Origin of the sequence: Flectobacillus longus, assembly GCF_030056705.1 — a bacterium.
Classification (GTDB): domain Bacteria; phylum Bacteroidota; class Bacteroidia; order Cytophagales; family Spirosomataceae; genus Flectobacillus; species Flectobacillus longus.
In genome coordinates this window covers 1-115,343 of record NZ_JASHIC010000023.1, presented here as the reverse complement: position 1 = coordinate 115,343, position 115,343 = coordinate 1, and the positions used below count along the sequence as shown (strand labels likewise).

Here is a 115,343-nt window from a genome sequence, read left to right as displayed (position 1 = left end):
ATTAATCCAATATTACTCCAGCATTAAGTGTCATTAAGTAACGCGGCTGATAACTACTTACACTCAAAAGCCAATACAAAATTAGTTATCTCAATATTAAGGAATTGTTAATTCTCACAGACCCTATATATTTCACCCTGTTCATTGGTGATAATTACTACATTTTCATCTAAAAATGCTATAGATTCGGTCTGTTTATGGGGGAAATTTAAACAATAAAGCGGGTTCAAAAAGTCTATTTGGTGTTCTATAATTCTAAAATAATAAATCTTTCCATAACTTATTAACACAAATTTATTTTTCTGTGGATTAATGGCTGCACCAGTTATTGGTGTCCTCAAATTGATATGCGATTTGAGCCGTAAAGTATCAGCATTAGAACCAACTTTCCTCACAAATAAGTCTGTTCCCGATTTATCCAAATTCTTGGTAAAAACATAGATAGAATCCTGTGCAACAAACATGGCCTCGGCATCAGGTATTATTTGATTATTAGGATAATAGATTGGAATCCTGAGTAAATTTTCACCCAATTTTGCATCAATTTTATACACACATAAATCCTGACGTTGATGCGAATTATTACCTATATCACCTATATAAAGATTTTCTTGCTCATCGGCTGACATATCTTCCCAATCTACATTTTCAGTCTGAGGAATAGGGTATGTATTTAGTAGTTTTCCAGACAAATCTATTTGATAAATATGAGGGGCACCACCGCTATCATTATGAGTCAATAAGGTTGAATCCTGAGCTAGATATACCAATCCAGAACTCTCATCGACTTGTTTAGGAAGGTATCCTATTCTTTCAACTTTTAAATGTTTTTCCCCTTTCTGAAAACCTAATTCATGAACCTCATGTCGGTAACCTGCTAATGATGCTTTTAGGTTAAATAAGAACCATAAAATTTTGTATTTGAGCATAAATTGTTTTGTATGTATTTTTAGGTTCTTAATAATAAAGGTAGCTATTTTCAGTTTTTTAAGTATTTTTGAAAATAAGGTTTATCTCTTTTTATTCTCAAGCATCGACAAGACTATAATCCATTGCTATGTTATCAGAAATCAAGCTTCCTCCATCTATCAAATTACTCATTGGCCTTCTAACGGTATCAGTTATTGTTTGGTGGATGTACCTTTTACAAGAAATCCTTATTTTAATTTCGTTTTCCGTTTTATTTTCGATGTTGCTATATCCTTTGTGTCATCGACTTGAGAAATGGCATTTTCCACGAACCTTAGCCATCTTTGTTTGTCTATTGGTTACACTGGCAATTATGGCTGGGGTCATTAGCCTAATAGCACTGCAAATTGCCGATTTTTCAGATACCTTTCCTACTTTTCTGAAAAAAGGAGAAACATTCATCAATGAACTACAATCTTGGGCATCACACAATTTGCATATCAGTCGCAAAAAGCAAGTGACTGAGCTTCGCAATCAGTCGTTGACTTTGCTCAAAAATAGCGGTAATATCATTACTAACGCTCTGGGAACAACACTCAACTCGCTATCGTCAGCGATGTTGATTCCTATTTTTGTGTTTTTCTTTTTACTCTATCGTGATTTTTTCCGTCGTTTCTTTTATCTAGCTTTTGGTAGAGGAAATCGTAAAAAGATAGACCTCGTTTGTACCAGAATCTATACTGTAGTTCAGAGTTATTTGCTGGGATTATTCACGGTAATTTTGATAGTAGCAGCACTCAATACCTTCGGTTTGTGGTTACTGGACATTGAATATGCCATTTTCTTCGGAACGCTCGCAGCTTTTTTACTATTGATTCCTTACATCGGTATCATGATAGGTTCAATTTTACCGATGCTGATGGCGCTTATTACCAAAGATTCGCCAATGTATGCTGTGGGAGTGGCTGGCGTATTTTTGTTTGTGCAATTTTTAGAAGGGAACTTCATTACACCTCATATTGTAGGCTCAAAAGTAAGTATTAATCCACTAGCAGCTATGATTGCTTTGATTTTGGGTGGTCAACTTTGGGGTATTTCGGGTTTGGTGCTGGCTTTGCCATTTATAGCAATACTCAAGGTAGTATTTGATAATATTGACTCTCTCAAACACTATGGTTATCTACTAGGCGAAGCCGAAATTCATCATAAAGGTGGGGGAAGGATATTGGGATAGAATTTAAGGGACTAGGCATCAGGCAAAAAGGCACTAGTTAATAAAAACTGGTGCCTTTTTGCCTGATGCCTGATAACTATTCTACAAACTCAACAACTCTTTAAATCTAATAGCTTGACGGCGAGAAATTTCGATTTTGTCGCCACTCTCACGAAGGGTTACTTGCAAACCTCCAGAAAACCAAGGCTCGATTTTTTGAATATATTTCAAGTTAATAATATGTTTACGATTGGCACGGAAAAATACTTTAGGGTCAAGGCGTTCTTCAAGGGCATTCAACGACTTAAGAACCAATGGTTTTTGGTCATCAAAATACAAACGAACGTAATTGCCCATTGATTCGAACAAACGAACATTTCCTAAACGAACAAACCAGCATTTTTCACCGTCTTTAACAAAAACCTGATCGTTTTCGCTCAAAACTGATGCGCCTTCTTTGGCAGTATCAGAGATTTGTTTTTGGCGTTCAAACTCCTCCTCTACTTTTTGGATAGCCTCACTTAAACGATGTAGTTCAATAGGTTTGAGCAAATAGTCAAGCGCATTAAATTCGAATGCTTTAATGGCATATTCGTCGTACGCTGTCGTAAAAATCACTTCTGGGACATTGCCGTCCAACTCAGCCAATAAGTCGAACCCAGTTTTGCCTGGCATTTGAATATCCAAAAATAAAAGGTCAGGGTGGAGTTCATCAATTAATTGAATCGCTTCGTCGGCATTGGGTGCCTCGCCTACAATATTGATTTTAGGAAAATTTTCTAGCAAACGTTTCAATTCATTACGTGCTAACCTTTCGTCATCAACTATAATTGCTTTCATTCGGTTTTGGAGTAATAGCGTTGGATATTTAAAAAGTATATTACTGAAGACTAATGCCTATTGTTTATCCTCGCACGATATGCGTGATTTTAGCAAAAGGATTATCTTTATTTTCTACAACCTGACTCGGGATCGGCACGGTAATCTCGGCAGTCACTACGTCTTTGGACGCTTGATAAATTTTAAATTTGGCTTCAGCACCAAATAATAACTCCAAGCGATGTGCTGTATTTTCGAGCCCAAAACCTCCCGACTCTGTAGTCTCTAAAACGCCCGTATTACTAATTTCGATTACTACTTTGCTATCAACCATTTTGGTTTCGATACTCACAAATCCACCTTTCACAGGCTTAGAAACACCATGTTTGATAGCGTTTTCGACCAAAGTTTGTAATAACATAGGTGGAATTTGGCAAGTAAGTGTTTCGGGATAAACATTCTTACGTATTTGCAAGCGGTCTTCATAACGAATTTTTTCGAGAGCCAAATAATCCTCAACCGTTCTTAGTTCTTCTGAAAGTGAAACTGTTTTACGTCGATCGGCCAGCAACGAGCTTCTCAAAATATTCGACAACTGGGTAACTGCTTTTTGTGCTTTTTCAGGTTCTTCCAAAATCAAGGCACGAATGCTATTCAGAGCATTGAACATAAAATGCGGGTTCATTTGTGCCCGTAAAACCTTTGACTCAGTTTCACGAATAGAGGATTCTAAACGAACTTTTTCGACCTCAATTTCTGATTTTCTTTCAAAATAATGAGACGCATAATAGAACAAAGTCCAAATCATCAATGGCTTCATGAAGCTGAAACTGAACTGTATGAAGAAAAATATCGACCAAAAGTCAGCATGCTCACGTTCGCGCAAAATGTAACCATCTAGCGGAATATTGATACTCGCCATCATCATCGACATCAACACCACCGAGCCCAAAATACGAGGTACTACCTGACGAATGGGCATTTCGACCCAACCATATTTTTTGATTACTTTTCTGAAATTATGTGTCAAGAAAATGGCAAAAGCAATATTCAAGTCTGCCGAAATAAACCAGTCAATCGACCACCCAAAAGAGTTTACATAAATCAATGCTTCATTGGCAAGCCAAGCTAGCCAACCAACAATCTGTAGAGTCCAATATAATTTGATTCTTGGCATTATTTCTATTCTAATTCGTCTGTATTGATAAAAGTTTATGCTTGAGTCGCCAAGCAAAAGATTGTTTTTGAATCATTCTTACACGAGTTGGCTACAAGTTTTTAATACCTTCAATTGTATATTGGGGATAATAACTCATACCTACTTTACTCAGGAGGATTCTTTTAAAATTACAGTTAAAATAAGCACATTTATCCCACAAAATCATTGAATGGCATCAGGAGATGATAAAAGGTTTGGATTTAGGGTAGAAAAATATTAGTAAATACATTTTTCAATAGTTGCCTCCCATAATCAGGCACAAAAAAAGAAGCCCATGGCGATGGGCTTCAGTCATTCTATTTGTTCCTAAAGCGATAAAATTTCCTGTATTGATAACCCTGTGGATTGTGCTATAATTTCCAAGGCTACTCCAAGTTTTTTTAATTCACTTGCCACCTCTCTTTTTCCATCATCTTTAGCTGTTTTGACTACCTCTTTGACCTCAATGTAGGTAAGCAAACTTTCTTGATATTCGGCGTACTGCTCCGAAGTCATATTGGCAATTTCTGCAACGCCAAAAGCTTTTTCGAAAATAGGTTCTTTCAATATAGTTGGTATTTCATCAAAGCTTTCTAACTTTTTCAAGAAGTAAATCCACTTGTCAAAATGACTCTCTAATTCGTTTTCTTGCTTATCAAAAAGAGGCATTTGTAAAAACTTAAAGTTAAGCTTATCGTAAAATATCTCCCCGTCTTGGTCTTTCAACTTTATACTTCTCAAAAACTTTTGCTTCTCTTCTTTTTCATCATATTGAAAATCCAAAATAGCAATCATATAAATAGGATTTAATCTAAAATCCCATTCTCCACGTTTAGATTGTTCTCTTATGGGAAAAGTTGAATAGAAAAGAGAACGGTCTTTGAAGTAATTAACCTTTGCCTTTTGCATCTCCACAATAATTCGCTCTCCACTTTGAGTTTGGCAATGTATGTCAAAAATTGCCTTTCGCTCATGCGAGAGTTCTGCAAAGCTCTCTACATTACGAAAATCTAATTCCGTAATCTGGTGCCGAGGTGGCAACAATTGATTCAGAAAATCAATCAACAACTCTTTGTTAGCTTCTTCGCCAAAAAGCTTTTTAAAACCAAAGTCGGTATATGGATTAATAAATCTTGACATCTTGATGAAATATAGTTTACAGCAATTTACAGATTTTTCACTAGTAAAATAAATCGTTCTTTGTGTGATTATTAATAAAAAAAGAAGCCCATTGCCATGGGCTTCTTAACATATAGACTTCTCAAAACTATAGACCAAACAAGTGCGTAGTATCGCATTCGAGTTCGGCAAAGAATGATTGGGTTTCGTAATCGTAAATCAACTTGTATAGGCACAAATTTGAGTGCTCAAATGTATCCATCTCATGTAGAGGCTTATCGAGCAACATCGTCAGGATAATTCTCATGGCACGACCGTGCATGGCAACCAAAACAGTTTCTTCATGTGGGCGAGACAAAATTGTTTCAATAGCAGGCCTTTGTCTTTCTAATACTTGTAAAGGGCTTTCGCCACCTTCTGCTGCCATATCGACACCTCCTGTAACCCAACTATCGATAAGAACTTTATAATATTCGTTATCTATGTCATTTGGTACACGTCCTTCTCTGATACCCCAACTTATTTCATTTAATCCTGAATGTTGTTCCCAAGGAATACCAGATTCTATAAATTTATGAACAGATTGATGAGTTCTTTTAAGAGCAGATGTATATACTTTGTCAAAATTGATGTTTTGATAGCTTTGGAAAAACGCCTCTGCTTGCGCACGTCCAAGCTCATTCAAGTCCGAATCTACGCCACTTCCCTGTACGATACCTTGGCGATTGAAGTCAGTCTCACCATGACGTATCAGGTAAATTGTTTTTTTAGTAGGAATATTGCTTTGGGTATTAGACATGCTATTTATTTGATATGGAGTAATATAGAGCTATGAAAAATTGTCACAAAAATACATTTTTTAGGTGATTATGCTATCTCATGACTAAAAAAGAGATGATTTTTGACAGAAAAGTAAGATTTTGTTAAAAAAATGATAATATAGCCAGCTATCTTAATAATGGTTATTTGACAGTTTTGGTTAATCCAATGAATGAAAAATAGGTCAAACCTCTAAGGTTTTTTATCTTTAGAAAAATTTAATTCACTTCACTATGTTTAATACTTCTTACAGCCTTGAGCAATTAAATGCCATGGGACAAAACAATATGCTCGACCATTTGGGAATCGAATTTGTAGAACTTACTTCCGATTATCTTGTCGCCAAAATGCCCGTTGATCATCGTACCAAACAACCTATGGGACTTCTACATGGAGGTGCTTCGGTAGTACTAGCCGAATCAATGGGAAGTATAGCTTCTTTCCTGAGCCTGCCTGACCCTTCCAAGCAAACAGCAGTTGGCGTCGAAATAAATGCAAATCACCTCAAGTCTGCCAAATCAGGTTTTGTATATGGTAAATGTAAGCCTATCAAAATCGGAAGAAATATCCAAGTATGGGAAACCCAAATTACCAACGAGGCTGGTGACTTAATTTGTGTAAGCCGATTAACAACCATGGTGATTGATATTAAATAAGTAATAGCAAATAGGTTTGTGGATTTTTCTATTTTTTTGAAACAAGTAATTTCTAAATTTTGTTATATTTGAAAATGTAAAAATATCCTAAGGATTAATTTTACTCAACTATCTAATAAACAAACAGTTAACATATCTTTCAGACGTATATAAACATTTCAAAAATATGACTCCAACTTCGGAAACTCATATTTCGACGCAAGTGCCACAACTAGAATTTTTCTGGAAAACTGCTATTTCAGAAGGGCTACCCGTTGCTCTTTGGAGATTACCCAAATCCACTGAAAAACAATTACTTATAGATTTATCAGGGCGCGCAAGCCAAGCAAAAATCGATTTAGAGGAGCTTCCTTCAGGCTTTGCAATGAGTCCTTTTATTGGCGAATCACTGTTTTTGAAAGGAGATTTATATTATCATTTCGACCAAGATAACCAATTGGTAGAAAACAATATTCAACCTAATTCGGAACAAGCCCAAGAGTTTTTCAGAAAAGTTCAACTCACCTACGACGAACAACATGAGGACACTCCCATTTCATCAGCTAGTTTTACCGTAAACTATACCAAAAACTTTGAGTCGCCTACCGAATCATCGCTTTACAATGAAATTACTTATGCCGAAATGGTGTCTGATGCGATAGATGCTATTCAGCGTGGTGATATGCAAAAAGTAGTACTTTCGAGAACAAAGCAAATTACTTTGCCCGAAAACTTTGAGGTTGTTGATGCATTCAACAAGCTTTGTGTGGCATATCCAAATGCCTTTGTGTCGTTGGTGTATTTACCACAGGAAAAGGCTTTATGGCTTGGCGCAACTCCCGAAACGCTTATTAGCATGGACAAAGAGGGTATTTTTAGAACCATGTCTTTGGCTGGTACACAATCGGCGATTGGTACAAATGGAGAAAAATATCATCCTGCCGAAATTCGTTGGGCATCTAAAGAAATCGAAGAGCAAGCTTTTGTAAGTAGATATATCATTGAATGCTTCAAAAAAATTCGTCTTCGTGAATATTACGAAGTAGGCCCCAAAACTGTTCAGGCAGGTAATTTGATGCACCTTCGCTCCGATTATAGTGTCAATACCCATGAGGTAAATTTTCCGCAATTGGGCACTGTTATGATAGACCTTTTGCACCCAACCTCAGCCGTATGTGGTATGCCCAAAGAGCCAGCCTTACGCTATATTGCCGAAAATGAATTGCATTCCAGAGAATATTACAGTGGTTTTCTAGGACCTGTAAACATTCATGACGAAAGCCATTTGTTTGTCAACCTACGCACGATGAAAATTCAAGGAAACCAAGCTACACTTTTTGCAGGTGGTGGTATTACCGAGGATTCAAATCCAGTAAAAGAATGGTATGAGACGGAAATGAAAAGCCAAACGCTTTTGAGGGTTATTTTATAAAATGTTTTTCATCATAGACAAAGGAAAAGGGATAGTAGCCGATGCTTACTATCCCTTTTCTTTTGTCTATTAAATATTAATGCAGAATTGCGAATTACAATATGTAAATTTTTAAAACTCTCCACTCAACCTTAATGTTTCATCGAAAAGCTTTCTGTTTTTCGCTCAATTTCTCCAATAATGGTCAATTTCACGGTATCGATGCGGGCATCCATCATGGAGATAATTTGAAAATTGAACGGATGAGCAATAATCGTTTCGTTTACTTCTGGAATATCTTCATTAATACTGATAATCATACCTCCTAAGGTATCGTAATCGCCTTCTGGGAGATTCCACTCGTATTTTTCGTTGAGATAGTCGATTTCTAAACGAGCTGATAATAGATAAACTTTATCTTCTAATCGCTTCTCTATCAAATCTTCGTTATCATCATATTCGTCCTCAATATCTCCAAAAATTTGTTCCATTACGTCTTCCATACTTACCAAACCCGAAGTACTTCCAAATTCGTCTACGATTAAGGCTAAAGATTTGCGTTCTTTAGAAAAACGGAGCATTAAATCTTTGGCAGGCATTGCCTCTGGTACAATTAAGATAGGCTTCAGAATACTTTGAATATCTTTAGGTTTCTTGAACAAAGCCACTGAATGACAATAACCAACAACATCTTCGAGGGTATCTTTATAAACCAATACCTTTGAGTGACCACTTTCCACAAAAGTTTTCTTTAGCTCTTCTATACCATCTTCGAAGTCTATGGCTACAATCTCAGTACGAGGAATCATACAATCTCTCACCTTTACTTGCTTAAATTCTAAGGCATTATTAAAGATTTTGGTATCTACTTCTGCTTCTTCTTCTGTCGAAATTTTGCGATTAAGATTTTGCATGTAATGGTTCAAGTCCGTCAAGCCAAAAGCAGGCTTTTCCTCCGAATATTCTAAGCGAAGTACATTTTTGATAAACCAACTTGAAAGGCCTACAATTGCCCAAACCAAAGGATACATGAGCGTATAAATAATCCAGATTGGAATAGATAAAACCTCCAAAAAGCCATCTGGATTGAGTAAAAACACACTTTTGGGTGTAAACTCAGAAGTACCCAAAATAATAACAGTTCCTAAGATTGAAGCGATAAGTCCAGGTACAAGCCCTGTACCAAAAACGGGAAAATAGTGCTCAATCTGATGATGCAGGTAACCTTCCATAAAAATACCATAAGCTACCAACGACAACGTATTGCCAATAAGTAGGGTACCGATAAACTTAGAAGGATTTTTGATAAATCTTGAAATAATTTGTCCAGTGATTACACCTTGTTTGGCTTGTAGCTCAAAATATAACTTGTTAGCCGAAACAAATGCCATTTCAACACCTGAAAAGAATGCTGAAAAAACCATTGATAATATAACACCTATTGCTTGTTGGGAGTCCATTTGGGGTTGGTTTCAATTTTGAATTAGAAGACATAGATGTCGGAAGCTGGATTAGTTAAATACATCTATATCTGCGAGTTAGACAAACGTTTGTGTTTTTATTAACAACACAATACGAAGGTATGGTTTAGAAAAACTCACATTCTCTAAACATCAAATTGCATATTTTTGGTCAAATTTCAAAAAGAAAGAGCGATTTATCAAACCGCTCTCCCTAAAAATTTGACATCTGTGGGCTTTTTTACAAAATCTTAATGTTTAAATACTAAGCCCAACAGCTGAATTTTACTTTTTCTTACCTTTTAACAAAGCCTGACGTTGCGACTTTTTGAGGTCTCCAACAGGCTCTTTCTTATCGCTTTTATTGGATTGTTCTTCCTTTTTCAAACGTATTTGTTTGGAGTACTGAAAGTAAAACAAACAACCTACAGACATCATCAGCCAGCTATAATGGTAAAAAATCTTTGTCCAAAAAGTATTTACCTCTGGCGGAGTTCCTGCACGAAGGTCAAGAACCCAAATTATCAAAAAGCCTAAAGCTGCTGACAGCAATAATATTTCTTTTCTGCTCATGAGTTTGTGCTTAATTAAAATCCTTTGTCTCGCATCAGTTTAAATTCACGATAACGGCGGATTGTTGCCATCACGAAACCGATTGATAAGATAATTGTACCTATCCACAAGATATTTACCAAAGGTTTTTCGATGGCTTTCAAAATGATAAAATCTCTTTGGGTTGTATTAATATCAAAGGTAAATTTACCTGTCTGAGGATCTACACTCACAAATCTTGCTCGTACACCAGCCTCCGCATTTTCCACTGGCGGCATAGCTACCATACCATCACGAATCACAAAAACTGGCTTTATTTCATGTGGAATAGCCTCTTTTCCTGAAATCAAAATACGTGCCTGAACAGCTGCATCTTGTGGTCCAAGAGGTTTTCCTTCGAATTCTGTTACACGTTTTACTTCGTCCAATACAGCCACATAGTCATTCAAGAAAAAGGTATCTTTTACCGCAACCGTGAATTTCTCCGTTTTGCTCCACTCCTTCTCATCCAAGTTTGGCGCCAAAGCCACATAAGTATAAAGGTCGCCCAATGCAGAGTGTTTCAAGTCTGGCGAGAAAGCATTCCCCATTTTCTTGTTGATTTGAGCACGAGGATACAACGTTGTCACTTTACCATCTTTATCACGGAAATCTATTTCGTAATATTTATTTTCTGGAAAAACTGGCAAAGTATCGCCTTTGGCATAATACTTTTTACCTTGTTGCTCGATGTCCTGCAAGGCTACTGCATGAAAATCATTTTCGATTAAGTCTACCAGCTCAGGACGAACATACTCTGGTAACTCACGACCTTCTACTCGTACCCCTTTGTAAGTAAGCGTGTACTTGCCCATTTCTAAAGGCGTATTCAGCCACAATACTACGTTTTCTTTATTTTCTTTATCGTTGTTTTTGGTAAAAGCTTCATCTTTATTCGAAATAGCAAAACCCGATGTATTAATCGAAACTACTTTAGAATAACCCGACGAATACAAAATACCGAATAGCATCATCGCAAAACCAATATGCGTTACAGCACCACCTGATAACTTGTAGTTGCCACGAGCGATATTAAATAAAATTGTTCCGTTGGTGACAAAAGCATAGATACACGCAAAAAGTAAAGCGATATAGGTTGGGTTACTGAAAAAATCTCCCAACTCTAATTTGGTCGTTGCTAAAATACCTAAAGAAGTCAAAATCAAAGACACCAAAGCAGGTGTTAAGAAGTGCTGAGATACGTTTTCTTTTTTGATTTTTTTCCACCAAAAAAATTGTCCAGTACCAGTCAGAATAGCTACTGCGGCGGCAAACCACAACTGGAATTTTGAATAATAAGTAGGTGCATTGGCAGGTGGTGCTAGTTTAGACACAAAGCCCAATGCCTCCACAATTTTGTTATATACTGGCAAAGACGTTGCCGCAATAATTTGGAAAGACGACAAACACAAAGCTGTAGCGCCAATAAATATCCAGAATTCACGACTATATACCGAAGCTTCTTGTTCTTCTGTTGGGATGTTTTTCCAACGATAAATCAACAAACCTACTGCCCCTACTAAGAAGAATAAAAGATATAACAATAACTGTCCCGAAAGACCCAAATCAGTAAATGAGTGAACCGATGCCTCGCCTAACACACCACTACGGTTCAAGAAAGTAGAGTATAAAACCAAAATAAAGGAGGTAATTACCAAAATGAATGAGATGCGCAACGCCGACTCATTGGTTTTGTAAATAATCATACAGTGAATTGCAGCAACCAATACTAACCACGGAACAAAAGAAGCATTTTCAACAGGATCCCAGTTCCAATATCCACCAAAGTTGAGCGTTTCATAAGCCCAATAAGCTCCCATGATAATGCCTATGCCAAGTACTGCCGCCGAAAATAACGACCAAGGCAAAGCAGGACGAATCCATTCTTTGTACTCTCCACGCCACAAACCAGCAATCGCATAAGCAAATGGAATCAAGGTTGTAGCAAAGCCTAAGAATAAGGTCGGCGGGTGAATTACCATCCAATAGTTTTGAAGCAATGGGTTCAAGCCACGTCCATCTTCTGGAACAAAGTTGGGGTTCATTTTCCAAACTGGTAAATCAGGCATAGCCTCACGCATTAACAAGAATGGTGACGAACCAATTTTGAAGTCAATAAGTGGTAATACTATCCCCAAAATCATCGAACAAAGAAAAGCTTGAACAGTAGCAAAAACTACCATCAAAGGAGCTTCCCATTTGCGATTGGTTTTGATAAGAATCAAGCCCAAAAGCGCATGCCAGAAAATCCACAATAAGAAACTACCCTCTTGACCTTCCCAAAAACATGACACAATATAATATACAGGAAGTGCAATCGACGAGTGTGACCAAGCATATTGATACTCGAAATAGTGGTTATAAATAATGGAATAAAGCGCCACAATTACTCCTACAATCGAAAGACCATGCAGGTAAAAAGAATAGCGAGAAAATTTCTTCCAAGACTCTTGTTCTTCGAGGTTTTTAATTTGAAGTGATTTGAAATAGCCAAATGCAGATATTACCGACGTCACAAACGAGATAATAATACACAAATGACCCACATTTCCGATAGTTGTATGTAACATCTTGATAAAATGGGTTTGGGGAGATAGACCCTAATTTTTGAATACCATTGAGGCATTTTTAAGACAAATACGACTCCTACGCTCAGTAAAAGAGTTTGGAAGTCGTATCTGTTGAAGTAAGCAGTAAGTCTGAATCAACTATATGGCAACAGCCAACTGCCGAATTATGATTTAGAAGCAGGTTTTTCTACTTCTTTGAAATCCACATTTCCATCTTGGTATTTAGAAGGACATTTCAAAAGGATTTTCTCACATTTAAAAACCTGACCTTCCATATTACCAATAATCACGACTTGCTCAGAACGATCCATATCTTGAGGTTTTGGAGCATCATATACAACCTTCTGTTCACGTCCTTTGTTATCAACCAATGTAAATTCAAAGTGATTGGCATCTAGTGCAGGATTGTAGCTCATTCCTGTAACATTACCACCAGCATCTTTTTTTAGTTTACCCACTACGTGTACCTTCTCTGCACTACCGTCTTTAGCCATATTTTCGGCTACACCAAAGTCAACATAAGTACTAGCGTCGGTACCCGTTGACACCAAAATCACCACTGCAATGGCAATGATAATTAGTCCGAAGATGTGTGTTTTTTTCATGATTATTGATGCGTCTTTTTGAGATTTCGCTTATTTCGAATTGAGAGTTTTTTCGATTTTTGAAATTTTCTTATCCAATGTTACCAGATAGATTACTACGCCTAAAAAGATAGTAACCACCACAGCGACTACCGCATAGATACGTCCATCTGCATATAATTTATCAGCCATTTCTGGCTCACCAGCAGCATTGTCTTGAGCAAAAGAAGCTAGCGAAACTAGCATTAGGGTTAAAATTGATAATACCTTTTTCATTTTATCTATCGAGCCATCAGTCATCAACTTTTGGCTTTTTGTTTAGTAAAAGACTTTATTAATTAAGAAATAAGTAATTTTTCTAAGGGCTGTGTTGTAAATGATGAATCCAGCAAAAATTCTCATGCTCAACTCTCCACCCAAAACTTATCTAGGCTTCATTCGCTTGTCTTTCGATTTTACGAATGCGCAAACGAAGATTGGTAATCCAATAGCCCAAGCTAATCCACCCAATTACAGCAGGATAAAAAACTATACGCATAGCACCTTCTGTATCCATTGGTTTAAAACCTGGGTTACCACCATTGCCTGGGTGCAACGAATCGGTCATACGTGGCAAAATGATTAGTAAAGGAATCAATAATGCTATAGCAAAAATGTTGTAAATCGCCGAAATACGTGCTTTTTGTTGTTCGTCTTCAAACGAGCCTCTCAAAATAGCATAAGCAAAGTAGATTAATAATCCGATAGCTGCGCCATTGAGTTTTACATCATTGGTCCACCAAGTACCCCATGTATAACGTGCCCAGATACTTCCTGTTGCACAACCTACAACACCAAACAAAATTCCAGTATAGGCATAAGACTCCGCTTTGTCATCGATAACAGTAAGTGGATTTCTCAAATACTTGATAGAATTGATAACCGAAATCGTCAACATTACAAACATCGAAAACCACATCGGCACGTGGAAATATAAGTTTCGAGCCGTTTCGTGCAATACAGGCTGACGAGGAATATGTCCCAAAAAGCCCCAAACCATTACATACGACAGCATCAATACTGCCAAATACTTATACCAATTCTGTTTCATTTTATCATTTATTAACTCTATGTTGAATCATTGAGTTTTCCCTATTTTTTTACAACTGCCTAGTAATAACTATAATTTACTCAATTCTCTAGCTTCTCCACAAAAAAGGGAAAAGTATCACCGACAACACCAATACGATAGCATCAATTGCCAAAAGAATCATTACTTCGTCTAGGCTTTCTCCTCTATCTAGTCCATCGAGTGCATTTTTTGATATTTTTATTAACATCAATAACATCGGAATAATCACTGGGAAACTCAATACTGCCATCAATGTTGCACTGTTTTCGGCTTTTGATGCAATACCAGCAATCATCGTGAGTGTGCTTGCAAAACCAATTGCTCCCAGTATAAGTGCTACCAAATACAACCCTACATCACCTACTGGATTTCCCATCACCAAACCATACACCCCAAAACCTACCAATGACAATACCAACATCAAGATAGAGTTGTAGATAATTTTCGAAACAATAATTCCTACTGGATTAGCTAAGGTATAATAATATAGAAGACGCCCATAACGCTCCTGCGTGAAGCTTTTGGCAATAGCATTAACTGCTGTGAAAAGAATAATAATCCAAAAAAGCGTGTTCCAAGTAATTTTATCGATATGGTTCGTTTTCAGCCGAAACGATAAATAACACACATATACCGTACTCACAATATATAAAAGCATCCCATTGATAGCATATTTTTGCCTCAACTCCAATCGTATCTCTTTGTCAATTAATGCTTTTATTTCGTTTACCATATCGAATAACTCTCTGAGGCTATATTTGGCATAATGTTGATGAGTCAAATTTGGATAGCCTTTTTCAAAATTTTCCGCAAAGTTACGACACAAACAAACTGCAAACTCAAAAAGGAAGTAATATTTTGAGACATTCGCTCAACAACTTTGGAGGGAGATTTTTCGAGGACAAATAGAATGCAAAAACTAATGTTTCAAAATGATTAAAATCATAATCAAAAAGAAAATTTGAGGTTTAGTTCGCAAATATTTCTTTAAACAAGGAACTCTTTGTTTATTTGCACTTGTTTTGAATAAGTCTAAATAAAGTGCAAATTCATAAATTGTTAAGTCTTTAGAAATTTGTACTTTATATTACAACTACTATTAATCGAAAGCGTAATCATGAGAACAGTTGCGGATTTGAAAATCGGGGAAAAGGGCGTGATTGTTAGCTTTAGCGACGAACTTCTATCACTCAAATTGTTAGAAATGGGCTGCTTGCCCGGTACTCAAGTAACAATGACACATATTGCCCCCTTTGGTGATCCAATCGCCGTAAAGGTTTCTGGCTATGTTTTGTCAATGCGAAAAGATGAAGCCTCAACTATTGTTGTTGCTTAAATAATACCACTTTGGTTAGTCTTGGATTTATTCTATTTTCATAAAAGACTAATCAATAACAAAGTGAATAGATAGGAACAAACTATGCGTTTTTACGTTATTAGTTTGAAGCCAAAAATTGCTAATAGCCTTGAAGAAATCACCCAAAATAGCATTAATCGGTAATCCCAACGCTGGAAAATCTTCTTTGTTCAATAGCCTTACAGGTCTCCGTCAAAAAACGGGGAACTTTCCAGGCGTAACTATGGACAAGTTGATTGGGAAATGGAATTTGGAGACAGGCACTGAAGCCGAAATTCTAGATTTACCGGGGATTTATAGTATATATCCAAAATCAGTCGACGAGCAGGTTGTTATCAACATCCTTGCCAACCCACAACATCCTGACTATCCAGATATGGCCATAGTAGTAGCCGATGCGTCTAACCTTAAACGCAATTTGCTACTATTTAGCCAAGTTCGTGACCTTGGCATTCCTACCGTTTTGGCACTCAACATGATTGACGTTGCCGAAAACTCAGGTATCGTAATCAATTCTTTTAAGCTCGCCAAAGAGCTCAACGTAGAAGTTGCAGAAGTCAATGCCAAAAAAGGTATCGGACTCAATGGCTTACGCCTTGCAGTAAACAAGACGCTTGAGCAACGATTCAATTCTAACGACTCGTTACCTGTAGAATATTCGCCCGAATTGATTGATGAAATCAAGGAGCAATATGGTGATACCGACGATTACCACGCCTTGTTATGGCTTTCGGAACACGATAATCTGAAGCAATTCAATACTGAGCAAAGAGTAGGTTTTGATAAACTTCAAGAAAAATATGGCTGGAATTCACAAAAATTTCAAGCTCAAGAAACCGTTTCTCGCTACGCAGTACTTAATGAAATCGTAGATGGTTGTTTACATCAAATTCCTGTTGAAGACGAGCCTGTAAAAACTTGGACTGATCGTTTGGATAAAGTTTTTCTTCATCAGTTTTGGGGTTATTTTGTTTTCTTGGGCATTTTATTTGTCATGTTCCAAGCAGTATTTACTTGGGCGGCATATCCACAAGATTTGATTGATAACGGTGTAGCATGGCTCAATCAATACCTCAAAGACACCCTTCCAGAAAGTCAATTAGTTAATTTATTGACAGACGGATTGATTGCTGGTATTGGAGGTGTGGTCGTATTTGTACCTCAAATCGTATTCCTCTTCTTGTTTATTTCCTTGTTGGAAGAGACAGGTTATATGTCCAGAGTAATGTTTATCATGGACAAACTCATGCGTAGATTTGGGTTGAATGGTAAATCCGTTGTGCCACTTATTTCAGGTGTAGCATGTGCGGTACCTGCCATTATGAGTACCCGTAGCATTGGTTCATGGAAAGACCGCTTGATTACTATTATGGTAACGCCATTGATGTCGTGTTCGGCGCGTTTACCCATTTATACGGTATTAATCGCCTTAGTTGTTCCAGAAAAGAGCACCCTTTTTGGCATTTTCAGCTTACAAGGTGTAGCATTATTTGGTTTGTATTTACTAGGCTTTGGGATGGCAATTCTTTCGGCTTGGATTTTAAAAGTCCTATTAAAAGCCAAAGAAAGAAGCTATTTTATCATGGAGCTTCCTTCTTACAAAGGTCCTCGTTTCAAACATATTATGATTTCTTTGCTTAATTCTACCAAAGCTTTCGTATTTGAAGCGGGTAAAATTATCGTTGCTATTTCGATTGTGCTTTGGGTAATGGCTAGCTATGGTCCAGGCAATGCAATGCAAGAAGCAGAACAAAAAGTGAAAACTGAAAATCCAACTTTAACAGGAGCGGATTTAGAAAATAAAATTGCTGCTCAAAAACTAGAATCATCGTATGCAGGTCATTTTGGTAAGGTTCTCGAACCAGCTATTAAGCCTTTAGGATATGACTGGAAAATCGGCATTGCCTTGTTAACTTCTTTTGCAGCACGTGAAGTGTTTGTAGGAACTATGTCCACAATTTATAGTTTAGGAGGCGAAGTAGACGACGAAAACACCACTGTCATGAATCGTATGCGTGCAGAAATAAACCCTGAAACTGGCAAACCGATGTACGACGCGGCATTAGGCTTTTCGCTGATGATATTCTATGCCTTTGCTATGCAATGTATGAGTACCTTGGCTACAACATATCGTGAAACAAAATCATGGCGCTATCCTGCTATTCAGTTGGTTTATATGACTACGCTAGCATACTTATCGGCATTTATTGTGTATCAATTGTTGAAATAAGAATATGAGTAATCCCGAATTTTAGGATTGGAATTATTCTCCAAGTTTTCATCAAAAAAAGGCGGTTGGGAAATATTTCCCAACCGCCTTTTTTTGAGACTACCATGCTAGACATGACTCGGCTTTAGACGCAATCATTGCGTCTCTACTAGTAAAATTCCTATTAAAAAATCACTCATTCACAATTTCTTAAATCACTAAATTTGAAATGACTTACGTGTTTACCATCTCAATTTTTCAATAATATCACTTGGTAGCATTGCCATTTGTCCTCTTTCCTGTGCTGCCATATCTCCTGCTTCACCATGCTTAAATACACCAATAATCGCAGCCTCTTCCGACGAATACCCTTGGGCTATTAATGCTGTGATAATACCTGTCAACACATCGCCACTACCTCCCGTAGCCATTCCTGCATTACCTGTCGAGTTAAAATAAACTTCTTGATTGGGTAAAACTATAGCGGTGTGCATACCTTTTATCAACACAATACAATCATATTTTTGAGAGAACACTTTTACTTTTTCTAGTTTGTCAAAATCATTTTTCCAAGCTCCAATCAAACGTTGTAATTCTTTGGGATGTGGTGTTAAAATCGATTTTGAAGGGATATTAGCAAGTATATCTGGATTTTCAGCCACAATATTTAGCGCATCAGCATCCAATACCACAGGACATTCAGCTCTTAATAATATTTCTCTTAGAAAAACCTGAGTCTTATGACTTTTCCCAATTCCGCACCCTACACCAATGACGGTGTATTTCTCAAGGTTGGGACAAATACTTAATTCTTTTTCTGCTGGATCTGTTTGGCACATGGCCTCTGGAACAGCCACCTGCATAATTTGGTATCCACAAGAGGGTATATAGGTGGTTAGTAAACCCACTCCCGAACGTAAGCAAGCTTTTGCTGAAAGTACCGCCGCTCCTATCGAGCCATAACTTCCGACAGCCAGCAAAGCGTGCCCAAATGTACCTTTATGTGAAAATTTTGCCCTTTTTTTAAGCGACACCCTATCTGTCCAAAAATAGGAAGTTATTGTATTTTGAGCATATTTACTCGAAAGACCAATAGGGACACATTCCCACTCACCCACATATTGTAGATTTTGAGGCATCAAAAAAGCTAGTTTTGGAGCTTCAAAAGTCAGGGTATAATCAGGACAAATAATGGTATTGTCCTCAGCAATTGGCTGAGAAACATATAGTCCCGAGGCGATATCTACTGAAATAATAGGAAGCTTACTTTGATTTATTTTCTGAATAACATCTTTCAAAATACCTTCTACTGGTCTATTCACACCAGACCCAAGAATCGCGTCTACCACAACACAGCTTTGCTTGAGATTGGGAAAATCCTTCAAGCTACTAATGGTATGCACAGTGGTTATTTTAGCTAGTCGGTCGTAATTAATCAAAAAGTCAGCACTAGCTTGAGCACTATATTCTATGACATAAACCTCAACCTTTTTATTCATTAAGGCAAGTATTCTAGCAATAGCCAATCCGTCTCCTCCATTATTACCTTTTCCACAAAAAATCGTAAAGTCGCTGTCTGAAAAAAGTGACAATAACCTATCCGTAAATGCTTCAGAGGCTCGCTCCATCAAATCAATGGAAGTAATAGGTTCCTGTGCAATAGTATAAGCATCCCAGTTACGAATCTGCTGGGCATCAAATATTTTTTTCATTGTATAAAAGCTAAATATGTGTGCAAAAGTAAGTTAGTGGCAAAAGTAAAATAGTTTTATTCGCTTTTAGCTCTAGGCTTTATGCTGTAGGCTAAAAGTTAAACAGTATTTCTGATGAAAAATTGAAGCTTTTGTATCTAATGCTTAGAGCTTACAGCCAAATGCATCATAAAGCCTCCAAGTTTTTTCTAAAATCCTTAAGCAATTTATTGGTTTTACATATTTTTTTTCGGAACTTTGCACCCCCAAAGATTTAGTAATTATGTGATTGGGCAGTCAAACTACAATAATGTATTGTTTTTCAGACCTTTAATATCACCGCTAGTTATTAATCAAGTCAAAAAATTTAGGACTTAAACAACAAAAATCATTCAAGATGAACGATTTAATCAAATTGGTAGAGGCTGAAAACGCTGCACGCCGTGCAGAATTGCCCGAGTTTTCAGCAGGTGATACTTTGAACGTACACGTTAGAATCCGTGAAGGTAACAAAGAGCGTATTCAGGTATTCCAAGGCACTGTGATTCAACGTCGTAACAGCGGTGCTGGCGAGACTTTCACAGTTCGTAAAATTTCTAACGGTGTAGGTGTTGAAAGAATTTTCCCTTTATTGTCACCAAACATCGACAAAATCGAAGTATTGCGTAAAGGTAGAGTACGTCGTGCAAGATTGTTCTATCTTCGTGGAAAACACGGTAGAGCTGCAAAAGTTAAAGAAGCTAAGAAGAAATAGTCTCTTGACTAAAGCAATATATAAAAAAAGTCACTCTTTACGGAGTGACTTTTTTTATGCTCAAAAGAGCAGCACTTACAAAAAAAGAGGTGAAAATATCACCTCCTTTCTATTTACCTAAAAATCCCCTTTTATAAATTTCAATGCAATAACTGTAAGCGAATTAATTATTGTCTGCTACAGGCTTCAAGCCTTTATATGAAAATGTATCCGTTTTTTTGGATAGCAGCGTCAGCCAATCTTCTTCTTGCGTCTTTCAAATTAATTGGCTCGATTTTCGTGAAGCGCTTCAATCCCATCAACATTACTCGTAATTCGTCGCCCTCAGCAAATGACGTGATAGCTACTTTTCCAGCAGAGTTCAACTTGTCGATAGCCGAGTGTAAGTACACCAATGCAGCATCTTTTTCTAAAGCACAAGCTTCTTCTCCACGAAGTATAATCAGTTTTTCAACACGCAACAGCGCCGATTCAGCCACATAAGTTTCAATCAACATATCGGCCAAGTTCATAATGATTTCTTGTTCTTCCTCAAACTTCATCATAAACTTTTGAAGCGACGCACCAGCAATCATCAAAATGGCTTTCTTCATATTTTTGATGGCTTTTTTCTCTGGAATAAACAAGCCATCCTCCTCTACTACTCCAAAATCAGGTATTGATAAAATTTCTTTACCAACTGCCATAGCTGCCGGCATCAAATTCAATTCACCTTTCATGGCACGTTTTACGATGGTACCTACCGACAACAAGCGATTGATTTCATTGGTACCTTCAAAGATTCTGTTGATTCTTGAGTCACGATAAGCACGATCCATTGGTGCTTCAGCCGAAAATCCCATACCTCCGTAAATCTGTACCCCTTCATCTACAACATAGTCCAATACCTCCGAACCATGAACTTTTAACATAGCACATTCGATAGCAAACTGCTCTACTCCTTTGAGTTTTGCCTGTCCACTCTCCATACCCGATGCAAGTAAAGTATCAATCGCATCGTCTATGTTTTGTCCTGCACGATAACAAGCTGATTCTGAAGCAAAAACCTTAGCAATCATATCACCAATTTTATGCTTAATAGCCCCAAAACTAGAGATACTTGTTCCAAATTGTTTACGCTCATTAGCATAGTTTACAGCTGTCGAAATAACTCCTTTGCTCGCTCCTACTACAGCCGCAGCCAATTTGATACGACCAATATTCAAGATATTTACAGCAATCTTAAAGCCTCCTTCACGTGTATAAAGTTGGTTTTCGACTGGTACTTTGCAATCATTAAAAAAGACTTGGCGAGTTGAAGAACCTTTGATACCCATTTTGCGCTCTTCTTCGTTCATGGTAATGCCACCAAATGATTTTTCTACAATAAATGCCGTCAAGGATTTATCATTATCAATTTTAGCAAAAACAATAAACAAATCTGCAAAACCACCATTGGTTATCCACATCTTTTGTCCATTGATGATATAATGTTTACCATCCTCAGATAATACTGCTTTAGTTTTTCCAGAATTAGCATCCGAACCAGAATCTGGCTCTGTCAAACAGTAAGCTGCCTTCCATTCACCTGTTGCTAATTTTGGTAAATACTTAGCCTTTTGCTCTTCTGTACCATAGTATAATATTGGCAATGTTCCAATTCCTGTATGTGCCGAAAGTGCCACCGAAAACGAATGACCACCACCACAAGCCTCAGTTACAAGCATCGATGTATTGAAATTCATTCCAAAACCACCATATTCCTCAGGAATTGCCGTACCCAACAAGCCCAATTCGCCTGCTTTGTCCAACAGCTCCACCATCAAACTTGTATCTTTAGCATAATCAATAGCATCAAGTTTTGGATGTACCTCTGTACGCAAAAAATCTACGCAGGTTTGAGCAATCATTTGTTGCTCTTCATTGAACTCTTCAGGAATGAAAATTTGAGAAGCATCAATGTCTTTAATCAAGAACTCTCCTCCTTTGATGGATGATTTGCTATCTGTAAGTACCATATTTTGAATATTTTACGATTCGAAAATTTTCTAAAAGCTAGACTATCGTATGCAAGCATACTAATTTTTTGTAAATATAATAAATAAAAAAAATGTTATGCAAGCATAACATTTAAAATATTTTCAAAAAAAGTAAAAATAGTATTTTTTATAGAATCAAAATAGAAAACAATGATATACTATCTTTTGTTACTATCGACATTTAGTACTTATTTATTATAGAAACTCTTCGATATTTTCGGCCTTATAATTGGCAGCTTCTGAGTCAACAACCTCGCTGATTTGTTCCATTACCTCAAAAAAAGTCTGCAATTTTTCTTCTCCGATTTTTTCATAAATCAGGTTATTGAACATAATAACGCCATTACGAGCCTTATCACGTTTGCGCTTACCTTCTTCAGTCAAATATACTTTTACTACACGACGGTCATCTTCGTCAGTTTCACGACGAATCCACTTTTTATCTTCGAGGGATTTGAGCATACGAGTCAAACTACGAGGCTCTAGTCCTAGTGCGGGAGCTATTTTGGTAGCAGGCGTACCATTTTTGTCGATATTCAACAAAACATACCCAATGGCCATTGTCATATCGAACTGTGCTGCATAAGAATTATACATTCTGCTAATTGCATGCCATCCTGCCTTGATGTGATAGTCTACGGTTTTGTCAGCTTTCATATTTCTTCAAGATTTTCATTATTGGGACATAAATCATCTAAGCTTAGTATGAGTACAGAGTCAAAAATTATGAGCCTAAAATATGTATATCTGGGTATCGACCTAATTAAAAGATAAAACACCTATCTAACTGATTTTAAATTCATAAATCACTATGCTGCATCAACACTTATTATAGGACGAGGCAAGAATTTAGCTAATAGCTATAACTACATTCACATTAGTATGCTTAGCATACTAATGTGAATGTAAATTTGGGCAAGAATATATTATTATGCAAGCATAACATTGTATTTATTTATACAAAAAAAGGATAATCATTTCGACTATCCTTATTGCAAACTTTATTTAGTGGTAGATGATATTAAAACATTTTATCGGGTTTGGCTACAAGAAGTCTGAATTTTCTTTCCCCTTTTGTAGTACGCAAACGTACACTATATTCTCCATTAGACAATTCGTAACTAGGCCACAAAATTGCTTCTGAATTACTTTTTACCATTACTTGGCATGGTACACCCATTCCCGATGCTGTACTTACTAGGATTTCGGCTGTATCAACATCATCTTGTTTAACACGAATCATGTCTGATTGTTCGTCGCTATGGATTGTTACTCCTTTAAAATCTGGTCGATATATCGCTAATGGAGCATATACCTGAATATTTTTATCAGACTTTACAGCTAGAATACGGTAAAACTTAGCAGCATCTTGAGAGCGAATTTCATCTGTATAGCTAAGTAATTCATTACTTTTTCCTGCTTTAATCTCGGCGATATCTACATAAGATTCTAAATCAGAGCTTGATTGAAGGATATATCTCTTTACATCATTTGTTTGAGCAATCCAAGTAAACTTTACTTGGTCATTTTCCAAAATGGTCTTAAGATTAATAAGTTCGTTTGAAAGGCCTACGGCTCTACCTCGTAATGATGACTTGGGTGCATTATTACCTTCATTAGCATTTAAGAGCAATACAACTTCCTTATTATAAAATAGTTGCTTTACTTTATTTTTGGAATGATATGGTAATGGAGCAACAAAAGATAGATTAATCACAGCGCTTGTTAAAACGCATAAATTGAGCCAAAATGTATATTTCATGCAAGTTTATAAATGATTAGTTGGTTTACGGCGGATACCTATAACGAATCAAATTTCACGCCATTAACTCTCTGATAATCAAAAAAAGTTGCTTTTTACACTACTGAATCATTCTATCGTTAAGTGCTCTATTTCAATGGATAAAAAAAAGAGGCTTATTTTGAGCCTCTTTTTTTATCTATTAAATCACAAATTATTTTACACGTACTCCTTTCATGTGTCTTTCTTTTATCTTCAGATTTGTTAGAACACTTTTTGAAAGTAGTAATCTTACTCTAGTTGGATATATGACCAAATACATATTTCCTTCGTAATCAATTCTTGAAAAACTAGGGCTACCTTTCTGATCAATTAACTGATAAAAGTACTCTCCTTTCTCTCCTGGAACAGCACCAAAACGTAGCCAGTTTTCACCATCAGATGTTTGTTCGAATGTAATTAACAAAGAACCATTTTCTTCACGCTGAACCATCCCTGGTGTATTTTTATCCAAGGATATACGATTAATATATCGTCCGTTTTTAAAAAACACCTTACCAGATTTGATATTAGCATTTGAAGATGGTACTTCTCTTTCCAAAACTAACGGATTGTCGTTGTAGAATTGTATTCTTGTTAAATCCAGCTCGTTTTCTTGTAAGGTGTGCATCAAACTTCCTGTTAAGTAAACAGCCTTTTGACAACTAGTTAAAGAAAATACCAGTACTACGAAGAGAAATATTTTTTTCATTGTTTCTTGTGTTAATTCTTAACGGTAAAAATACAAAAAAGTGCCTGCTTATCAAACTGAATAGGTATTCTATCTCTTTGACTAGCCGACGTTTAAAGAACTATTACTTCTTGACTTTCACAAAAGTGCTATAATCTGAGCACTCACGAATTAAGGATTTCTGGAACTTAGTATTCTTATATTTTTCTTTTAAAAGTGTAAAATAGTGCTCGTAATCACGTACCTTATCTTTAGCGATTCTGGCCTCAAATACGGTGTAATCTTCTTCACCAGACTGGCTATTGGCATGAACAAAGAAGGCTGCGTTTTCACATTTGGCAGCCCCAAAGGCAGCTTTAGCCGCTAGTTCAGTATCAGGGCTTTTTAAGGCTGTTTCAAAATAACTTTTTGCTTTGGTTGCCAAATAATAATCGGTCTCATAATCTTTCTGCACATATCCATTAACTTCGCCCGAGCTCCACTGGCGACGTAATAACACCCACGAGTTACCTTGATACGACATACTGTATGCTCCACAACCCAATAAATAAGCAGCTTCAAAATCATTTGGATTATCTGCCAAACGACTCGCTAACTCTTGCATTTTTTGTGCAAAAGTTACAGGAGTATAAATACCACGCTTTTCTTTATTAGTCGTAGTCATAAAGAAAGGGTCTTCGTTAAAATAGCTCTTCCAAGGTTCTTGGCGCCATACCTCTGGCGCTACTTTTTCGAATGCCTTAGTTGCTTTAGCATAATCATGCTCCGACAAGGCACGGCGACCCAACAATACATACAAATGATCTTGACTAAAGCCTGTCATCGATTGAAGCAAAGAATCATAAGCTGATTTTTTTGACTCTTGAAAATAGGCAATTACTTGTTCGATGGTTTTGGATTCGGTGGTATCTTCTATGGCATACATATCAGTTTGCGACATATATCCACCATATTCATAACCAGAATTTGTTTGGTAGCTTGTCAATACAGCCAACAAATATGCCTTGGCTTTGGGATAAGGAATCGTAACCTTTTCGGGTTCGCTTTTCTTATTCATACAACTAGCCAACCAGCCTTGTTTTTCTTCCTTCTCGTGTGGCAAACGACCATAATAGCGTGCCACCAATTGCTTTGAAGCCTCCGCTAAAGCATTACTCATACGAAAATCCTTTGGTTTGACAAATGATGCCAATACAGGTGTAATTTCGTCTTCTAACTCTGGTGTAATTTTGGGAGACTTATTACTTAGCAATAACAATTCTTGAATTTCCAATTGCTTACTCAAACCAGTATTAGGCTTAACCACCAATTTCGCTTCAGCCAAATATTCAGCCGATTTGTCAAAATTCTTTTCTATATATTCTAAATAAGATAAAGCACCCAACCAAAAACCTGTTTTAGGAACTTGTGGATTAGCAGAACAAGCAGTAGCAAAATCTTTTAGCTTTTGCCAGTATGGAATAGCCTTATCATGATTTTCTTTCTCTTTATTGGCATCGGATTCGCCAGACCAATAACTTACTTGCTTGTAGTAAAGCGCTTCATTCTTGTTTATTTCTCTTGACATCACCAGCTCTATCAAAGGATGTGTTGGGTCTAAATCAACCATTTTCTCTAAAAACTTCAACCCTTCTTCATTAGGTTTGATAGCAGCAAAGGCATACACTGCCGCTTTTTCATGGCTATTTTTACACAAAGCAATAGCTCCTTCCTGAAATCCTATTCCTCTTGAGCGAATACTTAAGTCTGCCGCATGGCGACGACTTGGACAACGGTCAAATACTTGTGCAAAATCGTAATACGCCTGTACAGAATCGCCCAAAGCAATAAGTGCGCCAGCCTTGCGAGATAATGCCCAGTCGGAGATATAGGTCTTTTTTTTCAAAGGTTTTATTGTTGCATCATATACTTGTAAGGCTTCTTGAGGTTGGTCGTTCATCATTGCCAACTTGATTGTTTGGAAGGCATAACGTTCTTTCACAAACTCATCTTTCAGCTGGGGCAATGCGGCTTTTGCATTTGTAAATAATTCGACCAAGGCAACTGTATCTACTTTAGTTTCTGTAAAATAGTCAACAGTTTCTCGTTTATACGCTTGGTCGATGCTACGTACAAATGTAATGTAATCGGCAGCCTCAGCTTTTTGATGACTTGCCAACCAATCTTGTAATGCTGAAGAAGTGCTGTAAAGTGATTGTTCAATTTGTTTTTTCGACACCTTTCCTCCTACATATTTACTCCAAGCTGAAATATTGAGTGGTTTTTCGTGATCAATAGTATCTTCATTGCTGACGTTATAATCGTCATAATCATTATAAAAAAACTGAGACGAATACGCATATTTTAAATCGCCCCCTTTTACGGTAGCAGATTCGGGCATGAAAAAACTCATAAATTCATCATAATCTACCATACCAGGACCACAGGCCAAAATAGTAAAAATTACAAGTGAGGCAACAGACTTTTTACTTAGATTGATATAGTTCTTTAATTTGTTCATGTGTGTAAGTTTTGAGACTTTCGGAATCCAAATGATATAGGGCAAATGTAAGTTTTTGATTTGATATTTTCTTCTTTATCAATCGACAACCTTTTGAGAGGTCTTTATAAGCCACTTCCTCTGTTCGGAACACATCTCCTTTTCGAATTCCAATACCCCATAAAGTGGTATCTCGCTGCGCAATAAAACGATTTTTATCTTTTTCAAATAAAGATATACTGCTAAAATCCTTGGAACTAACAGCATTCAAAAAATACTGAAATTGGTGATTTCGATAGCCTATAGTCCAATGAAACGCAGGCATTACCAAATCCAATGGCAAAGAATATTCTGACAATTCTCCGATGTATTGATTTAGGACATCGGGCGTAAAAATCGAATTTGCCGTTTTTTCATTTTTCCAATCTGCCATATTATAGCACATCAACATACCTCTTTCAACAGGGGGTACGCCTGTTTTATCAGAAAACTTTATTTGGTGCAACCTAATCGTAACGCTGATATGAGGATACTTCTTACGAAGAATCGTTAATAAAGTAAAATATTTTTTCTTGGTAGATAATGTCCAATCACAATCTATTTGAATTTCATTATTTCCTATAGGTTCGCCTGTCCAACTCTGATGAACAACCTCTATTTTATCTACTATTTTACCCGCAAAGTCTTCTAAATAACGAGGTTCAAGCCATTTCAAAGTTTGATTGGTCAGATATACCACAGGAATAACACTCAGTTGTTGAGGTACTTTTTGCTTAGGAATCAACAATGCCTTGAAGGTTGGCTTTTGGGTACGCTCATCTAAATCAACATCAAAATACTTGACATATAACTTTTGTATATGATTATCTGTAAGGATTTGTTCTTCGTTTTTGGATAACTTAAAAACAGTTTTCCAGTAATAAAAGGCAGGCGTGACATGCTTGGGAGTCTCCGAAGAGTTACATGCCCAAACAAATATCATGAGTAACAAAAAGCAATAGAAGGGAAATTTCATTTTCTCAAAACACAGGTGTTTCTATCTTAAGTTTATTTCTACTTTGTGATAAGGCAATATTCAACATCTTTGGTAAAAGCAATTGACCCAATTTTACGTCAATTACTTTTACCAAAAATATTATGCCAAAAATACAGGCTTGTTTTGAGAGTTAACGATATAGAGATGAAAACTTATCTAGTGGTATTATTAGGTCTTGTGTAAGTCAACTGCATGACATGAATGTTACGACTAGCAAAGGCCGCTTCGCAATAATTCAAGTAATAACTCCACTTACGAATAAACGTATCATCAAAGCCCAGCGCTTTGACCTGATGAATATTTTGATGAAATTGGTCATACCACAACTTCAAAGTATAGGCATAATCCAAGCCCATATCTTTGAGGTTGACCAATGTAAAATCACTAGTCTTATTAATAGCCTGATTAATAGCTCCTACCGAAGGCAATAGCGAGCCAGGGAAAATGTATTTCTGAATCCAATCTACGCCATTTCTTAAAGATTCATAGCGAGAATCAGGACTAGTAATTACTTGAAAAGCCAGAATACCATCTTTTTTGAGAAGTTCGTTGCATTTTGCAAAATAGACTGGCAGAAATTCATGTCCAACTGCTTCTAGCATTTCGATGGAAACAATCTTGTCGAATTTTCCAGTAATCAGGCGATAATCTTTCAACAAAATCTCGACTCTATCGCTCAAGCCCTCGGCTTTTACTCGCTCAGTCGCCAGCTTATGTTGCTCTTCCGAGATAGTTACAGAAGTAACTCTACAACCATAATTTTTGGCCATATAAATAGCATTAGCGCCCCAACCACTTCCAATTTCGAGTACATGGTCGGTAGATTTGAGATGCAACTGACGGCACAAACGTTCATACTTTTCGAGTTGAGCCTCTTCTAATGACAAGCCTTTTTCTTTAAAATAAGCACTTGAATAGGTCATAGAAGGGTCAAGAAACAGCGCAAAAAAATCATTATTCAAATCATAATGTTCGGATATATTCTTTCTAGAACCATCCAAGCTATTCGCACGCCCTAAATGATAGATTTTATTACTCAACTTGAGTAGGTTCAAAAGCCAGTTTTGGGTTTTATTACCAGAAATAACAGGGACATTTTCGAGGTTATCCAAAAACCAACGAATTACCTGCGTAATATTATTGGTATCCCAAAAGCCCATTACGTACGCTTCGCCAAAACCAATATCTCCGTAAAGCATGATATGCTTAAAAAATCGTTCGTCTTTAATCTCAATTTTAGCTGTTGGAAAGACCTGCGTGTTTCCAAAAAACAACACTTCTCCACTAGGTAATGTCACTTGTAATTTACCCAAGGTCATTTTTTGCAAAACATCCAAAATCGCTTTTTGATAAAAACTAGGTTTGGTACGCTGTGTATTTTTCAAAGTTGTTGTCATAACAAAATAAGGATTTATGGTTAGTGAGAAAGGGGTCGATATATGTCTCTTTGAAGCTCTGGATGCGATTTTTTGGCATAAAATGGAATCCGTTTCAGCCACAATACAAAAGCATTCCAATGAATGAGCCACATAATACGAAGGGTAATCATCGGAAATCGAATCGCATACCAAGCTACTTTGGCATTGGTTAGTGGCTTCTTTTTACCCCAAAGCGTACTTTTGAAAAAGGATTTATCAGCTTTAAAATCGTCTATTCTAACGTGCAACGACTCGTCGGGTATATGAAGTTTGAAGTCAAATTCGGCATCCATATCAATAAAAGGCGACACATAAAAATGCTTGATTTCTCGATGTTCGAAGCGATCTTCCTTTTCCAGAAAAGACTGAATCAAATAGGGTTTCATTTCTCTGAATGTATTACTCACCTCCGCTACCACACATACAGGATGTTTTTTTTCATCAAAACAGTAATAAAATGATACAGGATTGAACTGATACCCCCATGTAGTAAGGTGGGTCAAAAGCATGATTTTTCCACCTTTCAAATCTATTCCTTTGGCATGCAAGTACGTCAAGATTTGCTCCTTGACACCTTTATTAGTTTCAGGCTTTTCTTTTGGGTACTGCAAATGGTTTTTATCAAAAAAACTAAACACATTCCAACGATTTCGACTAATCCATTTCACATGTTTTGGAATGATATCAAGTTCATCTAAATCAAGGTAAAACATAAACAACTTATACGTGAATCCATGTTTGATGGGTTCGCTTCGCTGGTGCATTACCTTACATTCATAGATACAGGATTTCATGAGCCATAAATATTTTTGCCCGTAAGCGTTCTACATAAGTTCACCGCAGAAGCAAAAGCGTCTTCATGGAAACCATATTTGAAATAACTTCCACAGAAATAAATACCTCCTTCGGTATTCAGCAAATGCAATTGTTGCTGTGCTTGCATAGCTGGAACATCAAACAGCGGATGCTCGTATTCTATCACTTTCAATATCTTGGAAGGGTCGATATTAGGCTGAGCATTAATCGAAACAAAGTAGTTTTTCTTCTTAGAAACACCTTGCAACTGATTCATCCAATAAATAATAGAAGGCTGCAAACCTTGTTCGGTTGCTTCAATTCGATAATTCCAGCTACTCCAAGTCAAGCGATTTTGAGGCATAATAGACTCGTCGGTATGTAGCGTTGCAATATTTTTCTGGTACTTAAACTTAGATAACAATTTATCTTGTAAAACAGAGGGCTCTTCGAGCAAGCCCAACGCTTGGTCGCCATGAGTGGCTATGATAACTTTATCAAAAAGCTCAGTTGTGCCATCACTAAGCAATACGCTCACGCCGTTTGCTTCTTTCTTGACACTTACCGCAGCACGACCTATCTGTATTTTTTCTTGAAAAGGTTTTATCAAAATATCTCGATACATACGGCTTCCACCATCGAGTGTGTACCACTGATGTTGCGTATTGAGTCCCAGAAAACCATGGTTATAAAAAAATCGAATCAAGGAAACAGCAGGGAAATCGAGCATCAATTCCATAGGTGTCGACCACACCGCCGAGCTCATAGGCACAAGGTATTTCCAGAGCATATCCTCGCCAAAACCAAACTCACGGATATATTCCCCCAAGGTATGATTCTGATATTTGGGGTCGTCCAAAATCTTGATAGATTGCTCATTGAAACGACCGATTTGCAAAAGCATTTTCCAGTGTTTCAACGAAAAAAGCTGTTTTCTTTGCGCAAATAAGCCATTGAGTCCAGAGCCACAGTATTCGAGTTGTGAAGGCAAATGTTGTACACTAAAAGACATATCCGTCTTTTTGATAGGAGCTTTTATTTCCTCAAAAAGTTTACACAAATTAGGATAGGTCTGAAAATTAAAGACCATAAATCCTGTGTCGATATGTACAGGAGTACCTTCCTCATCGACGGTCACAGTATTGGTATGCCCGCCGATATAGTTATTTTGTTCAAAAAGAGAAATATCATAATCCTGATGGAGAAAATGACCGCATCCCATCCCAGCAATGCCAGTCCCTATGATTGCTATTTTTTCCATCTAGTTTTTCTTAAATAAATAATGACTAATCATCCACTCATTACCGCCGTTGTAGGCAAACAATTCGGCGCAAGCCAAATAAAACAAACGCCAATATACCCACCATTTCACCGCTTGGTCTTTCCCATAGGTTTGCTCAAACAAAGGCATAATTTGTGCTTTGTGAGCATCCATTTTTTGTAGCCATGCTTCTGATGTTTTGCCATAATGCGTACCATTCACATGCCAATGCTTATCTACCGAAAGATGGTCATTGAAGTAAAATAACAAATGGTCACTTGGCATAATACCTCCTGTGAAGAAGTACTTACTCATCCAGTCGGACTCGTCAATTACTTCAAACTTATAGGCATATTCTTTATGCGTAAAAATGTGAACAAAAAGCTTTCCTGAGGGCTTCAAGAATGACGATATTTTCTGTAGTAAAAGTCTGTAGTTACGCATGTGTTCAAACATTTCGACAGATACTACACGGTCATAATGATCTTTATGAGTATCAAACACATTGATGTCTGAAGTAACTACTTGAAGGTTTACAATGCCTCTTTGACGAGCTTGTTCGTCGATATGAGCCTTTTGTGTCTTGGAGTTTGATACTACTGTAAAACGGCTTGCAGGATATTTGGCAGCCATGTACAATGACAGTGATCCCCATCCACATCCCAACTCTAGCACATCCTGTCCATTGGCTAATTCGGCACGTTGACAAGTTAGTTCAAGCATATCAGCTTCGGAAGTATCCAAATCGGTTACCCCTTCTTTCCAATAACCACAAGAATATTTGAGATGCTTCCCTAAGCAATACTGATAGAATTGGGTTGGCACTTCATAGTGCTGTTCGTTTGCTTCTGCTGTATTGATAGCAATAGGCGAGTTACGAAGCTCCTCAAGGAGATTCAGAAAATATTGATGTTGCAGTTCTGTTTCGCCTTTATTTTCATCTTTCAAACGCTGTTCGACCAATTGTCGAATACCATATCGAATTAAAAAATCGGGCAATAGATCTTTTTCGAGCAATGAATTATACCACATAAAACAAAATAAGGTTAGTAAATAAGGACAATAAAGTATCAGGGTGAATGCAAAGGAGCATCACCAATATTTTTACAATAAAGGATTCAAATTTTAAGAACTAAGAATGGTTAACAGGAGTAAAAGCCTCAAAACAACAACAGCACGCTAAGACTCCAGATAAAAATTAACTAAAAGCTTGAGATATAGTAATCATTTATCCATGGGTTGGTTACTTCCATACGGCAAAAAAGATTAAATTAACAGTATATCTGCGGCAGATTTTGGTAGTATTCTTCAGATGATTATGAAAGCATTCTAAAATAACTAATACACTAATAACAGCTAACTTTTTTTACTTATCTGAAGTGTTCTGAAAATATCTACGAAGAAAAAGTAAGTTTAGATTTGGGAAGAAATAAATAACTGTAGAAACATATAAAAAACAAAAAGCGACACAGTCAGACTGTATCGCTTTTGAAGAAGGCATTGTAAAGCAAATTACAAAACAGCTTCGGCCAAAACTAGCACTTTGTTGTTAACTACTTCAACCACTCCGCCGTCGATTGTAAATTCTTGCTTATCAGCCATCAAAGTGCCTTTACCCAACGTAGAAACGATTGGGGCGTGGTCTTTCAAAATTTGGAAAGAACCATTAGTTCCAGGCAAGGTTACCACTGATACTTCACCAGAGAAAACCGTCTTATCCGGAGTAATAATTTGTAAGTTCATTTCTATAAGAATTTGAAAATTTGAGAAGCTGAAAATTTGAAGAGAATTCAAATCAAAAATGTGTCAATTCTGTTCAAACTGACACATTTTCAAATTTCCAAATTATTTAGCTGCGTCTGCCAACAATTTCTCACCTTTAGCAACTGCATCTTCGATAGTACCTACCAAGTTGAATGCAGCTTCTGGCAAGTGGTCATACAAACCATCAATGATTTCGTTGAAACCTTTGATAGTATCGTTGATGTCTACCAACGCACCCTTCAAGCCTGTAAATTGTTCAGCTACGAAGAATGGTTGAGACAAGAAACGTTGTACACGACGAGCACGAGATACAACTAATCTATCTTCTTCAGACAATTCGTCCAAACCAAGGATAGCGATGATATCTTGTAATTCTTTGTAACGTTGTAAGATTTCTTTCACACGTTGAGCAGTATTGTAGTGTTTGTCACCCAATACGTCAGCAGAAAGAATACGAGAAGTAGAATCCAATGGGTCTACCGCAGGATAGATACCTAACTCAGCAATTTTACGAGACAATACCGTAGTAGCATCTAAGTGGGTAAATGTTGTTGCAGGAGCAGGGTCAGTTAAGTCATCGGCAGGTACATATACCGCTTGTACTGAAGTAATTGAACCACGTTTTGTTGAAGCAATACGCTCTTGCATCGCACCCATTTCAGTTGCCAATGTTGGTTGGTAACCTACGGCTGAAGGCATACGACCCAAAAGGGCAGATACCTCAGAACCCGCCTGAGTAAAACGGAAGATGTTGTCGATAAAGAAAAGGATATCACGTCCTTTACCTTCGCCATCACCATCACGGAAGTATTCAGCAACTGTCAAACCTGACAAAGCAACACGAGCACGTGCACCTGGAGGCTCGTTCATTTGACCGAAGATAAACGTAGCTTGAGATTCTTTCAAAGCTTCTTCATCTACTTTGCTCAAATCCCATCCGCCTTCTTCCATTGAGTGTTTGAAAGCATCACCGTATTTTACGATACCTGATTCAATCATCTCACGCAACAAGTCGTTACCCTCACGAGTACGCTCACCTACACCAGCAAATACAGAAAGACCTTCGTAAGCTTTTGCGATGTTGTTGATAAGTTCTTGGATCAATACAGTTTTACCTACACCTGCACCACCGAACAAACCGATTTTACCACCTTTTACATAAGGAGCAAGCAAGTCAATTACCTTGATACCTGTAAATAAAACCTCAGTAGAAGTTGCTAATTCTTCAAACTTAGGAGCATGACGGTGAATAGGCAATCTTGTAGCAGATACTGGTTGAGGAATACCATCGATTGCTTCACCTACTACGTTAAACAAACGTCCTTTGATAGCGTCGCCAGTAGGAACAGAAATAGGTTGACCTAAGTCAAATACTTCTTGACCTCTCTGAAGACCATCTGTACCCTCCATTGCGATTGTACGTACACGGTCTTCACCTAAGTGTTGTTGTACTTCAAGGATAACTTTTGTGCCGTTGGCTTTCTTAACCTCCAAGGCATTCAAGATTGCAGGAAGCTTAGAGCCTTCGCCTTCGAAGCTTACGTCTACAACCGGACCGATTACTTGCGTAACCTTTCCTTTATTGACTGCATTTGCCATTTTGTATTGTGATTTTGTTATCTGATTATCAAGTGATTAAGCAAAGTGTGAATTTGCTATACCGTTTCGGAGCGCAAAATTACTCTGTAAATCTCAGATAACCAATTGTTGTTTTTGGATTTTTACCAGTTTTTTTGCTGAAAAGGTATAGGTTTTGTTGAATCTTATTTAGTTTGGCTTCTATCGCCATCCTGCTTTTTTTACAGCACACTCTTACTTTTGCCATATTTTTCCTCCTCAATGTTCCAAAAAAATCTATTTATTTTAGATAAATCGTTTTTTGAAGAAGTTTGGCAAAAAAAATTAGCCCAAATTTTCATCTTTTCAAAATGAGATTTTTTTTCGAAATTTTCCAAAAAAAAAATCCTCGAACAATTCAAATTCAACTTACTCGTTTATTGACTTTGACTAATTAGCTCGATTTTTAAGGTACACGTTCTAAAGAATTCGTTGTATTATTGCGCTACTAATTCGACCAGTAGTGGTTTAGCATCATTTTATTCCCTCAAATTCATGAATCATTCTTTCGCTTTTTGGAAACATTGGCAAAAAAATACTCAGTGGCTTTTTCTCTCTGCACTCGCTCTTCTACTGGCTAGCTTGGTTGGTTTGGCCTATTACTATGTCAATTATCTAGAAAATGTCATTCATTGGGACATCTTAAGCGAACTAGATGATATTACCATCAGCCTCGACCCAGCCCAAAGTGCCGATGGAATGTTGCATATTCCTAGCAAAGCATATATTATTCGTGAGCAGTTTTTGGCTTCTACTATGCGTATTAATATAGAAGCATCTTGGATTTTTACTATTTTAATTATTGTCGCATTTTCATTAATTCATACTGGAATTACCTTCATTTCTCGTACTTGGTATTTAATTTTTACAGGATTAAGTGTATTTCTTCTTATGACTCTACAATGGGATTTGTTTCTCAATCGTACAGGAAATTGGGTAGGATTCGGTATAATTCTTGGTTTTGCGGGCTTGAGTTACTTTTTTCATGCCTTCAAACGAAATACCTCAGCCCTCATACGTTTTATCGCTTTTGTAATATATTGGCTTGTAATAGGAAGCATTTTGATTAAACTATCTTCTTATTTAAGTGCAATTACTCACTTTTCTACTCAACTCATTCCCCAAGTTTTTATTTTGGGTGCTCTATTTGCCTTTGGAATTGCTTACGAGATTCCCAAATGGTTTGTTTTTATCAGTACACGCGCTCAAGGCTCGCAAAATCTACTCAATTTTGTGGTACTTACACTGATTTATTGGATTAACATACTGTTGGTTTTTCTTCACAACAACAAAGTAATCGATTGGGATATGCTTTATCTCAATCCATTTCTGCTATTTGGAGTATCTACGATATTAGGGATTTGGAGTATCACTGACCGTATGATTTTGGCAGCAAAGGTACTCAACCACGAGTTTGCTACAGCCTTGATATATATTGGTTTAGCAATTTTAAGTATCTCAGGAATTTTTTATGCTTTCGCAACCGCCAATGACCCGATGATAGAGGTCTGGGAAGACATTATTACCTATTCCAACTTGGTTATGGGTATGCTATTCCTGTTGTATGTACTTTCTAATTTTTATGGACTTTTCCAACAAGGTTTACCCGTTTCGAAAGTATTATACAAGCCATTGAGTTTGCCTATTTATGTATTTCGTATCATGGCGTTGATTATTTTGGTGGCATTGTTTTCAATGAAATCATTCTACACGCTTAATCAAGCGGTGGCATCCTACTATAATTCATTAGGTGACCATCAAGTTGCAAATCATGATTATCGGTTCGCAGAGGTTGCATACAAACAGGCCTTAGGAGCAGAATTCAGAAATCATAAAACCAACTACGCTCTTGCGAGCTTGGCACTCTTACAAAATGACAACGAAACCGCAGCCATTTATTTTAAGAAAGCTTTAGCCAAAAACCCTTCACCTTATGCTTACGAAGGTCTTGCTCGCTCTTTCTCTGACCGTGATCGCTTTTTTGACGCTATGTTTACCCTCAAAGAAGCCAGTAAACTATTTCCTCAAAACACTGAAATTCTTACGAACTTAGCGTATCTCTATAACAAAGCAAAACAACTAGATTCCAGTTTGATTTATTTAGAAAAAGCTCAAGAGTTTTCTAACAATTCCCCTATTACTGCTAGTAATTTGGTAGCATTTTGGGCAAAAAATGGTAAACTGGCTACTCAAAAAGAATATACGCAACAGCTCAAAGCAATTGATTATCCAAGCTATCAGGCCAACGCACTTGCTCTTAAACTAAGTACGCAAGCTCAAGCTGAGGTGGTTCAGGTTTCAGCCAACCAACAAAAAGCCTTGGATGTATCTACTTTTGCTTGGATTTACAATGCGGCTTTATTTCAGAAAAGTCTTGGCGCTTTGATTCCGCTACGTGACTTCGCACAAAAAGCCGAAAATGACCAATATTCAGAAGATTTAGAATTTGCCCATGCTATGCAACAATTCTACAAAGGTGACAAACAGCTTACTTTTGAACAATTACAAGCTTGGGCAAGCTCAGATACCAGTTCAAGCAAAACACAGTATTACCAAGTGCTGTTAAATACATTGGTCAAAAAAGAGAGCACCAGCGACACCTTTTCCGAAAATATTGTAGATGCTAAAGCTGCTCAGTTGGCAATATATCAGCATCCTCTCAATGAAAAAGTCTTGGAAAAAGTGAGTGTTTTTTATAACAATAATAAAAAACCGGAAGAAGCTTATCGCATCTTAAATAATGCGTTAAAATGGCGAAAAGATAATTCTGCTATCTGGCAAATGTATATATTACAAAGCCTTTCGATTGGAATGGGAACTTATGCCAAAGATGCCTTGAAAGAACTTCAAAAACGCTTCCCTACCGATTATCAGCGTTTTCTGCCTCAATATCAAGCTAAAATCGCTCTTATCGAAAAACAAAGTGCTAGTTTTCAATAAATAACTATGTTTGTTTTAGGAAAAAAGCTCAAGTCTCCTTTTACCTATTGTATGAGGAGTTTACTTTCACTTTAACCATTCAAACATTCATGAAAATTATTGAAACTACCAATATTTCAAAGCGCTATATCATGGGCGAAGAGGTAATAGACGCACTCAAGTCGATTTCTATTTCTGTCAACAAAGGAGAATATGTGGCATTTATGGGACCTTCGGGTTCGGGTAAATCTACCTTAATGAATATTGTTGGCTGTTTGGATACACCTACTTCGGGACAATATATTTTGAATGGACAAGATGTGAGTAAAATGAGCGATGATGCTTTGGCAACGGTTCGTAACAAAGAAATCGGCTTCGTATTTCAAACCTTTAACCTATTGCCTCGTCAGTCTTCATTGGAAAATGTAGCTCTGCCATTAATTTATGCAGGTTATTCAAAAGCCGACCGTATCGAAAAAGCGATGCTCGCTCTCAAAGGAGTTGGTTTAGAAAACCGTGCAGGTCACAAACCCAATGAGCTTTCAGGTGGTCAGCGCCAGCGTGTGGCTATCGCCAGAGCCTTGGTTAACGACCCTTCTATCCTACTTGCCGATGAGCCAACAGGTAACCTTGATAGTAAAACCTCTTATGAAATCATGGATTTGTTCGACCAATTACACTCAAAAGGCAATACGATTGTAATGGTAACTCACGAAGATGATATTGCTCAATACGCACACCGAATTTTACGTTTGAGAGATGGCTTGGTAGAAAGTGACAAGGTAAATCCAGATGTCCGTAAGGCAAAAGGCATGTTTTAGTAGCTGATTTTGTCCATTTTCATGGTGTACATTTCATAAAAAACAAAAAAGGAGAGTTCCAAGGAGCCCTCCTTTTTTGTTTTTTATGAAATTCTGAGATAATCACAGATATTTTTTGAAAAATTTTACATTTTTAACAATCTGAAATACAAATACTTGCAAATTATTTTTAAAAATTTTAAAAATTTCTTTCTCAATAGTTTGCATTTAACGTTTCAACTCCCTAATTTTGCAACCCAGTAACAAACACAAAAACAACACCGCAGGATGGAGCAGTAGGTAGCTCGTTGGGCTCATAACCCAAAGGTCGCAGGTTCGAGTCCTGCTCCTGCTACAAGGCAAAGACGAGCTAGTATGGCTCGTCTTTTTATTTTTTAATAATTTATCGTTGTCATTCCATAGGGAGCTGTATCGCCCGATACGGTAACTCCCGAGCATCATCAAAACACTCATCATTAGGGAATTTAGAAAACAGTGGTTAATCCATTCTAAATCCTGGATAGAGTTTTCTTATCTTGTACGGGACTCCATTAACATGACAAGGGTAATCGTGGACTAGTCATGGAACAAATCAATCACAAAGCTGGCTTTGTCAGCATTATTGGCAAACCCAACGTGGGTAAATCTACCTTAATGAATGTTTTGGTAGGTGAACGTCTTTCTATCATCACTTCCAAAGCCCAAACAACTCGCCATCGTATTATGGGGATTTTGAATGGACAACATAATGGAGTAGATTTTCAGTTAGTTTATTCTGATACTCCAGGCATTATTTTGCCTAAATACGAGCTACACAAATCTATGATGAGTTTTGTGCATAGTTCTTTAGAGGACGCAGACATTATTTTGTTTGTTACTGATATTTTCGAAAAATATGACGAAGATGATGTAATCAACAAACTAGCACGCATCAATCATGTTCCTGTACTTTTGCTAATTAATAAAATTGATTTGGCAACAGAAGAACAAGTACAAGAAAAAATTGCTCACTGGCGTGAACGTTTCCCAACGCAAGCAATTATTCCAATTTCGGCACTTAGTCAAAAGAATATAGGCTCTATTTTTGATACTATCGTAGACAGTCTTCCTAATCATCCTCCATATTTCGAAAAGGATGAATTGACAGATAAGCCAGAACGCTTTTTTGCTTCGGAAATTATTCGTGAGAAAATTTTCAAAAACTATAAAAAAGAAATTCCCTACTCTTGCGAAGTTGCTATTACAGCATTTAAAGAGGAAGATCATATTATCAGAATTTCATCAGAAATCTACGTGGAGCGTGTAACCCAACGTGCCATTATTATTGGTCACAAAGGGGAATCTATCAAAAAAGTTGGAACCCAAGCTCGTGAAGAATTAGAGAGATTCTTTGGTAAAAAAGTGTTCTTAGAACAATTTGTGAAAGTCGAACCAGAGTGGCGTTCGAAAGCCCAAAAGCTCAAGCAGTTTGGCTATAGCCAAGATTAATGAGCACAAGTAGTCGTGCTACTCTCCTATTTTGACGAAAGGCTTTAGGTAATCAGTCGAAAGTGTCTTTTTTTAAATACTGACTGCCAATAACCAACAATCCAATTAGGATTTTAATGACCTTCGTGTCATAGATTTATTTTTAACCAGAGGTGCTCCATTTCTAACAACCTTCTTGCAATGACAAGCTCGACAGGATGAATTGGGGAAACAGCTCAAACAACCAACAAAATGTCAAATATCTTAGCGATTGTAGGTCGCCCAAACGTGGGTAAATCTACATTATTCAACCGCTTTATCGAACAAAAGAAGGCGATTATGGACAACGTATCTGGTGTAACTCGTGACCGTCACTACGGTTTTGGCGAGTGGACAGGTAAATACTTTACCGTTATTGATACAGGTGGATACGTGCACGGGTCAGAAGACACATTCGAAGGGGCAATTCGTGAACAAGTAGAATTAGCTATCGACGAAGCAGATGTGTTATTATTTGTAGTAGATTGCCATTCGGGTATTACCGATTTGGATAAGGATTTTGCCAATGTATTGCGTCGTTCAAAAAAGCCCGTTTATATCGCTGCCAACAAAGCAGATACATTCGAAAAAGGCTTGACAGCAGTAGAGTTCTATGAATTAGGCATGGGCGAACCTTTTGCTATTTCTGCCGAAAATGGTTCGGGTACAGGCGATTTACTAGATGGCATTGTAAGTCATTTTAAAGAAGAAGGCGTTGAAAATCCTCATCAAGATATTCCTAAAATCGCTATTTTAGGTAAACCGAATGTGGGAAAATCTTCATTCTTGAATGCTTTATTAGGTAAGCAAAGAAGTATTGTTACTGATATGGCAGGAACAACACGCGATGCAATCGACAATCACTATACCTTGTATGGAAAAGAGTTTATCATTACAGATACAGCAGGGATTCGTCGCAAAGCCAAAATTGATGATAACTTAGAATATTACTCTATTCTTCGTTCATTAAAAGCGATGGAAGAATGTGACATCGCAGTTGTTGTGATTGATGCCACTACCATTGACCCTCTTACGGGCTTGCAGGCACAAGATATGAACATCATTTCGATGGCCGACCGTGCGAAAAAAGGTATTGTATTAATGATTAACAAATGGGATTTGGTTGAAAAGGATTCTATGACGTCAAAGCGTCTGGAAGATGCTATTCGTCAGCGTTTGGCTCCTCTCAATTATATGCCAATGATTTTTACCTCGGTAAAAGATAAAGTACGTATTTTCCAAGCTGTAGAAAAGGTATTAGAGGTGTACGAAAACAAAACGAAGCGTATTCCAACATCTAAACTAAATGATGTTATGCTTCAAGTAATCGAAAACTACCCTCCTCCAGCATGGAAAGGTAAATACATCAAAATTAAATACTTGACACAATTGCCAACCAAATCACCAGCTTTTGTGTTATTTTGTAACTTACCACAGTACATTAGAGAAAGTTATGAACGCTATTTGGAAAATAAAATGCGTGAGCACTTTGATTTCACTGGAGTTCCAATTCAATTATTCTTTAGAAAAAAATAAGAAAATGACAATCAGCTAAAACTGATAGAATTGTCTTTACGAATATGGCTTACAATTGTACTTTTATCATGACACTCTGGCTCAACAGTTTTCTGTTGTAGGAAGGTTTGTCATGGGTAAAAAGTACTACTCAAAAGAGTCTTTCTGCATAAGGAAGGCTCTTTTTTGTTTTGCGATAAGCGTAAGAGTCTTTCATAACTAAACTAATTTCTTATCGCACAAAGTTTACAAACTAGATGAAAACAAAATCAACCCACAAGTCCAGTTATTTCGCAGGAGTAATTCTTGTTTTTGTAGGTGCGGTAGCCTTTGCTGGTAAGGCCGTATTGGTACGATATAACTATCTACATTATCACGTAGACACTATTTCGCTACTCGCCCTTAGAATGCTTTTTTCGGCACCATTTTATTTGGGTATTTTGGTATTCAAAAACTTAAAAGATACACAAAAACCAAAACTCAGCAATAAGGAGTGGATAACAATGATACTAATCGGTATTGTAGGCTATTACTTGGCTGCATTATTTGACTTTTGGGGCTTAAACTACGTAACAGCCAGTGTAGAAAGGTTAATTCTCTTCTTGTATCCAACGATTGTAGTTATTGTATCAGCTATCTTTTTGAAAAAGAAAATTACAAAAATCCAGTATTTAGCTTTAATTGTCACCTATCTAGGCGTTTTTTTTTCTTTTATTCCTGATTTAAAAATTGGTATGCAAAAAGATTTACTAGTAGGATCATTTCTAGTATTTCTGAGTGCTTTGACTTATGCTTTATATCTAATTGGAAGTGGAGAGATGATTCCTAAGATTGGCTCTTTACGATTTACTTGTTATGCTATGCTGATTTCAACAGCTATTGTGATGGGACATTTCTTTCTGACCAATCATCCTAGCTTGTTTTCATACCCTAAAGAAGCCTATCTGCTTTCTTTTGTGATGGCATTATTCACAACGGTGATTCCTTCATTTATGATTTCAGACGGTATTAAAAAGATTGGTTCAGGAAATGCCTCAATTATTGGTAGTATTGGGCCTGTTGCCACGATAATTATGGCAAATGTGTTTCTAGCCGAACCTATCAGTATTTGGCAAATAGGAGGTACCATAATAGTCCTAATAGGCGTGTTGATGATTTCTGTAAAAGGAAAATAAAAATTATATGTAGAAAGGGTAAAGTAGAAGGAAACGTATCTATCAAATACTATTTCTTTTACTTTACCCTTAGCTTACTCGTTTTAGATATTTATTATCTACTTTAAAAAATCTATATTTAAGCGTGCAATCATTCCTTTTCCTCCTACTGCCCACACGTTATTTCCAACAATACTGATAGCATGAAATGGTGTTTTATCAATCATAATCCAACTTTTACCAAAGTCTTTCGAATAGCTTGTACCTGATGGTCCAACAGCAACAAGGATTTTCTTTTGCAAAATAGCAACTCCCTCCTTCAAGCCAACAGGGTTTGTATTAGCTTCTAAGTGCCAAGTTTTGCCTGCATCTGTAGTAACCAATACGTTAGGTAAGTCTTTTTCAACTTCTAAATAATCCCCGCCTACAGCTACACCATGATTATTATCCCAGAACCTCATTCCAAATAAACCCGATGCTTTACCTGCAGGAACAGGGGTATCTATTACCTCCCAAGTTTTTCCTTGGTTCAAAGTTCTAAATACTCGTGCCGACTCAGCTCCACCAGTACAGATATAAGCTTGTTTTTTACCTACGGTAACCATACTTGTCCCTGAAGCTGCAAAGGCTGCCTCAGTGCCTTTGTTGGCTGGCAAATCTGTTGTAGTTAATTTTTGCCAAGTTTTACCAGCATCAATCGTTTTGAGCAAGTACCAATGCCCTTCAATAGGATCTGAAAAAACAAGCCCTGTTTTTTTATCCCAAAAGTCTATTCCATCAAAGAACACGCCCTTCTCTTCTGTTTGGAAAGCTAAATTCCAAGTTTGTCCAGCATCCTCAGTACGGTAAATTTTGGCAGCACCTTCAGAGGCTTCGCCAGCACTCACAATAATCGCTTCGTTTTCGTTGAAGGCATAAATGTCTCTAAAGTCTAGTTTCTCAGCATTAGCAACCTTGGTTACTTCCCAATGCTGTCCGCCATCTGTAGTTCTTACAATTGTGCCTTTGCTACCACTTATCCAAACATTCTTTTCAGAAACAGCATGTACTGTTCTGAAGCTAGCGGTTGTATTAATATTTTGTTGCACCCATTGAGCCTGCGTTACAACATAAGAAAATGACAGAGATAGCGATAAGAATAATTCTTTTTTCATAAGGTTTGTTGATTTGTTAAAGTTTCCATAAAAGAAAAGCCCCATCACTCATAGAATGACGGGGCTTTTCTGGAAATATTTTGATTATCTGTTAACAATAAGACGTTTTGTCAATTCAAAACCATCTGCTTGGAAACGGAACAAATAAGAGCCTTCTGGTTGGTTTCTTAAATCTACTACTACTTTACCTGTAATAGTAGGAATTGAACCTGTATAAATCAGACGACCAATCATATCATAGATTGAGAAACTTACTTTGTTATAATTCTCCAATGTTTCTACAGTCACTAGACCATTACTTGGGTTTGGATATATTGCTAGTCCTTTCAATTCTGGCTCTTCCTTGAAGGTATAAGCCTTAGAATAATCAGTATAACAAACCAATGTGTTTAATGGAGCAGGTACAGTATAAACTACTTTTCTACGAGCCGAATAGTCACCATAACGATTAGCTTTGATGCTTTCTTCTACAAATGTTAATACTTCAGAGCCATATTTCCACTGGTAATCTGTACCATCTGGGAAATTAGTAGCTTTCAATGTAAATGCACCATCTTTTGCGATACTAGCGGCGCTAGCACTAGGACTTTCTTTTACTGTAACAGTAATAACATTTGAACGAGCAGATACACAACCATTACCATCTTTTGCAGTTGCAGAATACTGTCCTGATAATTTTACAGCATCAAGAACCTTACTAACTAAGCCTGTATTCCAAGTAACTTCGTTTGAACTAGAAGCTGTCAATCTTACGCTATTTTCTTTTGTATAGTCTGTGATGTCTCTTGAACAGAATGTTATTGCACCTTCTGCTGTAACCACTGGGGCTGCTGGAAGAGGTAATACTGTCACTGCTGTTGTATCTGACAATGGCGACACACAACCTCTAGGGTCGATGACTCTTACGGCTGCTTTAGTGGTTACTTTCACTGTTACCGAGCGAGTAGTATCATTTGTTGTCCATTTGAATCTTGTTGTTTCTCCAGAAGCTAAAACCGAAGATTCTAATACAATACTTCTATCGGCGCAAACTTTCACTAAGCCATCACCCTTAACAGTAATTGTTGGTTTGGCAGGCAAAGCATATACTGTTACACGAATTGCGTCAGAAGTTGGAGACAAACAACTGTTTGTATCACGAACTGCCACTGTGTAAGAACCAGATTTAGTTATTTTGATACTCTTAGTTGTTTCACCAGAGCTCCAAGCATATTTACTTTGAGTTGACGACGTTAAGTTTACACTAAAGCCATCACAAAATGCTAATGGTCCATCAGCTGAAATAATTGGTTTTGCAGGGTTAGCATATACTTTCACAATTGTAGTATCAGAAGTTGGCGACACACAACCACTTGTATCTATTACTTGTACTGCATATTTACCTACGGTACTAATACCTTTTATGCTAGCAGTTGTAGCTCCAGTATTCCACACATACTTATATCCTAAACTAGATGTCAAAGTCAAAGTATCTCCCACACAGATACCCGCATTTTTCTTCGAAGGGGTAATTACTGGTTTTGCAGGAACATTAAGCGCTTTCAGGTTGATAGGGTTCGACAGCTTTGAATAACAAGACTGACGGTCTTCAATAGTTTGTACCTGAATCTTAGCAGTTTTATTAAATTCTATAGTATTCTTTTTTCCCAATGAGTCTTGGAACACACCATTTACATACCATTTATAGTAAACAAATCCATCACTGCTAGCCTTTAAAGATACTTTCTTTCCTTGGCAAAACACTGAATCACCAGTAAGAACAGGTGGTTGTTGGATTTCAATAAATAATACAAATATGTCATTGCTATATTGGACACCTGCAGGCGTAGGGCAATTTCTAGAAATAGCCTTTACCAAATATCGTCCTGTAAGGTCAATTGCAATTTGTGGAGTTCCTTGTCCTTTTGTATTAGCAGAAGTCACGCCGTCCATTCCATCACGATCCCAAATGTATTCAAAACTAGGATCTGTAACAGTAGAAGCTAAGCGAACTTCTTCTTTATTTTGACCTTGACATGTTTCGTAGTAAGTAAAACTTCCTGTATTAACAGAATATACCTGAGGCTTAGGAGGAACCTTAGCATAAGGAATATTCACCGATGCCGATGGTAAGCTGTACACTGAGCTTTCTTCACATTTGGCATAATAACTTGTATTAGAAGTAATACGATTTTCGAGGTATGCACCTGTACCAATCTCTGAGTTATTCGAACTGTTATACCAGTGAACTGTTCCTGAGTTACAATTCTCAGCAATCAAGCCTACATAAAGACCTTCATCACTTGGACTAAGCTCGTACCCACATTTGAGTACCTTAAAAGTTGCATAAGGAGCAACAGGTGCTGCATCCTCCAATGCTTTTGGCTTCTTATTGGACAAGACTCCGCCTTCTGTCAATGGCTTAGCCCATGAGGTCACAGAACCTACCACTAATAATGCTAAAGCTAAAAAACTGTTGCGAGTAAGGGTGCTCATAAGTTAACAAGTATTTAAGAAACGATATTAGGTTAAGATTACTCATCATGTGCGAATCAAATTCAAATGAGTAGTGTTTGAGTATTCGCAAAAGTTGCAATTAAATAGCTAAACACTAAGTAAATTTAAGGGATGAGTAATGATATACCATAGAAAAAAAGGTAAACTTTTTAAACGGTATAATGGTTATTTACTTCCTTTTTAAGAAGTTTCCCATCAAACTTTCTCTACTGTTTAGGGCTATTCTGTTTTCAACTTACTACATAAAAGTATCTCAACCCTTTACACAATGCTTTTAAGTTGATTATGAAATATTTAAGATTTTATTGAAATAATAATCGGCTTCTTTTTTTGATTTTTACTTAGCTCTTAGGCGCGATGCAATAGATTGGTTTTCGAAATATATCGAATTTTCGACAAACATATAAGAAATAATCAACATTTAATAGTTTAATTTTTCGATTAGTCCCTTTTCTTAGACAAAAATGATTCATATCATTCCTGCTTATTTCAAGTATTACTTAATTCTGCGTAGCTAATTTAATCTACGATGGATTCATTTTTTTTGTAGCTGTTAATTTGAAATAGTTTTGTATATTTGAAAAAACATTAACCATTTTATATTTTTTATAAATATTTTAAGTAAAAATGCTTAATTCTATGAAATTATGAAAATTAAGAAACTTCCAGTAGCTTCTCAGGCATTTGAGTATCCGTTGTTGATTAAAAGTATTTTGGCTTATTCTACAAAGCTAGAACCCAACCGAGAAATAGTTTATCGTGACCTTATTCGATATAATTATATCACACTCAATCAACGTGTAGCGCAATTAGCAAATGTGCTTTCATCAATGGGAATAGATGGTGCTTCGACAGTAGCTGTTTTGGATTATGACTCACACCGTTATTTGGAATGTTTTTTTGGTATTCCAATGACTGGAAATATACTTCATACCATTAATTGGCGACTATCTGCTGCGCAAATCTTGTACACTATCAACCATGCAGAAGATGCTCTCATTATTTGCCATCTTGATTTTTTACCATTGCTGGAGTCTTTGGCATCTGAATTATCAACGGTAAAAGGTGTAATTGTATGTACTGACGGTCAAATAATGCCACAAAGTAGCAAACTACCGATTTTGGGTGAATACGAAACATTATTGTCCCAAGCGTCTTCTGATTTTCAATTTCAAGATTTTGATGAGAATGCCGTTGCAACAACTTTTTATACGACTGGTACCACAGGCAATCCTAAGGGTGTATTTTTCACACATCGTCAGCTTGTATTGCATACGCTTGCTTTGTGTTTTACCTTCGGAACGGTAGATGGCGCATGCAGATTCAATAGTTCTGATATTTATATGCCTTTGACTCCGATGTTCCATGTACACGCATGGGGCTTTCCTTATGTGGCCACTATGGCTGGTGCCAAACAAGTGTACATCGGAAAATTTGAACCTGAAGTTGTACTAAAGTGCTTTGTAAAAGAACAACCCACTTTTTCACATTGTGTGCCTACTATTTTACAAATGTTTGTATCGCACCCAGCTACCCAACAAATTGACTTATCCAAATGGAAAGTTGTAATTGGAGGTTCAGCTTTACCTAAAGCCCTTGCAAAAGCGGCATTGCAACGAGGCGTAGATGTTATAACAGGATATGGAATGTCTGAAACTTGTCCAATTTTGTCCACTGTTTATATGAATGCTGTGGATAAGATGAATCCAGATCTTGATTTTCAAGTAGAAGCACGTACTCGAACAGGTACTCCTTCTGTATTAGTTGATTTAAGGCTTATAGATTCGGAAGGGCAAATTATATCATCAAATGGTGAAGATATTGGCGAAATTACTGTACGAACCCCATGGCTAACACAAGGGTATTTTAAAGATTCTGAAAAATCTGAAGAACTCTGGCGAGATGGTTGGTTACATACGGGTGACGTGGCTTCTCTTAATGAAGCTTATTCTCTAAAAATCAGTGACCGCATAAAAGATGTGATTAAATCTGGTGGTGAATGGGTAAGCTCGATAGATCTCGAAAATATGATTGGCACACTTGATGCTGTTCAAGAAGTAGCTGTTGTAGGAATTCCTGACGAAAAATGGGGCGAACGACCTTATGCCCTTATTGTTTTGAAAGAAGGAAAGAGTTTAAGCAAAGAAGAGCTAAAAGCACACATGAAGCCATTTGTTGATGCTGGAAAGATAACTCCTTGGACCATTCCTGATGCAATTAATTTTACGACAATGATTCCCAAAACCTCTGTAGGAAAAATCGATAAAAAAGCCATTCGAGCAACGATTGATACGGTTTCAACCTAAGAGGTTCCAAAAATGTTTTATATAAATGCTTGATTACGTAAACCTTGTTGGGCTTCCCGACGAGGTTTTTTGTTTATTTTCAGGCAGATTTCAAACATTTTTATAGAACTTCGTCTTACCAAAATACAATCATTCCAAAATTATGGCACAAAACGATTTATTCCCTATATTCTTAAAACTCAATACCCTTGACGTTCTATTGGTAGGCGGCGGAAATGTTGGTCTTGAAAAGATTTCGGCTATGTTACAAAATAGCTCCGAGGCACAAATAACTGTTGTTGCGCCTATGATTTTGCCAGCGTTGCGAGATTACATTACGAATTATCCTCAAGTCCAAATCATCGAAAGGAGGTTTGATATCCATGACTTAAACAATAAAGATTTAGTAATTTTGGCAACAGATAACCCTGAGCTACATGCCGAAATAAAAGTAATAACCAAACAGCGTCGCATACTTTGCAACGTGGCTGATACACCACACTTATGCGATTTTTATCTTGGATCGATTGTTCAGAAAGGGGATTTAAAAATTGCTATTTCTACCAATGGCAAATCTCCTACCATGGCCAAGCGTATTCGAGAGTTTTTGGATGACATTATTCCAGACAATATTCAAAATCTTCTGGATAATCTTCGTGAAATACGAAAATCAATTCAAGGCGATTTTCAGGAAAAAATCCGAGTACTCAACGAGGTTACAGCTTCGATGGTAGAAAAGAAAAATAGTTTTAGAGAAAATCAAAATAACGCATAAAGTCGTCTTTATAATTTCGACCTAAAGGAATCGTATGTTTTCCCATAATAATTTCATGGTCATTGAAGGATTCTATTTGGTCTATATTAATAGCAAACGAGCGATGTGTTCGAACTAGTTTATCGAAATTGATACGTTCTAAGACACCATTTAAAGTCAAACGTAGTGTGAATTTTTTGGTACTGGTGATAATATGAACATAATTATTATCAGATTCTAGGTATAAAATTTCACTAAGTTTGACTTTATTAAACTGGTAACTTTGTTTAATAAAGATAAAGTTATCTATCTGAAGAATTGATTCACGAGTTGCAACAGGCTCCTTCTGAGTAGGATTTAAAACCTTAACATTTGATAACTCTTCTTTTGCTTTGGCAAAATTATGGATAGCAAGATCTATTGCAATACGTAAAGCAATGCTACTGACTGGCTTAGTCAAATAAGCCGAAGGAGACGTTTCTTTTGCTCGTTCTAAGGTTTCATCATCTGTTTGACCAGATAAATAAACAATTGGCACCAATTTTATTAGCTTCAAATGTTGTGCAGTAACAATGCCATCCCAAGAGCCTTTGAGCTGAATATCTAATAGCACCAAATCCACCTCATTGGTTTTAAATAAAGCCAGTGCATCTTTACCATTATCCACCACCTCCAATACATCATATCCTTCAGCCTCAAGTCTGGCAGCGAGGTCCATGCCTACAATAGCTTCATCCTCTACAATCAAAATGGTCATAATTCTTAATTTCTATAGTATTTCGGTATGTTTAGTAGGTAACAAAATTGATTGCATTAATTGATAAAACAAAAGCCGTTCAATAAATCCTATTGAACGGCTTCGAACTTATGTTATGTTGTATTACTACAAGTATTTGTTAACATCTACAGAGTTAAGATCTTCGAATGCCAATTTCAAGCGGCTAACGAAAGTTTCTTCTCCTTTACGCAACCAAACACGTGGGTCATAGTATTTCTTGTTTGGAGAATCTTCACCTGTTGGGTTACCAATTTGTCCTTGCAAGTATCCTTCTTTCTCTTTGTAGAAGTTCAAGATACCTTCCCAGAATGCCCATTGTAAATCTGTATCAATGTTCATTTTGATAGCACCGTAAGAGATTGCTTCACGGATTTCTTCACGAGAAGAACCAGAACCACCGTGGAATACAAAGTTGATAGGCTTTTCAGCTTCCAAACCGTATTTCTCTTTGATAAACTCTTGAGAGTTGTGTAAGATTACTGGAGATAATTTCACGTTACCTGGCTTATATACACCATGTACGTTACCAAATGCAGCAGCAATAGTGAAACGGTGAGAAATTTTGCTCAATTCTTCGTAAGCATAAGCTACTTCAGAAGGTTGAGTATATAATTTAGATGAATCAACGTCTGAATTGTCAACGCCATCTTCTTCGCCACCAGTTACGCCCAACTCGATTTCAAGAGTCATACCTAACTTAGCCATTCTTTCAAGATATTTTGCACAAATCTCGATGTTTTCGTGCAAAGGCTCTTCAGAAAGGTCAATCATGTGTGAAGAGAAAAGTGGCTTACCATATTGTGCATAGAATTTTTCACCTGCATCCAAAAGACCGTCTAACCAAGGCAATAATTTTTTTGCACAGTGATCAGTGTGTAAGATTACTTGCACGCCATACGCTTCGGCCAATTGGTGTACGTGATGCGCTCCAGAGATTGCACCAGCAATAGATGCTTCTTGTTTGCCATTTGGTAAAGACTTACCAGCATAAAACTGAGCACCACCATTTGAAAACTGGATGATTACAGGAGAATTAACAGCTTTTGCAGCTTCTAATACACCATTAACAGTGTCTGTACCTGTTACGTTAACAGCTGGTAATGCAAATTGATGTTTTTTGGCAACTTCGAAGAGTTCTTGCACTGCATCTCCATGCAATACACCTTTTTGAGTAGCTAAACTTGACATAGTGAAATTTTTTCTTGTTAAAAACGTACCATACCTAATTTTTCAATCAGATAGTAGTCAAAATTAATAATTTTTCCTTGCTTTTTGACAAAAATACAAAATATAATTTGGCAACAACGATAAAGTAACTAATTAAAATGTATAGCTATTAGTGTATTTTTGAAAATCAATTTTACCTTCAATCTAAACCAATAACTAGCTGTATTTCAGCAATAAATACTTTTGAGATTAGTCATTTACTAGAAAGCTTTTTATAACAAGTGTTTATTTGTCAATCGAAGATTTAGGATCTTATCTTCTTGAGATTATTTCACAAAAATACGAATCTATTTGGCATTATTATCGTTAAAACAACATTGATATTTGATTGCCCTAACACATTTTTGTATTCATCCTGAGTGATCGGCTACTAGAATATCTTAAGGGTATAAAGCAATAGCCAAGTTTATTAGTAGGATATTCGTTAGTCTAGGTGCAATTACCTAATTTTGTCTCATAATTTCTCAATGATTAATAGACGTTTATCAGACGTTCAGCTTACATGTTACCAAAAGACTTTTTAGAGGCATTAAGCCAAAAACATACCAAATCCAATACTTTTCCCTCTACGTCGGCGGTCAAAGAGTTATTTACCGATATTATGCTCACGCTTTTTCCAGAGCAGACCCAAAGACATTATGGCTGTTTGGATGAACTTCAAGAAGCTTTTGACCAAATTGAGCTACGACTCACACGGCTATTGCGCTCTATGCAAAAGCATCTCGATGAAGATGCTCGCATTTTAGCAACAAACTATATTCAAAAGCTCCCCGACATTTACAGAGTTTTACTGACTGATGTTCAAGCTACGTTGCTTGGTGACCCAGCAGCCCAAAGCGAGTATGAAGTTATTAGAGCATATCCAGGCTTTTATGCAATCGCTTTATATCGTTTAGCACACGCACTTTATGAAATGAATGTGCCAATGCTTCCTCGTATTTTGACAGAGTATGCTCACTCTAAGACAGGAATTGACATCCATCCTGGCGCTGATATTGATGAGTATTTTATGATAGATCATGGTACTGGTGTTGTTGTAGGAGAAACAACCACAATAGGAAAACATGTCAAATTATACCAAGGTGTAACATTGGGAGCCTTGTCGGTCAGTAAAGAAATGGCATCGCTCAAACGTCACCCGACTATCGAAGATCATGTCGTAATATACTCGGGAGCGACCATTTTGGGAGGAGAAACCGTGGTAGGAGCTCACTCTATTATTGGCGGTAATGTGTGGCTAACACGCAGCGTGCCTCCACAAACCAAAATTTACCATCAAGAGCAAGTAAAAATATTGAATTAAGCATTGGGCGATTGGCTGTGGATTTTGAGCCGAAGTTATTCAGAAATTCGCTTCTTGTTTTACAAATTAACCTTTCTGTAAATTATTAGAAACTATTCAAATTGCTATTCTCATAGTGTTAGTTGTAGTACACTGATTAGAATCACATAGCAATTGGCTCATATAAAATACAAATTATGGCAACACTTTTGGATTTGGTGGGAAATACCCCACTGGTTGAACTAAACCGTATTAACCCTAATCCTAATGTAAAAATTTTAGGAAAATTAGAAGGCAATAATCCTGGGGGGTCTGTCAAAGACCGTGCAGCTTATGGCATGATTAAAGGTGCCTTAGAAAGAGGCGAAATCACACCTGGAATTAAATTGATTGAAGCTACTTCTGGAAATACAGGTATTGCCTTGGCTATGATTGCTCGTCTTTTTGATATTGAAATCGAGTTAGTGATGCCAGAAAACTCTACTCGTGAGCGAGTATTGACGATGGAAGCATTTGGGGCTAAGGTCACACTTACACCAGCTTCAGAGGGTATCGAAGGCTCTCGCGACTATGCAGAAGCTCAAGTAGCGAAAGGAGGCTTTTTAATGTTAAATCAATTTGCAAATCCAGACAACTACATGGCTCATTATCACAGTACTGGCCCTGAAATTTGGCGTGATACCAATCAAACTGTAACGCATTTTGTAAGCTCAATGGGAACGACTGGTACGATTATGGGCACTTCTAAATTTTTGAAAGAAGTAAATCCTGCTATCCAAATTGTAGGTTGTCAGCCAACAGAGGGCTCAAAAATCCCAGGAATTCGTCGCTGGCCTGAAGAGTACCTTCCTAAAATTTATGACCCAAGTCGTGTAGACCGTGTGATGGATATTTCAGAAGACGAAGCTCGTGCGATGGCCAATACTTTAGCAAAAGTGGAAGGTGTTTTTGGAGGAATGAGTAGCGGTGGTGCTGCTTCAGCAGCTGTACGCTTGGCACAAGAACTTGAATCAGGCGTAATTGTATGTATTATCTGTGACCGTGGCGACAGATATTTGTCAAGCGACCTTTTTGGTGCGTAAAAATTTAATTGTGTAATGTCACTGGTAGAGACGTAATATTTTACGTCTAAAGATCTGAAATTACAGATTTTAGTATCCATAATCTTCTCAAAATTTCATAAAAAAAGCGGTCGGTAATTATTTTTCGACCGCTTTTTTTAATCTGACTTGGCTTGAGACGTAAAATATTACGTCTCTACTGTTGGCTCCAATTATTATTTTCGTAGGCCTTCTGCTTTTAGCATCTCTCCTATTTGGTTTACCATAGCAATCGACGCTTCGATTTCTTCTTTACGAATTGCTACACTTTCAATATTAAATCCTACTGGTACGCCTAATTGAATGCAGTATTTAATTAACTCATCTGCAATCGTGATACATACTTCTACTGATCTATCTAATATATTTTCTGAAGTCTTAAATTCTTCTTTTAGTTCCTCTGGAATATGTATGCCGAGCCATTCCATAAAATGGAGTGTTTTTACCGAACCACAAGCAGTCAATGTAAATATAATTGTTGGAATCTCCTGATTTTTTGTTTGGCAAGCTTGTACCAAAGCATCTAACATCGCTTTAGCATAATCTACATTAAATACACATTGTGATACAAAATAGCTTACGCCCGACGATACTTTATCTAAAATACGTTGGTCTTCATCCTTCAATACCGCATGACGTTCGGGAATAGTTACGGCTCCAATTACAGACTGGTCTTGGTACTGTCGCCAAACATTGTACGCTTCTGGCAAGCTCGTTACGGGAACAAAGTCTGGTGAAGGCACTCCCACAAATACAGGCGAAAAGCCATGATTCACAACATCTTTTAACCAAGTATTTAATTCGTCTTGCGTAAATTTTCCAGCTGGACGATAGATGATTTTGGGTACTTGTAGAGAGGATAAGTGATTTTTGGCAAATTCAAAAGGGTCATGAGCGCTAATAAATGGAAATGGGCGCTCTTCACTAGTACGAGCAGATTCATCTTGTACATCATATACAACCAAAGCATCAATGTCAAGATTATGCAATCGAGCTAATGTTTTCTCCGCAATTTCTATTACTTTTTCTGGGCCAACCTGTGCTTTGGGAGGCGTAATTCCATACAATAAAATACCAGACTCTTTTGATTTGATTTTATCTAAAAACATAATTTTTTTACGAGATTGTGTAATCGGTTAACAGGATTACGTGGTAAGGGATAAGCATTTAGCGAATCGGGCTACAAAGGTAACAGGAAGATTTGTGATTATAGAATCAAAATGAAAGGTTTTCTTGAGAATTGATTCTGAGTGAAATATCGACTTAAGAGATGTTCAAACTTTCCAAACTCCTAAAAAATGCGGTACTTTGTAGTTTCATACAAAATTACAATCACATGAGAATACATCGCCCTTTGGCAGATGCCGTTGTTGGGACTTTACAAGAAATCTTTTTGAATAAACGCCAAGCAGACCGTGCTGTAGAATATGTACTAAAATCAAATCGTAAGTGGGGAAGCCGTGACCGTTCGTTCATTGCCGAAAACACTTATGAAATCGTTCGTTGGTGGCGCTTGCTTCACTTCGTTATTGAAGCGCCAGAAACCCTGAATAAATACCATTTTTGGCAAGCTTTTGGTGCATGGCAATTGCTCAAGGCCAAACATGCCAATTCAGATGAAGCACTTTTTCGTCTACCTGATTGGGTAGAGTTTTCAAAGGTGAATACAAACCGTGTTTTTAGTCGCTACGAGGACGCTAAAAAAATCCGCAAAATCATTGAGTCCGTACCAGATTGGTTAGATGCCCTTGGCGAAGCTGAATTAGGCGCCGAAAAATGGAATGATGAAATTCATGCACTCAACGATCAGGCACCTGTTGTACTGCGTGTAAACTCGTTAAAGTCTAACCGTGAGCATGTTGCAGACCTATTAGGCGACGAAGATATCCACGCGCATTATAACAACGAATTGCCAGATGCCTTAATCTTGGAAGGTCGTCCAAATGTTTCTCAAACGTCTATTTTCAGAGATGGCTTTTTTGAAGTACAAGATGCTGCGTCGCAATTGGTAGCACCCATGTTGGATGTAGAACCTGGTATGCGTGTAATAGATGCTTGTGCAGGCGCAGGTGGCAAAACCTTGCATATTGCGGCATTAATGGAAAACAAAGGGCGCATTATTGCGATGGATGTGGAAGAGCGTAAGCTTCAAGAATTACAAAAACGTGCTCGCCGTGCTGGTGCCATGAACCTCGAAACACGTTTGATTGAACCTAAAACAATCAAGCGTTTACAAGAAAGTGCTGACCGTTTGTTGCTCGATGTTCCATGTTCTGGATTAGGTGTGATTCGTCGTAATCCTGATGCTAAATGGAAACTTACACCAGAGTTTATCGAAAATCTTCGCACAATTCAATATACCATTTTGACACAATATTCCTCTATGTTGAAAAAGGGTGGAAAAATGGTTTTTGCAACGTGTAGCTTGCTACCTTCCGAAAGTGAAGACCATGTACGTCGTTTCTTAGCAGAACAAGGCGAGCAATGGGAATTATTAGAAGAACGTCGCACCTCTCCTGCTGAAGACGGATACGATGGTTTTTATATGGCTTGTTTGAAGAGAAAATAGTAATATCCAAAAATATGAGTCATCCCGAATTTTGAAACCACGATGATTCTGTAAACTTCATTAAAAAAGCGGTCGAAAAACAATTTTCAACCGCTTTTTTAATACAACTATGTTCTCTCTGACTCGGTTTTAGACGTAAAGTATTACGTCTCTACCGCTAGAATACAAATTTCATAAAAATCACTCAATCACAACTCACTAAATTTGAGATGATTTATATTTATTCAGATTGCGCTTTATCTTCCCACTCCTAGCTTCTTCAAATCTTTTGCCAGCTTTGCTGAGAAAACCTCCGCTCCTTTTTTATTGAGATGTTGAGAATTATAAAACCATTTTTTCTCAAAACATAAAGAATCATTGGTATAGTCTAAGAAAGTACATCCGTATTTATTAACGGCGTTCTGGCAAAGTATATTGAATGAGTTCTTATTCTTATAAAAAGGTTGTACTTCGAAATATTCAGGGGCATACACCAAAATAACTTTTATTCCTTTCTTCTGACAAAACTGTAGATATTCCTCAAAACTTGTCTTTACATCCTTTTCAATAGCATAATTAATACCTTTGGGGTATTTTTTCTTAAACTTTTCAAACTGATTATCCCATGGTATATCATTACCTTGATAGCCTTTATACTTGTTTGTATGAGCCACATTAGGTACACCAGCATAGCACTTAAAACCTTCCCAAGCTAAATCCCAATCATTGGCATATTTATACATGGGCATATATTTTTGAAAATTATTAAACTCGCCTTTTATACCTGTCAGGTTATTCATCAGGAGCGGTTCGTTGAGATAGGGTAAAAACTGTTGATAATCTACCAAATTTTTACGCTTCGCAAAGCCATACAAATCCACATTGTGCACAATGTATTTTGGAGCCTTATTATGTTCTAAATACAACTTAAAACGAGTCCATTGCATATCAAATCGCCAAGCAGACATACCCAAATTGTAGGAATTGAGTCGTAATGTAGTATCCAAAATATAAGGAGAAATATGAAAAGCCGCTCTTGAAGACCCTAAAATCAGCAAATCAGCATTGATTTTGGCATTGAATAACGCATTCCATTCGGCTAATGCTGTATGATTTGATTTTCGTAATCCCGAATCGACCATATAAGCCATCAGACTCAATGACATCAATGGAATCGTGATAATCAACGCCAGCTTGAGCCAAAACTTTTGTAACATACTAGAATAATTGAAGATTGGACTTTACTGAATAGTTGCTTTGATTTGGTAAGCTTTTTTCTCCCCAAATACTAATTGTTGAAATCCATCAATTTCATAATGCTTGAGTTGCTTTTGGGCAAAATCAGCTTTGATTTCTTTTCGAGTTTTGTATAAATAATTCTCGTCCGACAGCAAAGCATATACTCTTTGAAGCTCTCCGTGTTTCAGCGTCAGCTTTATTTCCTTTACTAATTGTGTCTCGGTAGGTTTGAGTTTGTAAACAACCAAAGAGTCATTTTGGGTAATTTGATAACTATTGATAAAAGCAGGCTTGTTTAAATCTGCTTGAATAAAAAAGTCCAATTCCTTTTCCCAATCTTGAATGACTTTAGTCTGGGCATCAGTTGTAGTACCAACCTTTACTGATTTTTGAACAGCAGGTTTGCGTTGAGATAGTTCTTTGATTTGTGTTTCGAAAGTACCTTTTAGGTCAAAATATCTGATACTGCTTTGCTCTACTTGCTGATTACAAGCCATTACAGAAAGCATTAAAAATAAACTAGCTAGAATGTTTTTCATGATACAAAATTAACACAAAAGCCTTTTATGTCGTTCCTTGTCTAAGCGTAATAATTCATTAGCAAGATAAGAAAGAGCAGTATTTTTTTTCTGACTCTTGATTTCAAATAGATTTATCATAAAATATTGAATCGATACACGCGATTCAGCATATACCCTATCAGAAATATCTGAGCATTTGGATATATTGAGAGCTAATCCCTAAACAAATGACATCTCAAAATCGACTTGCCTCCGCTGACATCTACCGTGGATTTGTTATGCTACTCATGATGGCCGAAGTGCTTCATCTTGGCGACGTTGCCAAAGCACTTCCTAATAGCTCTTTCTGGGCTTTTCTAGGACATCACCAAGACCATGTCGAATGGGTTGGGTGCGCCTTACACGATTTGATTCAACCCTCTTTTTCATTTCTGGTAGGCGTAGTATTACCATATTCTGTAGCAAACCGACTCAGTAAAGGAGGTTCTTTTAGTCAAGCACTTTGGCATACAATCAAACGCTCACTCATCTTAATTGTCCTTGGTATATTTTTACGTTCTCAATATAAAACACAAACCTATTTTACCTTTGAAGATACCCTCAGTCAAATTGGATTAGGATATACCTTTTTATTTTTATTGGCATTTCGTTCGCAGAAAATTCAGATAACAGCTCTTGTAATAATTTTAATAGGATATTGGCTAGCGTTTGCGCTATATCCCTTACCTGACGCCAACTTTAATTATGCCGATGCAGGTGTTACGAAAGATTGGGAATATAACCTATCTGGGTTTGCTGCCCATTGGAACAAAAACACCAATTTAGCATGGGCATTTGACCAATGGTTTCTCAATCTTTTTCCAAGAGAAAAACCCTTTTTATTCAATGGAGGTGGTTATGCAACTTTAAGTTTTATTCCCACATTAGGAACGATGATTTTGGGTTTATTGGCTGGTAATATCTTCTTGTCGAGTAGCTCATCTCAAGAGAAGCTAAAGCGTTTTTTAATTTTAGGTGTCTCAGGACTGGTTTTAGGTACAATGCTTGATACTTTAGGAATATGCCCAAATGTAAAACGTATTTGGACGCCAACTTGGGTGATTTTTAGCGGTGGTTGGTGCTTTTTACTTTTGGCATTTTTTTATTGGGTCATCGATATTAAGCAATCTACAGATGCCTATTTTTTAAAGGTTATTGGAATGAACTCTATAGCAGCTTATTGTATTGCTGATGCCTTAGGCGTTTATATCTCAAAATCCTTGAAAATTCATCTTGGTGAAAATTACGCTAATATCTTAGGGGATTCGTACCAAACCTTAATCCATGGAGGATTGATGTTACTGATTTATTGGCTGATTCTAAATTGGTTGTATAAAAAGAAGATATTTATAAGGATATAGAATTCTTGAAAACAACAAATCCCCGTGTAAATCATATCTACACGGGGATTCGATAAAATATTTTCCCTAAATTACAACAAGCTTACACCTGTCATTTCTTTTGGTTGCGCTACGCCAATCAATTCCAAAATGGTTGGAGCAATATCGCCCAATTTACCATCTTTGATTGGGTTACTGTATTCGTTATCGACCAAAATACATGGCACCAAGTTAGTTGAGTGCGCTGTGTTTGGCGAACCATCTTCGTTAATCATGAAGTCTGCGTTACCGTGGTCAGCTATAATGATAAAAGAGTAACCATGTTTCAAACCAGCTTCTACAACCGCTTGAGCACATTGGTCTACTGTTTCTACAGCCTTAACTACGGCAGAGAAAACGCCAGTATGACCTACCATGTCAGGGTTCGCAAAGTTCAAACATACGAAATCTACTTCTTCTTTTTCCAATTCAGGAATCAAAGCATCACGTAATTCCGGGGCAGACATCTCAGGAGCTAAATCATAAGTTGCTACCTTTGGCGAAGCACGCATGATATTGGTCTGTCCTACAAATGGCTCTTCGCGACCGCCAGAGAAGAAGAAAGTAACGTGTGGATACTTTTCTGTCTCCGCCATACGGATTTGTTTTTTGCCTGCATTTTGCAATACTTCACCCAAAGTCATTGGAATATTGCTATCGTCAAATACTACTTTTACACCTTCAAATGACTTATCGTATTCGGTCATTGTCAAGTAGTACAAAGATAGTTTTTGCATATCTTGCTCAGGGAAATCACGCTGTGTTAGGGCTTGCGTAATTTCACGACCACGGTCGGTACGGAAATTGAAACAAAGTACTACGTCTCCCTCAGCAATAGTTGCCACAGGAGCACCGTTTTCCTCTACGATAATTGGCTTGATGAACTCATCTGTTACACCTGCCTCATACGAAGCAGAAATCGCATCAATTAAACCAGAAGCAGCTACTTTTTCACCTATTCCTTTTACCATGGCATCATACGCCAATTTCACACGCTCCCAACGGTTGTCGCGGTCCATTGCATAGTAACGTCCTGTTACCGAAGCGATTTTTGTACCTGTAGTAGCAATATGTGCTTGCAATTCGGTCAAGAAAGCTACGCCCGATTTAGGGTCGGTATCACGACCGTCTGTGAAAGCATGAACGTAAGCCTCCTCTACTCCTGCTGTATTAGCCGCAGTACAAAGTGCTTTTAGGTGATTGATATGAGAGTGAACACCACCGTTTGATACCAAACCGATCAAGTGTACTTTCTTCCCATTTGATTTTGCATATTCAAAAGCCTCTGCCAATACTGGCTCTTGAGCCAATGTACCTTCGTCAACTGCTTTGTTAATTCTTACTAAGTTTTGGTAAACTACACGCCCTGCACCCAAGTTCATGTGACCTACCTCTGAATTACCCATCTGACCAGCTGGCAAACCTACAGCCAAACCTGAGGCTTCCAATTTAGAATGTGGATACTTTGTATATAAAGAATCCATGAATGGCGTTTTAGCGGCTTCAATCGCCGATACTTCTGGCTTAGTACCGATACCCCAGCCATCCAAAATCATTAATACGACCTTCTTGTTCACGTAATTTTTTGGTTAATTGGTTATTATTATTTATTCAGGCCGAACTTTGTGAAGAACGACCGTCAAAAGGGATTTTTATGCAAGTTAATCCTTTTTAGGGAAAATAGTCTTCGACTTACACTCAACTACCCTATCATTACTCACTGGAATTAGTGATTATTACCCTTTTCTTTTAAAAACAATTTTTCTCCTGCTTCAATTCGAATAGGTAGATGATTTTCTTTAGGAGGAATCGGGCAGCTATACCCTTCGCTAAAAGCACAATAAGGGTTATAGAGTTTATTAAAATCTAATTGTATTTTTCCTTCTTTAATATCTTTCAGGCTTGCATCTAAGTACCGTCCAGCACCGTAGGTTTCCTTACCAGAAGTTTGATCTTTGATAGGCACAAACAAATAATCTCGATATTTGGGTATTTGCATCAAAGCTAAACTCCGATAGACATTCAGCTTTAAAGCTTTGCCATTAATAGCAAAACTTACTTCTCCGTATTTGACATACTCCTTGAATTTCCCATTTGAAGTTGGAATCTTGAATATAGTTCCATCACTTATTTTAGAAAAACTTCCTTCTACTTGGTACAAAGAATCTGGTTCGTAAAACTGGAGATACTGTAAATCATCTGCTTTGAGAGGACTATTAGCTTCTTCTAGAAACGCTTTTTTATATTTTTCACGAAAAACTTCCACCGAATCTTTCCATACTTGCGCATGAGTATTGGAGGCAAGACATAGGCCTATCAATATTATTTTGACGTGCTTCACCATAAATTTCGGGTTTTAGGCGTTTCAAGAAAAGTCTCAATTTTTCTATATTCAAATAACTTATTGCAATCCATGTGTTCTAACCAAAAAATCTAAAAACTCCTCCGCACAACGACTCACAATTTGATAGACATTTTCAAAATCTTCATTTTGTCCATAATAAGGGTCTGGAACTTCAGGGATTTTATACTCGGTAGAATCTATAGGAAAATCTCGATTGGGGATAGCGACCTCTGGGTCGAAACGACGATACAAAAAACAAATCTCTTCAGGTTGATGCATTCCCGTAGCTCTATACGAGATAGACTGGATGTTATCCATATTGTAGTCGTCCATACCTACGATATAATCAAATACGGAGAAATCTTCTCCAGTCAGTTTACGACAACGATGAAGTAATTCTATATCATGACTACTAGCGTTTTTACGAGTACGATGATCGGGTAATTCGCCAATGTGATAGCTATGTGTAGCAGCCGAATCGCATTGGACAACTCTTTGTAAATTTCGTTTTTTTACAGCATGTCTGAATGTTTCCTCCGCAATCGGCGAACGACAAATATTTCCAGTACAAACAAACAGGACTTTAATCATATAATTCAAAAAGGGTAATGATATTGAGGTTTTGTGATTCTCTTCGATATCTTCAAAATTTATTACTTCTCTACAGGCTGATTATCGCCATCCACTAAAATATAAATTTCTTCTTTAGGCTTTTTCATCAAGTATTTTTCTCTTGCGTATTTCTCTATTAATTTAGGGTTACCCAATACCTCCTCTCGCTCTCGTTGAACTTCTTTAAGTTTTTCTTGGTAATAGACTTTCTCGTCTTCCAAACGACTCAACTCTCCACGTCTTTTAAACTGAGTCCAAATGTCGTTATCATCAAAAACTAACATCCACCCTGTCAAAGCCATAAAGCTCAATGTATAAAATCGGTATTTTGTGAACAACAAACGTATCATAGGATTATATAGATTATTCAATCATGTAAAATTATCATATTTATTTGGCTATCAGTAAACCGAATCAGAGAATTTGCACTTGTTTATTGTCTATCATTAAACTCAAAAATAAGAGCTAATTTGTGGAGTGTTGACAAGAGTTATCATCCTGTGGCGAATCTAAAAAAAAAGACCAGCAAATTGCTTTGCCAGTCTTTTTGTAAATATGGTTTTCCCAATTAGAATTTCAAACCTGGGAAGTAAGCGTTAGCGCCTAATTCTTCCTCGATACGAAGCAATTGGTTGTATTTAGCCATACGGTCAGAACGAGAAGCCGAACCAGTTTTGATTTGACCTGTGTTCAATGCTACTGCCAAGTCAGCAATTGTAGCATCTTCAGTTTCACCAGAACGGTGAGACATGATGTTTTTGTATGAGTTACGTTTAGCCAAGTTGATTGTATCGATAGTTTCAGTCAAAGAACCGATTTGGTTTACTTTCACCAATACAGCGTTAGCTACACCTTTTTCGATACCCATTTGCAAACGTTTTACGTTAGTTACAAATAAGTCATCACCAACTAACTGGCATTTGCTACCAATTAATTTAGTTTGCTCAGCCCAACCAGCCCAGTCATCTTCAGCCATACCATCTTCGATAGAGATAATTGGGTATTTGTCAGCCCAAGTTTTCCAGTAAGCAGCCATCTCCATAGAGTTTAATTGCTTACCATCAGATTTCTTGAATGTATAAAGACCAGTTTCTTCGTTATAGAATTCCGAAGCAGCAGCATCCATAGCGATGAAGATTTCTTCACCTGGTTTGTAGCCAGCTTTTTCGATTGATTGCAATACGATTTCGATAGCCTCCTCGTTTGATTTGATGTTTGGAGCAAAACCACCTTCGTCACCTACGTTTGTAGAATAACCTTTAGATTTCAATACACCTTTCAAAGCGTGGAAAACTTCAGTACCCATACGCAAAGCGTGAGAGAAAGACTCAGCTTTTGCAGGCATTACCATAAACTCTTGGAAGTCGATTGAGTTATCAGCGTGTGAACCACCATTCAAGATGTTCATCATTGGTACTGGCAAAGTGTTTGCGTTTGTACCACCTACATAACGATAAAGAGATAAACCAGACTCTTGTGCTGCTGCTTTAGCTACTGCCAAAGATACACCCAAGATTGCGTTTGCACCCAACTTGCCTTTGTTAGCAGTACCGTCGAGTTCAATCATCAATTTGTCAATAAGGTTTTGCTCTGTTACTTCGATGCCTAGAATTTCCGCAGCAATAGCCTCATTTACGTTTTCTACGGCTTTCAATACACCTTTTCCAACATAAACTGATTTATCTTCATCGCGTAACTCAACAGCTTCGTGAATACCTGTAGATGCACCTGATGGAACAGCTGCACGACCAAAAGCACCAGCTTCTGTGCGAATATCTACTTCTACTGTTGGATTACCACGTGAATCCAAGATTTGTCTAGCATGAACATACTGAATAGCACTCATCTTTTGTAATTTTTGTTTTTGGTTAAAAACTTGTGAATTTAGGGGAAATGATTCTTGAGATGTATCTCTAAATGAATTTGACTGTAAGTTCGTCAAATTTTCCTCTATCAACCCAGTAAAAAGGAATAATTTTCTCACAAAAATAAGTGTTTTTTCAAGATTCCTTGTACTTTTCCAATTGTTTCATAATCTATTAATGTCAATGCACAAAAAAATGAAAAATATTATTTCTAAAATTATATTATTTACAATCGTTTATTTGGGATTTTATAGTTTTTCCCATGCACAAGTTTTGTCCGTAGAGGATTTTGAAAAAAAATATTCTGAATCTACTGGAGCTCAATTAATTGATGTACGTACTTCAGGCGAATATGGAGGGGGGCATTTACCCAAAGCAACCAACATTGATTATCGTGGGGCTGATTTTCAGGAAAAAATCAAAACTCTCGATAAAACTAAACCAGTCTTTGTCTATTGCTTATCAGGAGGACGAAGTGCCGCTGCTACAGAAGCGCTTCGCAAAAGCGGTTTTTCACAAGTATATGACTTACAAGGTGGATATTTGAAATGGACGACCAAAATGAAACCTATAGAAGGAAGCAAGGAGGTTTCTAACAGCAAAGCTATTAGCGATACTGAACTCGAGAGTATGTTATCTCAACATTCTGTAGTGGTTTTAGACTTTTTTGCTCCTTGGTGCGGACCATGTATCAAAATGATGCCAGCCGTAGAAAAACTTTCTGAGGAATACAAAGGAAAGGTATTAATTGTAAAAGTCGATGCCGATGCCAATCGCGCTATTCTAACAAAATATCATATTGACGAAATTCCGACGTTTTTAATCTTTAAAGATGGTACACAAAAAATGCGTGCTATTGGATATCAGGAAGAATCTGCTTTGAAAAAACTATTTACTCAATATTTGTAAAAAGTAGATAATTGCCATAAACATGTGTCATCTCTAATTTAGTGATTTAGTGATTGAGCGGATGAGTGATTATGTTAAAATTTGTATTCTAGTAGTAGAGACGCAATGATTGCGTCTTGAGCTGAATAAAATCTAGTATAGTAGCAACAAAAAAGCGGTTGAAAAATATTTTTCGACCGCTTTTTTGTTGAAAATTTGAAGAATAACCTTAATCTTAAAATTCGGGATGACTCATGTTTATTGTTACTTACAAACAAACATACTCACATAATTAGGAGAGCTTGATGTTATTTGTTTCAACTTAAATTCTACGCCATCGTCTTGTAAAACATTTTCGGCAATACTTTTAAGCTTGCCCGCAATTTTTGATTCCTGTAACTCATGTCGAATCTGACAACTAGTTATTTTGAGAGAGCTTTTTTTAGTAGTTGACAATGCCGACACTTTCACCTCGTAGGAAGTTTTATCTTTCAACACATCAGCCAAATCTTCTGCCAAAGCCCTTTTAGGATTTTCATAAAAAATCTCTACCGTATATTCATCGCTCGATGATGCCAATGAGTTATGCGGAACTACTTTTTGGGGACTTATTCTTTTAGGCTTAGACACCACTATTGTATCTCCAGAGGTATCAGGCTTTAGAATTGAAGATACCCCCGACACAACCCCAAGTATGACCGTTACCCACATAAACAAACGAATCGTCTTGATAATTTCAGGTCTGGGTTTGGGACGACTACTTTCTCTAAACAATAAGAAATACGAAAGAATAAATGCGATGGCACTCAAACCTGTTACTCCGTATTTTAAGAAAGAACCTAATTCAGTAACATTAATCTGCAATAACATGGCTAGGAATGATTGGATATTCGAAAATCTCGTGAAATTATTAAAAATGCTCGTAACCAGGCGAAGTCAATTTTACTAAACTACCTGACTTCATCATGATATGTGCGCCTTCAACTTCGTTAGTAATATAACCAATTGGCGTGATTTCGCTTACTTGTTCGATTTTCTGATAATCTTCTTGACTTACTGTAAATAATAACTCGTAGTCTTCGCCTCCATTCAATGCGGCTGTCATCGGACTAAAATTCAATTCTGTACCAGTCAAGTATGTTTGGTCATCGATTGGCATTTTATCTTCAAAAATCACTCCTCCAATACCAGAGTTTTTACAGATATGAAGTAGTTCTGCTGCCAAACCATCCGATACATCAATCATAGCCGTAGGAATTACATCTAAGGCTCTTAACTCATGAATCACATCCATACGAGCAGTCGGTTTTAATTGACGCTCTACAACATAATCTTTATCGCTAAGTTCTGGTTGCATATCTGGGTTTGCCATGAAAACCTGCTTTTCTCTTTCCAATACCTGTAAGCCCATGAAAGCAGCGCCAAGGTCGCCTGTTACACAAACAATATCCCCTTTTTGGGCTGTATTGCGGTACACGATTTGGTGCTCATCGGCAGTTCCAAGAACTGTAATAGATATAGCCAATCCCCCTCTCGATGAAGAAGTATCTCCTCCTATCAAATCTATATTATACTCTTCACAAGCTATTTTGATTCCTTCATATAATTCTTCAATGGCTTCTACCGAAAAACGGTTACTCAACCCCAAACTTACTGTTATTTGGTTAGGAATTCCATTCATGGCAGCAATATCCGAAACATTCACAGCTACAGCCTTATAACCCAAATGGCGCAGGGGAGTGTAAGCCAAGTCAAAATGTACTCCCTCCATTAATAAGTCTGTCGAAATTAATAATTTTTTACCCTCTGTATCTACAACAGCGGCGTCGTCTCCAATACCTTTGATAGAGCCAGATTGCACTATCGGAAATTTTTCGGCGATTCTTTTAATTAATCCAAATTCGCCAATTGTACTCAATTCAGTTCTTGTTTCCATATTGCAAAGTTAATCAGTCTTTTAGTGCCGAGCAATTTTGTACTATATCAAAAAAAAAGCCGTCCAAGCTAGTCGAACGGCCTCAAAGTATATATCAAGTTTGATTTAAGGATTTGTCAATTGATAATTTGCAATTGTATTACTAGCCTTTATATAAGCTGTTGCTGTTTCGAGAGTAATTGCTGCTGTAGTTGGAGTGCCAATAACTTTATAAGCTAATGTACCATTTGTACCAGTTGGAACACCCGACGAGCTTGTCAAGTTAGAGATAGTCAAAGTAGTATTATCTGTTGAAATAGACCATGTTCCTGTAAATGTCACACCGTCTTTTTCAGTTAATTTAGCAGCAGTTTTACTAGTAAGATCTAATTTGTAGTTGGCATAGCCTGGTATTTTGTTGCTTGAAGCTGTTTTATCGTAAACGATATCTGAGCCTTCTTTTACAACTTTTGCTGTCCAAACACGTGTTAATTTTTCCTCAACTGTGGGCTCAGTATTTTTACCTCCGCAGCCCCAAAGTGCGCCAGCTATTAATACGATTAAAGGCAATAGGGTCAATATTTTTTTCATAACTATTTAAAATTTTAATTTTTTTGATAAAAATAGATAAAATTAGTTGAATTCAACAAAGAGATAATGAATTTTTGCATCTAATAATCCCCCCGACATTTACTATACTATGTTACCAACCTTTACCAAATCACAACTCGCGTTACGCAACGGTCAAGACCGTGAAGAAATTTGGATTGCTTACAAAGGACTTATTTATGATGTTGGCAAGTCTCGCCTTTGGAAAAATGGTAAGCATTACGAGCATTGGGCTGGACAAGATCTTACTTCTGAATTAACCAGTGCACCACATAATGACTCTGTTTTTGAGAAGTTTACCGTAATTGGTCAACTAGCTTAATCAACATTTATTATGACTATTTTTTTCTCAAAAAGGTTGTATGGAAGTGCTATTTACTTTCAAAATAAACTAAAAAACAATGATTCTAATCGCAGACAGTGGATCTAGTAAAACAGATTGGCGTCTTGTGGCATCTGATGCCAGTATTCAGCAAGTCAAAACTATCGGATTCAATCCCTATTATCAAGATAGTACCTCTATCGCTGACGAGCTCAGAGGGCAACTTTTACCAAAAGTTCACGAATCCATAAGCGAGATTTATTACTATGGTACCGGTATTACCAATTCCGAAAAATCTCAGGTACTAATAGAAGCCTTCAAAAATGTGTTTCCTGATTGTGACAGCATTCATGTTCACAACGATATGTTGGGGGCAGCAAGAGCCTTAGCTGGGCATCACAGTGGTATTGTGTGTATTCTGGGCACAGGATCTAATTCTTGCTTTTATGACGGTGAACAAATTGCACATCAGGTTCCGCCATTAGGTTTTTGGCTTGGTGACGAAGGAAGTGGTGGGCATCTGGGCAAACAATTGGTACTCGCGTATCTGCACAAGGATCTGCCTATGGATTTACGTGACAAGTTTGAGAAAAGATATGGTGCCAAAGACCGCCTTGAGATTCTAGATAATGCTTATCACAAACCCTTTCCGAATCGTTATTTTGCTTCTTTTTCAAAATTTCTTTTTGATAATCGCCAACATCCATTTGTTTATCGTTTATTATTCGACGCATTTGCGGATTTTTTTGAAAAATACCTACTCAAATATCCCGAAGTTAGTCAATATAAAATTCATTTTACGGGCTCTGTAGCCTTTTACTACTCTGATATTCTACGCCAAGTAGCTGCTAGTAAGGAATGTACAATTGGTATTATTGCCGAAACACCCATTGCAGGGCTAACATTGTATCATCAACAAACTAATTAAGAAGGAGTTATGTTGGTTAGATATGATGATTCTAACACTAAGCTGACTGAGTTTTTTGATTTCTAATTGGATTTTAATTCGGTTTTGATTTTCTGAAGATTTTTTTAATTAAAATTGTATCTTTTCAAGAAAATAGATTAAAACTAGGGTTATTTATATAAATTAGTAGAGAATTTAGGTTATCTTTATACAACCAGTCACCGCAAACTATCAACTGTTAATGATTACTTACGATAAGAATTTAGGCACAAAACAAAAGGCTCTACGTATCAACCTAGACCGTCGCATTTACGGTTCTTTTGCTGAGATTGGAGCTGGTCAAGATGTGGCAGCCAACTTTTTTAAAGCTGGTGGTGCCTCTGGTACGATTGCCAAAACGATTTCGGCTTACGATATGGCATTTTCAGATGCTATTTATGGCGAAGAGCCTTCTGGTAGATATGTGTGTGAACCGCGCTTGGTTAAGATGCTCAATCGTGAGTATAAGCTCCTCAATGTTCGTCTTACTGAAAGTGCCTCAGAAAAAATGTTCTTTGCCTTTGCTGATACAGTAGCGGCTCTGAATTATCAGAAAACCAATGATCCTCATGGCTGGATTGGACTTCGCTTTCAGTTACATCCTGATTCTGAACCCAATGATGTGATTATTCACGTACGTATGAAGGATAATGACAATATTCTTCAGCAACAGGCTTTGGGCGTTATTGGTGTAAATTTGGTGTATGGTTGTTTCTTTTATCATGAACAACCCGAAATACTTTTGCAATCGCTGATGGACGACCTTCATACCGACCGCATAGAGATTGATATGATTCGTTTTGCTGGCCCTGATTTTGCCGATGTAGATAACCGTTTGATGTCGCTATACCTTGTAAAAAAAGGATTTACCAATGCTGCATTATTTGGACCTGATGGCAACGTAATGAACCCTTCCGAAGCATTCTACAAAAAACATATTTTGGCAGTTCGTGGACGTTTCCGCCCTGTAACCAATGTATTTGTGGATATGTTGAAAAAAGGTCAAATGCAATTCGAAAATGAGCCAGATGTTGATGACGATAAAGTAGTAGTACTCTCAGAACTTACATTGAGAAGCCTACAAAGTGGCGATGAGGAAATTAATGAAAAAGACTTCCTCGACCGTGTAGATATTTTGTGTTCGCTTGGACAAACCGTATTGATTTCGAATTTTCATGAGTACTATAAGCTCATTTCATATCTGAACAGATTCACACAAAAACGCATGGCATTGATTATGGGTATGCCAAACCTTGCCTATATCTTCGAAGAGAAACACTATCAAAATCTTACAGGAGGTATTTTAGCGGCTTTTGCAACACTCTTTGGAACTAAAATTAAACTGTATCTATATCCAACGGCAGATTCGGATGGTAATGTAGTTACATCAAGAGAATTTAGCCCACCTGCTCATCTCAGAGGATTGTTTCAATATATGCTCGACAATGATAAATTTGAAGATGTATTGAATTACGACAAAAATCTCTTGAGTATCCACACGGATAGTATTCTAAAAATGATTCAGTCGGGTGAAAGTGGTTGGGAAGATTATGTTCCTAAAAGTGTAGCAAAAATGATTAAAGAGAATTGTCTATTTGGGTTTCCTTGCCAATTAGTATAAAGGTATAAAAGCGAGCTATCTAGATAGCTCGCTTTTATACCTTTATTGCCCTTAATACTTCTCTTTTACCACGTGGTCCTGGGTGTTTTTCTACATTAAAACCAGCGGCCAACAAAGTCTTCCTTACAACTGTTTTTGAGCAATAAGTCATCAAAACGCCCCCTATATTCATTGCATCATAAATTTTCCGAAAAACCTCTTCTGTCCACAACTCTGGCTGTGTATTGGGAGAATATGCGTCAAAATATACTAAATCCATCTTCTGAGCAAATCGGTATTCTAATAAATCATTCTGAATCTTTGTCAATGAAAAGCCGTTCATGACATCATGCTTTTGATTCCATGAAAGCTGATGTAATTGCTGTAATACATTTGAATCTAATAATAAATCATAGTTCAAAGCCTCATACTTCTCTTCAGGCAAAGGAAATGCCTCTAAAGTAGTGTAATCGATATAATAATTATGCTTTCGAGCCTCAATCAATGTCAACAACACATTTAGTCCAGTGCCAAAGCCCATTTCAAAGATTTTCATTTCTTTTCCTTCACGAGCTTTTTCTAACAAGCCTAATTCAATAAAAATTCGTGTTGACTCTTGTAAAGCTCCATTCACTGAGTGATGCCAAACTCCAAGCTCTGAGTCGAATATCGTATGTGAACCATCTTTGGTAACTATTAACTCTATCATAATTTACAAATAGAATACTACATACTTGTGCTATTATTTTGCAATCAAGAATAGCCTTTGAAAAGTATAAACTACGGATAAAGAGACAATGTGATATATGATAATTAATAAAATGTCTCATCTCTTACCTTATAAAAAAAGCGGTTCGAAATTCGAACCGCTTACAATTTTATAACATTTCCACAAAAGAATCAAATAAGTATCTTGAATCGTGTGGGCCAGGAGATGCTTCAGGGTGATGTTGCACCGAAAATGCGGGCTTATCAACACGACGTAACCCTTCAACCGTTTTATCATTAAGGTTGATATGAGTCAATTCAACTGATGGATTAGCCTCTAACTCTTCCATTCTCACTGCAAAACCATGGTTTTGAGAAGTAATTTCAGATAAACCTGTAATTAGATTCTTTACAGGGTGGTTTAAACCACGGTGTCCATTTTTCATTTTATAAGTAGACAAACCTGAAGCTTGAGCTAAGATTTGGTGTCCTAAACAAATACCAAATGTTGGTTTTTCGTTTTCTACAATTTCTTTTACAGTTGCAACTGCATAAGGCATTACCGCTGGATCGCCAGGACCATTTGAGATAAAGTATCCATCTGGAGCCCATGCTTCCATTTCAGCGAAGCTAGTTTTTGCAGGAAACACTTTCAAATAACAACCTCTGTCTGTTAAGTTAGACAAAATGCTTTTCTTTACACCAAGGTCAAGAACTGCCACTTTTTTCTCAGCACCCTCTTCACCTAAGAAATAAGGCTCTTGAGTACACACTTGAGAAGACAACTCTAAGCCTTCCATTGGAGGAACTTTTGCAAGTTCGGCCTTAAGAGCTTCTATGTCCAAAATTTCAGATGAAATGATACAGTTCATTACACCTTTTTCGCGGATATGTCTAACAACCTGACGAGTGTCAATGCCAGAAATACCTACGATACCCGCCTTTTCAAAATACTCTTGCAAAGACTCATCAGCAGTCTTACGTGAGTGAATTGGCGAAAACTCATTACAAACCATCCCTGCAATCTTAACTGAAGCTGATTCTTCTTCAAGCTCATTGACTACACCATAGTTACCTATGTGAGAGGTTGTGTTTACAATCACCTGTCCAAAGTACGAAGGGTCGGTATAAATTTCTTGATACCCAGTCATCCCCGTATTGAAGCAGATTTCGCCGCCACTAGTCCCGATTTTTCCGAGGGCATTGCCTCTAAAAACTGTGCCGTCTTCCAACAACAAAATCGCTGGTTGGCTTTGTGTTACTTTCATTGGTTGCTCTTTGGTTAAAAAATTATGCAAAGTTAAGCGAAAATGAATAAAAATGAAGAGATTTTGTAATCAACTCCTTGTATATCATGACAATTTCAAATTTGGAAAATGAGATTTATCATTTTCCCATTGAAATTTTGAATTATTAAAAGTTTGAGTAGAACTGCTCATCAGAGGGCGCAAAAAAAAGCCTCAATCAAAAACGATTGAGGCTTTAGTGTCAGGACTACATCATGACTATTCTTCTGATTTTTCTTCAGCAGCTGGAGCTTCAGGAGCTTCTTCAACAGCTGGAGTTTCAGCAACAACTTCTGCACCAGATGCATCAGCTTTCTTAGTCGAACGACGGCTACGACGAGTTTTAGCAGCTTTCTCAGTAACAGCAGCCAATAAAGTTTCGTTGAAGTCAACTAACTCAATTAAACAAATATCAGCGTTGTCACCAAGACGATTTCCTAACTTGATAATTCTTGTGTATCCACCTGGGCGGCTAGCAACTTTCTCAGAGATAGTTCCGAATAGTTCCTTAACAGCTTCTTTGCTTTGCAAGTAAGAAAACACAACACGACGGCTGTTAGTATCGTCAGTCTTTGATTTTGTAATCAAAGGCTCAACATACTTTCTTAATTCTTTAGCTTTTGCAACAGTAGTTTGAATTCTTTTGTGAAGAATCAAAGAAGAAGCCATGTTTGATAACAAAGCGGCTCTGTGAGAGGCAGTTCTGCCTAAGTGGTTGAATTTTTTTCCGTGTCTCATTATTGTTCGTAAGTTGAAAGCGAAATCGAGTTTCGCTGCGGTTAGATAACCTTGGGGGCATCCACCTATTACTACTGGTTAAAATTGGAGTGCAAAGTTATACAATGTGTAATGACTTACCAAGTATAACTTTGCATTTCCTATTATTAATCTTCATCCAAGCGGTAGCGAGCTACGTCCATACCAAAGTGAAGACCTTTTTCTTCTACTAATTGTTCCAATTCAGTTAATGACTTCTTACCGAAGTTACGGAATTTCATCATGTCAGAAATTTCCAATTTAACTAGATCGCCTAAAGTTCTAACGTCTGCTGATTTCAAACAGTTGTAAGCACGAACAGACAAATCAAGATCTGCCAATGGTGTCTTCAACAATTTTCTCATGTGAAGCATTTCTTCGTCCACTACATTTTCATCTTCAGCCTTCATAGCTTCGAATGTCATTGTTTGATCAGAGAACAACATGAAATGCTGAATCAATATATACGCTGCACCTTTCAAAGCATCCTCAGGATGAATCGAACCATCAGTTTCGATATCCAAGATTAACTTTTCGTAGTCAGTTTTTTGTTCTACACGTGTGTTTTCTACACTAAACTTCACGTTTTTAATTGGAGTGTAGATAGCATCGATTGGGATATGACCAAATGGAGGCTCTACATTACGAGGCTCGTCAGCAGGAACATAACCACGACCTTTTTCAACGATTATCTCCATTTCAAACTCTTTCGACTCGTCCAAATTACAGATTACTAAATCTGGATTAAGGATTTCAAAATAGTTTGTAAATTTGTTAATGTCTCCAGCAGTCAACGTAGTCTGGCCCTTTACTCTTACATTGATTTTGTTTTCAAGAATTTCCTGAGTTTTCTTAAAACGAACTTTTTTCAAGTTCAAGATAATCTCAGTCATATCCTCAATAACACCCTCAATAGCAGAGAACTCGTGTAATACTCCACCTACTTTCACGCTAGTGATAGCGTAGCCTTCGAGTGAAGACAACAAGATTCTACGAAGTGCGTTACCGATTGTAACGCCATAGCCTTTTTCGAGAGGCTTAAACTCAAATAACCCGTGAAAGTCGTCAGCTTTCTCCATAACGACTTTGTCGGGCATTTGGAATGCTAATATTGACATATTTCGTAGCTTAATTTATCTTAGATTTTATAAGAATAGAGTAACCGAGCGTAATATACTAAATAACTTCGTGAGTTTTAGGAATTTGTGGAGTATTTTTTGAAAAAAATCTTGACAAAATTGTTTTTTTTTACTATAATACAATTTTCAAAGCAAGAATTATAACGGCAATTACCCTACTCCGTTTTATAAAATATCGAATACCAAGTAAATTGATATTCGATATTTTACAGCTAACAAAGTTTTTCGTATTTACAACTAACAAAACAAGTAGATAAATAGTTTTGTTAAAGCTACGATTACTTCGAGTAAAGCTCGACGATTGCCTGCTCGTTGAAGTTTTCAGGAATGTCACTTCTCTCTGGGTAAGAAAGGAATTTACCTGTCAAAGTAGATGCTTCCCACTCCAACCAGTTAAAACGCTTAACCGCTCTTCCAGCAAGAGAGTTAGTGATAACTTCTAATGACTTCGATTTTTCACGAACACCAACTAATTGTCCTGGCTTTAATGAATATGATGGGATGTTAACAATTTCTCCGTCAACAAGGATATGCTTGTGGATAACCAACTGACGTGCAGCACGACGAGTTGGAGCAATACCTAAACGATAAACTGTATTGTCAAGACGTGCTTCACAAAGTTTCAAAAGGTTTTCACCTTTGATACCTTCTCTTACGGCAGCTTTATGGAAAAGATTTTCGAATTGTTTTTCAAGAATACCATAAGTGTATTTCACTTTTTGTTTCTCTTTCAACTGCAAAGCATATTCTGATTGCTTAGCACGTTTTCCTTTTCCGTGTTGACCTGGACCGTAGTTTTTGCGTGACAACGCTTTGCTTGGACCTAAGATTGGCTCACCAAAACGACGAGCAATTTTTGATTTTGGACCTGTGTATCTTGCCATTATTATAAGAAATTGAGTCAATGAGCCTCTTTTGCTCAATGAAGTAATTAAGTGTTATTGGAAACATGAAAACGAAGGGTAATAATTACTAATTACCCTTCGCAATGCTTTTACAAAAGTGTTACAAAATGTAACAGCCTTAAACTATACTCTACGACGTTTTGGAGGACGACAGCCATTGTGAGGTAGTGGAGTAATATCTTTGATAGAAAGAACTTCAATACCAGCATTTGCGATAGTTCTGATAGCTGATTCACGACCAGCACCAGGACCTTTAACAAAAACTTCAGCCTTTTTCATACCAGCTTCAACAGCTACAACAGCACAGTTGCTAGCCGCTGTCTGAGCAGCGTAAGGAGTATTTTTCTTAGAGCCTTTGAAGCCCATTTTACCAGCTGAAGCCCAAGAAATAACTTGTCCTTGACTATTAGTGATAGAGATAATGATATTGTTAAAAGAAGCTTTGATGTGTACTTGGCCTAATGCCTCCACAATCACAACTCTCTTTTTTGCTTTATCTTTTCTTTTAGCTTGTGCCATTTTAAGAGTTTGGTTAATAATGCGCTATACCGAGTTTTTCAAACTAAATTGAATCTTGGGCACTTTTTGCTACATTATATTAATTATTACTTAGTAGCTTTTTTCTTGTTAGCAACTGTCTTACGCTTACCCTTACGAGTACGAGAGTTATTCTTAGTTCTTTGACCACGCAAAGGAAGGCCTTTACGGTGACGAAGACCACGGTAACAACCAATGTCCATCAAACGTTTGATGTTCAACTGGATTTCAGAACGAAGTTGACCTTCTGTCTTGAATTCAGCTGCAATAATGTTACGGATGGCACTAGCTTCCTCATCGTTCCACTCACCAGCTTTCTTGTCTAAAGAAATGCCAGCTTGGGCTAAAATTTTCTGAGCAGTGCTACGACCGATACCGAAGATATAGGTCAAAGCGATTTCGCCTCTTTTTTTATCGGGAATATCAACCCCTGCAATACGAGCCATATTGTTCTAAAGCTTTTTTAGTTTTTTAGGGAATTTAAGGAAAGTAATTTCGCAACTACTGCCTCAAATAGTATTACCCTTGTCTTTGTTTGAACTTTGGATTTTTTTTGTTAATAACGTAAAGTTTACCGTTACGACGGATTACTTTACATTCAGCACTACGCTTTTTGATAGACGCTTTAACTTTCATTGTAGTATTGTCTTATAAGTTGTCAATTCATTCTGACAGTACCAAAGGATTAGCTTTTGCAAACTGCCCAGCTAACTGCCAACTGTCTTTTTATTTGTAACGATACACGATTCTTGCTTTTGACAAGTCGTAAGGTGACATTTCTAGTTTCACCTTATCTCCTGGTAAAATCTTAATGTAATTCATTCTCATTTTACCAGAAATATGGGCAATCACTTGATGAGTATTTTCAAGTTCAACTCTAAACATAGCGTTTGAAAGTGCTTCAATGATAATACCATCAACTTCAATGGATGATTGTTTTGCCATAAAATTGTTTTATTTGTTAGTCGTAATTCGCGTGATGAATAAATTTGAACGAGTCAACGATTAACAACTACCTCAAAAGAGTCTTAGATTTGGGCTAAATATTCACTGCTTTTCAATACCTCTTCTATATAATCAAAGGTAGTTAGAATACTAGCTTGCTCCTTGCTAACAGCAACTGTGTGTTCAAAATGTGCAGAAGGTTTACGATCTTGAGTTCTAATTGTCCAATAATCGCTTTCTTGGTGAATAGCTCTCTTTCCTAGATTAATCATAGGTTCAATGGCAATTACCATACCTTCTTTAAGTTTTGCACCATCACCTCTTCTTCCGTAATTAGCTACTTCTGGACCTTCGTGAAGTGATTTACCAACACCATGCCCAACAAGTTCTCGCACAACTGTAAATCCTGCTTTCTCGCAATATGACTGAATAGCAAATCCAATATCCCCAATTCTTTTGCCAGCTACAGCCTGCGAAATACCTAAGTACAACGATTCTTTAGTGACACGTAAGAGCTGAAGCGTTTCTTCTTTGACATTGCCTACTGCATAAGTATATGCACTGTCTGCGTGAAAGCCATTTTTATAAACTCCGCAATCAATCGAAATAATATCTCCGTCTTTCAGCTCATAATTATTAGGAATTCCATGTACGACAACGTCATTTACCGAAATACATAAAGATGCTGGGTATTTATGACCACCTACATTATAATTCAAGAAAGAAGGATGAGCTTCATTATCTTTAATATACTCGTAGGCTACTTTATCGAGTTCTTTAGTAGTAATGCCAGGCTTAATTACCTTGGCTACTTCAGCATGAGTTTTTCCAAGAATTACACCATTTGTACGGATAACTTCTAACTCTGAAGATGTTTTTAAATAAATCATCTGATATTACTGAGCGATTGCTTCAGTTCTACCTTTTACACGACCCGATTGCATCAAACCTTCATATTTACGCATCAAAAGGTAGCTTTCGATTTGTTGAAGTGTATCAAGTACAACGCCAACCAAAATCAAAAGAGAAGTTCCTCCAAAGAATGAAGCAAATCCACGAGTGATTCCGAAAATACTAGCAACTGCAGGTAAAATTGCAATAATTGCCAACATGAAAGCGCCAGGAAGCGTAATTCTATCAAGTATTTCAGCAATAAATGTTGAAGTAGCTTCTCCTGGTTTAACACCTGGAACAAATCCACCACCACGTTTCATATCATCTGAAATTTGTGTTGGGTTAATAGAAATAGCCGTGTAAAAGAATGTAAATACTATAATTAAAAATGCAAATAACAAATTGTACTGCCAAGTAGTAAAATCACCAAACGCCTGAGCGATTGATTGAGCTACTTCACTCTTATCTGCTAATGATTGAGCAACAAGGCCTGGTACAAACATCAATGCTTGAGCAAAAATGATTGGCATTACACCAGCGGCATTCAACTTAAGAGGAATATATTGGCGCTCGCCACTCATTGAAACTCTATTTCCTACCACTTGCTTCGCGTATTGTACTGGAATACGACGTACAGCTTGAGTTACCATCACAGCGCCCATTACAACAAAGAACAAGGCAACAACCTCGATAATGAATAATAAAGCACCAGACATACCTCTTGATTGAGCTTCACCTAATAAAGATGCAGGAAAACGAGAAACAATACCAATCATGATTAGCATTGAAATACCGTTTCCGATACCCTTATCTGTGATTTTCTCACCAAGCCACATACAGAACATAGTTCCAGCAACCAAAATGATTACTGAGTACAAACGGAAAGACCAAGGAGAAACTAGAATAGCTTCAGCAGGAATAGTTACTTGCAAATATGTAAAGGCTTGTGCAGCTGTCACAAAAATTGTTAGAACACGAGTGATTTGGTTTAACTTTTTGCGACCAGACTCACCATCTTTCTGCATCTTTTGGAAATATGGCAATGCAATTGTAAGAAGTTGAATTGCAATAGAAGCAGAGATATATGGCATGATGCCTAAGGCAAAAATAGAGGCGTTATTAAACGCTCCACCTGAGAACATATTCAACAAACCTAATAAACCGCCTTCACCCTTCTGCGCTAACTTAGTGGCATCTACACCTGGTAAAACAACGTAAGATCCAAGGCGAAAAAAGGTGATAAACAACAGGGTGTTAAGAATACGAGTTCTTAACTCCTCTATTGAGATAATGTTTTTGATAGTGCTAATAAACTTGTTCATGCTATCTGTTTAAGTAATCGTTATAGAATATAACTCGAAAGATGTTCAACTTTTTCGTTATTTACAAATCCGTTGCCAGATTTTACAATGATTACTTAATTATTTCTGTTGTCTATCGATTTTTCAATTGAAAATTAAGCTACAACTGCCTTACCTCCTGCAGCTTCAATAGCAGCTTTAGCAGAAGCAGAGAAACCTTTAACTTGTACCTCTACAGCAGACTTGATTTCGCCACGTGACAAGATTTTTACCAAGTCATTTTTAGAAACCAAACCATTTTGGTACAATACATCGTGAGTGATTACAGTTACACCAGTAGTGTCAACCAAAGCTTGGATAGTGTCCAAGTTGATTGCTTTGTATTCAACACGGTTGATATTTTTAAAGCCGAATTTAGGAATACGACGTTGAAGAGGCATTTGACCACCTTCAAAACCAGATTTACGAGAGTAACCCGAACGTGATTGAGCACCTTTGTGACCACGAGCAGAAGTACCACCTAAACCAGAACCTGCACCACGACCAACTCTTTTTCTTACCTTAGTAGAGCCCACTGCGGGCTTTAATGACGATAAATTCATTTTTTTGGAAATTAAATAATTGCTAAACGCCATCTCACCGTGAGATGACTCGCTTAATCAAACCTAATGGTTCGGATTAAAGATTTTCAACTACAATCAAGTGTTGAACCGCACGAATCATACCTGAGATAGCTGGGTTCAATTCTTTTTCTACGCTTTTGTTCAATTTACCCAAACCTAAAGCTTGAATAGTACGTTTTTGAACTTCAGGACGCTTGATTGTACTCTTAACTTGAGTAATTTTTACCTTTGACATGGTTTTATATTTTGGAGTCTAAGAACAGAGCTTGTAGTAATACTGCAAGCTCTGCTACATCAACTAAAATAAATTATCCGTTAAATACTTTTGCTAAAGATACTCCTCTTTGGAAGGCTACTGTATGAGGATTTCTCATTTTAACTAGCGCATCAACTGTTGCTTTTACCACGTTGTGTGGGTTAGAAGAACCTTTTGATTTAGCTAATACATCATGAACACCAGCAGCTTCCAATACAGCACGCATTGCACCACCTGCAATTACTCCAGTACCTGGAGCTGCTGGCTTCAACAATACGAAACCTCCTGAGAACTTACCGATTTGTTCGTGAGGTACAGTTGCTTTCAAAAGAGCAACTTGGAATAAGTTTTTCTTAGCGTCTTCGATACCTTTAGAGATAGCGTCAGTTACTTCGTTTGCTTTACCCAAACCGAAGCCAACTACACCTTTGCCGTCACCAACTACTACGATAGCAGAGAAGCTGAAACGACGTCCACCTTTTACTACTTTCGCTACGCGGTTGATAGCAACAACTCTTTCTTTTAGTTCGCCTTCGTTAACCTTGATAGGTTTTGATATTAATTGCGACATTTTTTTCTAATTTGAAAATTGTTGAATTTGAAAATTTGAAATCTGTGCTTTAACATCAAAAACTTTCATTTTGGAACGGCGGATATCCGCATTGCACAAATTCAAATTGACTAATTAAAATTTAAGACCTCCTTCTCTTGCACCTTCAGCAACTGCTTTAACACGACCATGGTACAAGTAACCGTTACGGTCAAAAACAACTGTTGAAACACCTGCAGCCAAAGCTTTCTCTGCAATTTTAGCACCTACTAATTTTGCACTTTCAACATTACCATTCTTCAAACCTAATTCCTTAGATGAAGCAGCAGCCAATGTAGAGCCTTTAGTATCATCGATTAACTGAGCATAAATACCCGAGTTTGAACGAAACACTGACAATCTTGGCTTTTCAGCTGTACCAGAGATTTTAGCTCTGATAGACAACTTAATACGAAGTCTTCTTGATTCTTTTTGCGAAGCCATTAATTTATATAGTTTTGTGGATTACCGACCCACGATGATTAAATTCTATTTCTTACCACCAGCTTTACCAGCTTTTCTACGAATTTGCTCACCCACGAAGCGAATACCTTTACCTTTGTAAGGCTCAACTTTACGAAGAGAACGAATTTTAGCTGCAACTTGGCCGATTAATTCTTTGTCGATACCTTCTAAAGTAACCTTAGGGTTTTGACCTTTTTCCATTGCAGTTGTAACTTTCAACTCAGATGGGATTTGCATGAAGATTGCGTGAGAATAACCTAACGCTAATTCAAGAAGGTTTCCTTGGTTAGAAGCTTTGTAACCTACACCGACAATTTCCATTTCTTTTTTGAAACCATCGTTTACGCCAACAACCATGTTGTTAATCAATGCGCGGTATAGACCGTGAAGAGCTTTGTGACGTTTTTGATCTGTAGGACGTTGTACACGTAATTCGCTTCCTTCGACTTCTACAGTAATATCTGGATCGATTGAGCGAGAAAGAGTACCTTTTGCGCCTTTTACAGTTACTGTACTTTTTTCTACTGTTACAGTAACTCCGGCAGGAAGTGTGATAACTTTATTACCAACGCGTGACATGACTTTTGTGTTTTTGCTTAAATGAAGGAGAGACTCCTCTTTCAGCGTTATTTGAAAATAAGTTAGGGAACAAACCTGTATAAGACTTATTCCCCAAATGTAAGATTAATATACGTAGCAAAGAACTTCGCCACCTACATTAAGTGTACGAGCCTCTTTGTCAGTAATAACACCTTTTGATGTTGAAAGGATAGCTACACCCAAACCATTCAATACGCGAGGCAATTCATCTGCGCCCTTGTATTTACGTAAACCTGGTTTAGAAATTCTCTCCAATTTAACGATTGCAGGTTGTTTAGTAACTGGGTTGTATTTCAAAGCGATTTTGATTGTACCCTGTACTGATGAATCGTCAAATTTGTAGTTTTGAATGTATCCTTTATCAAAAAGCACTTTAGTGATTTCCTTTTTGATGTTAGAAGCAGGAATTTCAACGATTCTGTGACGTGCCTTGATGGCATTTCTCAATCGTGTTAAGTAGTCTGCTATTGGATCTGTCATTGTTTTCGATATTTGAAACGAACTTTTCTTTGGGAAAAGGCTCGCAAAATTACGGAATTGGATTTAAAAAAACAACCATAAGTGGCTGATTTTAATAAAGATTACGACAAATTTTTATCGTAAGAGTATTACCAGCTTGATTTTGTCACACCTGGAATCAATCCTGCTGAAGCCATTTCACGGAAAGTCACACGGTTGATGCCAAATTTACGCATATAACCTCTTGGACGTCCTGTAAGCTTACAACGGTTGTGCAAACGTACTGGTGAAGCGTTTTTAGGTAATTTATCCAAACCTAAGTAGTCGCCAGCAGCTTTTAAAGCAGCACGCTTAGCAGCGTATTTAGCAACTGTTGCTTCTTTTTTTCTTTCTCTTGCTTTAACTGATTCTTTTGCCATGTTGGTTGAATCTTTTTATCAGTTGTCTGTTATCTGTTATTCGTTATCCGTATGGCGTTTCCGAAGTCGGGACGACGAATAACGGATAACATAGTTTATTACTTCTTCGAATTAGCGAAAGGCATACCCATTTGTTGTAACAAAGCGTAAGCTTCAGCATCTGTATTTGCAGTCGTAACGAAAGTGATATCCATACCAGAGATTTTGCTCACTTTGTCGATAGAAATCTCTGGGAAGATGATTTGTTCTTTCACACCCAAAGTATAGTTACCACGACCATCGAAACCTTTGTCTGAGATACCTTTGAAGTCACGTACACGTGGAAGAGCCACTGTAGTCAAACGATCAAGGAATTCGTACATTTTATCTCCTCTCAAAGTTACTTTCACACCGATTGGCATGTTTTCACGTAACTTAAAGTTTGAGATAGCTTTTTTAGACATTGTAGCTACTGCTTTTTGACCAGCAATAAGAGTTAGTTCTTCAACACCTGTATCGATCAATTTCTTGTCAGCTACAGCAGCACCGATACCTTTGTTGATTACAATTTTAGTAATCTTAGGAACCTGCATTACTGATTTGAATTGAAATTTCTCTTTTAGAGCAGGAACGATTTCGCTAACGTATTTGTCCTTTAATCTTGTTGTAGTTGCCATTATTATGAAAACTTTATGTGGATTTCCGACCCACTTTTCACGGTATCAAAAGATACCGCTTCATTGAATTATTAGATAAATTTACCTGTTGCTTTAGAAAATCTTTGCAACTTACCATTCTCGTTCAATTTACGACCTGTACGAACAGCTTTACCGTTCTCAGAAACTGCAATATTAGAGATATGGATAGTACCTTCTGTTTTAACGATACCACCTTGAGGGTTAGCAGCGCTAGGCTTAACGTGTTTTGTGATAAAGTTTACGCCTTCTACAATAGCACGTTGTTTATCAATCAAAACTTTTTTAACTACGCCTGTTTGACCCTTAGCGTTCCCAGCGATAACCACAACAGTATCACCAGTTTTGATGTGCAACTTCGGTTGCTTATTAAACTTTCTTTCCATGATGATTACAAATTATGATTAAAGTACCTCTGGAGCTAATGAAACAATTTTCATGAAACCTGCGTCACGCAATTCACGTGCAACTGGTCCAAAAATACGAGTACCACGTGGCTCGTCATTGTTGTTTAAAAGAACTGCGGCATTGTCTTCGAAACGGATATATGATCCATCCTTACGACGAATTTCTTTTTTAGTTCTTACAACTACGGCTTTAGAAACCGTACCTTTCTTCATGCTTGATGACGACAAAGCAGACTTCACTGTTACTACAATTTTGTCACCAATAGAAGCATATCTTTTTCCTGTACCGCCCAACACGCGGATAACCAGTACCTCTTTTGCACCTGAGTTATCAGCAACGCCGAGTCTTGATTCTTGCTGTACCATTGTTTGTTTGGTATATTAAAGATTGCGAAAAAATTAAATTTAACGATACACCACTAACTATATAGGGTAGTGATGTTGAACGTTGGATAAAAACTGGAGTAGTGAATTATTTCGCTTTCTCGATAATTTCAACTAATCTCCAACGCTTGTTCTTTGACAAAGGACGGGTTTCCATAACCTTCACTGTGTCACCGATTCCACATTCGTTACTTTCATCGTGAGCCATCAATTTGGAAGTTTTCAACATAAACTTACCATAAAGAGGGTGCTTAACTTTTCTGTCTACGGCGACGGTGATAGATTTATCCATCTTGTTGCTCACCACACGCCCAATCCTTACTTTTCTTAGATTTCTTTCCATCGTTGGATTTGGTTGTTTTAGATTGACCTCAAGCGGTATGTTGATGAGGTCTGTTCAGTTTAAATAAAATGATAGGAAATTCCTATTATTTAGAAGCTGCTGTAATAGCAGTTTCCAAACGAGCGATCAATTTGCGAGATTCACGCAAGCGCAAAGGGTTCTCGATTGGAGAAATAGCGTGAGCAAACTTCAAACGTGCCAAAGCATCTTTTTCTGAAGCTAGAGTTGCTTTCAACTCATCTAGGCTCAATTTTTGGATTTCTGCGTTCTTCATTATTTTATCAGTCATGGAGTCGTTAGAAGTTTTGAGGCTTCCAACGACATGATATACTATTCTTGATAATCTCTACGAACTACGAATTTAGTACGAAGTGGCAATTTTTGAGCCGCCAAACGAAGTGACTCTTGTGCCAATTCCAAAGGTACCCCAGCAGATTCGAATAAGATAGTTCCTGGTTTGATATTAGCTACCCAGTATTCTGGAGCACCTTTACCTTTACCCATACGAACTTCGGCTGGTTTCTTAGTGATTGGTTTGTCAGGGAAGATACGAATCCAAACCTGACCTTCACGTTTCATTGCACGAGTTACTGAGATACGAGCTGCTTCGATCTGACGAGCAGTGATACGTCCTGGCTCCAGAGCTTTGATAGCGAATGTACCGAAGTCAATTTCATGACCGCGAGTAGCCAAACCTTTCACTCTACCTTTCTGTTGCTTACGGAACTTGGTTCTTCTTGGTTGTAACATTGTCTTATGAAGTCTTTCAGTTCTAAGTCGTAAGTCATAAAGTACATTAAAGTAACTTTAGGACTTGCGACTTGAAACTAAGATTAAAAATTATCTCTTACCGCCTCCTCTGTTGTTGGCATTTCCTCCTTTACCACCACCACGGTTGTTGTTATTGTTGTTGTTACGACGCTGATCGCCACCACGACCGCCACGGTTGTCGCGTCCACGACGTCCGTTATCATCATCACGACCACCACGGTTGTTGTTACCACCACGAGAGTCGCCACCAGCTTGTTGAGCTGACATACCAGCATTTGGAGAAAGATCACGTTTTCCGTACACTTCGCCTTTACATACCCAAACTTTGATACCAATTTTACCATAAACTGTCAAAGCTTCAGATACTGCATAGTCGATATCGGCACGCAAAGTATGAAGAGGAATACGTCCTTCTTTGTATCCTTCTGAGCGAGCCATTTCAGCACCACCCAAACGACCAGAAAGCTTCAATTTGATACCTTGAGCACCTACTCTCATCGCAGAAGCAATAGATTGCTTCATTGCACGACGGAAAGAAATACGTGCTTCTAATTGTTGAGCGATAGTTTCGCCAATCAATTTAGCATCAATCTCAGGACGTTTAATTTCAAAGATGTTAATTTGAACATCTTTGCCTGTGATTTTCTTTAATTCTTCTTTGATTTTATCTACTTCTTGACCGCCCTTACCGATAACGACACCTGGGCGAGCAGTATTAATAGTCAAAGTAATACGTTTTAAAGTACGCTCAATGATTACCTTAGAGATTGCACCCTTTGGAATACGAGCGGCTACGTATTTACGGATTTTTTCATCCTCAACTAACTTGTCGGCAAAATTTTTACCGCCGTACCAGTTAGAATCCCAACCTCTGACGATACCAAGTCTAAGACCAACGGGGTTAACTTTCTGTCCCATTTTATGATATTTAGATGTTTTCTCTAATTATTCTTCTGATGTTACGATTGATGGAGCACTTGCTGAAGCAACCACTAATGTAATGTGGTTTGAGCGCTTCAAGATTCTGTACCCACGACCTTGTGGAGCTGGACGCAAACGCTTCAAAGAGCTACCGCCATCTACCGTAACGGTTTTAACGTACAAGTCGGCATCTTCCAACTTAACGTCTTCGTGCTTGTTTTGCCAGTTAGCAATTGCTGAGAGTAACAATTTCTCAACAAATCTAGCACCAACTTTAGGCTCATATTTCAAGATACCCAAAGCCTTGTTAACTTTCTGACCTCTAATCATGTCTACCACGATTCTCATTTTCTGAGGTGAAGTCGGAACATTGTTTAATTTAGCTACTGCTTCCATTTCTATAATTTCGGATTTAGGTTCTGGGATTTTGGATTATCAGGATTGAATCTTACAATCCGCAATCCTCATTCCACTATCCCCTATTATCTTTTGCCTTTATCTTTTTTAGCGATGTGACCACGGAAATTGCGTGTTGGAGCAAATTCACCAAGTTTATGTCCTACCATGTTTTCTGTTACATATACTGGGATAAACTTGTTACCGTTGTGCACTGCGAAAGTGTGTCCAACGAAATCAGGAGAAATCATTGAACGTCTTGACCAAGTTTTGATAACTGACTTTTTACCTGACTCATTCATAGCAATTACTTTGTTGTCAAGGCGGTAGTCAATATAAGGTCCTTTTTTTAATGAACGTGCCATCTATGTATTATTTCTTTCTACTGATGATTAGACGATTTGAATGCTTTTTCTTGTCGCGAGTTTTCTTACCTTTCGCTAACAAGCCGTTACGTGAACGTGGGTGACCTCCTGAAGAGCGACCCTCACCACCACCCATTGGGTGATCAACTGGGTTCATTACTACACCACGAACTCTTGGACGGCGGCCTAACCAACGGTGACGACCAGCTTTACCCAAGTTTGTATTCATGTGGTCAGCATTAGATACTGAACCAATTGTAGCCAAACAGTTCACTAACACCATACGCATTTCACCTGAAGGCAATTTCAATGTAGCATATTTGCTATCACGAGCCAACAATTGAGCATAAGTACCTGCAGAACGAGCTAATTCAGCACCACCACGAGGACGAAGCTCGATAGCGTGTACAATTGTACCTACTGGAATGCTTGACAATGGCATTGTGTTACCAACTTCAGGAGCTACTACTGTACCAGACACTACTGTCTGACCAACTTTCAAACCTGAAGGAGCAATGATGTATGACTTTTCACCATCTGTGTACTCGATCAATGCGATACGAGCTGTACGGTTTGGATCGTATTCAATTGTTAATACTGTAGCTTCTACATCGAACTTGTCGCGATAGAAGTCAATCAAACGATAACGACGCTTGTGACCACCACCAATATAGCGCATTGCGCGGTGACCAAAGGCGTTACGACCACCTGTTTTCTTAATTGGAGCCAACAACGGTTTATACGGTTTCGAAGCTGTGATTTCTTCGAAAGTTGGAGCGATACGTTGACGTTGACCCGGAGACGTTGGTTTTAATTTTCTAACTGCCATTTCTCTAGTTTGTTCAAATTATCGGGGTGAACACCCATAAATTGTTTGAAAGCTTTCGCTTTCTCACTGGTCTTAGATACCTTCGTAGAAATCGATTACTTCGCCTTTAGCTACTGTAACGACTGCTTTCTTGAAAGTAGAAGTATAACCAGTTGTGATTTTAGATTTTGTACTTCTTGATTTTTTCTTACCAAATTGACGAAGTGTATTTACAGATGCTACGTCAACTCCGTACATTTTCTTGATTTCTTTCGCAATTTCAATCTTGTTTGATTTCACTGCTACTTCGAAAACGTACTGACCGCCTTTCTGCAACTCCTGAGTTTTTTCAGTAAGAATTGGTCTTTTAATGATGCTCATTTCTTTATGACGTTAATTGTCATCAGTTTATGTTCTGATAACTATTTGCTGAAAGATGATTCGATTTTTGCAACAGCATCTTCTAAGATAACAAGACGAGTTGCATTTACTAAGTCATAAGTATTTACTTGTGCAGCTGAAATAACCTTAGTTTTTGGTAAGTTACGACCTGACAAGTAGATATTTTGGTTATCTTCTGGCAAAATCACCAAAGTCTTAGTATCTGTCAATGACAATGCGTTTAAGATAGCCAAGAAGCCTTTAGTTTTTGGAGTTTCCAAAGAGAAGTTCTCTAATACAGAAACCTCACCTGCTTGTGCTTTTGCAGCAAATGCAGACTGACGTGCCAAAGTCTTAACCTTTTTATTCAATTTGAAAGAGTAGTCACGTGGTACTGGGCCAAAAATACGACCACCACCTTTGAACAATGGTGATTTCATTGAACCTGCACGGGCACCACCTGTACCTTTTTGACGCTTCAACTTACGAGTTGAACGAGCAACTTCAGCTCTTTCTTTTGCTTTGTGCGTTCCTTGACGCTGGTTAGCCAAGAATTGCTTTACATCTAACCAAACAACGTGCTCGTTTGGCTCGATACCAAAGATTTCGTCAGAAAGTACTACTTTCTTACCTGAATCTTGGCCTTGTATATTTAATACTGATAATTCCATTTTTCAATTTGAAAATTTGTGAATTTGAAAATTTGAAAATCTTTATTCTTGATGGCCGAACCTACAATTGTGTGAAAGGCTAGCATCCTTTCAAATCTTCAAATTGATTATTTTTCAAGAATAACATAAGAGTTTTTCGCTCCTGGTACTGAACCTGACACTACGATAAGGTTTTTCTCAGCATAAACTTTCAATACTTGTAAGTTTTGAACTTTTACGCGGTTACCACCTGTACGACCCGCCATGCGAAGACCTTTGAATACACGAGATGGGAATGAACATGCACCAATAGAACCTGGGTGACGTCCACGGTTGTGTTGACCGTGTGTTTGACCACCAACACCACCAAATCCATGACGTTTAACAACACCTTGGAAACCTTTACCTTTTGAAGTACCGATTGCATCAACGAAATCGCCTTCTACAAAAAGCTCAGTAGTGATAACTGCACCTAATTCAAGTGATTGTTCGAAAGACTTGAACTCAACCAATTTTTTCTTTGGAGTAGTTCCTGCTTTTTTGAAGTGACCCAACAATGGTCTAGAAGTGTGCTTCTCTTTCTTCTCGCCGTAGCCTAATTGAATAGCGCTATAGCCTTCTTTTTCAACTGTTTTTACTTGCGTTACAACACAAGGGCCGGCTTCGATTAGCGTACAAGGAACAGCAGTGCCGTCAGCATTGTAGAGGCTAGTCATACCGATTTTCTTTCCGATAATTCCAGACATTTTATTATTGAATAAAACGTTAAAAAATAAAATAAAAAACTTATTTACAACGAGTTACGTTTTTGAGCTATTTGCTCGACGCAAAACGGACTGCAAAGGTCGGGATTTTATTTGGCACTAACAAAAAAGTGCACAAAAAAATCTCAAAACTATTTGAGTGACAGAAAATTGAGAAAAAAAGCGACAAGAAAAGTGCGGACGAGACTATGCTCGTGAGACGAGTCCTGTGTAGCTTAATACTCAACTTTGCAAACTGGGCATTCAGTAAAGCAAGCCAGTATCAGTTCTGACACTAATCAACCACTGTAGTTCTTTGCGGGGCTTCGTGGTTGTACTTTCCAAAGAAGATTATCTTTTAATTCGTATCTCTTAAATTCTTACTGAGTTCTGCCAACCCTTTGTAAGACACAGCGAATTGCGATACCTTAATTGGACTGCAAAATTAGAGAATAGTTTTTGAAATACAATGAGTTACATCGAAAAAAAAATATTTTTTTTCATTTTTTTTTACCCTCAATAAAACATGGGTTATCCCGAATTTCGGAATAGTATTATTATCTAGTTGTTTATCAAAAAAGCGGTCGAAAATTGTTTTTCAACCGCTTTGAATATTAGAATACTGGATGACTCATTTTTAGACGTAAAACATTACGTCTCTACTGTTAAAAGATAGATTTAAAGAATAATCACTCATCTACTCAATCTCAAATTCACTCAATAAAGGATGACTCATCTACAATTAATATATTTCCTGATTTAGTAGACTCTATAAATTGCCTTTTTTCAATTCTTTTACAGCAAAGTCAGCGGCTCTCGCCGATAGTGCCATATACGTTAATGATGGGTTCACATTGGATGATGATGTCATACAAGCTCCGTCGGTTACAAAAACGTTTGAACAACCCCAAACTTGATTCTGAGAGTTCAATACTGATGTTTTGGAGTCTCGTCCCATCCGAGCAGTCCCCATCTCGTGAATGCTTAAACCAAAACCTGGTTGGTAGTCATACGTTTCTACATTTTTAAAACCTGAAGATTCCAACATCTCAGCTGCGTCATTCTTCATATCGATACGCATCTTGCGTTCATTCTCTCCAAACTCTGCCGACATAATCATTTGCGGCTGCCCCCACTTATCTTTTTGGTCTTTGCTCAATCTGACATGATTTTTATAATCTGGTAATGTTTCGGCAAAACCCATAATATCTAAGTTCCACTCTCCGAGTGGTTGTGTGATTTGTGTTTTAAAATCAGCGCCAAACTCTTCTTGAGACTCTCCTCTATCTTTTGAACTACCTCCTTCATAACCAAATCCACGCAAGTAATCACGCTTATCGCTTCCAATGTTTCGATAACGAGGAATATAAATCGCATTAGGGCGTCGTCCTAGGTAATATTTATCATTATAACCGTCGTGTTTTCCTCGTGCGCCAATACCAAAATGGTGATCCATCAAATAATGACCTAATGCACCACTGTCATTACCTAATCCATTGGGAAAACGATTGGATGTAGAATTCATCAAAATATAGGTTGAGCCTAATGCTGAAGCATTCAGAAAAATCACCTTTGCATAAAACTCCGTCCATTCATGGGTATTTTCATCAATAACTCTTACACCAGTAGCTTTCCCTTTTTTCTCATCGTATATAATGGAGTTGACAATCGAATGTGGACGAATGGTAAGATTACCAGTTTTGCGTGCTGCAGGAAAAGTTGCAGACTGCGAACTAAAATAAGCACCAAATGGACATCCTCTCATACACATATCTCGAAGCTGGCACTTAGCACGACCCAATGCCAATTGTTCAGGAGTCGGCTGCGTAAGGTTTGCCGTACGTGAGTGAATCACATGGCGATTAGGAAATTTTGTTTTGAGCTCTTTCCCAAAATGTTCTTCAACACAAGTCATTGGAATGGGTGGCTGGTAAACGCCATCGGGCAAGTGCGGAATACCATCACGGTTACCTGCAATACCTGCAAACTTTTCGGCATGAGCATACCATGGAGCAAGATCTTTATATCGAATAGGCCAATCTACACCTATACCTTCTTTAGCATTGGCTTCCAAATCCATATCGCTCAAACGTAAAGAAACTCTCCCCCAAGTAATAGACTTACCTCCTACTTGCCAACTTCTAATCCAATCAAAGCGTTTTTCTTCGACATAAGGAAAATCTATGTCTTTGGCAAAATGATGTTTGGTAGATTCAGTAATGGTGAAACCTGTACGCTGATGGATTGGATAATCTTTCATTTCCTCTAGAGGCACTTGACCTCCGTGTGGAAATTCCCACGGATTCATCAATGCTGTATGATAGTCTTTTACATGCTCTATCATACGACCACGTTCGAGCACTAACACTTTTAGTCCTCTTTCGGTAAGTTCTTTGGCCGACCATCCGCCACTTACGCCCGAACCAACCACTATGGCATCGTAAGTATTCTTTTCTTTATTTGGTAAAATATACATAAGTCTTTGAAAATTGGGACTTGAATAATTCATTTCAAAAATCTCAAGTTAATCCTTTTTTTCTACAACTCAATCCAGAGTTGACTGGCATTTGTTTTATTTTTTATCAATAAAATTAAATATGTTTTTCTGCCAGCAATAATCTATTTGACAAAAATTCGAATGTATTCATTCCATACTTCAAATATTTAGAGTCGCAAAGAATAGTTATCATTCATAAACCGATGGTCTTCTTTATCTTTGCAAAAGATTAATACCTTGATTTATGAAAATAACCATTATTACTGTTTCTTTCAATAGCGAAGCTACTATCAGACAAACAATCGACAGTGTTTTGTCACAAGACTACCCAAATGTTGAGTATATAGTTGTGGATGGAGCTTCAAAAGATGGAACAGTTGATATATTAAAATCTTACGGCGATCGCATCAAGTACATTTCAGAAAAAGATAAAGGAATTTATGATGCTCTCAACAAAGGATTAAAACTTGCAACTGGCGATGTTGTTGGTACGATTGGTTCAGATGATTTTTTGCCCAATTCGAGTGTACTTGATCATGTGGCAGAGGCCTTTATACAAACTGGAAAAGATGTTATTTACGGAGACTTACAATACATCAATCCTGATAACGACGAAAAAATTGTCAGATATTGGAGTTCGGGAGAATATAATGTTGAAAATTGGCTTAAAGGTTGGATGCCACCACATCTTTCATGTTATATCAAAAGAGAAGCTTTTGTGAAATACGGAAACTATATCACAGACTTCACCTGTTCTGGCGATTATGAGCTTATGCTGCGTATGATGTACAAACACAGGCTATCGGCGGGTTATATTCCTGAAGTATTGATGACTATGAGAAATGGTGGCACTAGCACAGCATCATGGAAGCACCGCTACCGTGCCAACATGGAGGACCGTCGAGCATGGAAACTCAATCAATTGAAGCCTAAATGGTACACTCTTTGGATGAAGCCACTATCTAAAATTAGTCAACTATTTACTTAATCTTAAGGCGCTTGGCAATCTCTAAAATATAGGATTGCCAAGCGTTGGTATTTATACATCTGCTACTTTGAATGGTTTTATTTCTACTTTTTCCCAAACGCTCATAGTTATGTAAGGGTCGTTGTTATACCAATCATAGAGTGCTTCTTCTGTTTCAAATTGTACAATCATAGATGAGCCTATCATTTTGCCTTCATCATTTAGAATAGCTCCACCAATAATAAAGTTACCATTGGCTTTAAGTTGTTTGGCTACTACAAGATGATGTGGACGAGCGGTCATTCTACGTTCAAGAGCTTGTTTGTCTGTGCCATCATAGGCATAAATCACATACTGCTTCATTTTACAAATGAGTTATTTATCAATGGTTAATTATTCTTTTATTTAGTAGAATACTTCCTTTAAAAGATTTATTCCATTCTCTGGCAGATAATATTCTACAATATCTTAAATACTTCTTTCAAATACCTATATTTAAAAATCGAAACATAAATTGACGATTACGCCAATAACTTTGAATAAGTATTGATGCTTATTCAAAGTTAGTCTCTTCTAACAAGATTTTTACTTTATGAAGCCCAATATGATTGCATTTGTGAGACGCTTTGTAGATTTCTCTGATGAAGAAATCACAGCAGCTCATAGCCTCTTTGAAGAAAAGTTTATTAAAAAAGGGGAATATTTTATTAAGTCAGGAGAATATAATACCGCTATTGGTTTTATCAACAAAGGCTTAATGAGAACTTTTTTTGTGCAAAATAACCAAGAAACCACTTTTCAATTAGCGCTAGAAAACCAGTTTGTAACCAGCATGACTTGTTATGTGCTCAATCAGCCGAGCAATGATTACATTCAGGCTATTGAAGATACAGATATATGTGTTATCTCAAAAGAGACTCTTGAAAAGCTTTGTAACCAATATCATAACTGGGATAAATTTGGAAGACTTACTTATGAGCAAGTAGCTCTTGAACAAGAGATACGTTTACGTTCGTTTATTTCGGAAACAGCACAAGAGCGATACGAAAAGATGCTTCAATTTCAACCTGAATTAATCAATAGAGTTCCACAAGTATATCTCTCCAACTTTCTAGGTATAACGCCTCAATCGTTGAGTCGATTACGAAGAAATATTAGATAATAAAAAAGCTCGGTTGATTATAACCGAGCTTTTTTATTATCTCTTATATGAATGAGACAGCGTTTCAACCAACTCACCTCTTGCTAACTTTTCGGCTTTTTCGAAGCTTCTTAATGCCTTTTGAAGCGTTTCATCGGTGGTACTCATTACTTGATAATACTCATTATTTAAGCCATTGTTGATGGTCTTCTTGGACCAAACATTTCTGGCAATATAGGCTTTCACTTGGGCTTTTATGTAAGGGAGTGAACGCTGATATTCTTTTTCACTATGTTGTACTTTTGTTTGTTTTGCTAAAGCCTTGAGAGAAGCTAACATATCATCCGAAACAACAAACTGCTTATTAAATTCTTTAAATGACTGTTTACTTAGCTCGTTTTGATGGCTATTAGCATAATTAAGTGCTATTTCACGAATAATATTTTTGCCCCATAAGTCCGAAATATACTTTGTATAATAAGTTGTATCACGACCCACAAACACATCTGGTGTAATACCACCACCTCCATATACTACTCTACCGCCAGTGGTACGATACTTTAGCTTTTCATTGAATTTGATACTATCTGAATTGAATAACTCTCCTCGTTTAATACGGTCGTCATAATCTTTATCGTATTCCTTTTCATGTCCTAATAAATACGGTTTCTGAATGCTTCGTCCGCTTGGAGTGTAATATCTAGAAATCGTTAATCGTAGTTCAGAGCCATCTGATAAACTCACAGGCATTTGGACTAATCCTTTACCAAAGGAACGACGCCCAACAATCAAGGCACGGTCGTTATCTTGTAAAGCCCCAGCAACAATTTCTGATGCAGAAGCACTGTTTTCGTCGATAAGTACCATGACTGCCCCTTTCTCAAAAATACCATCAAACTTAGTCATGGTTTTGGAGTCATATTGTGTTCCCTTTCCATCGGTGTACACAATCATTTTGTCTCCTCCCAATAACTCATCAACAACCTTTTCGGCTCTATCTTTATAGCCACCAGGATTGCCACGCAAGTCTAACATAAGGCGTTTGGCACCTTGGTTCTTGAGTGTGGTCAAGATATTGCGAAACTCTTGATAGGTAGATTCCATGAATCTATCTATTTTAATATAAGCCGTTTGATTATCGACCATGTATCCAGCACTTACCGAAAATGTAGGAATTCTGTCACGTGTAACGGTATAAGTATGTGGTGCAGACTCACCATGGCGCAAAATTTCTACTTTTACTTCCGTACCTCTTTTTCCTCGAAGTTTATTAAAAATAACATTTGAATTAACCTTTGGACCTACCAATGAAGCCCCATCAGCAGCCACGAGCATATCGCCACTACGAATACCTACTAGCTCAGCAGGACCGCCAGGCATGGCACTCATTACATAGACTGTATCGTTGAAAAGATTGTATTCGATACCAATACCATCAAATCCAGCCTCAAGTTGAGTTCGAGCCATGGCAGCTTCTTCTGTACCAAAGTAGGCTGTATGAGGATCTAATTTTTCAAGCATTTTTTTGATAGAGTAATCTACCAATGTATCAGTATTGACAGAGTCAACATAGCTAGTTTCGACAAGAGAAAGGATTTCTCGAAATTTATTAACTCCACGAGAAATATTACTCATTTTGGATTGTCCTCCAAAAAAGTTAGCTCCAATAAGCATCCCTCCTACTACCGAAATAGCTACAATAATGGGAAGTTTGACGACGAGTGAACTATTAACTGGCTGCTTATCCTTCATCATACTAATTTAATTAATCTTCATACTTTCAAATCTATATAAAGTTACAAAAAACTACTACCCGACCAATCATTTTGATGTAACTTTGTTAAAACTAACTTAAAATCAATGGGACGTGTACTTGCAGTAGATTATGGAACCAAACGTGTCGGGCTAGCTGTGACTGACCCACTCAAAATTATTGCATCGGCTTTGGATACAGTACATTCAAAAGATGTCATACAATATTTGATAGATTATTCAAAGAAAGAGGAAGTAGAATGCTTTGTGGTAGGAATGCCAGTACATTTAGACGGATCAGACACCAACAATACAGTACATGTAAAGACTTTTGTAAAACATCTACAAAAAGCTTTTCCTGAAACGCCAATTCATTTGCATGATGAGCGTTTTACATCGCGTATGGCTTTACAATCTATGATACTTGGAGGTGCTTCTAAAAAAGACAGAAGCCAGAAAGGAAATATTGATAAGGTATCTGCCACAATTATTTTACAATCCTTTATGGAGAAATTATCGCTAGGAGGTTTATAAAACTTGGGGATGTGCGTCTAGAATAAAACTAAAATAAAAAGGGCTGCTTTGCAACAGCCCTTTTCGTTTTATTTCTGAACCACTTTTGCAAATCTGTGGTAGAAAGGAGTTTTACTATTAGAATCTTTTGGCATGTATTTACCTGTAATAATTGGCACATACATTACACGACGACGAGAAGCTTCACCAAAGTTTGGAGATACTTCTACGCGATGCCATAAACGACCATCATGTACAGTCAAGTCTCCAGCGTTGATATCAAAACCAACTTCACGAGCATCTGGAGTGTGATCGATAAATTGTTTTTTACCGAACAACAATTTCAATACACTTTGGTTTTGAGTACCAGGCAATACTCTTAATCCTCCGTTTGACATTGGGCAATCATCCAAGTGAATACCTACGTTGAGCATAGGAAGGATTTTTTGTCCCAAAAACAAATCACGTGGGCTGTCTGTATGCCATCCCATTTGTGAGAACTTCGAGTTTTGAGCGTTGATATAATGGTTAAATACAAGACCATCTTTTTCGTTCTCACTGATACGTCCGTCGTAAGGGGCAAGTAGTTCAATCAACAATTGCAAACGAGGGTCTTTAACTAATTCGCCTAACACCTTACTATATTTGTTAGTAAAGCACATACGCTGAATCATCTTGTCCCCATTTTCGTTCTTCCCGAACTTCAGCGGAATACCATTGATTTTCTCAACACCTTCGTCAAGCCATTGCTTTTCGATTTTTTGCAATTCGTCGATGAAAAGTTTTACTGTATCTTGATTTATGAAGTTTTTGAACTGAATAATTCCATATTTGCGGAAATACTCCTTTTGTTCATCGGTTAACTTCTCACCGAGGGTGAAGGTTTTATTCTCAAACTTTACCATTTCTAAAATTGTACAAAATAAAGTTTAACGTTTTGATCTCATGGTTAGCGTGTGCGGTTGGGCAGAACTACAAACGCAATTTTTTAAGTGGTTATTTTAGCGAAAATATCTTTGCTAAAACGTTGCAAATTAAAAGAATGTAATGAAACTTTAAACGTTTTGTAATATTTTTATTATTATCGCTCGAAAAAATCATATTTATTTAGAAAAATATCTAATTCAATAGTAACTCTCTCTGTACTTGGTGGATTAGTAAAACAAATATAAGTTATATTATCAAATAAAAATATCAAAGGTGTTAAGAATGGCAACTATACAGGATTATTGGATTTAAGTAATTTTTAGATATTACTATTCTAAATCAATAGACTTATTCTTAAAAACGTTTCAAAGCCATTTCAGAGACGGTTTGTCCAATTGACAGCGATGAAGTCGCCGCTGGTGACGGAGCATTTAAGATATTTATCACTTTAGTGTCTTCGATAATCGAGAAATCATCGAGTAAGCCTCCTTCTCGGTCACAAGCTTGAGCTCTAACTCCTGCTCCACCTTCTATCAAATCACTTTCTTGAATATCTGGAATTAGCTCTTGTAGTGCTTTGGTAAAAGCTGCTTTTGAGAAACTACGATACATTTCGCCTAAACCCGTTTCCCAATATTTCATTGCTACTTTCTGAAAACCAGGCCAAGTAAGGGTTTCATAAAGTTCTTTTGCATTGATATCCATTTTTTTGTACCCTTCACGACGAAACGCTAAAACGGCATTTGGTCCAGCTTCAATACCTCCACGCATCATACGAGTAAAGTGAACACCCAAGAAAGGAAAATTAGGGTCAGGTACAGGATAGATAAGGTTTTTTACTAAGTAATGTTTTTCAGGACGAATTTTATAATACTCGCCACGGAATGGAATAATACGAACATTAATTGGGTTTTCTTGTGACATTTGGGCTACTTTGTCCGAATACAAACCGCCACAATTTATAACCAATTTGGTTTCATACGTATTGCGTTCGGTTTTAACAATAGATAAAGAATGTCCTTTTGTTATTCCGATTACCTTTTCTCCAAAATTCAACTCTGCACCATAACTACGAAGTTTTTCTGCATATTTTTCACTTACCACCTTATAGTCTACAATACCCGTTTGAGGTACCCACATACCTTCTACACTCGTTACATAAGGCTCGTATTCTTTTACTTCCTGTGCCGAAATTTTTCGCAATCCTTCTAAACCATTTTGCTGACCACGCACATAAAGATTATTCAATAATGGGCGTTGCTCTTCGTTGGTTGCTACTACAACTTTGCCTGTTATTTCGAAGGGTATTTGTTCTTTTTCACAAAAGTCAATCAACATATTATAGCCACGTATGCAATTGGTAGCCTTCAGTGAGCCTGGTTTATAATACAATCCTGAGTGAATTACACCTGAATTATTTCCTGTTTGGTGCTTGGCTACTTCAGTCTCTTTTTCTAGTACTAATACCTTCAAATCAGGTCGTTGTTCTTTTATTTTGAGTGCCGTTGCCAAACCAACGATTCCACCACCAATTACTATAATATCTTGCTGCATTGTCAATATCTTATGATTTTTTTTAAGAGACCACAAAGATACAAAAAGACCCGTAAGGTTTTTATTCTTACGGGCTTATATCATACTCAATCTAGAGATATATCTTAGATTTTTAACTTCAATTTGCTCGAACTGGATTCGATTTCTAATTCGTCGCTTGTTAGTGTCTCTATTGCATAAGTAATTGGAGAGCCAATACCAATTTGGGTACTGATAGCATTACCATCAGAACTCAACTCCCATTTCCCTTGAAGAGAGGTATTTGCCGATGCCAGCATAAAAGTACCATCAGACTTAAATATGTAGGTGAATTTTGAATAATCTGACGTAAGACCTATTCCGTCTTTTACAGAGTAATTCGTAAAAGTAGAACCATCGGGGTTTTTGGTCACATACAAATAAAACTTCCAAGTCTTATCTACTAATAGCTTCTTTCTTGCGTTTGTTAACTGAAGCGAAGCTATAGCCTCGGCATTGGGATTGATTGCTTCGTTGCAACTTTGTGCCGATAGCATTCCTATGAATAATGTTAGTGATAAATATAGCTTTTTCATCCTATGTTCTCTCAAAAGATTGAAATAGTTAAAGTAGTTTGCAAAGAGAAAACGTAAAATAAGCACTTTGAAATATATTTTTCATTAAAATTGCCCAACTTCTATTAAACATTATTTAAAATCATGAAAAACACACTCCTCAAAACCTCATTTATGGGTTTGTTCTGTCTTTTTTCAACGCTTATTTTTTCGCAAGGAATGAAAGAGCCTGCCAAAAAATATCAAGTTAAAATAAGGGTGTATGACAAAGAAACCCAAGAGGAACTCACTGGCACTTATCTTAAATTAATTAACTTAACTAAAAACAAATTAGCTGATTCGACGGTAGTGCTCGATGGATACGCCACCTTTACATTGGAGAGAGGTTTTGATTATGATATTGTTGGACAGCGCACGAGATATTTAACCAAAAGAACCAATTTTAACGCGGCATGTTATCTACAAGATCCTCAAAAAGTATTTTGCATTGCAGGTATTGAGATTGAAAATATGTCGAGAATGGGTGGTGGAACAGACTTGATAGAGGGGGCAATAGGGATGAGGCGCATCAAATTAAATGATGTTTTCAAGGTCGAAAATATTCATTATGATTTCAACAAGTCAAATATTCGACCCGATGCGGCAAAAGAATTAGATAAGTTAATCCAATTATTAACTGATAATGTTGGTATCAGTGTCGAACTAGGCTCACATACCGACAGTCGAGCAGGTGCTGATTATAATGTAAATCTTTCACAAAAAAGAGCCGAAGCTGCTGTGGAATATATTGTAAGCCATGGAAAAATAGCGAAGACTCGTATTGTTGCTAAAGGATATGGTGAAAGCCAATTAGTCAACAAATGCGCCGATGGCATAAATTGTAGTGAGATTGAACATGCTGCGAATCGCCGCACAGAGATTAAAATTACAGGATATGCCGTTAATGGTGTTCCTATTGATATAAAGTAGATGCAAACCTATTTCTTTGACATTTAAAGTCTAGAAAATATATTTATTCTTTGGTAATCAGACTACTCATTTAAAAAGTAAAGCACCGTAAGTGTAACATTATCCAACATTGTGGTTTTCTGTCACACCTACGGTGCTTTTACTATATAAAACGAGTTACGGCTTAAGCATATTTAATGCTTAATACTTTTAGCTCTTCAATATTAGAGTGTACGTTTTACTTCTTTCATTTCGTAACATTCGATGATATCACCTTCTTGAATATCGTTGAAGTTTTTGATAGAAAGACCACATTCGTATCCAAATTTCACTTCAGCTACATCATCTTTGAAACGTTTCAAAGCAGAGATTTCACCTTCATGAACTACTACGAAGTCGCGAACGATACGGATTTTATTATTACGTTTAACGTTACCATCTAATACGTAACATCCTGCAACAGTACCTACTTTAGATATTTTGAATACATCACGAACTTCGATATTAGCGGTCACAGATTCTTCGAATGTAGGAGCCAATAAGCCTTCCATTGCATCACGAATTTCGTCGATTGCTTGGTAGATTACTGAGTATGTACGGATTTCGATTTGTTCAGTTTCAGCTAAGCGACGAGCGTTTGTACTTGGACGCACTTGGAATGCCACGATAACGGCATCGGCAGCAGAAGCCAACAATACGTCTGACTCTGATACTTGACCAACACCTTTGTGGATAATACGTACTTGAACTTCTTCTGTCGAAAGTTTTAGTAATGAATCCGATAACGCTTCTACCGAACCGTCTACGTCACCTTTCACAATAACGTTAAGCTCTTTGAATGTACCAATTGCTTTACGACGACCAATTTCTTCGAGTGTAATGTGCTTACGAGTACGTAGTGATTGCTCACGGATAATTTGCTCACGTTTGTTCGCAATTTCACGAGCATCACGCTCATTTTCCATTACATTCAGCTTATCACCAGCAGCTGGAGCACCGCTCAATCCCAATACTTGTACAGGAATCGCAGGGCCTGCTTCTTTTAATTTTTTACCACGGTAATCAAACATTGCTTTCACACGACCGTAGTGAGCGCCAGCCAACATCATATCACCAATACGAAGCGTACCTGCTTGAACCAAAATATTGGCTACATAACCACGACCTTTGTCCAAAGATGCTTCGACAACTGTACCAACGGCACGTTTGTTTGGATTAGCTTTTAATTCAAGTAGTTCGGCCTCTAGCAATACTTTTTCAAGTAATTCGTTAACCCCCATCCCTGATTTAGAAGAGATTTCTTGAGATTGGTATTTACCCCCCCATTCTTCTACCAAGATATTACGGGCAGCTAATTGCTCACGAACTCTATCAGTATTGGCACCAGGCTTATCTACTTTAGAGAATGCAAATACAATTGGTACACCTGCTACCATTGCGTGGTTGATAGCTTCTTCTGTTTGAGGCATCACGGCATCATCGGCAGCAATCACAATAATAGCAACGTCGGTTACTTTAGCACCACGAGCACGCATCGCTGTAAAGGCTTCGTGACCAGGAGTATCTAGGAATGTAATACGACGACCATCTTCTTGTTTTACAGAGTAAGCACCAATGTGCTGAGTAATACCACCTGCTTCACCAGCGGCAACTTTAGCACGACGAATATAGTCAAGCAAGGAAGTTTTACCGTGGTCAACGTGACCCATAATCGTTACGATTGGAGCACGCATTTCTAAAGTTTCAGGAGCATCTGCTTCTTCTTGAAGAGCAGCTTCAACTTCTTCTTCTGCTGATACAAATTGTACTTCAAAATCAAACTCCTCAGCAATAATCGCAATAATATCTGCTTCAAGGCGCTGGTTGATTGAAACGAACATACCTAAACTCATACAAGTAGAGATTACTTCGTTTACAGAAACATCCATTAATGACGCTAACTCGCTAGCAGAAATAAATTCAGTAACTTTAAGGATTTTTGCTTCTTCCTCTTCACGCATTTGGCGTTTTTCTTCACGCTCGGCACGAACTTTACGTTTTTCACGACGTTCTTTTGCACCAAAGTTTGCTTTTGAGGTTTGTCCTTGAAGACGAGCCATTGTCGCTTTGATTTGTTCCTGAATTTGTTTGTCAGAAACTTCCTCTTTTTCGTCCTTTTTAGGCTTCTTCTTGTTATTATTATTGTTACTGTTATTTGTATTATTATTGTTGTGGCTATGGTTATTATTATTACCTCCTCCAGAATTTGGACCTTGAGGTTTTTTATTACCATCTCCAGGTTTGCTAGGTTCGTCTTTCTTAGGACGAGGTGCACCTTTTTCGTTACGGATTTCTGCTTCAGTAACCTTTTCGGCAGGCTTAATACGTTTACGTTTCTTCTTATTTTTATTATTAGAAGAACGAGGCTGTTCTACTGGTAATTCAATTTTACCTAATACAGTTAAGCCTTTTAAGGTTTCTCCTTTAGCTTCAATAAGCTCGATATTTCTATCTGTTGGAACCTCATCATAACGCTTTGGCTGTGGCTTAGGCTGTTGTGGCTGTTGCACAGGATTTTGCAGTTTGTTTTGATTTGACTGATTATTGTTAGGCTTTTGGCCTTGATGATTCTGTTGGTTGTTGCGCTGTTGATTCGCTTGCTGATTATGCTGTTGTGGGCGATTGCCTTGATGCACTTGAGCATGAGGTTGTGCCTTTACTTCAGCAGCAGTAGGCGTTTCTATTTTAGCTACAGGTTGTGGCTGTGGCTCTGGCTGTTTTTTCTCTTCTACCACTGGAGCAGGTTCAGCTTTAACTGTTGGTTTTTCTTCTGCAATTACTTTTTTACTTTCAACAACTACCTCCTCTTTAGGAGTATTCTCATTCTGTGTCGGCGCTACTGCTACTGGCAACTCAGCTTTAGGTTCAGCAGTAATCGGAGTTGGTGCTACTGGAGCTGGCGTTTCTGTAGGAGTCGCTGCAGCTTGTGGTGCTTCAGGCGCTTTGGTTTCGACTACAGGCGTTTCAACAATGACACTTTCAACTTTAGGTTCAGGCTTGGGTTCAACGGGAGGCGTTACTGGCTTTGGAGGCACAGGATTTCCTTTTCCATCTAATTCAATTTTTCCTAATACTTTGAAAGTTACCTCTGCACGTGCCGTGATTTTCTCTGGCTCAATAACAGGTACTACCTCTTTGGGTTTATCTTCTGCTTTGGTTGCTTCATTAGCTCCTTCACGGAAATACAAAGGCATACCATCGTCTTGCTTTTTAGGGCTTGGTGTTGGTGCTTCCTCTGCCGCTTTTGGTGCAACTGGTGCTGCTGGCTGCATGCCATCGAGTAAGCTATCACTGCGATATTCTTTCGCCAATAATTTTAGCTGCTCGAAATTCAACTTGGTGTTGGGGTTGTTATCAACCTTATGACCTTTGGCAGAGAGATACTGAACAATGGTTGAGATACCCACGTTAATCTGCTTTGCCACAAGGCTCAAACGCATCATTTTATCTTCTGCCATACTTTTGCTTATCTCCTTTTCTATAATACTAATTGATTAATGTTATGAATGTTTTTGTTTTGTCTGAATTTCATCAAATAGAATTCTATTTGAGAAAACCTGTTGACGGGACTGAATGATAGAATAGTTTTGAATTGAGTAAATGATATGCTCAAGCCGAAGCCTGAAATTTTCGAACAACTATTCTATCATTCTATCATTCACTCAATCAATCTTATTCAAACTCAGAACGTAGAATTGACAGGACTTCGTTCACTGTCTCTTCCTCTAATTCAGTACGACGAACAAGTTCTTCGCTACTCAATTTAAGTACTTGCTTGGCTGTATCTAGACCTATACGGTGAAGCTCTTCCAAGATCCAGTCTTCGATTTCGTCTGAGAATTCTGTCAAATCCACATCCTCATCATCAACTTCTTCTTGTTTGATGTCACGATACACATCTAATTCGTAACCCACTAACTTGCCAGCAAGCTTAATGTTTTGTCCACCTTTACCAATTGCCAAAGACACTTGGTCGGGTTGTAAATACACCGCAATACGTTTACGCTCTTTATCAATCGTCATCGAACTAACTTTAGCTGGGCTAAGTGCACGAGCTACCAACAACTCAAGGTTTTCGGTATAGTTGATTACGTCGATATTCTCGTTTTGTAATTCACGAACAATTCCATGAATACGAGAACCTTTCATACCCACACAAGCTCCTACTGGATCGATACGGTCGTCATAAGATTCAACAGCAACTTTGGCACGCTCGCCTGGCTCACGTACAATTCTGCGAATCATGATTTGACCATCATAGATTTCAGGGATTTCTTGTTCGAATAATCTTTCCAAAAATACAGGAGAAGTACGAGACAAAATGATTTTTGGCGTACCATTATTCATTTCTACACGGTGGATAACCGCACGTACTGGCTCACCTTTTTTGTAACGATCTTTAGATATCATTTCTGCTTTAGGCAGAATCAACTCATTCTTTTCTGCATCAGAAATGATTAACTCTTTACCAACAATTTGGTAAACATCGCCAGAAACCATCTCACCTACCAAGTCTTTATATTTGTCATAAAGGCTTTCTTTTTCAAGGTCTTTAACCTTTTGGATTAGGGTTTGACGAGCCGTTTGTACAATACGGCGACCAAAGTCTTCTAGCTTTACCAATTCAGCCACTTCTTCGCCAATTTCGAAGTCAGGCTGGATTTTACGAGCTTCTTCCAATGGAATTTTGTCATAGTCCCAAATATCTTCTGAGTTGTCATCGACAATCTCACGGGTACGCCACATTTCTAAGTCCCCGCTTTCCGGGTTGATGATTACATCGAAGTTGGCGTCTGTTCCGTATTTTTTACGAATCATTGTACGAAACACCTCTTCCAACACCTTAATCATCGTCGGGCGGTCAACGCTTTTCTCTTTGGCAAAATCCGCAAACGACGCTATTAACTCTGCACTATTCATTGGTTCATAATTTTTAATGATTGAATAACTTGACAGAAAAGACTCTGGAGTGTTGAATTATTACTAATTCGCTCAACAAGTTCTACGCCAAGTAACGCAGCCACTATTTAAACGATATTTGTACCTTTGCTTTCTCTATATTCGAAAATGAAATAAATTCTGGTTCGATTACTTCACCTTTCTTCAGTTTCTTTTTAGGCTCTTCCAACAGAATGATACCATCCTCTTTCACCTCTTGTAGCACGCCTACTTTTTCAGCACTATCTTTTATTTGTACTTTGAGCGTACGTTCAATATTCTTGAGGTACTGACGTGTCAATACTAAAGGCTGATCGATACCTGGAGAAGAGACTTCGAGGTTATAAGCTGTTGGGATGAGTTCTTGTGCTTCGATTCCATTAGCCAATTTTCGGCTAATCTTGGCACATTCCTCAATCTTGATGCCTTCATCTGAATCCACTAAAATCGTAATGTTGATACGTGTTTTTAGGACATTGACTTGTAAATCCACTACGAAAAACAACCCGTTTTCGAGAAGTGGTTCAAGCATTTCTGCAATTTTATCTTTTAACATACTTATTTTTGAAGCCTACAGGAAAGAAAAAAGAAAGCATGAAGATGAAAAACTCTAGAAAACCACTACTTCACCCTCCTCTATGACTTTCTGGTCTGAATGTGTAATACAAAATAAAAAAGAGGGATTTCCGACCCCTCTTCCTAATTTTTCTGGTACAAAATTAGTACTTTTTTTATAAAAAAGCAAAAAGATGTTATTTTTTCCTCTTTTAAGGAAGCGTAGGAACAAGAAAACTAAAGCCGTGTTTATCAAAGCCTAAGGATTCGTAAAAAGCATGCGCCTCGACCCTCTTTTGGTTGCTTGAAAGCGCTAATTTGTAGCATCCTGCTTCGCTGCAAACTTGCATCGCAAATTGCATCATTTCTCTGCCAATTCCTTTTCCCTGTAAATTCGCTTGTACTGCTACATCTTCGACAATTCCTGATGGAGTACCCCGATGTGCCAAGTTATCCATCACTAGCAAGGCAAAAGTACCAACAACCTGACTATCGAGCTCTGCTACATATATCTTGTAGTTGGGATAGTTGGACATTTTCTGAAACAAAGCCTCTGCTTCTGGCAAAGATAACACCTGCCCCTTGTCTAGCACTTCGGCATACAGTTGGAGAATTGAAGGTAAATCGTTTGCGGATGCTTGACGAATTAACATAAATGGAATGTTTGGAGATTGAAAAAATGGGTAATCCGACTTTCTAAATTAATTATTTTTTGTAAAAAAAACTATTGTTATCTGATCGTCGGATGTCACTTTGCTTATTTTCTTCGTTGTTGTTTCGTCTTTAATCACTGGCTATTTTTTTACAAAATACTAACGTTCTGTTACGAATTAACTCAACGGCGTTGATTACCTTTGCAGACTTAAATTTATAACAGGACTATTTCAAAAATAATGCAACTCTTAAAAGTCACTCAGACAGCCATATTCACCTTTGTAGTATCTCTGTCATTATTTGTTAATCACTCAGAAAGCTTTGCGCAAAAAAACAAGCATAATACTCCCGCCTCAGTAGAACAGTTTCCTATTCCAGCCGAGGGACCTAATCGCCTTTTTTATATTCAGCGTAGCTCCAACATCAATACAATCTTATATGATGCCAATGTATTATCTAACAATAAACTAGATCATAAAAACCCCGTTCATACCTATTGGATTAGATATACAGAAGGGGGAAAAAAGCAAGAGTTATCAAACATTCAACGAACCTTGGCTTATGGCTTACACACTAGCGCTATCGAAGGTGAAGTAAATGCTTATGAAGGTCACTTTTTGGCTTATCGTAAAAGAAGATTTATTGTAAAAATTGACCATCATGGCGAAGCTGTAGCGCTATTTCCAATTAACGGAAAAATGCAAATCTTAAAAAAGGTATTTGTCAGCGTGGATGAAAGTGGATTGATGCCATCGGTCAACTATATAGAGCTTTGGGGCAAGGATGCTACTACAGGCAAAGAAGTGTATGAAAAATTTAAGCCATAAGACCTTATTCAAGCTTTTTGAATAAAGTTTAGCGCTAAATAAAAAGCCTGCAAGAAAATTTTCTTGCAGGCTTTTTATTTATTACTGGGCTAATTCGCCATATAAATCAAATTCTTGAGCCGAAGTGATTTTTACATTTGCAAAATCACCTAAACGAACATATTGACTGGCTGGAATTAATACTTCGTTGTCTACTTCTGGTGAGTCAAACTCGGTTCTACCAATAAAATATCCTCCCTCCTTACGGTCGAACAACACTTTGTAAGTATTTCCAATTTTTGCTTGATTCAATTCCAAAGAGATTTCTTGTTGCAATGCCATAATTTCGTCAGCACGTTCTTGTTTTACTTCTTCTGGAATATCGTCTTCGAAAGTATGCGAATGCGTATTTTCTTCGTGCGAGTAGGTAAATACCCCAAGACGGTCAAAACGCATTTTTTCAACAAACTGATAGGTTTCTTCAAAATCCTCTTCGGTTTCGCCAGGGTGACCAGAAATTAAGGTTGTACGCAAAGCAATGTTAGGTACTTTGTCACGAATCGCATTGATAAGGTCTTCTGTTTTTTCGCGAGTGATACCACGACGCATTTTCTTCAATACCTCTGTCGAACCACTTTGCAAAGGCATATCCAAATAATTACAGATATTTGGTTTGGCAGCCATCATATCTAATACGTCCATCGGGAAGCCTGCTGGGTAAGCATATTGCAAACGAATCCATTCCATCCCTTCAATGTCTGATAGACGGTCGAGCAATTCAGAAAGATTACGTTTTTTATAAATATCTAACCCGTAATACGTAAGGTCTTGAGCAATTAGGATAAGCTCTTTCGTTCCTCTTTTCACCAAAGATTTAGCCTCTGTTACAAGCTCATCGATTGGGCGAGAGATGTGACCTCCACGCATTAATGGAATCGCACAGAATGAACATGGGCGATCGCAACCTTCAGCAATTTTCAAATACGCATAATGTGCTGGAGTTGTCAACAAGCGCTCTCCAATCAATTCGTGTTTGTAATCTGCCTTGAGGGTTTTGAGCAAACGAGGTAATTCGTTTGTACCAAAAAAAGCATCAACCGTTGGGATTTCCTTTTCTAAATCATCCTTATAGCGGTGCGACAAACAGCCTGTTACATAAAGTTTGTCGATAACTCCTGCTTCTTTAGCATCTACATATCTTAAAATTGTATCGATAGATTCTTGTTTGGCATTGTCGATAAAGCCACAAGTGTTTACAATAACAATGTTTGAGTCGTCCTTTTTAGATTCGTGGCTTACATTCATACCATTGCCTTTGAGCTGGGTATAAATTACTTCTGAATCTACCACGTTTTTGCTACAACCTAATGTAACTATATTTACTTTATTCTTTTTTAACGTTTTCGTTTTCATTCAATTAGTTGCTTGAAAGTCGTTTTCTAGCTTAATAAAATTTGTAATTGCGAGAATTATCAGTTTTCAACATTTCTACATTTTAATTAAGTCTGCAAAGTTACAACAAAAAACTTAGAAATGAGGATTTTGGCAAACTTGGGTCAAGCATCGAGGCTATAATTTACCGAAAAAGGCTGTGAGAAACCTTTATCGTTTCTCACAGCCTTTTTTTACAATTCTTCTACTTCGGTACTTACGCCCAACTCGGCAAAAAGTCGTTCCCAATACGCCGAAACAGCAGGATTGTTTACACGAGTAGAAGCTGTTGGTTCAAAGGGCTTTGCCACAAATACCTGCACAGAAGTCAGGTTATTGAGGTTAGCTTTTAAATTACTAGCATCTTCTCTGGCCCAACCTACTGCGGCGGCATCGTCGGCAGGAGGATTTTTGTGAAAATCACGACGATGTTCGCCCTTCATGCTTTCGACCATGTCTGACAGATAATAGACTTTGACATCATATCCTCTGGCAGCTTCTTTTTCAATTAATTCGAGCGAAGCCAAAATATCTGTACTTTCGTTGCTACTCGAAGTATTTCGAGCGCTTAGTTGTTTAACGACTAACTGTTTGAAAATACTTTTTTCTTTACCCAAATCCAGCAAAAACTCTGTTTTGAGTGCTTCCGAATCATTGACATTAGATCCTTCAGTTTCGTCCATTTCGGTTCGACTGATTACTTCTGCCACTTTAGCTTTTGCGGTGTTTTCATGGATAAAATACACAATTAACTTATCGCCTTTTCCTCTGATATTCTTTTCTACTAAGTCATTGATAATTTTTGTGTATTTCTCATTCGCAAAACCTTTATCCACATTTACACTTACTGATTTGTCGATAAATACCATAGAACAAATCTTGGTTTCGGGCAATGTGTTTTCTTGTTTTTTGTCTTGCCCATTGCAAGCCCAAAGTAATGTACCCGCTATCAAGCAAAGGCTCAAACTTATTAGCTTACTCGAGACCTTAAATCCGAGAAATTTCATGTTTGTTGTTTAACATTATATATGAGGATGATAAAATTACAATTCAAAATCCAAGAAGATTCATCATTTTGACCAATCTATCGAGCAAACAGATAAACGGGCATTTTGTCTTATGAATTGTAAAGTTAGCGTTGTGCCTTACCTCTTCTTATTTGATGGCTATGTGCTTAGATTGAACTAAGCGAGCCTTCATAGTATTGACTTTGCCATTTTCCTCTACTGTATTTTCCCAATTCAAAATTTTGTAAGGAAATCGAGCTTCAAATACAATACTAACTTTACGATGTTTTTCTGGATATTCTATGGTATAACATTTAGACACTTGCTTACTTACAGAATCTTTCTTCTCTTCAAATGCAGTTTTGCATGAAATGGCTTCCACTTTTTGATTCGTACTACGAAGGTACTCAAGACTAGGAATCATCTCAATTTCTCCATCTGGTAAAGTTTGTGGGTTAAGGCGTACTCTATTCCAGAGTTCGTCCTCGAGCCATGCCGTTTTTACACTAATATCTTGTTGAGCTTTTGGTTGGAAATCACTTTTCCCTTTATACAAAAATGTTTGCCCTTGCCAATTCACTTGGCTGTATTCCTGCCCTTGCGTATTTTGTTTAGCATATTCTACCTTTAAGGCATGAGGAAATACCACATAATTTGTGGGCGTAAAAGTAGAGTTCATCAAAGAATATTCATATACTCCTGTATCAATTTTCTGTATTAAATTTTGTTTAAATACAGTTGTAGACTCAGATTTGTTCGATGAAGTAACTTGACCGTGTTTTTTAGTATCAAAATCTACTATCGTAAAAACCAGTTCTGCTTGTCCTGTCTTTTGGCTTGTATCAATCGTTTGTGTTACTTCGTAAGTATTAATCTCTGACAATCCTGTATTCCAATATTGCTGAAACATTTGGTCTTTGGCGAGAGGGTTATCCTCCAAGGGTGCGATAGTATTGGTAGGTTTTTCTATTTGAAAAATAGTCGCTTTTTTAAACACAGCAAAGAGGCAAGCCAAAATAATACAGAGAAAAAGAAAATTCCCTCGAATCCATTTGTCGAGTATTTGTAGATTCATATCTAAGAAGTTTGTTGAATTGTTCCATAGCAAGTTACACATTTTAGTCAAAATCACTAACTTGTGTAAGGATGGTTCTGAGCTTTTGTACTCCACTTACCTTTTCCTACGACTAAAAGCCCTACCATCTCTTATTACTCATCAACCTTTATATATCTCATGCACAAAATTTTACGCATCAAACTCTTACTTCTGACACTATGCGCAGGCATAACTGTTGTTGCCCAAATCCCCAAAGCTCCTTCTCGCTCCGAAGGCGAAGGTCAGTTTAATCGTATGATTATTCGAGGAGTCAACATCATCAATGGAACGGGCTCTCCTATGCAAGGACCTTGTGATATTGTTATCGAAAAAAACAAAATCACTCAAATCAAGGTAGTTGGCTATCCTGGCGTGCCCATTGACCCTAAGGACAGACCCAAAGCCGACAAAGGCGACAAAGAACTAGATTGTACAGGCATGTATGTACTCCCGGGCTTTGTGGATATGCACGGACATATTGGTGGTCGCTCGCAAGGTACGCCAGCTGAGTATGTTTTCAAGCTTTGGCTAGCGCATGGTATTACCACCATCCGTGACCCTTCGGCAGGAAATGGCTTGGATTGGGTTTTAGACCAGAAACAGAAATCCGAGAAAAATGAAATCACCGCTCCTCGTATATTGGCATATACAGCCTTCGGAATGGGTTCGAAGGAGAGCATCACTACAGCAGATCAAGCTCGTGCTTGGGTAGAAGACAATGCCAAGAAAGGTGCCGATGGTATCAAGTTTTTTGGAGCCAGACCCGAAGTAATGGACGCTGCGCTACGTCGTAATAAAGAATTGGGACTTCGTTCGGCTTGCCACCATGCACAAGTCGATGTGGCTCGTTGGAATGTACTCAACTCTGCAAGAGCGGGCTTGACTTCGATGGAGCACTGGTATGGTTTGCCAGAAGCATTGTTCGATAGCCAAACGATTCAGGACTACCCAGCAGACTACAATTATGGCAATGAGCAAAATCGTTTTGAAGAAGCTGGTAAACTCTGGAAACAGGCTGCCAAGCCTGGCTCAAAACGTTGGAATGAGGTTATGGATGAATTATTGAAACTTGATTTTACGATTGACCCAACTTTCAATATTTACGAAGCCAATCGTGAATTAATGTTGGCTCGTCGTGCCGAATGGCATGAAGAATATACATTGCCGCAGCTATGGCGTTTTTATCAGCCTTCTCGTGTTTCGCATGGCTCGTATTGGCAAGATTGGGGAACAGAGCAGGAAGTAGCTTGGAAAGAAAATTATCGTTTATGGATGAACTTTGTAAATGAATACAAAAATCGTGGCGGAAGAGTAACCGCTGGATCTGACTCAGGCTTTATATTCCAACTTTATGGCTTTGCGTATATTCGTGAGCTTGAGTTGTTGAGAGAAGCAGGTTTTCACCCACTCGAAGTCATTCGTGCGGCAACTCTCAAGGGGGCTGAGGCCATTGGTATGCAAGACAAAATTGGTAGTGTGGAAACTGGCAAGCTGGCAGATTTAGTAATTTTAGAAGAAAACCCACTCAAAAACCTCAAGGTTTTGTATGGTACTGGTGCAATTCATTTGACCGAAAGCAATGAAGTAAAACGTGTAGGTGGCGTAAAATATACCATTAAGGATGGCGTAATTTATGATGCCAAAAAGCTATTATCTGACGTTCGAAAAATTGTAACTGAAGCTAAAAAGAATGAAAACTTTGAAATTTTTCAACCAGGTTTAGAAAAGAAATAATCCTTTAGTTTTCAGACAAATAAATCTACAAATACCTTTATTTTTCACAAAGCTCTTTGTTTTTCTCAAAGAGCTTTGTGTTTTTTATGATGTAATGGTATGTTTTTTGACCCTATATGGTTAATCAAAATCATTGAGTTGAATGATAGTACTTATTTATCAAATATTTTATTGATAAAAAGGCTTTTTTTATCTTACTTTACTAAAAGTCAAAAAAGGATAATTCCTTATTATCCAAACCCGTAAAACCCATCCTCCTATGCTAAATCGTGTGTTACCCTCACTCAAAACATGGTCAAGTGTTTGGCTATGCTTATTAGTTCTTAGCATGAGTAGTATGTCTGTATTTTCTGCCATAAGTAGTAGTAAACTCCAACAAAAACCTGCAAGTACTAAGGGCAAACCTAGCCCTAGTGCTAAAACAAGTACTAGTAGTACCAAATCTGCTAGTAAGAGTAAAAAGAAAAAAGGTAATAAGAGTAAACGCGTTGCTAAAGTAGATACTACAGACCTTGACCCTACTCAAGTAAAAGTTCCTTTGTACCAAAATCCCTAGCCACAGGTCGGGACTGTTCGAAGGATTTTAAGCATCATCTATTTCGGATATCGAATATTGGATTGCGGAAGCACTATCTGCTTTTTTGACTCTTATTTGAGAAAAAGCTAAGTATTATGCCCCTATTTCCGAAATCAGAAATCCCAAATCAGCAACAGTTTGAAGCCCATCGTACATTACTAACCACAAGTCGCTTAGTGTCATTTCTAACACATTACAGAGTAAGGTAAATTCTCACTCCGACATTCTCTCCTTACTTCTTGGATTAGATAATATGTATTCAATCACAACGACTGATTTAATAAAATTCTTTTAACATGAAAAAACTCATTTTTACTCTTTTTTTGCTCCTTAGTAGTATTATTGTAACCACAGCCCAAGATGTAAATACTGCATTACGTTACCTTAAAATTGCTAATACCCTCCGTGAAGTAAAACAATTTGACCAGTCCGAAGAATATCTCAATAAAGCATTGGGAATGGTTCGTGGACGCAACGAATACTGGGAAGCGGCCATTTATGAAAACTTAGGTTTCCTTTATCGTGACCAAGAAAACGTGTTGGAAGCATCACGTAACTTCTCCAAAGCCATTGATATTTATAAGAAATTGAAAATGGGTATGAGCGAAAAAGCTATTTCGCAATTACTCGATGGTTTGAAAGAAGCAGAAGAACTTTATGCTGGTATAGACATCGGCTCGAAAGGTGTAAAGCTAAGTATTATTGGCGTAACTGTTTCTCCTAAAAAAGGGGTTACGTACAACCTTAAAAAGAGTATGTCTATCAACACTGAACCTAGTGCCTTGACTACTCAAGCTATCAAAGAAACGGCCACAGCTATCAAAGATTTGGTAGATACAGCTACTGTTCGTAACAACGTATTGTCTGACCGTATGTTTATTGTTATGAGTAGTGGATTAAAACAAGCTACAGACAAACAACCAGGCAAAGAAGCAGAAGTTATTGCGGCAATTCGTGAGGCATTGAAAAATCCAAGCCAAAAGATTGATATTATTTCGGCTGAAGATGAAGCTAAATATGGCGCCCTATCAATGGTTGCTCCTGAATTACACTTATCGTCGTCAGTAATGGATATTGGTGGTGGTAATATCAAAGGTGGTTATTTGTTGAGCCGTACAAAATTTGATGCAGTAAACTTCCCTTATGGCACAAAGGCATTTGTAAAGATTGTGAAGAAAAAACTCCCTGACGCTAACTTAGAAGAATATACCAAGGGAGTAAATGATGAGGTAAAAGTGGTTGGCGAAGAGTTGGCACTTGAACTTAATCGTAAAGTAGGTTTGAAAAATCGTAAAAACGTATTCTTATTGGGCGGTATCGTATTTGTAATGAACTCATTCTTACACCCAGAGCGTGCTGCTATTATCGGTCGTCCAGTAGAAGTAAGTTTGGAAGATATTCGCAAATTCCGTCAAATGAGTGCTAGTAGCTACGAAGAATTGATTAACCCAGATTTTTCTCGTGTGACAGATCCAGCAGTTCGCGCTATTGCAGAAGAGGATGTTAAAAATATCACTACGAAAATCTATAACCAACAAGATATTATTGCGGGTGCTGCTTTGTTAGAAACTTTGATTAAAGAAATGAATCGTGATGGTGTTCAAAAACGCTTCTATTTTATCAAAGGTGGTGACGTAGCATGGATTAGTGGTTATGTATTCAAATTAATTTCTGACGAATACCAAGCTCGTAAAGAATAGGTGTGATATATTGAGTGAATGGTGATTTAGTGATGAACTGTATTAAAAATCAAACTTTCAGGCAAATATTATTTTGTGAGCGCAATTTTATTTGCCTGAAAATCATTCTGAAACACAGTATTGTTTTTGACGATAGCGAAAGC

The 115,343-nt window shown here is 37.5% G+C and carries 113 protein-coding genes and 1 tRNA gene; 30 read left to right on the top strand and 84 right to left on the bottom strand.

Annotated elements, in window-relative coordinates; all coding sequences use genetic code 11:
• Window positions 1–107: 107 nt before the first annotated feature.
• Window positions 108–929 (bottom strand): YjiK family protein, encoded by an 822-nt coding sequence (locus QM491_RS17480; protein ID WP_283328862.1) that lies wholly within the window; start codon window positions 927–929, stop codon window positions 108–110.
• A 128-nt stretch (window positions 930–1,057) separates the two neighbouring features.
• On the opposite strand from QM491_RS17480, the gene QM491_RS17475 reads away from it, so the two are divergent.
• Window positions 1,058–2,143, top strand: coding sequence for an AI-2E family transporter (locus tag QM491_RS17475; protein WP_283328861.1), 1,086 nt, complete (start codon window positions 1,058–1,060; stop codon window positions 2,141–2,143).
• Between the two features lie 81 nt (window positions 2,144–2,224).
• Here QM491_RS17475 and QM491_RS17470 read toward each other — a convergent pair whose 3' ends face one another.
• From QM491_RS17470 to QM491_RS17455, 4 genes are all read right to left on the bottom strand, one after another.
• Entirely contained in the window at window positions 2,225–2,962 is a 738-nt protein-coding gene (locus QM491_RS17470; protein ID WP_095160675.1) for a LytR/AlgR family response regulator transcription factor, read from the bottom strand.
• Between the two features lie 64 nt (window positions 2,963–3,026).
• Window positions 3,027–4,118, bottom strand: a complete 1,092-nt coding sequence (locus QM491_RS17465) for a sensor histidine kinase (protein ID WP_283328860.1) — start codon at window positions 4,116–4,118, stop codon at window positions 3,027–3,029.
• A 348-nt stretch (window positions 4,119–4,466) separates the two neighbouring features.
• A complete protein-coding gene (locus QM491_RS17460; protein WP_283328859.1) occupies window positions 4,467–5,279 on the bottom strand; it encodes an Rpn family recombination-promoting nuclease/putative transposase in 813 nt (270 codons plus the stop codon).
• A 127-nt stretch (window positions 5,280–5,406) separates the two neighbouring features.
• Window positions 5,407–6,057, bottom strand: coding sequence for a histidine phosphatase family protein (locus QM491_RS17455; RefSeq protein ID WP_283328858.1), 651 nt, complete (start codon window positions 6,055–6,057; stop codon window positions 5,407–5,409).
• Window positions 6,058–6,310: 253 nt separating this feature from the next.
• On the opposite strand from QM491_RS17455, the gene QM491_RS17450 reads away from it, so the two are divergent.
• Complete coding sequence (locus QM491_RS17450; RefSeq protein WP_283328857.1) at window positions 6,311–6,733, top strand: hotdog fold thioesterase; 423 nt, start codon at window positions 6,311–6,313, stop codon at window positions 6,731–6,733.
• Between the two features lie 166 nt (window positions 6,734–6,899).
• The gene (locus QM491_RS17445; RefSeq protein WP_283328856.1) at window positions 6,900–8,144 is read left to right on the top strand and encodes a chorismate-binding protein; all 1,245 of its coding nucleotides are present in this window, start codon (window positions 6,900–6,902) and stop codon (window positions 8,142–8,144) included.
• A gap of 131 nt (window positions 8,145–8,275) precedes the next feature.
• Here QM491_RS17445 and QM491_RS17440 read toward each other — a convergent pair whose 3' ends face one another.
• From QM491_RS17440 to QM491_RS17410, 7 genes are all read right to left on the bottom strand, one after another.
• Entirely contained in the window at window positions 8,276–9,583 is a 1,308-nt protein-coding gene (locus QM491_RS17440) for a hemolysin family protein (protein WP_283328855.1), read from the bottom strand.
• A 285-nt stretch (window positions 9,584–9,868) separates the two neighbouring features.
• Window positions 9,869–10,156, bottom strand: coding sequence for a hypothetical protein (locus QM491_RS17435; RefSeq protein WP_283328854.1), 288 nt, complete (start codon window positions 10,154–10,156; stop codon window positions 9,869–9,871).
• A 14-nt stretch (window positions 10,157–10,170) separates the two neighbouring features.
• A complete protein-coding gene (ccsA, locus tag QM491_RS17430; protein WP_283328853.1) occupies window positions 10,171–12,744 on the bottom strand; it encodes a cytochrome c biogenesis protein CcsA in 2,574 nt (857 codons plus the stop codon).
• Window positions 12,745–12,908: 164 nt separating this feature from the next.
• Window positions 12,909–13,349, bottom strand: coding sequence for a cytochrome c maturation protein CcmE domain-containing protein (locus QM491_RS17425; protein ID WP_095160683.1), 441 nt, complete (start codon window positions 13,347–13,349; stop codon window positions 12,909–12,911).
• 30 nt (window positions 13,350–13,379) lie between these two features.
• Window positions 13,380–13,604: a CcmD family protein gene (locus QM491_RS17420; RefSeq protein ID WP_283328852.1), complete on the bottom strand. Its 225-nt coding sequence runs from the start codon at window positions 13,602–13,604 to the stop codon at window positions 13,380–13,382.
• A 151-nt stretch (window positions 13,605–13,755) separates the two neighbouring features.
• Window positions 13,756–14,418 carry a cytochrome c biogenesis protein gene (gene ccsA, locus QM491_RS17415; protein WP_283328851.1) on the bottom strand — a complete coding sequence of 221 codons (663 nt, stop codon included), beginning with the start codon at window positions 14,416–14,418 and terminating at the stop codon, window positions 13,756–13,758.
• A gap of 88 nt (window positions 14,419–14,506) precedes the next feature.
• Complete coding sequence (locus tag QM491_RS17410; RefSeq protein ID WP_095160686.1) at window positions 14,507–15,172, bottom strand: heme exporter protein CcmB; 666 nt, start codon at window positions 15,170–15,172, stop codon at window positions 14,507–14,509.
• A gap of 384 nt (window positions 15,173–15,556) precedes the next feature.
• On the opposite strand from QM491_RS17410, the gene QM491_RS17405 reads away from it, so the two are divergent.
• Complete coding sequence (locus QM491_RS17405) at window positions 15,557–15,775, top strand: FeoA family protein (protein WP_095160687.1); 219 nt, start codon at window positions 15,557–15,559, stop codon at window positions 15,773–15,775.
• A gap of 130 nt (window positions 15,776–15,905) precedes the next feature.
• Window positions 15,906–18,026 (top strand): ferrous iron transport protein B, encoded by a 2,121-nt coding sequence (gene feoB, locus QM491_RS17400; protein WP_283328850.1) that lies wholly within the window; start codon window positions 15,906–15,908, stop codon window positions 18,024–18,026.
• 221 nt (window positions 18,027–18,247) lie between these two features.
• Here feoB and QM491_RS17395 read toward each other — a convergent pair whose 3' ends face one another.
• Window positions 18,248–19,717 carry an NAD(P)H-hydrate dehydratase gene (locus QM491_RS17395; protein ID WP_283328849.1) on the bottom strand — a complete coding sequence of 490 codons (1,470 nt, stop codon included), beginning with the start codon at window positions 19,715–19,717 and terminating at the stop codon, window positions 18,248–18,250.
• A gap of 376 nt (window positions 19,718–20,093) precedes the next feature.
• Here QM491_RS17395 and rplS point away from each other — a divergent pair, with 376 nt between their 5' ends.
• Complete coding sequence (gene rplS, locus QM491_RS17390) at window positions 20,094–20,450, top strand: 50S ribosomal protein L19 (RefSeq protein ID WP_283328848.1); 357 nt, start codon at window positions 20,094–20,096, stop codon at window positions 20,448–20,450.
• Between the two features lie 194 nt (window positions 20,451–20,644).
• Here the strand turns inward: rplS and QM491_RS17385 are convergent, their stop codons facing one another.
• The 12 genes from QM491_RS17385 to atpD all read right to left on the bottom strand — a co-directional run bounded on the left by QM491_RS17385 (window position 20,645) and on the right by atpD (window position 35,291).
• On the bottom strand, window positions 20,645–22,447 hold the full coding sequence (locus QM491_RS17385; protein WP_283328847.1) for an acyl-CoA dehydrogenase FadE: 1,803 nt from the start codon (window positions 22,445–22,447) through the stop codon (window positions 20,645–20,647).
• 216 nt (window positions 22,448–22,663) lie between these two features.
• Window positions 22,664–23,125 carry a MarR family winged helix-turn-helix transcriptional regulator gene (locus QM491_RS17380; RefSeq protein ID WP_095160692.1) on the bottom strand — a complete coding sequence of 154 codons (462 nt, stop codon included), beginning with the start codon at window positions 23,123–23,125 and terminating at the stop codon, window positions 22,664–22,666.
• A 364-nt stretch (window positions 23,126–23,489) separates the two neighbouring features.
• The gene (locus QM491_RS17375; RefSeq protein ID WP_283328846.1) at window positions 23,490–24,230 is read right to left on the bottom strand and encodes a hypothetical protein; all 741 of its coding nucleotides are present in this window, start codon (window positions 24,228–24,230) and stop codon (window positions 23,490–23,492) included.
• Window positions 24,231–24,423: 193 nt separating this feature from the next.
• The gene (locus QM491_RS17370; protein WP_283328845.1) at window positions 24,424–24,960 is read right to left on the bottom strand and encodes a hypothetical protein; all 537 of its coding nucleotides are present in this window, start codon (window positions 24,958–24,960) and stop codon (window positions 24,424–24,426) included.
• Window positions 24,961–25,063: 103 nt separating this feature from the next.
• Window positions 25,064–27,439, bottom strand: a complete 2,376-nt coding sequence (locus QM491_RS17365; RefSeq protein ID WP_283328844.1) for a hypothetical protein — start codon at window positions 27,437–27,439, stop codon at window positions 25,064–25,066.
• On the bottom strand, window positions 27,405–28,433 hold the full coding sequence (locus QM491_RS17360) for a hypothetical protein (RefSeq protein WP_283328843.1): 1,029 nt from the start codon (window positions 28,431–28,433) through the stop codon (window positions 27,405–27,407). Before QM491_RS17360 ends, QM491_RS17365 begins: the two co-directional genes overlap by 35 nt.
• A 173-nt stretch (window positions 28,434–28,606) precedes the next feature.
• Window positions 28,607–29,851, bottom strand: a complete 1,245-nt coding sequence (locus QM491_RS17355; protein WP_283328842.1) for an SAM-dependent methyltransferase — start codon at window positions 29,849–29,851, stop codon at window positions 28,607–28,609.
• Between the two features lie 20 nt (window positions 29,852–29,871).
• Window positions 29,872–30,666: a DUF1365 domain-containing protein gene (locus QM491_RS17350; RefSeq protein ID WP_283328841.1), complete on the bottom strand. Its 795-nt coding sequence runs from the start codon at window positions 30,664–30,666 to the stop codon at window positions 29,872–29,874.
• Complete coding sequence (locus QM491_RS17345) at window positions 30,663–31,928, bottom strand: NAD(P)/FAD-dependent oxidoreductase (RefSeq protein ID WP_283328840.1); 1,266 nt, start codon at window positions 31,926–31,928, stop codon at window positions 30,663–30,665. The genes QM491_RS17350 and QM491_RS17345 overlap by 4 nt, the downstream gene beginning before the upstream one ends.
• Window positions 31,929–32,960, bottom strand: coding sequence for an SAM-dependent methyltransferase (locus tag QM491_RS17340; protein ID WP_283328839.1), 1,032 nt, complete (start codon window positions 32,958–32,960; stop codon window positions 31,929–31,931). It lies immediately after the preceding gene.
• Between the two features lie 480 nt (window positions 32,961–33,440).
• Window positions 33,441–33,671, bottom strand: a complete 231-nt coding sequence (atpC, locus tag QM491_RS17335) for an ATP synthase F1 subunit epsilon (protein ID WP_095160701.1) — start codon at window positions 33,669–33,671, stop codon at window positions 33,441–33,443.
• Between the two features lie 102 nt (window positions 33,672–33,773).
• Complete coding sequence (gene atpD / locus QM491_RS17330) at window positions 33,774–35,291, bottom strand: F0F1 ATP synthase subunit beta (RefSeq protein WP_283328838.1); 1,518 nt, start codon at window positions 35,289–35,291, stop codon at window positions 33,774–33,776.
• 513 nt (window positions 35,292–35,804) lie between these two features.
• On the opposite strand from atpD, the gene QM491_RS17325 reads away from it, so the two are divergent.
• The 6 genes from QM491_RS17325 (at window position 35,805) to QM491_RS17300 (ending at window position 43,224) form a co-directional block, all read left to right on the top strand.
• Window positions 35,805–38,249, top strand: coding sequence for a hypothetical protein (locus QM491_RS17325; RefSeq protein WP_283328837.1), 2,445 nt, complete (start codon window positions 35,805–35,807; stop codon window positions 38,247–38,249).
• An 89-nt stretch (window positions 38,250–38,338) separates the two neighbouring features.
• Window positions 38,339–39,049, top strand: coding sequence for an ABC transporter ATP-binding protein (locus QM491_RS17320; RefSeq protein WP_283328836.1), 711 nt, complete (start codon window positions 38,339–38,341; stop codon window positions 39,047–39,049).
• 261 nt (window positions 39,050–39,310) lie between these two features.
• Window positions 39,311–39,383, top strand: a tRNA-Met gene (locus QM491_RS17315).
• 227 nt (window positions 39,384–39,610) lie between these two features.
• Window positions 39,611–40,516, top strand: coding sequence for a GTPase Era (gene era, locus QM491_RS17310; protein ID WP_283328835.1), 906 nt, complete (start codon window positions 39,611–39,613; stop codon window positions 40,514–40,516).
• A 231-nt stretch (window positions 40,517–40,747) separates the two neighbouring features.
• Window positions 40,748–42,070, top strand: a complete 1,323-nt coding sequence (gene der / locus QM491_RS17305; RefSeq protein WP_283328834.1) for a ribosome biogenesis GTPase Der — start codon at window positions 40,748–40,750, stop codon at window positions 42,068–42,070.
• Window positions 42,071–42,306: 236 nt separating this feature from the next.
• Window positions 42,307–43,224 (top strand): DMT family transporter, encoded by a 918-nt coding sequence (locus QM491_RS17300; protein WP_283328833.1) that lies wholly within the window; start codon window positions 42,307–42,309, stop codon window positions 43,222–43,224.
• 98 nt (window positions 43,225–43,322) lie between these two features.
• Here the strand turns inward: QM491_RS17300 and QM491_RS17295 are convergent, their stop codons facing one another.
• Both QM491_RS17295 and QM491_RS17290 read right to left on the bottom strand, forming a co-directional pair.
• On the bottom strand, window positions 43,323–44,357 hold the full coding sequence (locus QM491_RS17295; protein WP_283328832.1) for a WD40/YVTN/BNR-like repeat-containing protein: 1,035 nt from the start codon (window positions 44,355–44,357) through the stop codon (window positions 43,323–43,325).
• 84 nt (window positions 44,358–44,441) lie between these two features.
• Window positions 44,442–46,832 (bottom strand): T9SS type A sorting domain-containing protein, encoded by a 2,391-nt coding sequence (locus QM491_RS17290; protein ID WP_283328831.1) that lies wholly within the window; start codon window positions 46,830–46,832, stop codon window positions 44,442–44,444.
• Window positions 46,833–47,500: 668 nt separating this feature from the next.
• On the opposite strand from QM491_RS17290, the gene QM491_RS17285 reads away from it, so the two are divergent.
• The gene (locus QM491_RS17285) at window positions 47,501–49,159 is read left to right on the top strand and encodes a fatty acid--CoA ligase (RefSeq protein ID WP_283328830.1); all 1,659 of its coding nucleotides are present in this window, start codon (window positions 47,501–47,503) and stop codon (window positions 49,157–49,159) included.
• 142 nt (window positions 49,160–49,301) lie between these two features.
• Window positions 49,302–49,913 carry a precorrin-2 dehydrogenase/sirohydrochlorin ferrochelatase family protein gene (locus QM491_RS17280; RefSeq protein WP_283328829.1) on the top strand — a complete coding sequence of 204 codons (612 nt, stop codon included), beginning with the start codon at window positions 49,302–49,304 and terminating at the stop codon, window positions 49,911–49,913.
• Here QM491_RS17280 and QM491_RS17275 read toward each other — a convergent pair.
• The gene (locus tag QM491_RS17275) at window positions 49,888–50,649 is read right to left on the bottom strand and encodes a LytR/AlgR family response regulator transcription factor (RefSeq protein WP_283328828.1); all 762 of its coding nucleotides are present in this window, start codon (window positions 50,647–50,649) and stop codon (window positions 49,888–49,890) included. The genes QM491_RS17280 and QM491_RS17275 overlap by 26 nt on opposite strands.
• Window positions 50,650–50,775: 126 nt before the next feature.
• The gene (gene fbaA, locus QM491_RS17270; protein ID WP_095160713.1) at window positions 50,776–51,858 is read right to left on the bottom strand and encodes a class II fructose-bisphosphate aldolase; all 1,083 of its coding nucleotides are present in this window, start codon (window positions 51,856–51,858) and stop codon (window positions 50,776–50,778) included.
• A gap of 541 nt (window positions 51,859–52,399) precedes the next feature.
• On the opposite strand from fbaA, the gene QM491_RS17265 reads away from it, so the two are divergent.
• Complete coding sequence (locus QM491_RS17265) at window positions 52,400–53,200, top strand: serine O-acetyltransferase (RefSeq protein WP_283328827.1); 801 nt, start codon at window positions 52,400–52,402, stop codon at window positions 53,198–53,200.
• 176 nt (window positions 53,201–53,376) lie between these two features.
• Complete coding sequence (gene cysM / locus QM491_RS17260; RefSeq protein WP_283328826.1) at window positions 53,377–54,261, top strand: cysteine synthase CysM; 885 nt, start codon at window positions 53,377–53,379, stop codon at window positions 54,259–54,261.
• Between the two features lie 194 nt (window positions 54,262–54,455).
• On the opposite strand, the gene QM491_RS17255 is transcribed toward cysM, so the two are convergent.
• Window positions 54,456–55,388 carry a methylenetetrahydrofolate reductase gene (locus tag QM491_RS17255; protein WP_283328825.1) on the bottom strand — a complete coding sequence of 311 codons (933 nt, stop codon included), beginning with the start codon at window positions 55,386–55,388 and terminating at the stop codon, window positions 54,456–54,458.
• A gap of 227 nt (window positions 55,389–55,615) precedes the next feature.
• Here QM491_RS17255 and QM491_RS17250 point away from each other — a divergent pair, with 227 nt between their 5' ends.
• Window positions 55,616–56,848: an RsmB/NOP family class I SAM-dependent RNA methyltransferase gene (locus QM491_RS17250; protein WP_283328824.1), complete on the top strand. Its 1,233-nt coding sequence runs from the start codon at window positions 55,616–55,618 to the stop codon at window positions 56,846–56,848.
• A gap of 236 nt (window positions 56,849–57,084) precedes the next feature.
• Here the strand turns inward: QM491_RS17250 and QM491_RS17245 are convergent, their stop codons facing one another.
• On the bottom strand, window positions 57,085–58,044 hold the full coding sequence (locus QM491_RS17245) for a hypothetical protein (RefSeq protein ID WP_283328823.1): 960 nt from the start codon (window positions 58,042–58,044) through the stop codon (window positions 57,085–57,087).
• 24 nt (window positions 58,045–58,068) lie between these two features.
• Window positions 58,069–58,605: a hypothetical protein gene (locus QM491_RS17240; RefSeq protein ID WP_283328822.1), complete on the bottom strand. Its 537-nt coding sequence runs from the start codon at window positions 58,603–58,605 to the stop codon at window positions 58,069–58,071.
• 209 nt (window positions 58,606–58,814) lie between these two features.
• Here QM491_RS17240 and QM491_RS17235 point away from each other — a divergent pair, with 209 nt between their 5' ends.
• Window positions 58,815–59,987, top strand: coding sequence for an acyltransferase family protein (locus QM491_RS17235; RefSeq protein WP_283328821.1), 1,173 nt, complete (start codon window positions 58,815–58,817; stop codon window positions 59,985–59,987).
• Between the two features lie 71 nt (window positions 59,988–60,058).
• Here QM491_RS17235 and gpmI read toward each other — a convergent pair whose 3' ends face one another.
• From gpmI to eno, 5 genes are all read right to left on the bottom strand, one after another.
• A complete protein-coding gene (gene gpmI / locus QM491_RS17230) occupies window positions 60,059–61,582 on the bottom strand; it encodes a 2,3-bisphosphoglycerate-independent phosphoglycerate mutase (RefSeq protein WP_283328820.1) in 1,524 nt (507 codons plus the stop codon).
• A 149-nt stretch (window positions 61,583–61,731) separates the two neighbouring features.
• Complete coding sequence (locus tag QM491_RS17225) at window positions 61,732–62,349, bottom strand: DUF1684 domain-containing protein (RefSeq protein WP_283328819.1); 618 nt, start codon at window positions 62,347–62,349, stop codon at window positions 61,732–61,734.
• A 57-nt stretch (window positions 62,350–62,406) separates the two neighbouring features.
• Complete coding sequence (locus QM491_RS17220; RefSeq protein WP_283328818.1) at window positions 62,407–62,940, bottom strand: low molecular weight protein-tyrosine-phosphatase; 534 nt, start codon at window positions 62,938–62,940, stop codon at window positions 62,407–62,409.
• Between the two features lie 62 nt (window positions 62,941–63,002).
• A complete protein-coding gene (locus tag QM491_RS17215; RefSeq protein ID WP_283328817.1) occupies window positions 63,003–63,311 on the bottom strand; it encodes an FtsB family cell division protein in 309 nt (102 codons plus the stop codon).
• A gap of 218 nt (window positions 63,312–63,529) precedes the next feature.
• Window positions 63,530–64,807, bottom strand: coding sequence for a phosphopyruvate hydratase (gene eno / locus QM491_RS17210; RefSeq protein ID WP_283328889.1), 1,278 nt, complete (start codon window positions 64,805–64,807; stop codon window positions 63,530–63,532).
• A gap of 214 nt (window positions 64,808–65,021) precedes the next feature.
• Between eno and trxA the strand changes: the two genes are divergently transcribed.
• The gene (trxA, locus tag QM491_RS17205) at window positions 65,022–65,735 is read left to right on the top strand and encodes a thioredoxin (RefSeq protein WP_283328816.1); all 714 of its coding nucleotides are present in this window, start codon (window positions 65,022–65,024) and stop codon (window positions 65,733–65,735) included.
• Between the two features lie 243 nt (window positions 65,736–65,978).
• On the opposite strand, the gene QM491_RS17200 is transcribed toward trxA, so the two are convergent.
• From QM491_RS17200 to QM491_RS17190, 3 genes are all read right to left on the bottom strand, one after another.
• Entirely contained in the window at window positions 65,979–66,584 is a 606-nt protein-coding gene (locus QM491_RS17200) for a hypothetical protein (RefSeq protein WP_283328815.1), read from the bottom strand.
• Window positions 66,585–66,624: 40 nt separating this feature from the next.
• Window positions 66,625–67,650, bottom strand: a complete 1,026-nt coding sequence (gene thiL, locus QM491_RS17195) for a thiamine-phosphate kinase (protein WP_283328814.1) — start codon at window positions 67,648–67,650, stop codon at window positions 66,625–66,627.
• 105 nt (window positions 67,651–67,755) lie between these two features.
• The gene (locus tag QM491_RS17190) at window positions 67,756–68,220 is read right to left on the bottom strand and encodes a hypothetical protein (RefSeq protein WP_283328813.1); all 465 of its coding nucleotides are present in this window, start codon (window positions 68,218–68,220) and stop codon (window positions 67,756–67,758) included.
• A 109-nt stretch (window positions 68,221–68,329) separates the two neighbouring features.
• On the opposite strand from QM491_RS17190, the gene QM491_RS17185 reads away from it, so the two are divergent.
• The 3 genes from QM491_RS17185 to QM491_RS17175 all read left to right on the top strand — a co-directional run bounded on the left by QM491_RS17185 (window position 68,330) and on the right by QM491_RS17175 (window position 71,127).
• Entirely contained in the window at window positions 68,330–68,560 is a 231-nt protein-coding gene (locus tag QM491_RS17185) for a cytochrome b5 domain-containing protein (protein WP_283328812.1), read from the top strand.
• A 79-nt stretch (window positions 68,561–68,639) separates the two neighbouring features.
• Window positions 68,640–69,488 carry an N-acetylglucosamine kinase gene (locus tag QM491_RS17180; RefSeq protein WP_283328811.1) on the top strand — a complete coding sequence of 283 codons (849 nt, stop codon included), beginning with the start codon at window positions 68,640–68,642 and terminating at the stop codon, window positions 69,486–69,488.
• A 220-nt stretch (window positions 69,489–69,708) separates the two neighbouring features.
• Window positions 69,709–71,127, top strand: coding sequence for a TonB-dependent receptor (locus QM491_RS17175; RefSeq protein WP_283328810.1), 1,419 nt, complete (start codon window positions 69,709–69,711; stop codon window positions 71,125–71,127).
• A gap of 34 nt (window positions 71,128–71,161) precedes the next feature.
• Here QM491_RS17175 and mnmC2 read toward each other — a convergent pair whose 3' ends face one another.
• The 32 genes from mnmC2 to QM491_RS17015 form a co-directional block, all read right to left on the bottom strand.
• The gene (gene mnmC2 / locus QM491_RS17170; RefSeq protein WP_283328809.1) at window positions 71,162–71,815 is read right to left on the bottom strand and encodes a tRNA (5-methylaminomethyl-2-thiouridine)(34)-methyltransferase MnmC2; all 654 of its coding nucleotides are present in this window, start codon (window positions 71,813–71,815) and stop codon (window positions 71,162–71,164) included.
• 169 nt (window positions 71,816–71,984) lie between these two features.
• Window positions 71,985–73,082, bottom strand: a complete 1,098-nt coding sequence (gene carA, locus QM491_RS17165) for a glutamine-hydrolyzing carbamoyl-phosphate synthase small subunit (protein ID WP_283328808.1) — start codon at window positions 73,080–73,082, stop codon at window positions 71,985–71,987.
• A gap of 237 nt (window positions 73,083–73,319) precedes the next feature.
• Window positions 73,320–73,838 (bottom strand): 50S ribosomal protein L17, encoded by a 519-nt coding sequence (gene rplQ, locus QM491_RS17160; RefSeq protein WP_283328807.1) that lies wholly within the window; start codon window positions 73,836–73,838, stop codon window positions 73,320–73,322.
• Window positions 73,839–73,984: 146 nt separating this feature from the next.
• A complete protein-coding gene (locus QM491_RS17155; protein ID WP_095160731.1) occupies window positions 73,985–74,974 on the bottom strand; it encodes a DNA-directed RNA polymerase subunit alpha in 990 nt (329 codons plus the stop codon).
• A 299-nt stretch (window positions 74,975–75,273) separates the two neighbouring features.
• Entirely contained in the window at window positions 75,274–75,879 is a 606-nt protein-coding gene (rpsD, locus tag QM491_RS17150; RefSeq protein ID WP_095160732.1) for a 30S ribosomal protein S4, read from the bottom strand.
• Between the two features lie 144 nt (window positions 75,880–76,023).
• Complete coding sequence (gene rpsK, locus QM491_RS17145; RefSeq protein WP_283328806.1) at window positions 76,024–76,419, bottom strand: 30S ribosomal protein S11; 396 nt, start codon at window positions 76,417–76,419, stop codon at window positions 76,024–76,026.
• A gap of 86 nt (window positions 76,420–76,505) precedes the next feature.
• A complete protein-coding gene (rpsM, locus tag QM491_RS17140; RefSeq protein ID WP_095160734.1) occupies window positions 76,506–76,883 on the bottom strand; it encodes a 30S ribosomal protein S13 in 378 nt (125 codons plus the stop codon).
• A gap of 73 nt (window positions 76,884–76,956) precedes the next feature.
• Window positions 76,957–77,073 (bottom strand): 50S ribosomal protein L36, encoded by a 117-nt coding sequence (gene rpmJ, locus QM491_RS17135; protein ID WP_044172008.1) that lies wholly within the window; start codon window positions 77,071–77,073, stop codon window positions 76,957–76,959.
• Window positions 77,074–77,163: 90 nt separating this feature from the next.
• Window positions 77,164–77,382, bottom strand: a complete 219-nt coding sequence (gene infA / locus QM491_RS17130) for a translation initiation factor IF-1 (protein WP_095160735.1) — start codon at window positions 77,380–77,382, stop codon at window positions 77,164–77,166.
• A gap of 83 nt (window positions 77,383–77,465) precedes the next feature.
• Entirely contained in the window at window positions 77,466–78,272 is an 807-nt protein-coding gene (gene map / locus QM491_RS17125) for a type I methionyl aminopeptidase (RefSeq protein ID WP_283328805.1), read from the bottom strand.
• A gap of 6 nt (window positions 78,273–78,278) precedes the next feature.
• Window positions 78,279–79,598: a preprotein translocase subunit SecY gene (gene secY, locus QM491_RS17120; protein WP_283328804.1), complete on the bottom strand. Its 1,320-nt coding sequence runs from the start codon at window positions 79,596–79,598 to the stop codon at window positions 78,279–78,281.
• Window positions 79,599–79,732: 134 nt separating this feature from the next.
• On the bottom strand, window positions 79,733–80,179 hold the full coding sequence (gene rplO / locus QM491_RS17115; RefSeq protein ID WP_166549706.1) for a 50S ribosomal protein L15: 447 nt from the start codon (window positions 80,177–80,179) through the stop codon (window positions 79,733–79,735).
• A gap of 76 nt (window positions 80,180–80,255) precedes the next feature.
• Window positions 80,256–80,435, bottom strand: coding sequence for a 50S ribosomal protein L30 (rpmD, locus tag QM491_RS17110; RefSeq protein ID WP_283328803.1), 180 nt, complete (start codon window positions 80,433–80,435; stop codon window positions 80,256–80,258).
• Window positions 80,436–80,508: 73 nt separating this feature from the next.
• Window positions 80,509–81,027: a 30S ribosomal protein S5 gene (gene rpsE, locus QM491_RS17105; RefSeq protein WP_095160740.1), complete on the bottom strand. Its 519-nt coding sequence runs from the start codon at window positions 81,025–81,027 to the stop codon at window positions 80,509–80,511.
• A 114-nt stretch (window positions 81,028–81,141) separates the two neighbouring features.
• Window positions 81,142–81,489, bottom strand: a complete 348-nt coding sequence (gene rplR, locus QM491_RS17100; protein ID WP_095160741.1) for a 50S ribosomal protein L18 — start codon at window positions 81,487–81,489, stop codon at window positions 81,142–81,144.
• A gap of 45 nt (window positions 81,490–81,534) precedes the next feature.
• On the bottom strand, window positions 81,535–82,089 hold the full coding sequence (rplF, locus tag QM491_RS17095) for a 50S ribosomal protein L6 (protein ID WP_283328802.1): 555 nt from the start codon (window positions 82,087–82,089) through the stop codon (window positions 81,535–81,537).
• A 105-nt stretch (window positions 82,090–82,194) separates the two neighbouring features.
• The gene (rpsH, locus tag QM491_RS17090; RefSeq protein WP_095160743.1) at window positions 82,195–82,590 is read right to left on the bottom strand and encodes a 30S ribosomal protein S8; all 396 of its coding nucleotides are present in this window, start codon (window positions 82,588–82,590) and stop codon (window positions 82,195–82,197) included.
• 128 nt (window positions 82,591–82,718) lie between these two features.
• On the bottom strand, window positions 82,719–82,988 hold the full coding sequence (rpsN, locus tag QM491_RS17085) for a 30S ribosomal protein S14 (RefSeq protein ID WP_166549703.1): 270 nt from the start codon (window positions 82,986–82,988) through the stop codon (window positions 82,719–82,721).
• Window positions 82,989–83,086: 98 nt separating this feature from the next.
• Window positions 83,087–83,644, bottom strand: a complete 558-nt coding sequence (gene rplE, locus QM491_RS17080; protein WP_095160744.1) for a 50S ribosomal protein L5 — start codon at window positions 83,642–83,644, stop codon at window positions 83,087–83,089.
• A gap of 71 nt (window positions 83,645–83,715) precedes the next feature.
• Entirely contained in the window at window positions 83,716–84,048 is a 333-nt protein-coding gene (rplX, locus tag QM491_RS17075) for a 50S ribosomal protein L24 (protein ID WP_283328801.1), read from the bottom strand.
• An 18-nt stretch (window positions 84,049–84,066) separates the two neighbouring features.
• A complete protein-coding gene (gene rplN / locus QM491_RS17070) occupies window positions 84,067–84,435 on the bottom strand; it encodes a 50S ribosomal protein L14 (protein WP_166549701.1) in 369 nt (122 codons plus the stop codon).
• Window positions 84,436–84,541: 106 nt separating this feature from the next.
• Window positions 84,542–84,796: a 30S ribosomal protein S17 gene (gene rpsQ, locus QM491_RS17065; RefSeq protein ID WP_283328800.1), complete on the bottom strand. Its 255-nt coding sequence runs from the start codon at window positions 84,794–84,796 to the stop codon at window positions 84,542–84,544.
• An 85-nt stretch (window positions 84,797–84,881) separates the two neighbouring features.
• Window positions 84,882–85,070 (bottom strand): 50S ribosomal protein L29, encoded by a 189-nt coding sequence (rpmC, locus tag QM491_RS17060; RefSeq protein ID WP_095160810.1) that lies wholly within the window; start codon window positions 85,068–85,070, stop codon window positions 84,882–84,884.
• A gap of 56 nt (window positions 85,071–85,126) precedes the next feature.
• Window positions 85,127–85,546: a 50S ribosomal protein L16 gene (gene rplP / locus QM491_RS17055; RefSeq protein ID WP_095160748.1), complete on the bottom strand. Its 420-nt coding sequence runs from the start codon at window positions 85,544–85,546 to the stop codon at window positions 85,127–85,129.
• A gap of 90 nt (window positions 85,547–85,636) precedes the next feature.
• Window positions 85,637–86,485, bottom strand: coding sequence for a 30S ribosomal protein S3 (rpsC, locus tag QM491_RS17050; protein WP_283328799.1), 849 nt, complete (start codon window positions 86,483–86,485; stop codon window positions 85,637–85,639).
• 27 nt (window positions 86,486–86,512) lie between these two features.
• Entirely contained in the window at window positions 86,513–86,884 is a 372-nt protein-coding gene (gene rplV / locus QM491_RS17045; protein ID WP_283328798.1) for a 50S ribosomal protein L22, read from the bottom strand.
• A gap of 86 nt (window positions 86,885–86,970) precedes the next feature.
• Window positions 86,971–87,249 carry a 30S ribosomal protein S19 gene (gene rpsS / locus QM491_RS17040; RefSeq protein WP_095160751.1) on the bottom strand — a complete coding sequence of 93 codons (279 nt, stop codon included), beginning with the start codon at window positions 87,247–87,249 and terminating at the stop codon, window positions 86,971–86,973.
• 7 nt (window positions 87,250–87,256) lie between these two features.
• Complete coding sequence (gene rplB / locus QM491_RS17035) at window positions 87,257–88,078, bottom strand: 50S ribosomal protein L2 (protein ID WP_283328797.1); 822 nt, start codon at window positions 88,076–88,078, stop codon at window positions 87,257–87,259.
• A gap of 72 nt (window positions 88,079–88,150) precedes the next feature.
• Complete coding sequence (rplW, locus tag QM491_RS17030) at window positions 88,151–88,438, bottom strand: 50S ribosomal protein L23 (RefSeq protein ID WP_283328796.1); 288 nt, start codon at window positions 88,436–88,438, stop codon at window positions 88,151–88,153.
• A gap of 41 nt (window positions 88,439–88,479) precedes the next feature.
• A complete protein-coding gene (gene rplD, locus QM491_RS17025; protein ID WP_283328795.1) occupies window positions 88,480–89,109 on the bottom strand; it encodes a 50S ribosomal protein L4 in 630 nt (209 codons plus the stop codon).
• A 107-nt stretch (window positions 89,110–89,216) separates the two neighbouring features.
• Window positions 89,217–89,834, bottom strand: coding sequence for a 50S ribosomal protein L3 (gene rplC, locus QM491_RS17020; protein ID WP_166549698.1), 618 nt, complete (start codon window positions 89,832–89,834; stop codon window positions 89,217–89,219).
• A 766-nt stretch (window positions 89,835–90,600) separates the two neighbouring features.
• Complete coding sequence (locus QM491_RS17015) at window positions 90,601–92,307, bottom strand: GMC oxidoreductase (protein WP_283328794.1); 1,707 nt, start codon at window positions 92,305–92,307, stop codon at window positions 90,601–90,603.
• A gap of 265 nt (window positions 92,308–92,572) precedes the next feature.
• Here QM491_RS17015 and QM491_RS17010 point away from each other — a divergent pair, with 265 nt between their 5' ends.
• Entirely contained in the window at window positions 92,573–93,316 is a 744-nt protein-coding gene (locus QM491_RS17010) for a glycosyltransferase family 2 protein (protein ID WP_283328793.1), read from the top strand.
• A gap of 51 nt (window positions 93,317–93,367) precedes the next feature.
• Here the strand turns inward: QM491_RS17010 and QM491_RS17005 are convergent, their stop codons facing one another.
• Window positions 93,368–93,658: a YciI family protein gene (locus QM491_RS17005; RefSeq protein WP_283328792.1), complete on the bottom strand. Its 291-nt coding sequence runs from the start codon at window positions 93,656–93,658 to the stop codon at window positions 93,368–93,370.
• Window positions 93,659–93,887: 229 nt separating this feature from the next.
• On the opposite strand from QM491_RS17005, the gene QM491_RS17000 reads away from it, so the two are divergent.
• Window positions 93,888–94,457 (top strand): Crp/Fnr family transcriptional regulator, encoded by a 570-nt coding sequence (locus QM491_RS17000; RefSeq protein ID WP_283328791.1) that lies wholly within the window; start codon window positions 93,888–93,890, stop codon window positions 94,455–94,457.
• 36 nt (window positions 94,458–94,493) lie between these two features.
• Here the strand turns inward: QM491_RS17000 and QM491_RS16995 are convergent, their stop codons facing one another.
• On the bottom strand, window positions 94,494–96,191 hold the full coding sequence (locus QM491_RS16995; protein WP_310589580.1) for a S41 family peptidase: 1,698 nt from the start codon (window positions 96,189–96,191) through the stop codon (window positions 94,494–94,496).
• Window positions 96,192–96,296: 105 nt separating this feature from the next.
• On the opposite strand from QM491_RS16995, the gene ruvX reads away from it, so the two are divergent.
• A complete protein-coding gene (gene ruvX, locus QM491_RS16990) occupies window positions 96,297–96,722 on the top strand; it encodes a Holliday junction resolvase RuvX (RefSeq protein ID WP_283328790.1) in 426 nt (141 codons plus the stop codon).
• A gap of 68 nt (window positions 96,723–96,790) precedes the next feature.
• Here ruvX and QM491_RS16985 read toward each other — a convergent pair whose 3' ends face one another.
• The 3 genes from QM491_RS16985 to QM491_RS16975 form a co-directional block, all read right to left on the bottom strand.
• Window positions 96,791–97,606 carry a phytanoyl-CoA dioxygenase family protein gene (locus QM491_RS16985; RefSeq protein ID WP_283328789.1) on the bottom strand — a complete coding sequence of 272 codons (816 nt, stop codon included), beginning with the start codon at window positions 97,604–97,606 and terminating at the stop codon, window positions 96,791–96,793.
• A gap of 376 nt (window positions 97,607–97,982) precedes the next feature.
• Window positions 97,983–99,182, bottom strand: coding sequence for an L-2-hydroxyglutarate dehydrogenase (lhgD, locus tag QM491_RS16980; protein WP_283328788.1), 1,200 nt, complete (start codon window positions 99,180–99,182; stop codon window positions 97,983–97,985).
• A gap of 104 nt (window positions 99,183–99,286) precedes the next feature.
• A complete protein-coding gene (locus tag QM491_RS16975) occupies window positions 99,287–99,736 on the bottom strand; it encodes a hypothetical protein (protein ID WP_283328787.1) in 450 nt (149 codons plus the stop codon).
• Between the two features lie 123 nt (window positions 99,737–99,859).
• Between QM491_RS16975 and QM491_RS16970 the strand changes: the two genes are divergently transcribed.
• Window positions 99,860–100,684: an OmpA family protein gene (locus QM491_RS16970; RefSeq protein WP_283328786.1), complete on the top strand. Its 825-nt coding sequence runs from the start codon at window positions 99,860–99,862 to the stop codon at window positions 100,682–100,684.
• 203 nt (window positions 100,685–100,887) lie between these two features.
• On the opposite strand, the gene infB is transcribed toward QM491_RS16970, so the two are convergent.
• The 4 genes from infB to QM491_RS16950 form a co-directional block, all read right to left on the bottom strand.
• Window positions 100,888–104,160 carry a translation initiation factor IF-2 gene (infB, locus tag QM491_RS16965; protein ID WP_283328785.1) on the bottom strand — a complete coding sequence of 1,091 codons (3,273 nt, stop codon included), beginning with the start codon at window positions 104,158–104,160 and terminating at the stop codon, window positions 100,888–100,890.
• A gap of 214 nt (window positions 104,161–104,374) precedes the next feature.
• Window positions 104,375–105,622, bottom strand: coding sequence for a transcription termination factor NusA (gene nusA / locus QM491_RS16960; RefSeq protein ID WP_283328784.1), 1,248 nt, complete (start codon window positions 105,620–105,622; stop codon window positions 104,375–104,377).
• A gap of 103 nt (window positions 105,623–105,725) precedes the next feature.
• On the bottom strand, window positions 105,726–106,196 hold the full coding sequence (gene rimP / locus QM491_RS16955; protein ID WP_283328783.1) for a ribosome maturation factor RimP: 471 nt from the start codon (window positions 106,194–106,196) through the stop codon (window positions 105,726–105,728).
• A 211-nt stretch (window positions 106,197–106,407) separates the two neighbouring features.
• The gene (locus tag QM491_RS16950) at window positions 106,408–106,848 is read right to left on the bottom strand and encodes a GNAT family N-acetyltransferase (protein WP_283328782.1); all 441 of its coding nucleotides are present in this window, start codon (window positions 106,846–106,848) and stop codon (window positions 106,408–106,410) included.
• 240 nt (window positions 106,849–107,088) lie between these two features.
• On the opposite strand from QM491_RS16950, the gene QM491_RS16945 reads away from it, so the two are divergent.
• Complete coding sequence (locus QM491_RS16945; protein WP_283328781.1) at window positions 107,089–107,676, top strand: DUF4833 domain-containing protein; 588 nt, start codon at window positions 107,089–107,091, stop codon at window positions 107,674–107,676.
• 81 nt (window positions 107,677–107,757) lie between these two features.
• On the opposite strand, the gene rimO is transcribed toward QM491_RS16945, so the two are convergent.
• The 3 genes from rimO to QM491_RS16930 all read right to left on the bottom strand — a co-directional run bounded on the left by rimO (window position 107,758) and on the right by QM491_RS16930 (window position 111,168).
• A complete protein-coding gene (gene rimO / locus QM491_RS16940) occupies window positions 107,758–109,068 on the bottom strand; it encodes a 30S ribosomal protein S12 methylthiotransferase RimO (RefSeq protein WP_283328780.1) in 1,311 nt (436 codons plus the stop codon).
• 212 nt (window positions 109,069–109,280) lie between these two features.
• Complete coding sequence (locus tag QM491_RS16935) at window positions 109,281–110,093, bottom strand: hypothetical protein (RefSeq protein ID WP_283328779.1); 813 nt, start codon at window positions 110,091–110,093, stop codon at window positions 109,281–109,283.
• A 148-nt stretch (window positions 110,094–110,241) separates the two neighbouring features.
• Window positions 110,242–111,168 (bottom strand): hypothetical protein, encoded by a 927-nt coding sequence (locus tag QM491_RS16930; RefSeq protein WP_283328778.1) that lies wholly within the window; start codon window positions 111,166–111,168, stop codon window positions 110,242–110,244.
• Window positions 111,169–111,327: 159 nt separating this feature from the next.
• On the opposite strand from QM491_RS16930, the gene QM491_RS16925 reads away from it, so the two are divergent.
• From QM491_RS16925 to QM491_RS16915, 3 genes are all read left to right on the top strand, one after another.
• On the top strand, window positions 111,328–112,923 hold the full coding sequence (locus QM491_RS16925) for an amidohydrolase family protein (RefSeq protein WP_283328777.1): 1,596 nt from the start codon (window positions 111,328–111,330) through the stop codon (window positions 112,921–112,923).
• 259 nt (window positions 112,924–113,182) lie between these two features.
• Entirely contained in the window at window positions 113,183–113,479 is a 297-nt protein-coding gene (locus tag QM491_RS16920) for a hypothetical protein (protein WP_283328776.1), read from the top strand.
• A 317-nt stretch (window positions 113,480–113,796) separates the two neighbouring features.
• Window positions 113,797–115,200: a tetratricopeptide repeat protein gene (locus QM491_RS16915; protein WP_283328775.1), complete on the top strand. Its 1,404-nt coding sequence runs from the start codon at window positions 113,797–113,799 to the stop codon at window positions 115,198–115,200.
• Window positions 115,201–115,343 lie beyond the last annotated feature (143 nt).

Excerpts from the sequence above, each read along its gene's own strand:
- QM491_RS17480 (WP_283328862.1), bottom strand. The coding sequence starts at position 929 with ATGCTCAAATACAAAATTTTATGGTTCTTATTTAACCTAAAAGCATCA.
- QM491_RS17475 (WP_283328861.1), top strand. The coding sequence starts at position 1,058 with ATGTTATCAGAAATCAAGCTTCCTCCATCTATCAAATTACTCATTGGC.
- QM491_RS17470 (WP_095160675.1), bottom strand. The coding sequence starts at position 2,962 with ATGAAAGCAATTATAGTTGATGACGAAAGGTTAGCACGTAATGAATTG.
- QM491_RS17465 (WP_283328860.1), bottom strand. The coding sequence starts at position 4,118 with ATGCCAAGAATCAAATTATATTGGACTCTACAGATTGTTGGTTGGCTA.
- QM491_RS17460 (WP_283328859.1), bottom strand. The coding sequence starts at position 5,279 with ATGTCAAGATTTATTAATCCATATACCGACTTTGGTTTTAAAAAGCTT.
- QM491_RS17455 (WP_283328858.1), bottom strand. The coding sequence starts at position 6,057 with ATGTCTAATACCCAAAGCAATATTCCTACTAAAAAAACAATTTACCTG.
- QM491_RS17450 (WP_283328857.1), top strand. The coding sequence starts at position 6,311 with ATGTTTAATACTTCTTACAGCCTTGAGCAATTAAATGCCATGGGACAA.
- QM491_RS17445 (WP_283328856.1), top strand. The coding sequence starts at position 6,900 with ATGACTCCAACTTCGGAAACTCATATTTCGACGCAAGTGCCACAACTA.
- QM491_RS17440 (WP_283328855.1), bottom strand. The coding sequence starts at position 9,583 with ATGGACTCCCAACAAGCAATAGGTGTTATATTATCAATGGTTTTTTCA.
- QM491_RS17435 (WP_283328854.1), bottom strand. The coding sequence starts at position 10,156 with ATGAGCAGAAAAGAAATATTATTGCTGTCAGCAGCTTTAGGCTTTTTG.
- ccsA (WP_283328853.1), bottom strand. The coding sequence starts at position 12,744 with ATGTTACATACAACTATCGGAAATGTGGGTCATTTGTGTATTATTATC.
- QM491_RS17425 (WP_095160683.1), bottom strand. The coding sequence starts at position 13,349 with ATGAAAAAAACACACATCTTCGGACTAATTATCATTGCCATTGCAGTG.
- QM491_RS17420 (WP_283328852.1), bottom strand. The coding sequence starts at position 13,604 with ATGAAAAAGGTATTATCAATTTTAACCCTAATGCTAGTTTCGCTAGCT.
- ccsA (WP_283328851.1), bottom strand. The coding sequence starts at position 14,418 with ATGAAACAGAATTGGTATAAGTATTTGGCAGTATTGATGCTGTCGTAT.
- QM491_RS17410 (WP_095160686.1), bottom strand. The coding sequence starts at position 15,172 with ATGGTAAACGAAATAAAAGCATTAATTGACAAAGAGATACGATTGGAG.
- QM491_RS17405 (WP_095160687.1), top strand. The coding sequence starts at position 15,557 with ATGAGAACAGTTGCGGATTTGAAAATCGGGGAAAAGGGCGTGATTGTT.
- QM491_RS17395 (WP_283328849.1), bottom strand. The coding sequence starts at position 19,717 with ATGAAAAAAATATTTGATGCCCAGCAGATTCGTAACTGGGATGCTTAT.
- rplS (WP_283328848.1), top strand. The coding sequence starts at position 20,094 with ATGAACGATTTAATCAAATTGGTAGAGGCTGAAAACGCTGCACGCCGT.
- QM491_RS17385 (WP_283328847.1), bottom strand. The coding sequence starts at position 22,447 with ATGGTACTTACAGATAGCAAATCATCCATCAAAGGAGGAGAGTTCTTG.
- QM491_RS17380 (WP_095160692.1), bottom strand. The coding sequence starts at position 23,125 with ATGAAAGCTGACAAAACCGTAGACTATCACATCAAGGCAGGATGGCAT.
- QM491_RS17375 (WP_283328846.1), bottom strand. The coding sequence starts at position 24,230 with ATGAAATATACATTTTGGCTCAATTTATGCGTTTTAACAAGCGCTGTG.
- QM491_RS17370 (WP_283328845.1), bottom strand. The coding sequence starts at position 24,960 with ATGAAAAAAATATTTCTCTTCGTAGTACTGGTATTTTCTTTAACTAGT.
- QM491_RS17365 (WP_283328844.1), bottom strand. The coding sequence starts at position 27,439 with ATGAACAAATTAAAGAACTATATCAATCTAAGTAAAAAGTCTGTTGCC.
- QM491_RS17360 (WP_283328843.1), bottom strand. The coding sequence starts at position 28,433 with ATGAAATTTCCCTTCTATTGCTTTTTGTTACTCATGATATTTGTTTGG.
- QM491_RS17355 (WP_283328842.1), bottom strand. The coding sequence starts at position 29,851 with ATGACAACAACTTTGAAAAATACACAGCGTACCAAACCTAGTTTTTAT.
- QM491_RS17350 (WP_283328841.1), bottom strand. The coding sequence starts at position 30,666 with ATGAAATCCTGTATCTATGAATGTAAGGTAATGCACCAGCGAAGCGAA.
- QM491_RS17345 (WP_283328840.1), bottom strand. The coding sequence starts at position 31,928 with ATGGAAAAAATAGCAATCATAGGGACTGGCATTGCTGGGATGGGATGC.
- QM491_RS17340 (WP_283328839.1), bottom strand. The coding sequence starts at position 32,960 with ATGTGGTATAATTCATTGCTCGAAAAAGATCTATTGCCCGATTTTTTA.
- atpC (WP_095160701.1), bottom strand. The coding sequence starts at position 33,671 with ATGAACTTACAAATTATTACTCCGGATAAGACGGTTTTCTCTGGTGAA.
- atpD (WP_283328838.1), bottom strand. The coding sequence starts at position 35,291 with ATGGCAAATGCAGTCAATAAAGGAAAGGTTACGCAAGTAATCGGTCCG.
- QM491_RS17325 (WP_283328837.1), top strand. The coding sequence starts at position 35,805 with ATGAATCATTCTTTCGCTTTTTGGAAACATTGGCAAAAAAATACTCAG.
- QM491_RS17320 (WP_283328836.1), top strand. The coding sequence starts at position 38,339 with ATGAAAATTATTGAAACTACCAATATTTCAAAGCGCTATATCATGGGC.
- era (WP_283328835.1), top strand. The coding sequence starts at position 39,611 with ATGGAACAAATCAATCACAAAGCTGGCTTTGTCAGCATTATTGGCAAA.
- der (WP_283328834.1), top strand. The coding sequence starts at position 40,748 with ATGTCAAATATCTTAGCGATTGTAGGTCGCCCAAACGTGGGTAAATCT.
- QM491_RS17300 (WP_283328833.1), top strand. The coding sequence starts at position 42,307 with ATGAAAACAAAATCAACCCACAAGTCCAGTTATTTCGCAGGAGTAATT.
- QM491_RS17295 (WP_283328832.1), bottom strand. The coding sequence starts at position 44,357 with ATGAAAAAAGAATTATTCTTATCGCTATCTCTGTCATTTTCTTATGTT.
- QM491_RS17290 (WP_283328831.1), bottom strand. The coding sequence starts at position 46,832 with ATGAGCACCCTTACTCGCAACAGTTTTTTAGCTTTAGCATTATTAGTG.
- QM491_RS17285 (WP_283328830.1), top strand. The coding sequence starts at position 47,501 with ATGAAAATTAAGAAACTTCCAGTAGCTTCTCAGGCATTTGAGTATCCG.
- QM491_RS17280 (WP_283328829.1), top strand. The coding sequence starts at position 49,302 with ATGGCACAAAACGATTTATTCCCTATATTCTTAAAACTCAATACCCTT.
- QM491_RS17275 (WP_283328828.1), bottom strand. The coding sequence starts at position 50,649 with ATGACCATTTTGATTGTAGAGGATGAAGCTATTGTAGGCATGGACCTC.
- fbaA (WP_095160713.1), bottom strand. The coding sequence starts at position 51,858 with ATGTCAAGTTTAGCTACTCAAAAAGGTGTATTGCATGGAGATGCAGTG.
- QM491_RS17265 (WP_283328827.1), top strand. The coding sequence starts at position 52,400 with ATGTTACCAAAAGACTTTTTAGAGGCATTAAGCCAAAAACATACCAAA.
- cysM (WP_283328826.1), top strand. The coding sequence starts at position 53,377 with ATGGCAACACTTTTGGATTTGGTGGGAAATACCCCACTGGTTGAACTA.
- QM491_RS17255 (WP_283328825.1), bottom strand. The coding sequence starts at position 55,388 with ATGTTTTTAGATAAAATCAAATCAAAAGAGTCTGGTATTTTATTGTAT.
- QM491_RS17250 (WP_283328824.1), top strand. The coding sequence starts at position 55,616 with ATGAGAATACATCGCCCTTTGGCAGATGCCGTTGTTGGGACTTTACAA.
- QM491_RS17245 (WP_283328823.1), bottom strand. The coding sequence starts at position 58,044 with ATGTTACAAAAGTTTTGGCTCAAGCTGGCGTTGATTATCACGATTCCA.
- QM491_RS17240 (WP_283328822.1), bottom strand. The coding sequence starts at position 58,605 with ATGAAAAACATTCTAGCTAGTTTATTTTTAATGCTTTCTGTAATGGCT.
- QM491_RS17235 (WP_283328821.1), top strand. The coding sequence starts at position 58,815 with ATGACATCTCAAAATCGACTTGCCTCCGCTGACATCTACCGTGGATTT.
- QM491_RS17225 (WP_283328819.1), bottom strand. The coding sequence starts at position 62,349 with ATGGTGAAGCACGTCAAAATAATATTGATAGGCCTATGTCTTGCCTCC.
- QM491_RS17220 (WP_283328818.1), bottom strand. The coding sequence starts at position 62,940 with ATGATTAAAGTCCTGTTTGTTTGTACTGGAAATATTTGTCGTTCGCCG.
- QM491_RS17215 (WP_283328817.1), bottom strand. The coding sequence starts at position 63,311 with ATGATACGTTTGTTGTTCACAAAATACCGATTTTATACATTGAGCTTT.
- eno (WP_283328889.1), bottom strand. The coding sequence starts at position 64,807 with ATGAGTGCTATTCAGTATGTTCATGCTAGACAAATCTTGGATTCACGT.
- trxA (WP_283328816.1), top strand. The coding sequence starts at position 65,022 with ATGAAAAATATTATTTCTAAAATTATATTATTTACAATCGTTTATTTG.
- QM491_RS17200 (WP_283328815.1), bottom strand. The coding sequence starts at position 66,584 with ATGTTATTGCAGATTAATGTTACTGAATTAGGTTCTTTCTTAAAATAC.
- thiL (WP_283328814.1), bottom strand. The coding sequence starts at position 67,650 with ATGGAAACAAGAACTGAATTGAGTACAATTGGCGAATTTGGATTAATT.
- QM491_RS17190 (WP_283328813.1), bottom strand. The coding sequence starts at position 68,220 with ATGAAAAAAATATTGACCCTATTGCCTTTAATCGTATTAATAGCTGGC.
- QM491_RS17185 (WP_283328812.1), top strand. The coding sequence starts at position 68,330 with ATGTTACCAACCTTTACCAAATCACAACTCGCGTTACGCAACGGTCAA.
- QM491_RS17180 (WP_283328811.1), top strand. The coding sequence starts at position 68,640 with ATGATTCTAATCGCAGACAGTGGATCTAGTAAAACAGATTGGCGTCTT.
- QM491_RS17175 (WP_283328810.1), top strand. The coding sequence starts at position 69,709 with ATGATTACTTACGATAAGAATTTAGGCACAAAACAAAAGGCTCTACGT.
- mnmC2 (WP_283328809.1), bottom strand. The coding sequence starts at position 71,815 with ATGATAGAGTTAATAGTTACCAAAGATGGTTCACATACGATATTCGAC.
- carA (WP_283328808.1), bottom strand. The coding sequence starts at position 73,082 with ATGAAAGTAACACAAAGCCAACCAGCGATTTTGTTGTTGGAAGACGGC.
- rplQ (WP_283328807.1), bottom strand. The coding sequence starts at position 73,838 with ATGAGACACGGAAAAAAATTCAACCACTTAGGCAGAACTGCCTCTCAC.
- QM491_RS17155 (WP_095160731.1), bottom strand. The coding sequence starts at position 74,974 with ATGTCAATATTAGCATTCCAAATGCCCGACAAAGTCGTTATGGAGAAA.
- rpsD (WP_095160732.1), bottom strand. The coding sequence starts at position 75,879 with ATGGCAAGATACACAGGTCCAAAATCAAAAATTGCTCGTCGTTTTGGT.
- rpsK (WP_283328806.1), bottom strand. The coding sequence starts at position 76,419 with ATGGCACAAGCTAAAAGAAAAGATAAAGCAAAAAAGAGAGTTGTGATT.
- rpsM (WP_095160734.1), bottom strand. The coding sequence starts at position 76,883 with ATGGCTCGTATTGCAGGGGTTGATATTCCCGATAAAAAAAGAGGCGAA.
- rpmJ (WP_044172008.1), bottom strand. The coding sequence starts at position 77,073 with ATGAAAGTTAAAGCGTCTATCAAAAAGCGTAGTGCTGAATGTAAAGTA.
- infA (WP_095160735.1), bottom strand. The coding sequence starts at position 77,382 with ATGGCAAAACAATCATCCATTGAAGTTGATGGTATTATCATTGAAGCA.
- map (WP_283328805.1), bottom strand. The coding sequence starts at position 78,272 with ATGATTTATTTAAAAACATCTTCAGAGTTAGAAGTTATCCGTACAAAT.
- secY (WP_283328804.1), bottom strand. The coding sequence starts at position 79,598 with ATGAACAAGTTTATTAGCACTATCAAAAACATTATCTCAATAGAGGAG.
- rplO (WP_166549706.1), bottom strand. The coding sequence starts at position 80,179 with ATGAATTTATCGTCATTAAAGCCCGCAGTGGGCTCTACTAAGGTAAGA.
- rpmD (WP_283328803.1), bottom strand. The coding sequence starts at position 80,435 with ATGTCAAAGGTAAAAATTACTCAAGTTAAGAGTACAATCAAGCGTCCT.
- rpsE (WP_095160740.1), bottom strand. The coding sequence starts at position 81,027 with ATGTCGCAATTAATATCAAAACCTATCAAGGTTAACGAAGGCGAACTA.
- rplR (WP_095160741.1), bottom strand. The coding sequence starts at position 81,489 with ATGGCTTCGCAAAAAGAATCAAGAAGACTTCGTATTAAGTTGTCTATC.
- rplF (WP_283328802.1), bottom strand. The coding sequence starts at position 82,089 with ATGTCACGCGTTGGTAATAAAGTTATCACACTTCCTGCCGGAGTTACT.
- rpsH (WP_095160743.1), bottom strand. The coding sequence starts at position 82,590 with ATGACAGATCCAATAGCAGACTACTTAACACGATTGAGAAATGCCATC.
- rpsN (WP_166549703.1), bottom strand. The coding sequence starts at position 82,988 with ATGGCAAAAGAATCAGTTAAAGCAAGAGAAAGAAAAAAAGAAGCAACA.
- rplE (WP_095160744.1), bottom strand. The coding sequence starts at position 83,644 with ATGGCAACTACAACAAGATTAAAGGACAAATACGTTAGCGAAATCGTT.
- rplX (WP_283328801.1), bottom strand. The coding sequence starts at position 84,048 with ATGGAAAGAAAGTTTAATAAGCAACCGAAGTTGCACATCAAAACTGGT.
- rplN (WP_166549701.1), bottom strand. The coding sequence starts at position 84,435 with ATGGTACAGCAAGAATCAAGACTCGGCGTTGCTGATAACTCAGGTGCA.
- rpsQ (WP_283328800.1), bottom strand. The coding sequence starts at position 84,796 with ATGGAAAGAAATCTAAGAAAAGTAAGGATTGGGCGTGTGGTGAGCAAC.
- rpmC (WP_095160810.1), bottom strand. The coding sequence starts at position 85,070 with ATGAAGAACGCAGAAATCCAAAAATTGAGCCTAGATGAGTTGAAAGCA.
- rplP (WP_095160748.1), bottom strand. The coding sequence starts at position 85,546 with ATGTTACAACCAAGAAGAACCAAGTTCCGTAAGCAACAGAAAGGTAGA.
- rpsC (WP_283328799.1), bottom strand. The coding sequence starts at position 86,485 with ATGGGACAGAAAGTTAACCCCGTTGGTCTTAGACTTGGTATCGTCAGA.
- rplV (WP_283328798.1), bottom strand. The coding sequence starts at position 86,884 with ATGGAAGCAGTAGCTAAATTAAACAATGTTCCGACTTCACCTCAGAAA.
- rpsS (WP_095160751.1), bottom strand. The coding sequence starts at position 87,249 with ATGGCACGTTCATTAAAAAAAGGACCTTATATTGACTACCGCCTTGAC.
- rplB (WP_283328797.1), bottom strand. The coding sequence starts at position 88,078 with ATGGCAGTTAGAAAATTAAAACCAACGTCTCCGGGTCAACGTCAACGT.
- rplW (WP_283328796.1), bottom strand. The coding sequence starts at position 88,438 with ATGAGCATCATTAAAAGACCAATTCTTACTGAAAAAACTCAGGAGTTG.
- rplD (WP_283328795.1), bottom strand. The coding sequence starts at position 89,109 with ATGGAATTATCAGTATTAAATATACAAGGCCAAGATTCAGGTAAGAAA.
- rplC (WP_166549698.1), bottom strand. The coding sequence starts at position 89,834 with ATGTCTGGAATTATCGGAAAGAAAATCGGTATGACTAGCCTCTACAAT.
- QM491_RS17015 (WP_283328794.1), bottom strand. The coding sequence starts at position 92,307 with ATGTATATTTTACCAAATAAAGAAAAGAATACTTACGATGCCATAGTG.
- QM491_RS17010 (WP_283328793.1), top strand. The coding sequence starts at position 92,573 with ATGAAAATAACCATTATTACTGTTTCTTTCAATAGCGAAGCTACTATC.
- QM491_RS17005 (WP_283328792.1), bottom strand. The coding sequence starts at position 93,658 with ATGAAGCAGTATGTGATTTATGCCTATGATGGCACAGACAAACAAGCT.
- QM491_RS17000 (WP_283328791.1), top strand. The coding sequence starts at position 93,888 with ATGAAGCCCAATATGATTGCATTTGTGAGACGCTTTGTAGATTTCTCT.
- QM491_RS16995 (WP_310589580.1), bottom strand. The coding sequence starts at position 96,191 with ATGATGAAGGATAAGCAGCCAGTTAATAGTTCACTCGTCGTCAAACTT.
- ruvX (WP_283328790.1), top strand. The coding sequence starts at position 96,297 with ATGGGACGTGTACTTGCAGTAGATTATGGAACCAAACGTGTCGGGCTA.
- QM491_RS16985 (WP_283328789.1), bottom strand. The coding sequence starts at position 97,606 with ATGGTAAAGTTTGAGAATAAAACCTTCACCCTCGGTGAGAAGTTAACC.
- lhgD (WP_283328788.1), bottom strand. The coding sequence starts at position 99,182 with ATGCAGCAAGATATTATAGTAATTGGTGGTGGAATCGTTGGTTTGGCA.
- QM491_RS16975 (WP_283328787.1), bottom strand. The coding sequence starts at position 99,736 with ATGAAAAAGCTATATTTATCACTAACATTATTCATAGGAATGCTATCG.
- QM491_RS16970 (WP_283328786.1), top strand. The coding sequence starts at position 99,860 with ATGAAAAACACACTCCTCAAAACCTCATTTATGGGTTTGTTCTGTCTT.
- infB (WP_283328785.1), bottom strand. The coding sequence starts at position 104,160 with ATGGCAGAAGATAAAATGATGCGTTTGAGCCTTGTGGCAAAGCAGATT.
- nusA (WP_283328784.1), bottom strand. The coding sequence starts at position 105,622 with ATGAATAGTGCAGAGTTAATAGCGTCGTTTGCGGATTTTGCCAAAGAG.
- rimP (WP_283328783.1), bottom strand. The coding sequence starts at position 106,196 with ATGTTAAAAGATAAAATTGCAGAAATGCTTGAACCACTTCTCGAAAAC.
- QM491_RS16950 (WP_283328782.1), bottom strand. The coding sequence starts at position 106,848 with ATGTTAATTCGTCAAGCATCCGCAAACGATTTACCTTCAATTCTCCAA.
- QM491_RS16945 (WP_283328781.1), top strand. The coding sequence starts at position 107,089 with ATGCAACTCTTAAAAGTCACTCAGACAGCCATATTCACCTTTGTAGTA.
- rimO (WP_283328780.1), bottom strand. The coding sequence starts at position 109,068 with ATGAAAACGAAAACGTTAAAAAAGAATAAAGTAAATATAGTTACATTA.
- QM491_RS16935 (WP_283328779.1), bottom strand. The coding sequence starts at position 110,093 with ATGAAATTTCTCGGATTTAAGGTCTCGAGTAAGCTAATAAGTTTGAGC.
- QM491_RS16930 (WP_283328778.1), bottom strand. The coding sequence starts at position 111,168 with ATGAATCTACAAATACTCGACAAATGGATTCGAGGGAATTTTCTTTTT.
- QM491_RS16925 (WP_283328777.1), top strand. The coding sequence starts at position 111,328 with ATGCACAAAATTTTACGCATCAAACTCTTACTTCTGACACTATGCGCA.
- QM491_RS16920 (WP_283328776.1), top strand. The coding sequence starts at position 113,183 with ATGCTAAATCGTGTGTTACCCTCACTCAAAACATGGTCAAGTGTTTGG.
- QM491_RS16915 (WP_283328775.1), top strand. The coding sequence starts at position 113,797 with ATGAAAAAACTCATTTTTACTCTTTTTTTGCTCCTTAGTAGTATTATT.